103 protein-coding genes and 1 pseudogene are annotated in these 113,043 nt (G+C 67.5%); 43 read left to right on the plus strand and 61 right to left on the minus strand.

The window, feature by feature from the left end:
• Positions 1–244: 244 nt before the first annotated feature.
• Entirely contained in the window at positions 245–1,354 is a 1,110-nt protein-coding gene (gene rsgA, locus VER16_RS16195; RefSeq protein ID WP_414716067.1) for a ribosome small subunit-dependent GTPase A, read from the minus strand.
• 113 nt (positions 1,355–1,467) lie between these two features.
• On the opposite strand from rsgA, the gene VER16_RS16200 reads away from it, so the two are divergent.
• The 3 genes from VER16_RS16200 to VER16_RS16210 are packed head-to-tail and all read left to right on the plus strand — an operon-like array spanning position 1,468 to position 4,082.
• Complete coding sequence (locus VER16_RS16200) at positions 1,468–2,742, plus strand: pyridoxal phosphate-dependent aminotransferase (protein WP_324809712.1); 1,275 nt, start codon at positions 1,468–1,470, stop codon at positions 2,740–2,742.
• Positions 2,743–2,744: 2 nt separating this feature from the next.
• On the plus strand, positions 2,745–3,362 hold the full coding sequence (locus VER16_RS16205; RefSeq protein WP_324809713.1) for an SGNH/GDSL hydrolase family protein: 618 nt from the start codon (positions 2,745–2,747) through the stop codon (positions 3,360–3,362).
• 3 nt (positions 3,363–3,365) lie between these two features.
• Positions 3,366–4,082, plus strand: coding sequence for a methyltransferase domain-containing protein (locus VER16_RS16210; RefSeq protein WP_324809714.1), 717 nt, complete (start codon positions 3,366–3,368; stop codon positions 4,080–4,082).
• A gap of 180 nt (positions 4,083–4,262) precedes the next feature.
• On the opposite strand, the gene VER16_RS16215 is transcribed toward VER16_RS16210, so the two are convergent.
• On the minus strand, positions 4,263–5,042 hold the full coding sequence (locus VER16_RS16215; RefSeq protein WP_324809715.1) for a polysaccharide deacetylase family protein: 780 nt from the start codon (positions 5,040–5,042) through the stop codon (positions 4,263–4,265).
• A gap of 60 nt (positions 5,043–5,102) precedes the next feature.
• Between VER16_RS16215 and grxD the strand changes: the two genes are divergently transcribed.
• Complete coding sequence (gene grxD / locus VER16_RS16220; RefSeq protein ID WP_324809716.1) at positions 5,103–6,029, plus strand: Grx4 family monothiol glutaredoxin; 927 nt, start codon at positions 5,103–5,105, stop codon at positions 6,027–6,029.
• Between the two features lie 75 nt (positions 6,030–6,104).
• On the opposite strand, the gene VER16_RS16225 is transcribed toward grxD, so the two are convergent.
• The 3 genes from VER16_RS16225 to VER16_RS16235 all read right to left on the minus strand — a co-directional run bounded on the left by VER16_RS16225 (position 6,105) and on the right by VER16_RS16235 (position 11,000).
• Positions 6,105–6,644, minus strand: coding sequence for a DUF924 family protein (locus tag VER16_RS16225; RefSeq protein ID WP_324809717.1), 540 nt, complete (start codon positions 6,642–6,644; stop codon positions 6,105–6,107).
• A gap of 43 nt (positions 6,645–6,687) precedes the next feature.
• A complete protein-coding gene (locus VER16_RS16230; RefSeq protein ID WP_324809718.1) occupies positions 6,688–7,464 on the minus strand; it encodes an AMP nucleosidase in 777 nt (258 codons plus the stop codon).
• 128 nt (positions 7,465–7,592) lie between these two features.
• The gene (locus VER16_RS16235; RefSeq protein WP_324809719.1) at positions 7,593–11,000 is read right to left on the minus strand and encodes an autotransporter domain-containing protein; all 3,408 of its coding nucleotides are present in this window, start codon (positions 10,998–11,000) and stop codon (positions 7,593–7,595) included.
• Positions 11,001–11,247: 247 nt separating this feature from the next.
• Here VER16_RS16235 and VER16_RS16240 point away from each other — a divergent pair, with 247 nt between their 5' ends.
• The 5 genes from VER16_RS16240 to VER16_RS16260 all read left to right on the plus strand — a co-directional run bounded on the left by VER16_RS16240 (position 11,248) and on the right by VER16_RS16260 (position 16,011).
• A complete protein-coding gene (locus tag VER16_RS16240) occupies positions 11,248–12,654 on the plus strand; it encodes an amidohydrolase (protein WP_324809720.1) in 1,407 nt (468 codons plus the stop codon).
• Positions 12,654–13,916: an amidohydrolase family protein gene (locus VER16_RS16245; RefSeq protein ID WP_324809721.1), complete on the plus strand. Its 1,263-nt coding sequence runs from the start codon at positions 12,654–12,656 to the stop codon at positions 13,914–13,916. The genes VER16_RS16240 and VER16_RS16245 overlap by 1 nt, the downstream gene beginning before the upstream one ends.
• A gap of 20 nt (positions 13,917–13,936) precedes the next feature.
• The gene (locus VER16_RS16250; protein WP_324809722.1) at positions 13,937–14,569 is read left to right on the plus strand and encodes a 2-hydroxychromene-2-carboxylate isomerase; all 633 of its coding nucleotides are present in this window, start codon (positions 13,937–13,939) and stop codon (positions 14,567–14,569) included.
• 92 nt (positions 14,570–14,661) lie between these two features.
• On the plus strand, positions 14,662–15,603 hold the full coding sequence (locus VER16_RS16255) for a DegV family protein (RefSeq protein ID WP_324809723.1): 942 nt from the start codon (positions 14,662–14,664) through the stop codon (positions 15,601–15,603).
• Positions 15,604–15,672: 69 nt separating this feature from the next.
• Positions 15,673–16,011 (plus strand): hypothetical protein, encoded by a 339-nt coding sequence (locus VER16_RS16260; RefSeq protein ID WP_324809724.1) that lies wholly within the window; start codon positions 15,673–15,675, stop codon positions 16,009–16,011.
• Between the two features lie 247 nt (positions 16,012–16,258).
• Here the strand turns inward: VER16_RS16260 and VER16_RS16265 are convergent, their stop codons facing one another.
• From VER16_RS16265 to VER16_RS16280, 4 genes are all read right to left on the minus strand, one after another.
• Positions 16,259–17,671 carry an efflux transporter outer membrane subunit gene (locus tag VER16_RS16265; RefSeq protein ID WP_324809725.1) on the minus strand — a complete coding sequence of 471 codons (1,413 nt, stop codon included), beginning with the start codon at positions 17,669–17,671 and terminating at the stop codon, positions 16,259–16,261.
• Complete coding sequence (locus VER16_RS16270) at positions 17,668–18,705, minus strand: HlyD family secretion protein (RefSeq protein WP_324809726.1); 1,038 nt, start codon at positions 18,703–18,705, stop codon at positions 17,668–17,670. The genes VER16_RS16265 and VER16_RS16270 overlap by 4 nt, the downstream gene beginning before the upstream one ends.
• A gap of 23 nt (positions 18,706–18,728) precedes the next feature.
• Positions 18,729–20,243, minus strand: a complete 1,515-nt coding sequence (locus VER16_RS16275; RefSeq protein WP_324809727.1) for an MFS transporter — start codon at positions 20,241–20,243, stop codon at positions 18,729–18,731.
• 209 nt (positions 20,244–20,452) lie between these two features.
• Positions 20,453–21,361 carry a LysR family transcriptional regulator gene (locus tag VER16_RS16280; RefSeq protein WP_324809728.1) on the minus strand — a complete coding sequence of 303 codons (909 nt, stop codon included), beginning with the start codon at positions 21,359–21,361 and terminating at the stop codon, positions 20,453–20,455.
• Between the two features lie 142 nt (positions 21,362–21,503).
• Here VER16_RS16280 and VER16_RS16285 point away from each other — a divergent pair, with 142 nt between their 5' ends.
• The gene (locus tag VER16_RS16285) at positions 21,504–21,944 is read left to right on the plus strand and encodes a universal stress protein (protein ID WP_324809729.1); all 441 of its coding nucleotides are present in this window, start codon (positions 21,504–21,506) and stop codon (positions 21,942–21,944) included.
• 132 nt (positions 21,945–22,076) lie between these two features.
• Here VER16_RS16285 and VER16_RS16290 read toward each other — a convergent pair whose 3' ends face one another.
• Positions 22,077–23,522, minus strand: a complete 1,446-nt coding sequence (locus VER16_RS16290; RefSeq protein WP_324809730.1) for a GGDEF domain-containing protein — start codon at positions 23,520–23,522, stop codon at positions 22,077–22,079.
• 191 nt (positions 23,523–23,713) lie between these two features.
• Between VER16_RS16290 and VER16_RS16295 the strand changes: the two genes are divergently transcribed.
• A complete protein-coding gene (locus VER16_RS16295) occupies positions 23,714–24,574 on the plus strand; it encodes a PA4780 family RIO1-like protein kinase (protein ID WP_324809731.1) in 861 nt (286 codons plus the stop codon).
• Positions 24,575–24,606: 32 nt separating this feature from the next.
• Here the strand turns inward: VER16_RS16295 and fghA are convergent, their stop codons facing one another.
• The 4 genes from fghA to VER16_RS16315 all read right to left on the minus strand — a co-directional run bounded on the left by fghA (position 24,607) and on the right by VER16_RS16315 (position 27,920).
• The gene (fghA, locus tag VER16_RS16300; protein ID WP_324809732.1) at positions 24,607–25,437 is read right to left on the minus strand and encodes an S-formylglutathione hydrolase; all 831 of its coding nucleotides are present in this window, start codon (positions 25,435–25,437) and stop codon (positions 24,607–24,609) included.
• Between the two features lie 48 nt (positions 25,438–25,485).
• Positions 25,486–26,595 carry an S-(hydroxymethyl)glutathione dehydrogenase/class III alcohol dehydrogenase gene (locus VER16_RS16305; RefSeq protein WP_324809733.1) on the minus strand — a complete coding sequence of 370 codons (1,110 nt, stop codon included), beginning with the start codon at positions 26,593–26,595 and terminating at the stop codon, positions 25,486–25,488.
• A gap of 58 nt (positions 26,596–26,653) precedes the next feature.
• Positions 26,654–26,929: a metal/formaldehyde-sensitive transcriptional repressor gene (locus VER16_RS16310; RefSeq protein WP_079223297.1), complete on the minus strand. Its 276-nt coding sequence runs from the start codon at positions 26,927–26,929 to the stop codon at positions 26,654–26,656.
• An 82-nt stretch (positions 26,930–27,011) separates the two neighbouring features.
• Positions 27,012–27,920, minus strand: a complete 909-nt coding sequence (locus VER16_RS16315; RefSeq protein ID WP_324809734.1) for a LysR family transcriptional regulator — start codon at positions 27,918–27,920, stop codon at positions 27,012–27,014.
• A 128-nt stretch (positions 27,921–28,048) separates the two neighbouring features.
• Here VER16_RS16315 and VER16_RS16320 point away from each other — a divergent pair, with 128 nt between their 5' ends.
• Positions 28,049–29,152: an alkene reductase gene (locus tag VER16_RS16320; protein ID WP_324809735.1), complete on the plus strand. Its 1,104-nt coding sequence runs from the start codon at positions 28,049–28,051 to the stop codon at positions 29,150–29,152.
• 78 nt (positions 29,153–29,230) lie between these two features.
• Here the strand turns inward: VER16_RS16320 and VER16_RS16325 are convergent, their stop codons facing one another.
• Positions 29,231–29,884: a hypothetical protein gene (locus tag VER16_RS16325; protein WP_324809736.1), complete on the minus strand. Its 654-nt coding sequence runs from the start codon at positions 29,882–29,884 to the stop codon at positions 29,231–29,233.
• 110 nt (positions 29,885–29,994) lie between these two features.
• Entirely contained in the window at positions 29,995–30,666 is a 672-nt protein-coding gene (locus VER16_RS16330; RefSeq protein ID WP_324809737.1) for an SMI1/KNR4 family protein, read from the minus strand.
• 115 nt (positions 30,667–30,781) lie between these two features.
• Here VER16_RS16330 and VER16_RS16335 point away from each other — a divergent pair, with 115 nt between their 5' ends.
• The gene (locus tag VER16_RS16335) at positions 30,782–31,198 is read left to right on the plus strand and encodes a VOC family protein (protein WP_324809738.1); all 417 of its coding nucleotides are present in this window, start codon (positions 30,782–30,784) and stop codon (positions 31,196–31,198) included.
• Between the two features lie 77 nt (positions 31,199–31,275).
• Here the strand turns inward: VER16_RS16335 and VER16_RS16340 are convergent, their stop codons facing one another.
• On the minus strand, positions 31,276–32,160 hold the full coding sequence (locus tag VER16_RS16340) for a LysR family transcriptional regulator (protein WP_324809739.1): 885 nt from the start codon (positions 32,158–32,160) through the stop codon (positions 31,276–31,278).
• Positions 32,161–32,264: 104 nt separating this feature from the next.
• Between VER16_RS16340 and VER16_RS16345 the strand changes: the two genes are divergently transcribed.
• Positions 32,265–33,317, plus strand: coding sequence for an NAD(P)-dependent alcohol dehydrogenase (locus VER16_RS16345; RefSeq protein WP_324809740.1), 1,053 nt, complete (start codon positions 32,265–32,267; stop codon positions 33,315–33,317).
• An 89-nt stretch (positions 33,318–33,406) separates the two neighbouring features.
• Here VER16_RS16345 and VER16_RS16350 read toward each other — a convergent pair whose 3' ends face one another.
• A complete protein-coding gene (locus tag VER16_RS16350; RefSeq protein ID WP_324809741.1) occupies positions 33,407–34,771 on the minus strand; it encodes a glutamate--cysteine ligase in 1,365 nt (454 codons plus the stop codon).
• Positions 34,772–34,923: 152 nt separating this feature from the next.
• Between VER16_RS16350 and VER16_RS16355 the strand changes: the two genes are divergently transcribed.
• From VER16_RS16355 to VER16_RS16365, 3 genes are all read left to right on the plus strand, one after another.
• On the plus strand, positions 34,924–35,628 hold the full coding sequence (locus VER16_RS16355; RefSeq protein WP_324809742.1) for a VIT family protein: 705 nt from the start codon (positions 34,924–34,926) through the stop codon (positions 35,626–35,628).
• Complete coding sequence (locus VER16_RS16360) at positions 35,625–36,416, plus strand: AraC family transcriptional regulator (protein WP_324809743.1); 792 nt, start codon at positions 35,625–35,627, stop codon at positions 36,414–36,416. The genes VER16_RS16355 and VER16_RS16360 overlap by 4 nt, the downstream gene beginning before the upstream one ends.
• Before the next feature lie 781 nt (positions 36,417–37,197).
• Entirely contained in the window at positions 37,198–38,172 is a 975-nt protein-coding gene (locus VER16_RS16365) for an MBL fold metallo-hydrolase (RefSeq protein ID WP_324809744.1), read from the plus strand.
• A 129-nt stretch (positions 38,173–38,301) separates the two neighbouring features.
• On the opposite strand, the gene yihA is transcribed toward VER16_RS16365, so the two are convergent.
• Positions 38,302–38,904: a ribosome biogenesis GTP-binding protein YihA/YsxC gene (gene yihA, locus VER16_RS16370; protein ID WP_079223317.1), complete on the minus strand. Its 603-nt coding sequence runs from the start codon at positions 38,902–38,904 to the stop codon at positions 38,302–38,304.
• Between the two features lie 157 nt (positions 38,905–39,061).
• Between yihA and VER16_RS16375 the strand changes: the two genes are divergently transcribed.
• The 4 genes from VER16_RS16375 to VER16_RS16390 all read left to right on the plus strand — a co-directional run bounded on the left by VER16_RS16375 (position 39,062) and on the right by VER16_RS16390 (position 42,356).
• Positions 39,062–39,862 (plus strand): c-type cytochrome, encoded by an 801-nt coding sequence (locus VER16_RS16375; RefSeq protein ID WP_324809746.1) that lies wholly within the window; start codon positions 39,062–39,064, stop codon positions 39,860–39,862.
• A gap of 106 nt (positions 39,863–39,968) precedes the next feature.
• Complete coding sequence (locus VER16_RS16380) at positions 39,969–40,619, plus strand: thiol:disulfide interchange protein DsbA/DsbL (RefSeq protein WP_324809747.1); 651 nt, start codon at positions 39,969–39,971, stop codon at positions 40,617–40,619.
• A 106-nt stretch (positions 40,620–40,725) separates the two neighbouring features.
• Positions 40,726–41,565, plus strand: coding sequence for a thiol:disulfide interchange protein DsbA/DsbL (locus tag VER16_RS16385; RefSeq protein WP_324809748.1), 840 nt, complete (start codon positions 40,726–40,728; stop codon positions 41,563–41,565).
• Positions 41,566–41,618: 53 nt separating this feature from the next.
• Complete coding sequence (locus VER16_RS16390) at positions 41,619–42,356, plus strand: endonuclease/exonuclease/phosphatase family protein (protein WP_174213557.1); 738 nt, start codon at positions 41,619–41,621, stop codon at positions 42,354–42,356.
• A gap of 65 nt (positions 42,357–42,421) precedes the next feature.
• Here the strand turns inward: VER16_RS16390 and VER16_RS16395 are convergent, their stop codons facing one another.
• Positions 42,422–43,291 carry an EamA family transporter gene (locus tag VER16_RS16395; RefSeq protein WP_324809750.1) on the minus strand — a complete coding sequence of 290 codons (870 nt, stop codon included), beginning with the start codon at positions 43,289–43,291 and terminating at the stop codon, positions 42,422–42,424.
• A gap of 72 nt (positions 43,292–43,363) precedes the next feature.
• On the opposite strand from VER16_RS16395, the gene VER16_RS16400 reads away from it, so the two are divergent.
• From VER16_RS16400 to fhuE, 4 genes are all read left to right on the plus strand, one after another.
• Entirely contained in the window at positions 43,364–43,846 is a 483-nt protein-coding gene (locus tag VER16_RS16400) for an Lrp/AsnC family transcriptional regulator (RefSeq protein ID WP_324809751.1), read from the plus strand.
• A 106-nt stretch (positions 43,847–43,952) separates the two neighbouring features.
• Positions 43,953–44,504, plus strand: a complete 552-nt coding sequence (locus tag VER16_RS16405) for a M23 family metallopeptidase (RefSeq protein WP_324809752.1) — start codon at positions 43,953–43,955, stop codon at positions 44,502–44,504.
• Positions 44,505–44,579: 75 nt separating this feature from the next.
• The gene (locus VER16_RS16410) at positions 44,580–45,056 is read left to right on the plus strand and encodes a hypothetical protein (protein WP_324809753.1); all 477 of its coding nucleotides are present in this window, start codon (positions 44,580–44,582) and stop codon (positions 45,054–45,056) included.
• A gap of 226 nt (positions 45,057–45,282) precedes the next feature.
• Positions 45,283–47,445 carry a ferric-rhodotorulic acid/ferric-coprogen receptor FhuE gene (gene fhuE / locus VER16_RS16415; RefSeq protein ID WP_324809754.1) on the plus strand — a complete coding sequence of 721 codons (2,163 nt, stop codon included), beginning with the start codon at positions 45,283–45,285 and terminating at the stop codon, positions 47,443–47,445.
• A 210-nt stretch (positions 47,446–47,655) separates the two neighbouring features.
• Here the strand turns inward: fhuE and VER16_RS16420 are convergent, their stop codons facing one another.
• Complete coding sequence (locus tag VER16_RS16420) at positions 47,656–50,514, minus strand: TonB-dependent receptor (protein WP_324809755.1); 2,859 nt, start codon at positions 50,512–50,514, stop codon at positions 47,656–47,658.
• A 165-nt stretch (positions 50,515–50,679) separates the two neighbouring features.
• Here VER16_RS16420 and VER16_RS16425 point away from each other — a divergent pair, with 165 nt between their 5' ends.
• Positions 50,680–51,039 (plus strand): hypothetical protein, encoded by a 360-nt coding sequence (locus VER16_RS16425; protein ID WP_324809756.1) that lies wholly within the window; start codon positions 50,680–50,682, stop codon positions 51,037–51,039.
• Between the two features lie 44 nt (positions 51,040–51,083).
• Here VER16_RS16425 and VER16_RS16430 read toward each other — a convergent pair whose 3' ends face one another.
• Positions 51,084–51,491 (minus strand): biopolymer transporter ExbD, encoded by a 408-nt coding sequence (locus VER16_RS16430; protein ID WP_324809757.1) that lies wholly within the window; start codon positions 51,489–51,491, stop codon positions 51,084–51,086.
• 161 nt (positions 51,492–51,652) lie between these two features.
• On the opposite strand from VER16_RS16430, the gene VER16_RS16435 reads away from it, so the two are divergent.
• The gene (locus VER16_RS16435; RefSeq protein WP_324809758.1) at positions 51,653–53,626 is read left to right on the plus strand and encodes a transglycosylase SLT domain-containing protein; all 1,974 of its coding nucleotides are present in this window, start codon (positions 51,653–51,655) and stop codon (positions 53,624–53,626) included.
• 94 nt (positions 53,627–53,720) lie between these two features.
• A complete protein-coding gene (locus VER16_RS16440; RefSeq protein WP_324809760.1) occupies positions 53,721–54,941 on the plus strand; it encodes a multifunctional CCA addition/repair protein in 1,221 nt (406 codons plus the stop codon).
• A 49-nt stretch (positions 54,942–54,990) separates the two neighbouring features.
• Here VER16_RS16440 and VER16_RS16445 read toward each other — a convergent pair whose 3' ends face one another.
• From VER16_RS16445 to VER16_RS16470, 6 genes are all read right to left on the minus strand, one after another.
• A complete protein-coding gene (locus tag VER16_RS16445) occupies positions 54,991–55,425 on the minus strand; it encodes an SseB family protein (protein WP_108770003.1) in 435 nt (144 codons plus the stop codon).
• An 86-nt stretch (positions 55,426–55,511) separates the two neighbouring features.
• The gene (locus VER16_RS16450) at positions 55,512–55,871 is read right to left on the minus strand and encodes a transcriptional regulator (RefSeq protein ID WP_324809761.1); all 360 of its coding nucleotides are present in this window, start codon (positions 55,869–55,871) and stop codon (positions 55,512–55,514) included.
• Positions 55,868–56,170 (minus strand): type II toxin-antitoxin system HigB family toxin, encoded by a 303-nt coding sequence (locus VER16_RS16455; protein ID WP_324809763.1) that lies wholly within the window; start codon positions 56,168–56,170, stop codon positions 55,868–55,870. Before VER16_RS16455 ends, VER16_RS16450 begins: the two co-directional genes overlap by 4 nt.
• 46 nt (positions 56,171–56,216) lie before the next feature.
• Entirely contained in the window at positions 56,217–56,555 is a 339-nt protein-coding gene (locus VER16_RS16460; RefSeq protein WP_324809764.1) for a hypothetical protein, read from the minus strand.
• A 3-nt stretch (positions 56,556–56,558) separates the two neighbouring features.
• Positions 56,559–57,602, minus strand: coding sequence for a S41 family peptidase (locus VER16_RS16465; protein WP_324809765.1), 1,044 nt, complete (start codon positions 57,600–57,602; stop codon positions 56,559–56,561).
• 49 nt (positions 57,603–57,651) lie between these two features.
• Positions 57,652–58,692 (minus strand): S41 family peptidase, encoded by a 1,041-nt coding sequence (locus tag VER16_RS16470; protein ID WP_324809766.1) that lies wholly within the window; start codon positions 58,690–58,692, stop codon positions 57,652–57,654.
• 371 nt (positions 58,693–59,063) lie between these two features.
• Between VER16_RS16470 and VER16_RS16475 the strand changes: the two genes are divergently transcribed.
• Both VER16_RS16475 and VER16_RS16480 read left to right on the plus strand, forming a co-directional pair.
• Positions 59,064–59,510: a hypothetical protein gene (locus tag VER16_RS16475; RefSeq protein ID WP_324809767.1), complete on the plus strand. Its 447-nt coding sequence runs from the start codon at positions 59,064–59,066 to the stop codon at positions 59,508–59,510.
• Position 59,511: 1 nt separating this feature from the next.
• Positions 59,512–59,868: a hypothetical protein gene (locus VER16_RS16480; RefSeq protein ID WP_324809768.1), complete on the plus strand. Its 357-nt coding sequence runs from the start codon at positions 59,512–59,514 to the stop codon at positions 59,866–59,868.
• An 85-nt stretch (positions 59,869–59,953) separates the two neighbouring features.
• Here the strand turns inward: VER16_RS16480 and VER16_RS16485 are convergent, their stop codons facing one another.
• The 6 genes from VER16_RS16485 to VER16_RS16510 all read right to left on the minus strand — a co-directional run bounded on the left by VER16_RS16485 (position 59,954) and on the right by VER16_RS16510 (position 68,922).
• Complete coding sequence (locus tag VER16_RS16485) at positions 59,954–62,974, minus strand: autotransporter outer membrane beta-barrel domain-containing protein (protein ID WP_324809769.1); 3,021 nt, start codon at positions 62,972–62,974, stop codon at positions 59,954–59,956.
• 299 nt (positions 62,975–63,273) lie between these two features.
• Entirely contained in the window at positions 63,274–64,341 is a 1,068-nt protein-coding gene (locus tag VER16_RS16490) for an acyltransferase family protein (protein ID WP_324809771.1), read from the minus strand.
• On the minus strand, positions 64,341–65,489 hold the full coding sequence (gene nagA, locus VER16_RS16495) for an N-acetylglucosamine-6-phosphate deacetylase (protein WP_324809772.1): 1,149 nt from the start codon (positions 65,487–65,489) through the stop codon (positions 64,341–64,343). Before nagA ends, VER16_RS16490 begins: the two co-directional genes overlap by 1 nt.
• On the minus strand, positions 65,489–66,517 hold the full coding sequence (locus VER16_RS16500; RefSeq protein ID WP_324809773.1) for an SIS domain-containing protein: 1,029 nt from the start codon (positions 66,515–66,517) through the stop codon (positions 65,489–65,491). Before VER16_RS16500 ends, nagA begins: the two co-directional genes overlap by 1 nt.
• An 8-nt stretch (positions 66,518–66,525) precedes the next feature.
• Entirely contained in the window at positions 66,526–67,593 is a 1,068-nt protein-coding gene (locus VER16_RS16505; protein WP_324809774.1) for a LacI family DNA-binding transcriptional regulator, read from the minus strand.
• A gap of 39 nt (positions 67,594–67,632) precedes the next feature.
• Positions 67,633–68,922 carry a sugar MFS transporter gene (locus VER16_RS16510; RefSeq protein WP_324809776.1) on the minus strand — a complete coding sequence of 430 codons (1,290 nt, stop codon included), beginning with the start codon at positions 68,920–68,922 and terminating at the stop codon, positions 67,633–67,635.
• Positions 68,923–69,297: 375 nt separating this feature from the next.
• On the opposite strand from VER16_RS16510, the gene VER16_RS16515 reads away from it, so the two are divergent.
• From VER16_RS16515 to VER16_RS16525, 3 genes are all read left to right on the plus strand, one after another.
• Positions 69,298–70,314, plus strand: coding sequence for a glucokinase family protein (locus tag VER16_RS16515; RefSeq protein WP_324809778.1), 1,017 nt, complete (start codon positions 69,298–69,300; stop codon positions 70,312–70,314).
• Between the two features lie 145 nt (positions 70,315–70,459).
• Complete coding sequence (locus tag VER16_RS16520) at positions 70,460–73,120, plus strand: TonB-dependent receptor (protein ID WP_324809779.1); 2,661 nt, start codon at positions 70,460–70,462, stop codon at positions 73,118–73,120.
• Positions 73,121–73,232: 112 nt separating this feature from the next.
• A complete protein-coding gene (locus tag VER16_RS16525) occupies positions 73,233–75,590 on the plus strand; it encodes a beta-N-acetylhexosaminidase (RefSeq protein WP_324809781.1) in 2,358 nt (785 codons plus the stop codon).
• Between the two features lie 84 nt (positions 75,591–75,674).
• On the opposite strand, the gene VER16_RS16530 is transcribed toward VER16_RS16525, so the two are convergent.
• Together VER16_RS16530 and VER16_RS16535 are read right to left on the minus strand one after the other, a co-directional pair.
• Positions 75,675–76,067, minus strand: coding sequence for a VanZ family protein (locus VER16_RS16530; protein ID WP_324809783.1), 393 nt, complete (start codon positions 76,065–76,067; stop codon positions 75,675–75,677).
• Complete coding sequence (locus VER16_RS16535) at positions 76,064–77,248, minus strand: class I SAM-dependent methyltransferase (protein WP_324809785.1); 1,185 nt, start codon at positions 77,246–77,248, stop codon at positions 76,064–76,066. Before VER16_RS16535 ends, VER16_RS16530 begins: the two co-directional genes overlap by 4 nt.
• A 58-nt stretch (positions 77,249–77,306) precedes the next feature.
• Here VER16_RS16535 and VER16_RS16540 point away from each other — a divergent pair, with 58 nt between their 5' ends.
• A complete protein-coding gene (locus tag VER16_RS16540) occupies positions 77,307–78,044 on the plus strand; it encodes a pteridine reductase (RefSeq protein ID WP_324809787.1) in 738 nt (245 codons plus the stop codon).
• A 36-nt stretch (positions 78,045–78,080) separates the two neighbouring features.
• On the opposite strand, the gene folK is transcribed toward VER16_RS16540, so the two are convergent.
• The gene (gene folK, locus VER16_RS16545; protein ID WP_324809789.1) at positions 78,081–78,566 is read right to left on the minus strand and encodes a 2-amino-4-hydroxy-6-hydroxymethyldihydropteridine diphosphokinase; all 486 of its coding nucleotides are present in this window, start codon (positions 78,564–78,566) and stop codon (positions 78,081–78,083) included.
• A 93-nt stretch (positions 78,567–78,659) separates the two neighbouring features.
• Between folK and VER16_RS16550 the strand changes: the two genes are divergently transcribed.
• Complete coding sequence (locus VER16_RS16550) at positions 78,660–79,409, plus strand: 20S proteasome subunit A/B (RefSeq protein WP_324809792.1); 750 nt, start codon at positions 78,660–78,662, stop codon at positions 79,407–79,409.
• 31 nt (positions 79,410–79,440) lie between these two features.
• Here VER16_RS16550 and VER16_RS16555 read toward each other — a convergent pair whose 3' ends face one another.
• The 4 genes from VER16_RS16555 to VER16_RS16570 all read right to left on the minus strand — a co-directional run bounded on the left by VER16_RS16555 (position 79,441) and on the right by VER16_RS16570 (position 83,717).
• Positions 79,441–80,952, minus strand: a complete 1,512-nt coding sequence (locus VER16_RS16555; protein ID WP_324809794.1) for an ATP-binding response regulator — start codon at positions 80,950–80,952, stop codon at positions 79,441–79,443.
• A gap of 4 nt (positions 80,953–80,956) precedes the next feature.
• Positions 80,957–81,397 carry a response regulator gene (locus VER16_RS16560; RefSeq protein ID WP_324809796.1) on the minus strand — a complete coding sequence of 147 codons (441 nt, stop codon included), beginning with the start codon at positions 81,395–81,397 and terminating at the stop codon, positions 80,957–80,959.
• Complete coding sequence (locus VER16_RS16565; protein ID WP_324809797.1) at positions 81,394–83,211, minus strand: sensor histidine kinase; 1,818 nt, start codon at positions 83,209–83,211, stop codon at positions 81,394–81,396. Before VER16_RS16565 ends, VER16_RS16560 begins: the two co-directional genes overlap by 4 nt.
• 128 nt (positions 83,212–83,339) lie before the next feature.
• Positions 83,340–83,717: a BON domain-containing protein gene (locus VER16_RS16570; protein ID WP_324809798.1), complete on the minus strand. Its 378-nt coding sequence runs from the start codon at positions 83,715–83,717 to the stop codon at positions 83,340–83,342.
• Between the two features lie 170 nt (positions 83,718–83,887).
• Here VER16_RS16570 and VER16_RS16575 point away from each other — a divergent pair, with 170 nt between their 5' ends.
• On the plus strand, positions 83,888–84,931 hold the full coding sequence (locus VER16_RS16575; protein ID WP_324809799.1) for an oxidoreductase: 1,044 nt from the start codon (positions 83,888–83,890) through the stop codon (positions 84,929–84,931).
• 338 nt (positions 84,932–85,269) lie between these two features.
• Here VER16_RS16575 and gnd read toward each other — a convergent pair whose 3' ends face one another.
• From gnd to VER16_RS16610, 7 genes are all read right to left on the minus strand, one after another.
• Positions 85,270–86,175 carry a phosphogluconate dehydrogenase (NAD(+)-dependent, decarboxylating) gene (gene gnd / locus VER16_RS16580; protein ID WP_324809800.1) on the minus strand — a complete coding sequence of 302 codons (906 nt, stop codon included), beginning with the start codon at positions 86,173–86,175 and terminating at the stop codon, positions 85,270–85,272.
• 10 nt (positions 86,176–86,185) lie between these two features.
• Positions 86,186–87,439, minus strand: a complete 1,254-nt coding sequence (locus VER16_RS16585; RefSeq protein WP_324809801.1) for a hypothetical protein — start codon at positions 87,437–87,439, stop codon at positions 86,186–86,188.
• A gap of 2 nt (positions 87,440–87,441) precedes the next feature.
• On the minus strand, positions 87,442–88,095 hold the full coding sequence (locus tag VER16_RS16590) for a DUF2242 domain-containing protein (protein ID WP_324809802.1): 654 nt from the start codon (positions 88,093–88,095) through the stop codon (positions 87,442–87,444).
• A gap of 163 nt (positions 88,096–88,258) precedes the next feature.
• Positions 88,259–90,436, minus strand: coding sequence for a carboxy terminal-processing peptidase (locus tag VER16_RS16595; RefSeq protein WP_324809803.1), 2,178 nt, complete (start codon positions 90,434–90,436; stop codon positions 88,259–88,261).
• A gap of 273 nt (positions 90,437–90,709) precedes the next feature.
• Complete coding sequence (gene lipA / locus VER16_RS16600; protein WP_108762914.1) at positions 90,710–91,720, minus strand: lipoyl synthase; 1,011 nt, start codon at positions 91,718–91,720, stop codon at positions 90,710–90,712.
• An 18-nt stretch (positions 91,721–91,738) separates the two neighbouring features.
• Positions 91,739–92,449 (minus strand): lipoyl(octanoyl) transferase LipB, encoded by a 711-nt coding sequence (lipB, locus tag VER16_RS16605; protein WP_414716061.1) that lies wholly within the window; start codon positions 92,447–92,449, stop codon positions 91,739–91,741.
• Entirely contained in the window at positions 92,437–92,715 is a 279-nt protein-coding gene (locus VER16_RS16610; protein WP_324809806.1) for a YbeD family protein, read from the minus strand. The genes lipB and VER16_RS16610 overlap by 13 nt, the downstream gene beginning before the upstream one ends.
• A 259-nt stretch (positions 92,716–92,974) precedes the next feature.
• Between VER16_RS16610 and VER16_RS16615 the strand changes: the two genes are divergently transcribed.
• Positions 92,975–94,036, plus strand: coding sequence for a lipid A deacylase LpxR family protein (locus VER16_RS16615; protein WP_324809807.1), 1,062 nt, complete (start codon positions 92,975–92,977; stop codon positions 94,034–94,036).
• A gap of 122 nt (positions 94,037–94,158) precedes the next feature.
• On the opposite strand, the gene VER16_RS16620 is transcribed toward VER16_RS16615, so the two are convergent.
• The 3 genes from VER16_RS16620 to mltB all read right to left on the minus strand — a co-directional run bounded on the left by VER16_RS16620 (position 94,159) and on the right by mltB (position 97,897).
• Positions 94,159–95,376, minus strand: a complete 1,218-nt coding sequence (locus VER16_RS16620; RefSeq protein WP_324809808.1) for a D-alanyl-D-alanine carboxypeptidase family protein — start codon at positions 95,374–95,376, stop codon at positions 94,159–94,161.
• 98 nt (positions 95,377–95,474) lie between these two features.
• Positions 95,475–96,752, minus strand: a complete 1,278-nt coding sequence (locus VER16_RS16625) for a septal ring lytic transglycosylase RlpA family protein (RefSeq protein WP_324809810.1) — start codon at positions 96,750–96,752, stop codon at positions 95,475–95,477.
• On the minus strand, positions 96,749–97,897 hold the full coding sequence (gene mltB, locus VER16_RS16630; protein ID WP_324809812.1) for a lytic murein transglycosylase B: 1,149 nt from the start codon (positions 97,895–97,897) through the stop codon (positions 96,749–96,751). The genes VER16_RS16625 and mltB overlap by 4 nt, the downstream gene beginning before the upstream one ends.
• Before the next feature lie 45 nt (positions 97,898–97,942).
• Between mltB and VER16_RS16635 the strand changes: the two genes are divergently transcribed.
• A complete protein-coding gene (locus tag VER16_RS16635; RefSeq protein WP_324809814.1) occupies positions 97,943–98,263 on the plus strand; it encodes a hypothetical protein in 321 nt (106 codons plus the stop codon).
• Between the two features lie 151 nt (positions 98,264–98,414).
• On the opposite strand, the gene VER16_RS16640 is transcribed toward VER16_RS16635, so the two are convergent.
• The 6 genes from VER16_RS16640 to VER16_RS16665 form a co-directional block, all read right to left on the minus strand.
• On the minus strand, positions 98,415–98,567 hold the full coding sequence (locus VER16_RS16640; RefSeq protein ID WP_324809816.1) for a hypothetical protein: 153 nt from the start codon (positions 98,565–98,567) through the stop codon (positions 98,415–98,417).
• A gap of 773 nt (positions 98,568–99,340) precedes the next feature.
• Positions 99,341–100,453, minus strand: coding sequence for a rod shape-determining protein RodA (gene rodA / locus VER16_RS16645; protein WP_324809818.1), 1,113 nt, complete (start codon positions 100,451–100,453; stop codon positions 99,341–99,343).
• Positions 100,450–102,522, minus strand: a complete 2,073-nt coding sequence (mrdA, locus tag VER16_RS16650) for a penicillin-binding protein 2 (protein ID WP_324809820.1) — start codon at positions 102,520–102,522, stop codon at positions 100,450–100,452. Before mrdA ends, rodA begins: the two co-directional genes overlap by 4 nt.
• A gap of 3 nt (positions 102,523–102,525) precedes the next feature.
• Positions 102,526–103,011 (minus strand): rod shape-determining protein MreD, encoded by a 486-nt coding sequence (gene mreD / locus VER16_RS16655; protein ID WP_324809823.1) that lies wholly within the window; start codon positions 103,009–103,011, stop codon positions 102,526–102,528.
• Positions 103,008–104,018, minus strand: coding sequence for a rod shape-determining protein MreC (gene mreC / locus VER16_RS16660; RefSeq protein WP_324809825.1), 1,011 nt, complete (start codon positions 104,016–104,018; stop codon positions 103,008–103,010). Before mreC ends, mreD begins: the two co-directional genes overlap by 4 nt.
• Positions 104,019–104,136: 118 nt before the next feature.
• Positions 104,137–105,183: a rod shape-determining protein gene (locus tag VER16_RS16665; protein ID WP_079223402.1), complete on the minus strand. Its 1,047-nt coding sequence runs from the start codon at positions 105,181–105,183 to the stop codon at positions 104,137–104,139.
• Positions 105,184–105,466: 283 nt separating this feature from the next.
• Here VER16_RS16665 and VER16_RS16670 point away from each other — a divergent pair, with 283 nt between their 5' ends.
• Positions 105,467–106,405: a carbohydrate kinase family protein gene (locus VER16_RS16670; protein WP_108766373.1), complete on the plus strand. Its 939-nt coding sequence runs from the start codon at positions 105,467–105,469 to the stop codon at positions 106,403–106,405.
• 112 nt (positions 106,406–106,517) lie between these two features.
• Here the strand turns inward: VER16_RS16670 and VER16_RS16675 are convergent, their stop codons facing one another.
• The 4 genes from VER16_RS16675 to ubiE form a co-directional block, all read right to left on the minus strand.
• A complete protein-coding gene (locus tag VER16_RS16675) occupies positions 106,518–107,141 on the minus strand; it encodes an HAD family hydrolase (RefSeq protein ID WP_324809830.1) in 624 nt (207 codons plus the stop codon).
• A complete protein-coding gene (locus tag VER16_RS16680; RefSeq protein WP_324809832.1) occupies positions 107,138–107,869 on the minus strand; it encodes a hypothetical protein in 732 nt (243 codons plus the stop codon). Before VER16_RS16680 ends, VER16_RS16675 begins: the two co-directional genes overlap by 4 nt.
• A 162-nt stretch (positions 107,870–108,031) precedes the next feature.
• Complete coding sequence (locus VER16_RS16685) at positions 108,032–109,960, minus strand: M1 family metallopeptidase (protein ID WP_324809835.1); 1,929 nt, start codon at positions 109,958–109,960, stop codon at positions 108,032–108,034.
• 289 nt (positions 109,961–110,249) lie between these two features.
• Positions 110,250–111,011: a bifunctional demethylmenaquinone methyltransferase/2-methoxy-6-polyprenyl-1,4-benzoquinol methylase UbiE gene (ubiE, locus tag VER16_RS16690; RefSeq protein ID WP_324809837.1), complete on the minus strand. Its 762-nt coding sequence runs from the start codon at positions 111,009–111,011 to the stop codon at positions 110,250–110,252.
• Between the two features lie 80 nt (positions 111,012–111,091).
• Between ubiE and VER16_RS16695 the strand changes: the two genes are divergently transcribed.
• From VER16_RS16695 to VER16_RS16710, 4 genes and pseudogenes are all read left to right on the plus strand, one after another.
• Positions 111,092–111,544, plus strand: a complete 453-nt coding sequence (locus VER16_RS16695) for a nucleoside deaminase (protein ID WP_005411083.1) — start codon at positions 111,092–111,094, stop codon at positions 111,542–111,544.
• Positions 111,545–111,743: 199 nt separating this feature from the next.
• Positions 111,744–112,001, plus strand: a complete 258-nt coding sequence (locus tag VER16_RS16700; protein ID WP_324809840.1) for a hypothetical protein — start codon at positions 111,744–111,746, stop codon at positions 111,999–112,001.
• Positions 112,002–112,075: 74 nt separating this feature from the next.
• Complete coding sequence (locus tag VER16_RS16705; RefSeq protein WP_312736471.1) at positions 112,076–112,402, plus strand: hypothetical protein; 327 nt, start codon at positions 112,076–112,078, stop codon at positions 112,400–112,402.
• Positions 112,403–112,475: 73 nt separating this feature from the next.
• A pseudogene (locus tag VER16_RS16710) lies at positions 112,476–112,897 on the plus strand (low affinity iron permease family protein).
• Positions 112,898–113,043 lie beyond the last annotated feature (146 nt).

Raw genomic sequence — 113,043 nt, forward strand, 5'->3', positions numbered from 1 at the left:
GCCAACCAAGGTTGGCACCTACCAGAGCAGAGGCGCGCATCGCGGTGGTTGCCAACCTTGGTTGGCAGCCGCCACAGGCGGGCTTCGGGCACACCCGTGCCAACCAAGGTTGGCACCTACCAGAGCGGAGGCGCGCATCGCGGTGGTTGCCAGCCTTGGTTGGCAGCCGCCGCAGGCGGGCTTCGGGCACACCCGTGCCAACCAGGGTTGGCACCTACCAGAGCAGAGGCGGGGCCATTGCCCATCACCTCCGGCGGTTCTTGCTCACCGGGCGGAACTGCTGCCCCTTGCCCTTCCTGCCACCACGCTCCTGCGCGGTTTCGGCCTGGCGCACGGCCAGCTTGGCGGCGGCGGCCGCCACTTCTTCCTTCAGCTTGAAGTAGTTCTGCAGCCGGCTCTCTTCGATCTCACCGGCATCGATGGCCGCGCGCACCGCGCAGCCCGGTTCCTGCTGGTGCATGCAGTCGTTGAAGCGGCACTGCGCCGCCAGCGCTTCGATATCGGCGAAACCGCCTTCGGCCAGCGTCTCTTCGCCCGTCGGCTTCAGCTCGCGCATGCCCGGCGTATCGATCAGGCACGCGCCCATCGGCAGCGGCATCAGCGCGCGGTGGGTGGTGGTGTGGCGGCCGCGCGAATCGTTGGCGCGCACCGCATTGGTCTTCATCCGCTGCTCGCCCAGCAGGGTATTGGTCAGCGTGGATTTGCCGGCACCGGACGAACCCACCAGCACCACCGTGCGGCCCGGGCCCAGCCACGGTTCCAGCACGGACACGCTGTCGGCATCCAGGCCATTGATCGCGTGCAACGCGATGCCCTGCAGCTCCAGCTCCTCCAGCACCGCCAGCGCGTCTTCGCTGTACTCGGTCTGGTCAGCCTTGGTCAGCACCACCACCGGCTCGGCACCGCCGCCGCCCACCAGCAGCAGGTAGCGTTCGATGCGGCGCGGGTTGAAGTCGGCATCCAGGCCACAAACGATGAACACCGTATCGATGTTGGCCGCGATCACCTGCTGGTGGTAATGCTCGCCAGCCGCGCCACGCTTGATGGCGGTACGCCGCGGCAGCAGGGCGACGATGCGGATGCCGTCCAGCAGCACCCAGTCACCCACCGCCGGCCGTTCATGGCTGGGGAAGCGCGGGCGCTGCCATTCCGGCAGCGACTCGGCCTTGATCGACGCCTCCGGGCCATCGGCCACCACGTAGTGAGTGCGGTGCTGCTCGATCACCCGCGCCGGGCGGGCCTGCGGGTGCGCGGCCATCGCGGCCTGCCAGTCAGCCTGCTGCGGCGGGCCCGGCCAGGGCCAGCCGATGGTCTGCAGGGCGTTGAAATCGGGGGTCTGGGTCATCGCCGCCATTCTACCCGGCCCGATGCCCTGCCAGCCCAACAACGGCAGGCCCTGGGGCCTTGCCATGCACTGCAGCAATTCCGGTAGGATGGAAACCCCATGCCTTTTGACGGCCCAGCCCCATGTCCACCCCCTCGCACAAGCCCCTGGCCACCCGCGAGCGCCTTTCCGAAGTGCGCTACGAGATCCGCGGAGAGCTGGCCCGGCGAGCGCGGGAGCTGGAGGCGCAGGGCCGCAAGCTGATCAAGCTGAACATCGGCAACCCGGGCAACTTCGGCTTCCGTGCGCCGGAACACCTGCAGCACGCGATTGCCGATGACATGGGCCGCACCGATCCCTATACCCACCAGCAGGGCCTGCCGGTGGCCCGCGAAGCCATTGCCGCCGCCTATGCGCGCCGCGGTGCGCCCGATGCCCACCCGGACCGCGTGTTCGTCGGCAACGGCGTGAGCGAACTGATCGATCTGTCGCTGCGCGCACTGCTGAATCCGGGCGACGAAGTGCTGGTGCCCTCGCCGGACTACCCGCTGTGGTCGGCCGCGGCCATCCTCAACGACGGCCGCCCGGTGTACTACCGCTGCGCGCCGGAAAACGGCTTCCAGCCCGACCCGACCGAGATCGAGACGCTGGTGTCCTCGCGCACCCGCGCCATCGTGCTGATCAACCCGAACAACCCCAGCGGCGCCAGCTACCCGCGCGAGCTGCTGGAGCGCGTGGTCGAGATCGCCCGCCGCCACAACCTGCTGCTGCTGGTCGATGAGATCTACGACCAGATCCTGTACGACGACGCGGTGTTCCAGCCGGTCGCGCCGCTGGCCGGCGACCACCCCTGCCTGACCTTCAGCGGCCTGAGCAAGGTGCACCGCGCCTGCGGCTGGCGCGTGGGCTGGGCGCACCTGAGTGGCGACGATGCGCGCCTGGGTGAGTTCCGCGCCGCGCTGGACCTGCTCAGCGCGCTGCGCCTGTGCGCCAACGTGCCGGGCCAGTACGCCATCGACGCCGCAGTGAACGGCCCGGACACGATTTCCGAGCTGTGCGCCCCCGGCGGCCGCCTGTATGAAACCCGCCGCGCGGTGATCGAGGCCTGCAACGCCAGCGAGCACCTGTCGCTGGTCGCCCCGGCCGGCGCGCTGTACGCGTTCCCGGCCGTGGTCGGTGCCGCCGCCAAGGGTTTTGACGACCACACCTTCGCGCTGGACCTGATGAACGACGAGGGCGTGCTGGTCGTGCCGGGCTCGAGCTTCAACGTGCCCTACCGCCACCACTTCCGCGTGACCCTGCTGCCGGAAGCCTCGGTGATGCGCGATGTGTTCGCGCGCATCGATCGCGTGCTGGCCCGCCGTGCCGAAGACGCCACCAAGGTCGTGCCGCTCAAGCCGCGCCGCTCGGTGGCCTGAACGTGGCGCTGTCCTACCTGGCGCTGGGTGATTCGTACACCATCGGCGAAGCGGTCGCGGTCGAAGGCCGCTGGCCACACCAGCTGGCCGCCGCACTGCGTGCACAGGGCGTGGACCTGGCCGACCCGCAGACCATCGCCACCACCGGCTGGACCACCGACGAGCTGGACGCCGGCATCGATGCCGCCGCGCCGCAGGGCCCGTTCGCGTTCGTCAGCCTGCTGATCGGGGTCAACAACCAGTACCGCGGGCGCCCGCTGGGCGAGTACCGCCAGCAGTTCGAGGCCCTGCTGCAGCGCGCGATCGGCTTTGCCGGTGGCGATGCCGGCCGCGTGCTGGTGCTGTCCTTCCCCGACTGGGGCGCGACCCCGTTCGGTGCCGGCAGCGGCCGTGACCTGGCCCGCATCGAGATCGAGACCGACGAATTCAACGCCGCCGCCGAGGTCATCAGCACCCAGCAGGGCGTGGCCTTCGTCGACATCACCGACATCAGCCGCACGCACGGCGCCGACCCGGCGATGATCGCCGGGGATGGCCTGCATCCTTCCGCGCGGATGTATGCGCTGTGGGCCGAACGCGCCCTGCCCGTGGCCCGGCAGCTGCTGCAGCGCACGGACTGAGCGATGGAAGGCCTGCCAGGGAACGGCACACCACTGCATTGTTCGCCGCTGGAGCGCGGCCAGGCACGGGCCATTGCCGAGGCGTTCCGCCCGGTGCAGGCCTGGGGCAACCGCCGCGACTACTACTACACGCGCGGCAAGCTGGGCAGCGATCCGCTGTACGACGGCGTGCTGCAGCACCTTCCCGACGATGGCCTACCGCTGCTCGACCTGGGCTGCGGGCTGGGCCTGTTCGCCCACGTGCTGCGTCAGCGCGGCCGCGGCCAGCCCTACCTGGGCGTGGACGTGGATGCCGGCAAGATCGCCCGCGCGCAGCGGGCTGGTGGTGACCTGGAGGATGTGAGGTTCGACTGCCTGGACGTGCAGGCGCCCCTGCCTGCGCAGGCGGGGCACGTGCTGCTGCTGGACGTGCTGCAGTACCTGGATGCGCAGCCGCAGCTGGACCTGCTGAAGGCCGCCAGCGCACGGGTGGCGCCCGGCGCCCGCCTGCTGCTGCGCACGCCACTGGCCACCGGCGACCGCCGCGACCGCACCACGCGCGTGGCTGATCGGCTGGCCTGGCTGGTCGGCTGGATGGGCACGCGGCCACGGCATTACCCCGATCCGGCGCTGCTGCGGGCGACCCTGGCCGAGGCCGGATTGCAGGTGGGCAAGGTACGGCCGCTGCACGGCCGCACACCGTTCAACAGCTGGCTGCTGGTAGCGCAGCGGGAGCGGTAGCGCCGGGCCATGTCCGGCGGCTCGTCGGTAGTTGCCAACCTCGGTTGGCAGCCGTTCGCAGAAGCGCCAACCAAGGTTGGCGCCTACCAGAGCACACCCCGGTTGCGCCGGGCCATGCCCGGCGGAATCCCGCAGGCAGGCCGCAGCGCCGCCGCCCGGGCATGGCCGGGCGCTACCCCGTTACAGCGACGGCAACCGCGCCTTCAGGCCACGCTGGTCCAGCACCTGCAGCACGCGCTCGATGATGGCCAGGTTGTGGCCATGGGCCGCCCCTTCATGCAACAGCACGATGGCACCGGGCTGCAGATCGGGCAGCAGGCGTGCCATCACGCCCTCGGGCGTACAGCCCACGCCGTCGTAGCCACGCGCGCTCCAGCCCACCCGCACCAGGCCCAGCGCAGCCAGCACCGGTGCCACGAACGGGTTGGTCATGCCCACCACCGAGCGGTACCAGCGCGCCGGGCGGCCACTGACCGTTTCCAGCGCCTGGTGGCAACCTTCGATCTCGGCACGCATCGCCACCGGGCCCAGCCGCCAGAAGCGGGTCTGCGGATGGGTGTGGCTGTGGTTGCCGAGGTCGTGGCCGCGGCGCAGGATCGCCTCCACCAGGTCCGGATGCGCCAATGCGCGCTCGCCAACCAGGAAGAAGGTCGCCTTCGCCTGGTGCTGGTCGAGCAGATCCAGCAGCGCCGGGGTCTCCTCGCTGGGGCCATCGTCGATGGTCAGCCAGACGCTGTCGCCCGCATCGGGCAGGCGGTCCAGCACCGGCGTGTAGAAGCGGCTGTTGGGCAGGAACACCGGCACCATGAACAGTGCGTGGCTGGCCACCATCAGCGGCAGCCCCCAGCGCCAGCCGGCCAGCACCCAGACCAGGATCACCACCACCTGCGACGCCACCAGCCAGGGCAGCCAGCGCCACGGCCGGGTCGGGATGCGATGCAATGTTCCTGCGTTGGTCATGCCCCATGATGACATGGGGCGTAGAATGGGTGATTCGAATTTACGGACCCTAGACTGCCCATGTCCCTCGATCCTGCCCTGCGTTCGCGCATCGAATCCCTCCTCAACGCCAACCGCGTCGTGCTGTTCATGAAGGGCCAGCCGTCGATGCCGCAGTGCGGCTTCTCGGCCAAGGCCGTGGGCGCCCTGCAGGACCTGGGCGTGGACTTCGCCCATGTCAACGTGCTGGCCGACCAGGAAATCCGTGAAGGCATCAAGGCCTATGGCGACTGGCCGACCATCCCGCAGCTGTACATCGACGGCGAACTGGTCGGCGGCAGCGACATCATCCTGCAGATGGCCGCCAGCGGCGAACTGAGCAGCGTGCTCGGCCTGGCCGCGCCGGACCGCACCCCGCCGCGCATCACCGTCACCCCGGCCGCGGTGGAAATGCTGAAGGGCGCGCTGGCCGATGCCCCGGGCGCTTCGCTGCAGCTGACCATCGATGCGCGCTTCCAGCCGAACTTCCAGCTGGCTCCGCACGATGACAGCGCCATCGCTGCCGAATCCAACGGCCTGCGCGTGCAGTTCGACCTGTCCAGCGCACGCCGCGCCGACGGCATCACCATCGACTGGGTCGATGACATCCGCGGCAAGGGCCTGGCCATCGACAACCCGAACGCGCCCAAGCCGGTGCAGGAAATCAGCGTGCGCGACGCCGACGATCTGGTGCGTGCCGGCAACGTGACCCTGGTCGACGTGCGCCCGGCTGACGAACGCGCCATCGCCGCAGTCGGCGTGCCGTTCAGGAGCTTCGACGGCAACGGCCGCGCCGAGCTGGAAGGCCTGCCCAAGGACACCCCGCTGGCGTTCCTGTGCCACCACGGTGGCCGCAGCGCGCAGGCCGCCGAGCAGTTCCGCGCCCTGGGCTTCACCAAGGTGTTCAACGTCACCGGCGGCATCGATGCCTGGTCGGATGAAGTGGACAACGGCGTGCCGAAGTACTGATCGGCACAAAAAAGGGGACGGAGGGGATTAAGTCGTTTGTGTCACAAACGACTTAATCCCCTCCGTCCCCTTTCTTTATCCTGCAAATCCGCCTTCGGCCAGGTAGTCCAGCTCTTCCGGGCTTGGAATGCGGCCCAGCACTGCATTGCGGTGCGGGAATCGACCGAAGCGGCGGATGATGTCCCGGTGCACTTCGGCGTACTGCAGGTATTCCTTGTCGCCCAGCACGTCGAACATGGCCACCGAACGGTCCTGGTCGAACGGATCTTCGGAATGCTCGAACGGCAGGTAGATGAAGGCACGCAGCTTGGGGACCAGCTGCAGGTCCAGCCCTTCTTCGATGGCGCGCATGGCGTAGTGCCGGGCCAGGCCGTCGGTGGCGTAGGAATGGGCGGTGCCTCGGAAGCAGTTGCGCGGGAACTGATCCAGCAGCAGCATCAGCGCCAGCGCGCCCTCGGCGCTGCCCAGCCAGTGTTCGCGCGCACGCGAGGCAGCGGCGAAATGCTCATCCAGGAAGCGCTCGCGGAACCGCGCATCGAACGCGTCATCGCGGGCGAACCACTTCGCCGGGCCCGCCTCGTTCCAGAATTCCACCACTTGCGCGGCAACGTCCATCACCTGCTCTCCAGGGCCGGCGCGCCGCGCCAGGCCATCATCATCATTCGTCAAAGCGCAGGTGGCGGACCGACTTGCCGTTGCGCCGGATAAGCTTAAGCGCCTCGATGCCGATCTGGATATGGTTTTCCACGAACTGGGAGCTGACCTTGGCATCGGAGGCCTCGGTCTTGACCCCGTCGGGGATCATCGGCTGGTCGGACACCAGCAGCAGCGCCCCGCTGGGGATGTGGTTGGCGAAGCCGGCGGCGAACACCGTGGCCGTTTCCATGTCGATGGCCATGCAGCGCATCGCCCGCAGCCGTTCCTTGAAGGCCTCGTCGTGCTCCCAGACCCGGCGGTTGGTGGTGTAGACCGTGCCGGTCCAGTAGTCGTGGCCCAGGTCGCGGATCATGGTCGACACCGCCCGCTGCAGGGCGAAGGCCGGCAGCGCCGGCACTTCCGGCGGCAGGTAGTCGCCGGAGGTGCCCTCGCCGCGGATGGCGGCGATCGGCAGCACCAGGTCACCCAGCTGGTTCTTGCGCTTGAGCCCACCGCACTTGCCCAGGAACAGGACGGCCTTGGGCATCACCGCCGACAGCAGGTCCATGATGATGGCGGCATTGGGGCTGCCCATGCCGAAGTTGATCATGGTGATGCCGTCGAAGGTGGCACTGGCCATCGGCCGGTCCACGCCGACGATGGGGGCACCGGTCAGTTCGGCAAAGGTGTGCAGGTAGCCGCCGAAATTGGTCAGCAGGATGTGCTCGCCGAACTGGTCCAGCGGCACGCCGGTGTAGCGTGGCAGCCAGTTGTCGACGATTTCCTGCTTGCTCTTCATGGGGCATCCGCTACGGCGTGGGAGGCTGCCATTGTAGGCGCGCACACCTCGCCCCACACCTGCTGCGCAACGAAGAAGGGCGGCCCTGCGGCCGCCCTCCTGGGGATCCCCGAAGGAACCTGTGCGGTTTAGAAGCGCACCGACCAGCGCAGGTTGGCACCATGGTCACGGCTTTCATCGCCGTACTGGCCGCTGTAGCCCAGTTCCAGCTGCTGGCGCTCGGTCAGCCAGGCCGACAGGCCCAGTTCGGCCACCACCGCACTGTCGGCGATCGGCGCTCCGCTGACCACGAACGCGTCGCTGCCGCTGGCGAAGGCCAGCGTTGCCGACGGGTCACGGTCGCCACTGGCCCGGCGGTAGCCCACCGCGCCGCGCACATGCAGCCAGCTGTCCTGCTGGAACGAGGCCTTCAGGCCCTTGTCGAAGCGCACACCGGCCGTGGCCACGGTGGTGCGGGCATCGTCGACCCGGCCCTGCAGGGCGGCGGCACCGCCACGCTCGTTGATGTGCTTGGTGTCCACTTCCACGCGGGCCACCTGCAGGTACGGTTCCAGGCCGGCCTCGCGACCACCGAAGCGGTAAGCCGCTTCGATGAAGGCCTGGCGGGTGCGGGCGTCGTAACGGGCGGTCAGCGTGTCGCTGTAGCCGGAGAACGCCAGCTCGCGGGTGCTGTCCACCTCGTGGTTGCTCAACGCCAGGCCGCCACGCAGGCCGAAACCGCCCCAGTTGTGGCTGGCGTACGCGCCGAAGTGGGTGTTGTCGATCTTCGAGCGCGCGCGACGGCCCTGCTGCTGCTTCAGGTCGGTACGGCCGGTGCCGGCCAGCACGCCCACCTGCCAGCCGCCGAACTCGCGGTCCACGCCGACCAGCAGGCCGTTGTTGTTGGCCTCGGTACGGGCGGTGTTGGCGCTGCCATCCAGGGTGGTGCTGCCGCCGATGGCCTGCACCCAGACACCGGTGGCGTCGGCATCGCTGGCGCCCGGTGCGGTGGCACCGGCACGACGCGACAGCGCGGCATCACGCACGCTGCGGCTGCTTTCCACCAGCGCAGCCGCAGTGGCAGCGTGCAGCTCGCCGCTCAGTCCATCCAGCGCCGCACCCACCTGTTCCGGGAACAGCAGGGTCAGCGGACGCGGCAGGCCCTGGCCCACCGCGAGGGTGTCGGCCACACCCGCCACGGCCAGCTGGTTTGCGGTGGTGGCGGCAGTGGCCAGTGCGGCGCCACGGGCCACTTCGATCCGGGCGCCAGCGGCACCGTAGACCAGGCTGAACTGCATGAAGGGCGAGAACGCAGTGAAGTCGGTGCTGGCGAACTGGCCGCTCACGCCGCCATCGGCCTGCAGGAAGTTGAACTGCTCACCCAGGTAGTAGGTACCCGCTTCCGGCAGTGCCACCAGGGTGCCACCGAGGGTGGCCGTGCCGGTGACGTGCAGCAGGTCGCTGCGGCCACCCGGGGCCAGTTCGGCCTGGTAGACGCCGCTGGCAGTCTGCACGTAGTCACCGTTGATGGTCAGCGTGCCGATCGAGTTGCCCGGCGCGATGATGCCGGACACGGTGGTGTCGCCCAGTTCGCCCACGCCCTTCAGCGTGCCCTTGGCGCCGACAAAGGTCTGGCCACCGGTCTGCACGCCGTTGAACGACACCACGCCGCCGGACACGGTCAGGTCCGAGCCGTCGAGCACGCCGGTGCTGGTGACGAAACTGACGCCACCGTTGGCGTTCAGCGCGGTGCTTTCCAGCGTGCCGTTCAGCACCAGGCTGCCGCCGGTCACTTCAACGGCGCTGGCCAGCGCGTTGACGCCGTCCAGCTCCAGCACGCCTTCGCGCACGACGGCGCCGTTGAAGCTGTTGTCGCCGCTCAGGCGCAGCCAGCCGATGCCGCTCTTGGTCAGCTTGCCCGGCCCGCCGATGTCATTGGTCCAGTCGTCCCATGCATCGCCTTCCCACACCTTCAGGCCGCCGGCCTTCTGGTTCATCACCACGTCGGTATCCACGCGCAGCGAGCCGTAGCCCTCGATGGCCTTGGCCAGGTTCATCATGCCCCAGCCGTAGACATCGTCCACGCCCTCGGCACCGAGGTCGGTCGCGGTGGTCAGCAGCACGTCGCGCACCTGCGCGCTGTCCAGGTAGGGGAAGCGTTCGAACAGCAGGCCCAGCGCGCCGGTGACGTGCGGGGCAGCCATCGAGGTGCCGGTCATCCAGTCGTAGCTGTAGGTGGGCACGCGCTCGAGGACGTCCAGCAGTACGTTGCCGTTGCCGCCGTCCACCAGCTGCGCGTCAAGCGCCGAATCGCTGCCGTAGACGGTGGACAGGATGTCGGTACCCGGCGCGGCCAGGCACCAGTTGGCGCTCAGGCCGCAGCGGTTGGACGAGCTGTCCAGCACATAGGCGCCCGGGGCCTCTTCGCGCACGTTCACTACGCTCAGCCAGTACGGCTCGATGTCAGCGAAGGCGCGCGGCAGGGTCGCGTAGATGCCGGCGATCGGCGCATCTTCGGCCTCATCGGCATAGACCTGGTTGTTGCCTGCGGCCCACACCTGGATCATGCCGTTGCTGCGCGAGCCCTCGGCGAAGATGTCCAGGTAATCCATGTTGTATTCGTACAGGCCGTCGACATCTTCCACGGTCGTCGGCTCGTTGCTCAGGCCCCAGCTGTGGTTGAGCGCACGCACGCCCTGTTCGTTCATCTGCGCATACATGCTTTCGAAGGCCGTGCTGTCCGGGCCCACGCCGCCTACCGAGACGACCTGGTAGCCAGCTGCGGTACGCGCCCACACCTGTGCGCTGTTGAAGAACAGCTTGGCCGCGCTCAGATCGGCACCAAAGGCGACGCCATGGGTGCCATTGCCATCACGGTTGGCGGCAATGGTGCCGGCCACGTGGGTGCCGTGGGTCTGGAAGTAGATGCCCGGCTGCACGTAGCGCGGGTCGGAAATGATGATGTCGCGGATGTTCTGCGGGACGCTGGCGTCGAAGGCGGTGTACTCGATCGACACGTCGTCGCCGTCGCTGCTGAAGCAGGCGCCCGGGCCGGCGATGAAGCCGGTATTGGTGCACAGGCTGCCGTCTTCCAGCAGATCGGCGATATGGATGCTGCGGTTGTCCTTGCCCGCGAATTCGTCGTGGTCCAGACCGCTGCCGCTGTCGAACACGCCCAGGCGGATGCCCTTGCCGCTCAGGCCGCGCGCATAGGCCACATCGGCATTGATCGCGCCCAGGCCCCAATCGTTGTTGAATTCGCTGCTGCGCCAGCTGGCAGCATCACCGGCCTGGCCCATGACCGGCTCGGCGGCATCGTCACCGGCCGCCGGCGCGAAGCCCGACACGGCAACAGCGGTGGGGGTGGCAACCGGCGCGGCAAAGGCGGCCTGCAGGCTGCGCTGGAACTGGTAGCGCGACAGTTCGTCGTTGCTGTCCTGGGCCAGAGCCGGCATCGAGGCGGCCAGCAGCAGCGAGCCGACGATGGCCGAGGCCAGCGGCGAAGGCAGGAAGGAACGGCGCAGGGAGGCGGTACGGTACGACTTCGAAGCAGTCATCTACAGATACGTCCTTGATTCCATGGTGAATTCTGGTGCCGGGCGTGCATCGGGGCACAGCACTGCCAGTAAGGAGAGAGCCACGCACTGTCCGTTTGTCAGCGGCAGGCGTCATCGAAAATTAATGCTTCGTTCACAATTTCTGTATAGGGGAATTCCTACATGCGCCCCTGTCCAAGGTCACTTGGCAAGCGCCCCCGGTGCCGGATAGCGTCGATGGATTCGTGCGTTGCACAGGGGAAACTGCATGCCATCCACGTTGTTGCGCGTCGGCCTGGGCCTGGCGCTGGCCTCACTGAATACGGCACCGGCGGTGGGCGCCTCGCGCTTCATTGCCGACCCCTACCCCAGCACCTACCAGGCCCATCCCGATGGGCCGGTGCTGATCCAGAACGCCACCGTGCTGACCGGCACCGGCCAGCGCCTGGAGCATGCCGACGTGCTGCTGCGCGACGGCCGCATCGTCGCCGTCGGCCCGCAGCTGCAGGCCGATGCCGGCATCACCCGCATCGACGCGCAGGGCAAGTGGGTCACCCCCGGCCTGATCGACGTGCATTCGCACCTGGGCGTGTACCCCAGCCCCGGCGTCAGCGCGCACAGCGATGGCAACGAGATGACTGCGCCGGTCACCGCCAATGTCTGGGCCGAGCACTCGGTGTGGCCGCAGGACCCCGGCTTCACCGCGGCCCTGGCCGGCGGCGTGACCAGCATGCAGGTGCTGCCCGGCTCGGCCAACCTGGTCGGCGGCCGCGGCGTGGTGCTGAAGAATGTGCCGGCCACCACCTACCAGGCGATGAAATTCCCCGGCGCACCGTGGGGCCTGAAAATGGCCTGCGGCGAGAATCCCAAGCGCGTCTACGGCGGCAAGGGCACCGCCCCGGCCACGCGCATGGGCAACGTGGCCGGTTACCGCGCCGCCTTCATCGACGCGGCCGACTACATCGCCAAGAACAGCCCGAAGCCGGCCAAGCGCAAGGGCTGGTTCGGCAGCGACAAGGGCGACAGCGCCGGCGATGCCGGCGGCAAGCGCGACCTCAAGCTGGACACGCTGGCCGGTGCCATCCAGGGCGACATCCGCGTGCACATCCACTGCTACCGCGCCGACGAAATGGCCACCATGCTCGATCTGGCAAAGGAATTCGGCTTCAAGGTGGCCGCCTTCCACCACGGCGTGGAAGCCTACAAGCTGGCCGACCGGCTGGCCGCCGATGGCGTCTGCGGCGCGCTCTGGGCCGACTGGTGGGGCTTCAAGATGGAAGCCTTCGATGGCATCGCCGAAAACATCGCGCTGGTGGACCGGCCGAAGAACAGCTGCGCCATCGTCCATTCCGATTCGCCCGAGGGCATCCAGCGCCTCAACCAGGAGGCGGCCAAGGTGATGGCGGCGGCACGCCGCGCGCGCATGCCGGACATCGCCCCGGAACACGCGATCACCTGGATGACCGCCAACGCCGCCAAGGCGCTGGGCATCGAAGGCCAGACCGGCACCCTGGAGGCCGGCAAGATGGCCGACGTGGTGGTGTGGAACGGCAATCCGTTCAGTTCGTATGCGCTGGCCGAGCAGGTCTTCGTCGATGGCCGGCGGTTGTATGACCGCAGTGCGCCGCCAGCGATGCCGCGTTCGGACTTCCAGCTTGGCCAGGAGGTGCGCTGATGGTGGCGTTGAACGAACGTCGCCGAGCATGGCTCGGCGCTAGCGTCATGGTGCTGGCGGGCATCACTGGCACTGCATCGGCGCAGGACCTGCTGGTCCGCAATGCCACGGTGCACACCGCCAGCGCGCGCGGCAGCCTGCAGAACACCGACGTGCTGGTGCAGGGCGGGCTGGTCCGCGCGGTCGGTCCTGGCCTGGCCGCACCGGCCGGGGTGGCCGTGGTGGAGGCCAATGGCCGCCCGCTGACCCCGGCCCTGTTCGGCGGCATCACCGAAATCGGCATCGAAGAGGTCTCCGGCGAATCGAGCACGGTGGACAGCACGCTGAAGATCGGCGAGCAGCCGCTGCGCCCGGAATTCGACGTCACCCTCGCCTACAACCCGGCCTCGGTGCTGATTCCGGTGGCGCGCCTGGATGGCATCGGTTTCACCGCGCTGGGCGCAGCCACCGGCGGTGGCTTCGTGGCCGGCCAGGGCGGCGTGATGCGCCTGGATGGCAGTGCCGACCCGATCGGCCCGCGGGCGCTGTTCCTGCGCCTGGGCGCGGCCGCCTCGGAACTGACCGGGCAGTCGCGCGCGGCGCAGTGGATGCTGCTGCAGCAGATGGTGGACGAAGCACGCGGCCAGGTCGCCGCCGATTCGCCGCATGCGCTGCTGACGCCCGCTGGCCGCCGCACCCTGGCCCGCTACCTGGCCGGCCAGGGCCGCATCGTGGTGGAAGTGGACCGTGCTGCCGACATCCGCCAGCTGCTGCGCTGGGCCGCACGCGAGAAGGTGAAGATCGCCATCGCCGGCGGCGCCGAGGCCTGGCAGATGGCCGCGGAACTGGCGGCCGCGCAGGTGCCGGTGTTCGTCGAAGCCTTGGGTAATCTGCCCACCAGCTTCGACCAGATCGGCGCCACCCTGGAAAATGCCGCGCGCCTGCAGCGTGCGGGGGTGGCCGTGTCCTTCGCCCAGCGCGATGACGCCTCGCACAACGCGCGCAAGATGCGCCAGCTGGCCGGCAACGCGGTGGCCAATGGCCTGCCCTGGGCCGACGGCCTGGCCGGGCTGACCCGGGTGCCGGCGCAGGTACTGGGGGTGGCCGACCAGATCGGCACCATCGAACCAGGCAAGCGCGCCGACCTGGTGCTGTGGGAAGGCGACCCGCTGGATGTGGCCCACTACGCCGAACAGGTCTGGCTGGGCGGCCGCGCCATGCCGATGCGCTCGCGCCAGACCGAACTGCGCGACCGTTACCTGCAACGCAACGCCCAGCCCTGATCGTTCCGAGGAATCCGCCCATGCCGACCCTGCGCTGGTATTTCGATTTCGTCTCGCCCTACTCGTACCTGCACTGGCAGAAGGTGAAGCAACTGCCACAGTTCGCCGCCATCCAGCCGGTGCCGATCGCCTTCGGCGCGGTACTGCACCATCTGGGCAACCTCGGCCCGGCCGAGATTCCGGCCAAGCGGCGTTTCATCTACCGCCAGCTGCTGTGGACCGCGCAGGCCGAAGGCACAACGCTGCGCTTCCCGCCGGGCCATCCCTTCAACCCGCTGGCCGCGCTGCGGCTGTGCCTGGCCGCCGGTGCCAGCGCACAGGCGGTGGATGTGCTGTTCGACTGGATCTGGCGCGAGGGAAATGCCGGCGACAGCGCCGAAGCGCTGCGCATACCGGCCGCCCGGCTGGGCATCAACGACGTGCAGGCGGCCTGCGCTGAAGCGGCGGTGAAGGAACAGCTGCGCCGCAATACCGAGGCCGCCATCGACGCCGGCATCTTCGGCGTACCGACCCTGTCCATCGACGGCGAACTGTTCTGGGGCAACGATGCGCACCCGATGATGGCTGCCGTTCTGGACGATCCGGGCCTGCTGCAGCGCCCGGACTGGCAGGCGGTGGTAACGCTTCCAGTGGCGGTGCAGCGCAATCGCTGAACAGGCGGTGGCGCGATTCCCTCGCGCGCCCCGGATGTTTTTGCGATAGCTTTCACATTCCGAACCTACAACCGCCCTGGAGGGGGAGCCGGATGCGCATCGGAATCGTCGTCGATTCGGCCTGCGATCTGCCGCAGGATTTCATTGCCGCGCACAACATCGTGCTGCTGCCGATCACCGTGCGGATCGGCGAAGCGGTGCTGGCCGACCACCGTGACGAGCAGGCAACCCTGAGCTTCCTGCACGCCCACGTGGCCGAACACGGTGCCGAAGCGGAGACCATCCCCTTCAGCGTCAACCAGATCCGCGACCTGTTCCTGCAGCAGCTGGTCATCGACTACGACCACGTGTTCTGCATGACCATCACCAAGACGCGCAGTCCGATCCATGACAACGCGCTGCAGGCCAGCTTCGCCATCCTCAACGACTACAAGCCGGTGCGCCAGGCGGCGGGCTACAACTCGCCGTTCGCGCTGCGTGTGCTCGATACCCAGAACCTGTTCGCCGCGCAGGCAGTGACCGCCGTGGAGGCCGTGCGCCTGCGTGACAGCGGCGCCAGCGTGCAGCAGATCCGCGAGCGGCTTGAGGAACTGGCCGGCAACGTGCACGGCTACATGGTCACCCGCGACCTGTACTACATGCGCGCCCGCGCCCGCCACAAGGGTGACCGCAGCGTCGGCCTGCTCAGCGCCGCGCTGGGCAGCGCACTGGACATCAAGCCGGTGCTGCATGGCTACAAGGGCGAGACCGGGCCGGTGGCCAAGATCAAGGGCTTCGACAACGCCGTGCAGAAGCTGTTCGCAGTGGTTGGCCAGCGCGTGCGCAGCGGGCTGATGACTCCCTCGGTGTGCGTCAGCTATGGCGGTGAACTGGAGGAGCTGCGCGCCCTGCCGGGCTATGCGCAGATGAAGGAAGTCTGCGCCAGCCATGGCGTGGAGGTGTACGAGTCGGTGATGAGCCTGACCGGCATGGTCAACGTCGGCAAGGGCGCGGTGACCGTCGGCTTTGCCGACGGGCCGCATCGCTTCGAATAAGCCGTTCTGGCGTACACAAGCATTGCACTGCGGTTGTGACAGCCTTGCCGCACCTCGAGGAGACGAACCATGCCTGCGCAGTACCACATCAGCCTGCCCGACCCGTCCAAGGCCCGTGGCAACGACCCTGACCTGTCCTTCCATTCGCAGAGCGCCGGCGGTTTTGCCGAGGAGCTGCAGGACGCCCTGCGCAGCGGCACCCTGTTCGAGCGCTGGAAGGCCAAGCAGGCCGACCCGGACGCCGTGGAACCGCAGTGGGGCGTGACCGACCCGGACGCCACCGTGACCGGCGAACAGAAGGACCTGCGCATCAACCTGGTAGCCACCACCCGCATCGACAGCGACGTGTTCAAGCAGCGTCTGCGCCTGCTGGCCGGCCACCACTGGGAACTGCGCGACGTGCGCTGAGGCCATGTTCTGGTAGACGCCAACCTTGGTTGGCGCTTCTGCAAAGGGCTGCCAACCAAGGTCGGCCACTACCGAGCCGCCGGGCATGGCCCGGTGCTACCGGGCCACGCTCTGGTAGACGCCAACCTTGGTTGGCGCTTCTGCAAAGGGCTGCCAACCAAGGTTGGCAACTACCAAGCTGCCGGGCATGGCCCGGTGCTACCGTCACGATGCGTGGCGCCGCGTCATGCCCGGCGATTCCGTGTCGTTACCAGCCACCGCCCAGTGCGCGGTACAGCTCCACCCTCGCTATCGCGGCCGTGGCCTGGCTGTTGGCCAGCGCGGCCTGGTTGTCCAGCGCGATGCGCTGGGTGCTCAGCACATCCAGCATGTCCACCACGCCGGCCTGGTACTGGCGCCGTGCCGCGCCCAGGGCGGTCTCGCTCTGCGCCACCGCCACCTGCAGCTGCGTGGTGCGCTGTTGTTCCGCCGCGTAACCATCGATGGCATCGTCCACTTCATGCCAGGCCTGCAGCACCGTGCGCTGAAACTGCAGCGCGGACTGCTGCTGCTGCAACCGGCTCAGCGCCAGGTTGGCCTTCAGCCGCCCGCCCTGGAAGATCGGCAGGCTGATCGACGGGCCCACGCTGAAACGGTGCGCGTCCCAGCCGTCCAGGTCATCCAGCTGCTTGGCCTGGAAACCCGCATCGCCATTCAAGGTGATGCGCGGCAGGAAGCTGGCCTTGGCCACGCCGATGTTCGCGGTGGCCGCATGCAGCGCCGCTTCCGCGCGACGGATGTCCGGGCGGCGTTCGGCCAGTTCACTGGGCAGGCCCACGGCCACGTCGGGCAGTGCCGGCCAGTCGCTGCGCACGTCCTGCAGCTGAGCATCCAGCGCCTGCGGCGGCCTGGCCAGCAGGAAGGCCAGTGCATTGCGCAGCTGCGACTGCCGGTGCCGCAGTGGGGCGATGCGTGCCTGCAGCGCGGCCACCTGCGCCGCCGCGCTCGATACCTGCAGGGTGCTGGCCACGCCCTGTCGCTGGCGCGCTTCGGTCAGGCGCTGGACGTCGGCGGCAATACTGAGGTTGTCCTCGGTGATCGCGAGCAGCTGCGAGGTCGCGCGCAGCTGCAGGTAGGACCGCGCGGTTTCGGCCAGCAGTGCGATGCGCACCGCGTGCGCGTCTTCCTCGGCCATCTGCATGCGCGCGTCGGCAGCCTCCACCTGGCGGCGCACGCGGCCCCACAGATCCAGTTCCCAGCTCAGGCCGATGCCGGCCTGGAACAACCCGTAGTCCTCGCGCCCAGCATTGCCGGACGGATCGCTCAGGCCCACCTCGCTGTTGCGCGCACGCACGCCGCTGGCGCTGGCCGCCACCGCAGGCAGGCGATCGGCCGCGCTGACGCCGCGCGCCGCACGGCTCTGCTGCACACGGTTGGCCGCCAGCTGCAGGTCCAGGTTGGACTGCAGCACCTGCTGGGCCAGCTGCCCCAGCAGCGGATCATGGAAGTTGGCCCACCAGGCCGCGTCGTCGTCGATGGCCGTCGCGGCCACGGCCTCGCCCTGCCACTGCGCCGGCAGTTCGGCCTGTGGCCGCACGAAGTCCGGGCCCATCATGCAGCCCGCCACCGCCAGGCACAGCGCCGCACTGGCCAGCGTCTTCATCAGGCGGCGGCCGCTCATGCGCCCTCCCCGCCCTGCAGGTCCACACGCGCTTCCACCGACATGCCGGCACGCAATTGGTCTGCCAGCGGCTGGCCCGGTTCCAGCACGATCTTCACCGGGATGCGCTGCACTACCTTGGTGAAGTTGCCGGTGGCGTTTTCCGGCGCGACGGCGGCAAAGGTCACGCCGGTGGCCGGGGCAATGCTGTCGACGTGGCCACGCAGGCGCGTGCCGGGAAATACATCCACCGTCAGTTCCACCGGCTGCCCGGCGTGCATGCGGGTCATCTGCGTTTCCTGGAAATTGGCGACCACGAAGGCGCGCTGCAACGGCACCACGGCCGCCACGGCCATGCCCGGCGTGAGGTAGGCGCCCACGCGCACCGCACGGCGGCCGACCACACCGTCAATCGGCGCGCGCAGCTCGGTATGGGAAAGGTCCAGCTCCGCGCGTGCCTGTGCCGCTTCGGCGCGCTGCACCGCGGCCTGCGCCGACTGCACGCCGGCGGCGAGGATGTCGGTGCGCTGGCGCGCGGTGCTCAGCGCCGCCCGGCCCTGCTGCAGATGGGCGCTGGCCACGGCCTGCTTCGACTGCGCCTGCTGCGCGTTCTGCACGGTGCCGGCACCATCGCGGGCCAGTTCGCGGTAGCGCTGCTGGTCGGCGCTGGCCAGGGTCAGCTCGGAGCGGCTGACATCGACGCTGGCCCGGGCCTGCTCGATCAGCGAGCCCTGCTGGGCCAGCGCGGCCTGCGCATTGGCCAGCTGCGCGCGTGCATTGGCCAGATCGGCGCGCGCCGCCTGCAGTGCCACCTGGTAATCGCGGTCATCGATGCGGGCCAGCACGTCACCGGCCTTTACCTGCTGGTTGTCCTGCACCTCCACGCTGCTGACAAAGCCGGCCACCTTCGGTGCAACCACGGTGAAATCGGCATTGACGTAAGCGTTGTCGGTGCGCTGGTAGCGGCCATCGCGCAGCAGCAGCCAGCCACCGATGGCCAGGGCCAGCACGCCCAGCGCGAGGCCGGTATTGAGGGTTGTCTTGTTGAGGCTCATGGGGGAGTCCTTGCGGGTGAGGGTCAGGCCACGGCACGTGGCGGATGGACACGGGTAGCCCATGGCAGCAGCGGCAGGCAGCCCAGGGCCACCAGCGCAACCAGCCAGTACAGGTCGGCCGAAGTCAGCGCCTGCACCTGTGTGTGCAGGCGCGCGGGCAGATCGGCGCTGGGCGGCAACCACGGCTGGTTGCCGAGGTGGTCCACCAGCGCGGTGGAATGGAGATGGCGCCGTGACTGCCCGATCGCATCGAGTACGCCCCCGGCGAACACCGCCGAAAAACCTTTGACGGTGTTGAACCAGGCCGAGGCATAGGGTCCGTCCTGCGGTGCCAGGCCGGTGGTGGCCAGCAGCAGCAGCGGAAGCACCGCCATCGGCTGCGCCACTACCTGCAGCAGCTGCACCCACAGGAAGGTGTCGCGGTTCCACTGCACATCCAGCTGTGCGCCGATGAAGCACGCCAGCGCCAGCAGCAACAGCCCGGCCGCCAACACCCAGCGGCAATCCACGGCACGCTGGTTCATCAGCGCCGCCACCAGTGGCAGCGCGATGGCCTGCGGCAACGCCACCCACAACAGGATCGGCGCGGTCTGCAGCGGTCGGTAGCCCTGAACGCTGGCCAGGAATCCGGACGGAATGGAAATGACGGCCAGCAGCACGAACAGCACGCCCACGCAGCTGACCAGCGAATAGCTGAGGTTGCGATGGGCCAGCAGCTGCAGCTTGAAGAACGGCAGCGGGTGGAACCACTCATTGATGAAGAACAGCACCAGCAGGCCGCCGCCACCGCCCAGCAGCACCGTGACCAGCGGCGAATCGAACCAGTTCAGGCGTGCGCCCTGGGTCAGGCCCAGCACCAGCATCACCAGCGCGGGCAGCCCCAGCGCCAGGCCCACGCCGTTGAACTGGGCGAAGCGCTCCAGGCGCAGCGGGTCCTGCGGCAGGCCCCAGCCGACCATGGCCATGCCGGCCACGCAGAAAGGCACGATCTGCCAGAACGCAAACTGCCACCCCGCGTGCTCGACCCACAGCGCAGCCAGCGGCGTGCCCATGCTCGGCCCGAAGGTTGCGGTGAGCGCGTAGCCCGCCAGGCCATACAGCTTGATGCCCGGCGGCAGGAAGCGCAGCGCCACGCTCATCAGCAGCGGCGGCAGCGCACCACCGGCCAGGCCCTGCAGCGCGCGCAGCAGCAGGAAGGTCGGCAGGTTCGGTGCCAACGGGCACAGCACGCCCAGCAGCATGAAGGCGCCGATCATCACCAGGCCGAAGCGGCGCAGCGAAAAGGTGACTGCGCACCAGGGAGCGAAGGCCATCGCGCTGACCGACATCGCGCTGTAGATGCCGGTGATCCAGTTGCCGTCATCGACGCTGAACCCCATCGCGCCGCGGATGTCGGCCAGCGCCACCTTGGTGACGTTCTCGTTGAAGCCCGACAGCAGCACCACCAGCAGCACGCCGCACAGGCCGACCACGATGCGGTGGTCGAACGCGGGGGCAGCCGGGGCGGCCGGGGCCTGTGGCAGGGAGACCGCGCTCATCGGCGCTGGCCGATCCGTGCAGCGCACGGCAGGTGAAGCGGCATGGCGTGCGCTCCGTGAATGTGGGGAGCGCAGTCTAGGCAGGCCCACTGCTGCGAAAAATGGCGTGGGTGCGATGCCAGTCGTGCGCCAGACGCACGGGTGCACGTTGCGGGCAGGTGCCGACCGTTGGTCGGCACATCCTCAGATGCCGTCGAGCAAGCTCGACGCTACAACGCGTCGGCGTCGCACATGCTCTTGATCGCACGGCGCAGCCAGCGGTGCGCCGGATCGTTGTCCATGCGCGGGTGCCAGGCCTGCACCAGGGCCACCGTGCGTACCGGCACCGGCAGCGGGAACATGCGCAGCGGCAGCCCCATGTAGGCAATCCGATCAAGCATCACGCTGGGCATCTGCGGCAGTACCAGGTCCGAGGCAGCAGCGGCGAAGATCGCACCGTGGAAGGTCGGAATGACCATTGCCACCCGCCGCCGCAGGCCCAGCTGTGCCAGTTCGTCGTCGATCGGCCCATGCGCGATGCCGCGGCGCGAGACGGCGATGTGGTCGCAGGCAGCAAACCGTTCGGCGGTGATGTCCCCGTCGAACAGCGGATGATCCTCGCGCGCCGCACCCAGCAATGCCGTGGTGAACAGGTTCTGCACCTTGGTTTCCGGCGTGTGCTTGCCGGCGGTGCTGATGTACAGGTCGATCCGGCCCTGCACCATCGCATCGTCGTCGGTATCGCCTTCGGGCATGAAGCGCAGCGTGCAGCGCGGCGCCTGCTGGCGGAACACCTCACGCAGGCGCCCACCGTAGCTGCCGATGAACACGTCGTTGGCACGGATGCTGAAGGTGTGTTCCAGGGTCTGGATGTCCACCTCACGTCCATCGTTGAACACCCGGTGCGCCTGCTCGATCACGTCGCGCACCTGTTCGCGCAGCTCCAGCGCGCGCGGCGTCGGCGCCAGGCCGCGGCCGGCGCGTACCAGCACCGGGTCACCCAGCGCTTCACGGATCCGCCCCAGGGTACGGCTCATGGCCGGCGCGCTCAGGTTCATGCGCCGGGCCGCCCCGGCGACACTGCCTTCATCCAGCAGCACGTCCAGGGCCAGCAGCAGGTTGAGGTCGGGCAAGGGCATGGCAGTCTCCATCGAATGGAATGACTCTACGACACTCTCATCCAAAGCCGATTGCGTTCCGTGCATGTATTGCCTGCGCCACACGGCATGGGTGCGCGGCGCGGCATGGGCGACCATCACCGCCTGCCAAGGAGTTCCGCCCATGTTCACCACCCTGCTGGTCGCCCTTGACGGCGGCCCCCAGCACGACGCCGTACTGGACCTGGTCGCTCAGGTCGCCGGCCCACGCAGCCGCGTACACCTGCTGTGCGTCATTGATCCCGGGTTCGCCCTGTCCGCCGACGCCGGCGACGACGACCGCCGCGAATACCCGGCCGCCGCCCGCCAGCGCTCCAGGGCCGAAGGGCTGCTGCAGGACGCCGCTGCGCAGCTGCGCGAGCGCGGGGTGGATGCCTGCTCGCTGCTGCCGGCCGGTGATCCAGCCGAAGTCATCAGCGCCCAGGCCCGCGAACTGGACGCCGATCTGCTCGTGATCGGCCATCGCCACCTGTCGCGGCTGCAGCGCCTGCTCGACAGCTCGGTGGCGCAATGGACGCTGGACCACGCGCCGTGCCCGGTGCTGGTGGAGACGCGCGGCGGTTGAACGGCCCCGAGGGCCTGCCAACCAGGGCTGGCAACGACCAGCGCCTGCCCGCCCTGATAGATGCCAACCTTGGTTGGCGCTTCTGCAAAGGCCTGCCAACGAGGGTTGGCAACGACCCGTTCGGTGTCCGCCTCAACAGTCGATCACGCCTTCCTCGCCGCTCTCATCGTCCAGCACGCGGGCGTGCAGGGTCACTTGGTTGCGGCCGGCACGCTTGGCGGCATACAGCCCGGCATCGGCGTCGGCCAGCAGCTGGTCGGCGCTGGCCGTGGCTGGCGGGTGCAGGTAAGCCACGCCGATGCTGATGCTGACCGGGCCCTCGGGCAGGCGCAGCGCTTCCACTGCCAGACGCAGCCGCTCGGCCAGCGCCAGCACGCCCGACAGCGCGCTGCCCGGCACGATCACCGCGAATTCTTCCCCACCGTAGCGCGCCACGCTGTCGGCCGCGCGCCCGGCGGTGGCCTGCAGTACCGCTGCCACTGCACGCAGGCAGCGGTCGCCGGCCGGATGGCCATGCTGGTCGTTGAACGCCTTGAAATGATCGATGTCCACCAGCAACAGCGCCAGCTCGGTACCGCTGCGGCGGGCACGGTTCCACTCGGCCTGCAGCAGCGTGTCGAACTGCCGCCGGTTGGCAACCCCGGTGAGGCCGTCCTGGCGGGCCAGCTGGTCCAGCGCTGCCTGGCGTTCCAGCAGGTCGATCTGCAGCAGGGTGCTGCGCAGGCTGAACCCCAACGTAGCCACCACGAACCCGGCCAGCGCCAGCGGCCGCGCATGGTCCACCACCAGTGTCCCGACCACCAGCAGCAGCAGCGGCAGGATGATCGGCCCGCCGGCCTGCACCAGCCGCGACAGCCTCGGGTGCAGCACGACGCCCGGTGCCGGTGCCTGGCGCAGGGCCAGCAATGCCATCAGCAGGAACGGCAGGTCGATCAACAGGTCGTTGTAGGCGCCGAAGGACTGCTCGGCCGTGTAGTGGTTGATGTAGAACGCCACCAGCAGATAGCCCAGCGCATACAGCGCCAGCGCGCGGAAGAACACGCGCCGCTCCGGCACATCGCCGGCCAGCCAGCGCACCACGGCGAACGCGGCAATGCACAGATTCTGGATGTCGAACATGTGCTGCATGTTGGCCATCGCCCGTGCATCGATGTCGATGCGGTCGGCGAAGGACTGGGTGTGCACGAAGAACAGCACGCCCAGCAGGGCCGCCATCACGCCATCGATGAGGCTGATGGTCCAGCGCTCGCGGCGCGCGCGGGCCAGGATGAACACCAGCGGCACGCCATACAGCACATACAGCAGCAGGCTGACGCTGGGGGTGATGTTGGCCCGCCCGGCGGTGAGCGCATCCACCATGTTGAAGCCCATGCCCCCTGCCCACAGCAGCAGGGCCAGTGCGGTGGCCCGCCAGCCCAGCGCGGCCCGGTCGCGCTGGGCACGCCACAGGCAGGCGGCCGCTGCGATGAGCGGTGCGGCAGTCAGGAATGCGAACGAGCCGCCACCGGCCGTCCCCGGCCACACCGCCACGACCAGCCCGTGGCAGACCACGTACAGCAGCGCCAGCACTACCGGCATGCACTACCCCCATCCGCAAGGCCGTATGCGCGCACCATAGCGCAGCCTGCGGCCCATGCGGCGTGATCCACGGCAGAAACCGCAGAAAACGCGGGATGGGGGAGCTGCGAGGCAGGCGCGGCCTGAAGATGCGAGAATCCCTTCCCCGCCCAGACAGATGCAGCGGCGCCTGCCGCCTCCCCCGAGATTCCGTGAAAACCCCCGAAGGACTGCGCGCGCTGATCGATGACGGCGTGATCGACGAAGTGCTGCGCCCGCTCAAGAGCGGCAAGGAAGCGGCTGTGTACGTGGTGCGCAGCGGCAACGACGTGCGCTGCGCCAAGGTCTACAAGGACATGGCCCAGCGCAGTTTCCAGCAGCGCGTGCAGTACCAGGAGGGCCGCAAGGTGCGTGGCAGCCGCGAAGCACGTGCCATCGGCAAGTCCAGCAAGTACGGCCGCAAGCAGCAGGAAACGGCCTGGAAGAACACCGAGGTGGACGCGCTGTACCAGCTGCGCGACGCCGGTGTGCGCGTGCCCGAGCCGCATGGCTACTACCACGGCGTGCTGCTGATGGAACTGGTGACCGATGCCGAGGGTTTTTCCGCCGCCCGGCTGGGCGAAGTGGAGCTGGAGGCCGACCAGGCCCGCGCGTTCCACCAGACCCTGGTGCGCCAGGTGGTACGCATGCTGTGCTGCGGCCTGATCCATGGCGATCTTTCGCCGTACAACGTGCTGGTGGGGCCCGATGGCCCGGTGGTGATCGATTTCCCCCAGGTGGTCAGTGCAGGCGGCAACAACGCCGCCCGCAGCATGCTGCTGCGGGATGTCAACAACCTCACCGCCTACCTGGGCCGTTTCGCACCCGAGCTGCTGGACACCTGGTATGGCGAGGAAATGTGGGCGCTGTTCGAGGCTGGCAACCTGCTGCCGGACAGCGAACTCACCGGCACCTTCGTGCACGATGAATCCACCGTCGACCTGGACAGCGTGCGCCACGCCATCAACGATGCGCGCGAAGAAGCGCTTATCCGCCAGCAGGGCCGCGAAGCGGCGGAAGAAGACGATCGGTAGAGTCGAGCTTGCTCGACTCTACAAACGCCGGGTCAGGCTTTCAGCGCGCGGGCGTGATGGGCGATGTGCTCGCCGATGAAGCTGGCGATGAAGTAATAGCTGTGGTCATACCCCGGCTGCAGCCGCAGGGCCAGCGGGTGGCCGACGGCCTCGCAGGCCTGCTGCAGACGTTCGGGCTGCAGCTGGTTCTGCAGGAACTCATCGGCATCGCCCTGGTCGACCAGCAGCGGCAGGCGCTCGCTGGCGGTGGCCACCAGCGCGGTGGCATCCCACTGCGCCCACTCGGCCGGGTTGTCGCCCAGGTAGGCAGTGAACGCCTTCTGGCCCCACGGCACCTGGCTCGGCGCCACGATCGGCGAGAACGCCGACACGCTGCGGTAGCGGCCCGGGTTGCGCAGCGCCAGCACCAGCGCGCCGTGCCCACCCATCGAATGGCCACTGATCGCGCGCGCATCGCTGGCCGGAAACTCCGCTTCGATCAGCGCCGGCAGTTCGTGCACCACGTAGTCGTGCATGCGGTAATGCTTCGCCCACGGCTGTTCGGTGGCGTTGAGGTAGAACCCCGCGCCCTTGCCCAGGTCGTAGCCTTCGGCGTCGGCCACGTCATCGCCGCGCGGGCTGGTGTCCGGCGCCACCAGGATCACCCCATGTTCGGCCGCGTAGCGCTGCGCGCCGGCCTTGGTGATGACGTTCTGCTCGGTGCAGGTCAGGCCACTCAGCCAGTACAGCACCGGCAGCGTCTGCGTGGCCGCCTGCGGCGGCAGGTACACGGCGAACTGCATGTCGCAGCCCAGCGTGGTCGAATGATGACGATAGACGTCCTGCCAGCCGCCGAAACAGGCGCGGTGTTCGATGCGTTCCATGGAGTGCTCCCAGCGGCGGCAGGCACGCGGCCTGCCGCCTGGCGTGATTCAGTAGTGGACGACCGAGCGGATCGACTTGCCTTCATGCATCAGGTCGAAGGCTTCGTTGATCTTGTCCAGGTCCATGGTGTGGGTGACGAACGGGGCCAGCTCGATATCGCCCTTCATCGCGTCTTCCACCATGCCCGGCAGCTGGCTGCGGCCCTTCACGCCGCCAAAGGCCGTGCCCATCCACTTGCGGCCGGTGACCAGCTGGAACGGACGGGTGGAGATTTCCTGGCCGGCACCGGCCACGCCGATCACCACGCTCTGGCCCCAGCCACGGTGCGCGCATTCCAGCGCCGCACGCATCACGCTGGTGTTGCCGATGCACTCGAAGCTGTGGTCCACGCCCCAGGTGGTCATTTCAACGATGACCTGCTGGATCGGCGTGTCGAAGTCCTTCGGGTTGATGCAGTCGGTGGCACCGAATTCGCGGGCCAGCTCGAACTTGGACGGGTTGGTGTCCACCGCGATGATGCGGCCGGCCTTGGCCTGGCGCGCACCCTGGATGACCGCCAGGCCGATGCCGCCCAGGCCGAACACGGCCACGCTGTCGCCTTCCTGCACCTTGGCGGTGTTGTGCACCGCGCCGATGCCGGTGGTGACGCCGCAGCCGAGCAGGCAGACGTGTTCCGGGTTCGCTTCCGGATTGATCTTGGCCAACGAGACTTCAGCCACCACGGTGTATTCGCTGAAGGTCGAGCAGCCCATGTAGTGGTAGATCGGCTCGCCGTTGTAGCTGAAGCGGCTGGTGCCGTCGGGCATCACGCCCTTGCCCTGGGTGGCACGCACCGACACGCACAGGTTGGTCTTGCCGCTCTTGCAGAACAGGCATTCGCCGCACTCGGCGGTGTACAGCGGAATCACGTGGTCGCCCGGCTTGACGCTGGTCACGCCCTCGCCCACTTCCACCACGATGCCGGCGCCTTCATGGCCCAGCACCACCGGGAACAGGCCTTCCGGATCATCGCCGGACAGGGTGAACGCATCGGTGTGGCAGACACCGGTGTGGGTGATCTTGACGAGCACTTCGCCGGCCTTCGGCGGGGCGACGTCGATCTCGACGATCTGCAGCGGCTGGCCGGGACCAAAGGCGACGGCGGCACGGGATTTCATGGCGGACTCTCCAAAGACAGGCAGTAACAGGATGGGCGGCGCTATGGTGCGCCGTTGTTTATTTCAGGTACGAGCGGATCAGCCCGCTCATCTCGCGCACGCGTTCGGCGCGTTGTTCATCTGAGGTGGCTGGCTGGCCGAATTCCTCGCGCAGGTGGGCTTCCATCACCTCGGACATCAGCCCGTTGACCGCGCCACGGATGGCCGCGATCTGCTGCAGCACCGGCCCGCAGTCGGCGCCGGCCTCCAGCGCGCGGTCCAGCGCATCGCACTGGCCGCGGATGCGACGCACGCGGGCCAGGACCTTCTTCTTCTCTTCGGGGGAATGCGGCATGGCGGGCCACCTGCGGAACTATACTGGGGGATAGTATACACAGGCGACGCCGGGGCTCAATCCGCGGGGCGATCCAGGGCGTTCAGTCGAACGCGCCCGTAGCGGCCAGCCGGGTCAGTTCATCCACCACGAAGCGCACTTTCGGCCGCAGGTGGCGGGTCGGCGGCCACAGCGCGTGGATCTCGATGTGCCGCTGCATGCACTCGTCCAGCACCGATTGCAGCGCGCCGGACTGCAGGTGCCGACGGACCAGCGAGACCGGCATCTGGCAGATGCCGAGCCCGGCGATGGCACCGTCGATCACCGCATCACCATCGTTGAGCTGGTGGGTGGCCTGCGGAATGAAGGTACCGCCCTCGCCGTCCGCGCCGATCCGCCATGCCATCGGCTGACCGTGGCGGTAGCCGACGATGCTGCGGTGCTGGCGTAGCTCGTCCACGCTGCCTGGCACGCCGTGCGCCTGCAGGTAGGACGGCGCGGCACAGGTGACCAGGCGCTGGCTGCCCAGCCGGCGCGCCACCAGGTGCTCGGCCTGCTGCAGTCCACCGAAGCGGATCAGCAGGTCGATGCCTTCCTCGATCGGGTCGACGAAGTGATCGGTGAAGGTCACGGTCAGCTGCAGGTCGGGGTACTGCTGGCAGAGCTTCAGCAGCACCGGCATCACCACCAGGCGGCCGAAAGACGAGGGCATGTCGATGCGCAGGCGTCCGCTGGGCAGGTGCGCCGCCGAGCCCAGGCAGGCTTCGGCGGCGGAGATCTCCTCCAGCGCGGCCGCACACGAGGCGTAGTAGGCCTCGCCGTCGGTGGTCAGCGCGATGCGCCGGGTGGTGCGGTGGAACAGGCGCACGCCCAGCCGCGCCTCCAGCCGGGCGATGGCCTTGCCCACCGCCGAGCGCGAGATGCCCAGCGCTTCGGCCGCCTCGGTGAAGGTGCCGGCGCGCGCCGTGGTGACGAAGGTCACCAGGCCGTTCAAGGATTCCACGGGCAGCATCTGCAGCCTCCATTGGGGACACGATGTCCCGCCAAGAGGGAAATCGAAGCTCTTTATGCGCCTCGATGTCAACTCCATCCTGTGTGCATGGCGCCACGGGCGCCCTCCCCCACACCGAGATGACCGAGATGACCGACCTGCTGTTCCGCCCCTTCGATCTGGCGGGAACCCCGCTGCACAACCGCATTGCCATGGCGCCGATGACCCGTGCCCGCAATCCGGGCGCCGTGGCCAACGAATTGACCGCGCAGTACTACCGGCAGCGCGCCAGCGCCGGCCTGATCATCAGCGAAGGCACGCCGGTCTCGCCACAGGGCCAGGGCTACATCGACGTGCCGGGCATCTGGTCGGCCGAACAGGTGGCGGGCTGGAACCAGGTGACTGACGCTGTACACAGCGCGCAGGGCACGATCTTCGCCCAGCTGTGGCATGTCGGCCGCATGTCGCACAGCTCGCTGCAGCCCGACGGCGGCCAGCCGGTCAGCGCCAGTACGCGTGCCGTGGGCAGCGACCCGCGCAACTTCGCCTTCGTGTACCTGGATGACGGCAGCCGCGGCCGCGTCGATCCGACCCCGCCGCGCGCCCTGCGCAGCGATGAAGTACCGGGCATCGTCAGCGACTTCGTGCGGGGCGCGGAAAATGCCATCGCCGCCGGCTTCGACGGCATCGAACTGCACGCCGCCAACGGCTATCTGTTCGAGCAGTTCCTCAACCCGCTCACCAACGACCGGCAGGATCTCTACGGCGGCTCGCTGCGCAATCGCGCACGGCTGATCCTGGACACCGTCGATGCACTGGCCGCCAGCATCGGCGCGCACCGCGTCGGCGTGCGCCTGGCACCGAACAGCCAGGTCTTCGACATGCCGGCCTATGCCGAGAACGAAGCCAGCTATCTGTACCTGGCCGAAGAACTGGGCAAGCGCGGGCTGGCCTATGTGCATCTGAATGACAACTACCTGCACGGCGAGCGCGCCATCGGCGAAGACTTCCTGAAGGCGTTCAAGCAGGCCTACGGCGGCACCGTGCTGCTGGCCGGCGGCATGACCCGCGAGTACGCCCTGCGCCTGATCGACGAAGGCACGATCGACATCGCGGCCTTCGGCCAGCCGTTCATCGCCAACCCGGATCTGGTCGAGCGCCTGCAGCAGGACATCGCACTGGCCGCGCCGGATCGGGATACCTACTACGGTGGTGGCCGCGAGGGCTATCTGGATTACCCGGCGGCGAGCTGATCGGGCATGGGGTCGGATCCGTTTCCAACGGAAAGGGATCTGACCCCTGCTGCACGCGGCGCAAGGCCGGCAAACCCATCAACGCGACAGGTAGACCTCGGCATTGAAACTCTGCAGGAAGTCGATGGCCTGGGCTTCCGTCATCCCCTTGGACTTCGTCTCCTTCAGCGCGCTGCGGAATTCGGGCGTCCCCCTGAACGCCTGGAACGCCTTGCTCTTGTAGGCCTCGAACGCGGCTTCGTCCATGGAAAGGTGCTCCAGCACCTTGCCGTCCTTCACCCGGACCAGCTGGTAGTGGTCGTAGCTGGAGCCATAGCCCATGTGCACGTAGCGGGTCAGCTCGCCATCCGGGATGATCAGCATGCCGGTGTACCAGTCGGCCACCACCCGCGCCTGTCCAGGGAACAGCTCCGCCTTGATGCTGCGTTTGCGCGGCTTGTACACCCCGTCATCCACGTTGCCCGGCAGATCGATGGTGGCATCGACCAGCACGAGCGCGTCGCCATCGATCCGCCAGCGGGCCACGTAGCCACGCCAGTTCGCGGTGGACTGTTCGGCGTCGTCCGGCGGGCTCCAGCCCCTCGCCTGCAGCTGGGCGCTGAGTGGATTGGTGTTCAACGTCAGCTGCTTGCCGTCGATCTCGATGGTGTCCGGAATCTGCGCGGTGGCGCCCGCCAGCGCCGGCAGGGTCGACAACAGCAGGCACAGCGTCCAGCGCGTGAGAGTAGACATGCGACATCCTTGGCCAGTCAGGGAGAACACCGTACCGCGGTGATGACGCCTGCCGCAGCATCCATCCAGCTCCAGCATCAGGCACATCGACGCTGGCGCGCAAGCGGCGCTCAGGTCCGCACGTAGGCGAACGACTCGTCCAGCCGCGGGAAGCCGATCACCCGCGTCACCAGCGCCTGCGCTTCCTCGTCACTGATCCGCCCTGCGGCGATGTCATCGGTGCGGGCAAACAAGGCCTCCAGCGCCGCCGCCTGGTCGTCGCGCAACCAGCCGCGATGGCTGCCCAGCCAGGCCTGCAGGTTGGCGGCCAGATCACCCTCGACCAGCGTCGTGTACGCCGCTTCCAGCTCCGTCACGGCCTCGACCATCTTGCGGAACAGGAAGTCCTGCAGGTTGGCGGCGAGCACGTCGGCACGGTCATCGTCGTGCCAGACCATCAGCACCGGCGGCTCGATGAAGCCGGGGGCGTTGCTCCAGAAACAATAGGTATCGCCCGCACCGCTGCGTGCGAACGGCAGCAGCTGCAGGTCTTCGCGCAGCGGGTTGTAGTGATCCTCGGCGGTCAGGTCTTCCCACGCTTCGCGCAACTCGTGCAGCGCGATCGGCTCGAACTCGTTGGCATGCAGCAGCAACGGCGGCTGTGCCAACAGCGTGGGAAACACCTCGCGGAACCACAGATTGCCCGTGGCACCCCAGTCCGCCCGTCCCTCGGCGGTGATCTGGTGGAACAGCGGCGGGAATGCCTGGCCCGTGGCCTGTTCGATCTCGATAAGCGTGCTCATGGATGTCCCTGTCGAAAGCAGCCATCTACCTTGCCTGAATTCCGGTGACAGATGAACCCGCGGCGTGCCGCCGGAGGTCTAGACTGCGTGCAACCGTCCGCCGCAGACCCGTGCCATGGACTCCCCCGCCCGCACCTTCATCGTCAATATCGATGTACCTGACCTGGCCGCTGCCGAGATGTTCTACGTTGCAGCGTTCGGCCTGCGCGTCGGCCGACGGCTGGGGGCCGGGGCGCTTGAACTGCTCGGCGGCCCCACCCCGCTGTACCTGCTGCAGAGTGATGCGGGCAGCGCCGCCACCGACGAAGGCGATGTGCGCGATTTCGAGCGCCACTGGACGCCACTGCACCTGGACTGGGTGGTGGAAGACATCAACGTCGCGCTGTCACGCGCGGTGGCCGCAGGCGCGGTGATCGAACAGCCGGTGAGCGAGCGACGCTGGGGACGGCTGGCGGTGCTGGCCGATCCGTTCGGGCATGGGTTCTGCCTGATCCAGTTCGTCGGGCTGGGGTATGACGCCTTGGTGGAGTGATCGGCGCGTGCCATCCACGCATGGCGTGGATCTACCTGGCTGAGCCGGGCGGGGGCCGACCGTTGGTCGGCACGGCATCACTCCCGCAGCAGATCCACGAATGCGCGCAACGCCGACGACATCTGCCGCTGCTTCGGGTAATACAGCACGAAGCCAGGAAACGGCTCGCTCCAGTCCTGCAGCACCGCCACCATCGTCCCGGCCTCGATATGCGGGCGCGCGGCATCCTCCAGCACGTAGGCCAGGCCGAAACCATCGAGCACCGCACGCATGATGGTGGTCTGCTCGCTCAGCGTCAGCCGCCCGCGCACGTCGATTTCCAGCGACTGCCCCTCGCGGTCGAACTGCCACTTGTACAGGTGCCCACTCGCGAAACGGAAGCGGATGCATTCGTGCTGCAGCAGGTCGCGTGGGTGCTGCGGCGCCGGGTGCTGGCGCAGGTACTCCGGCGAGGCCACGATCATGCCGTGCAGTGGCGGTCCCAGCGGCACCGCCACCATGTCCTCGGGCACGAACTCGTGCAGGCGCACGCCGGCATCGAAGCCCTCGGCGACGATGTCGACCAGACCATCGTTCTCGGTCAGCTCCAGCCGCACATCGGGATGCGCGCGCAGGAAGCGGGTCAGTCGCGGGCCCAGTTGGTTCGGCACCGCCGCCCGCGCCGCGTTGATGCGCAGCAGGCCGGTCGGGCTGTCCCTGAACTGGTTCATTTCTTCCAGGGCGTCATGCACCTGGCCCAGTGCCGGCTGCAGCCGGTCCAGCAGGCGCTGCCCCGCCTCGGTCAGGGCCACGCTGCGGGTGGTCCGGTGGAACAGGCCAACGCCCAACCGCTCTTCCAGCGCGCGGATCGCATAGCTCACCGCCGAGGTCGACAGGGTCAGCTCGCCGCCGGCCTTGCGGAAGCTGCGGTGCCGGGCGACTGCGGCGAAAGCGGCCAGGTGGGAGAGATTGTCAGAGGCCATTGTGCAGTCTGCCTTGATGAATCATGCCGATATCCGGGCTTTGTAGGCCGGTACGAGGGGCGTATTGTAAAACGCCTTTCGACAAACCCCGCCAAGGATTCCCCATGTCCCTCGCCCATGGTTATGCGGTCCGCACCAACACCGCCCCGCTCGAGCCCTTCACCTTCGAACGTCGCGCCGTCGGCGCCAACGACATCCGAATCGAAGTGCTGTACAGCGGTATCTGCCATTCCGACCTGCACCAGGCCCGTGACGACTGGGGCGGCGCCGAGTACCCGATGGTGCCCGGCCACGAGATCATCGGCCGTGTGGTCGAAGTCGGCCCGTCCGTCACCACCCTGAAGGTCGGCGATTACGCCGGTGTCGGCTGCATGGTTGATTCCTGCCGCCACTGCGATGCCTGCGACCACGACCTCGAGCAGTACTGCGAAAAGGGCCCGACCTACACCTACAACAGCCACGACCGCAACACCGGCGAGCTGACCATGGGTGGCTACTCCGACCACATCGTGGTCGAGCAGCGTTTCGTGGTGAAGGTCTCCGAGAAGCTCGACCTGAAGGCCGCCGCGCCGCTGCTGTGCGCCGGCATCACCACCTATTCGCCGCTGCGCCACTGGAAGGTCGGCCCGGGCCAGAAGGTCGGCGTGATCGGCCTGGGTGGCCTCGGCCACATGGGCGTGAAGTTCGCCAAGGCGATGGGGGCCACCGTGGTGATGATCACCACCACCCCGGAAAAGGGGGCCGACGCCAAGCGCCTGGGCGCCGACGAAGTGCTGGTCTCGCGCGACCCCGCGCAGATGAAGGCGCATGCCAACAGCTTCGACTTCCTGCTCAACACGGTGCCGGTCAGCCATGACACCAACCCGTACATGAGCCTGCTCAAGCGCGATGCCACCATGTGCCTGGTCGGCGTGATCACCGAACTGGACCCGCCGCTGATGGGCGCCAGCGTGATCTTCGGCCGCAGGCACGTCACCGGCTCGGCCATCGGCGGCATGGCCGAAACCCAGGAAATGATGGATTTCTGTGCCGAGCACGGCATCGTCAGCGATGTTGAAGTGATCAACATCAAGGACGTGAACCAGGCCTGGGAGCGCATGGCGAAGAACGATGTGCGCTACCGGTTCGTGATCGACATGGCCACCATCAAGGCCTGATCGCTGCAGTGATGGAATGAAAAAACCCCGGCATTGCCGGGGTTTTTTATCGGTAGTGCCGGCCGCTGGCCGGCAATCCCGCACCGCGATCAGTACGCGAACTCGCGGAACACCGGATCCACATCGCCATGCCAGCGGCCATGGAACAGTGCCAGCTTGCGCTCGGCCGGGGTCAGGCCCGATTCGACGATCTCCTGCAGCACGTCCAGGAACTTGCTCTCATCCTGGCCATCAGCATTGCGCGCAGCGCGGCGCTTGAGGCCTTCGACGGAAATCTTCACCGCTTCGCGGGCCAGATCACGCACGGTGCCGTTGCGGAACGGCAGGCCCATCGCATGCTTCGGCACGCCGTCGCGCAGCGCGTGGCGCTCGGCCAGGCTGAAGTCGCGCACCAGGTCCCAGGCGGCATCCAGCGCGGTGTCGTCGTACAGCAGGCCGACCCAGAACGCCGGCAGCGCACACAGGCGGCTCCACGGGCCGCCGTCGGCACCGCGCATTTCCAGGTACTTCTTCAGGCGCACTTCCGGGAAGGCGGTGGTCATGTGGTCCGACCAGTCGCGCAGCGTCGGCAGCGCACCCGGCAGCACCGGCAGCCTGCCCTGCATGAAGTCGCGGAAGCTCTGCCCGCTGGCGTCGTGGTAGATGCCATCGCGGTAGGAGAAATACATCGGCACATCGAGCAGGTAATCGACATAGCGCTCGTAACCGAAGCCGTCCTCGAACACGAAGTCGAGCATGCCGGTACGGTCGGCGTCGGTGTCGGTCCAGATGTGCGAGCGGTAGCTCAGGTAGCCGTTCGGCTTGCCTTCGGTGAACGGCGAATCGGCAAACAGCGCGGTGGCGATCGGCTGCAGCGCCAGCGACACGCGGAACTTCTTCACCATGTCCGCTTCGGTCGCGTAATCCAGGTTGACCTGCACGGTGGAAGTGCGGGTCATCATGTCCAGGCCCAGCGAACCGACCTTGGGCATGTAGGAGCGCATGATCCTGTAGCGGCCCTTGGGCATCCACGGCATTTCATCGCGCTTCCACTTCGGCTGGAAACCCATGCCGAGGAAGCCCAGCTGCAGTTCACCGGCCACCTGTGCCACTTCATTCAAGTGGGTGCCGGTTTCCACGCAGGTCTGGTGGATGGTTTCCAGCGCCGCACCCGAGAGTTCAAGCTGCCCGGCCGGCTCCAGCGTCACCGAGGCGTTGTCACGCAGCAGGGCGATGGTGTTGCCGTTCTCCTGCACCGGCTCCCAGCCGAAGCGGGTCAGGCCGTTGAGCAGGGCTTCGATGCCGCGCTCGCCCTCGAAGGTGGGCGGACGAAGATCGTCCAGGCGGAACCCGAACTTCTCGTGCTCGGTGCCGATGCGCCACTGCGCACGGGGCTTTTCGCCGGAGGCAAGCACCTCGACCAGCTGCGAGCGGTCGGTAATGGGCGTATCGGCGACGTGGCTGGGGCTCGACAAGGGGGAGGACTCGCTGGACAGTGGCAGGGGATGTGGGGCCGGGGGCCTTCCATCGCAAGGGCGCACTATAGCGTGGCGGCCCTTCGCAGCATGCGACGGTGACGGGTTTCAGCATCCTACCGACGGCGTCTTGACCCCCGTACACTCAGGCCATGAGCCGCCATTCACGACACCCGGAACTGCACCGCGCCGACCGCGTCGGCTGGCTGCGCGCCGCCGTCCTGGGCGCCAACGACGGCATCGTCTCGGTTGCCGGGCTGGTGGTCGGCGTGGCCGCCAGCGGTGCTTCGGCCAGCACCATCCTGGCCACCGGCATCGCCGGCACCGTGGCCGGTGCGATGTCGATGGCCGCCGGAGAATACGTTTCCGTGCAGACCCAGGCCGACACCGAAGCGGCCGACCTGGCGGTGGAAAAACGCGAGCTGCACGAAGACCCGCACAGCGAGCTGGACGAGTTGACCGCCATCTACCGTCATCGCGGGCTGCAGCCTGCGCTGGCCCGGCAGGTGGCCGAGCAGCTCACCGCACACGATGCACTTGGGGCACATGCACGCGATGAGCTTGGCATTACCGATACCCTGCGCGCGCGCCCGCTGCAGGCCGCGCTGGCCTCGGCGGGTGCCTTCACCTGCGGCGCCGCGCTGCCGGTGCTGACCGCACTTTTTTCCAGTGCGGAACGGGTCACGCTGGCCACGACCGCCAGCACCCTGCTCGGCCTGTGCCTGACCGGCGCGATGGCCGCCCGTGCCGGAGGCGCGCCAGCCGCGCGTGGCGCCATGCGGGTGATGTTCTGGGGTGCGCTGGCCATGGCGGCCGCTGCCGGCATTGGCCGCCTGCTGGGAGCGCATGTGTCATGACCGCGATGCCGCCGCCCGAGGTTGCCCTGCTGGCCGAGCTGGCCAGCCTGGCCAGCTGTGATCGCGCCGAAGGCTTTGCCTGCATCACCGCGCGACGCGAGCACGGCGCCAGTTCGGTGGAGATACCGCAGCCACAATTCGTGATCCTGCTGGAAGGCAGCAAGCAGGTACGCACCGCCCACCAGTCCCTCACCGCCCACGCCGGTGACATGCTGCTGTTCACCCAGCGCTGCCGCATCGATGTGGTCAACACGCCCGACGCAGGCAGCGGTCGCTACCTCAGCGCCATCGTGCCGCTGTGGAGCGAAGCGCTGCCCGCCGCTGGCGATGCGATCGCGCAGCCCCGGTTGATCGACCATGGCCCGGTGCTGCGGCGCTGGCGCCAGGCGCTGCAGGATGGGCATTACAGCGAGGCACGGCTGGCGCTGGCCGAGCTGGTACTGGCCTGGTGCCGGCAGGGCCACGGCAACCTGCTGTTGCCGCAGGCACCGAGCCTGGGCGAACAGATCCGCGACCGCATCGCCGCCGATCCGTCGCGTGACTGGCAGTCGCGCGATGTGGAAGACCAGTTCGCGCTGAGCGGCGCGACCCTGCGCCGACGCCTGGCCGCCGAGCGCACCAGCCTGCGGCAGCTGTTGACCGAGGCGCGGCTGGCGCACGGCATGACGCTGCTGTACACGACCGATCTACCGCTGAAGACGGTGGCCGCCCGCGCCGGGTATCGCTCGGCGGCGAGTTTCAGCAAGCGCTTCGCCGAGCAGTACGGGCTGGCTCCGACAGACATCTAAGGGTGGGGTTGTCTGGCAGGGCTTGCAGCCCTGCACCTGCTGCAATCAACGTCAACGTCAACGTCAAAAGCCTGCATTCCGTGGGATGGCGGGGCGGTGTGGGTGGTCAGGACACGCCGTAAACCCATCCATGGGGGCTCGATGGCGCCATCCATGGCGCCAACGGTCCTGCCCACCCACACCGCCCCGCCTCTGACAGTCTCCCGCGACTGTTGGTGGGTGCCGACCGTTGGTTGGCACATCTGTCGGATGTCGGATAAATCATCCACGCATGGCGTGGCTCTACTGGTAACGGCGGCTGTTGGTCGGCACATCTGTCGGATATCGGATGAATCATCCACGCATGGCGTGGCTCTACTGCGACAGGCTGTTGGTAGGTGTCGACCTTGGTCGACACGATTTTTCCTTCAGACATCGATATCCGAACCCGTGCCGACCAACGGTCGACACCCACCATCAGCAGCAGGTTCCGACAGATCGCGGAGGTCTGTCGAAGGCGGGGTGGGTCCGGTTGAGGGGGCGTGAGCCGCATGGATGCGGCGACCGAGCCTACATGGACGTATTTACGGCGTCCCCCTCAACCGGACCCACCCCGCCATCCCCCAGGAAACCAGCTTTTGACGTTGACGTTGACGTTGCCGTGGCTTGAAGCAGGTGCAGGGCTGCAAGCCCTGCCGACCCCCCCCCCTGAGCATTCCACGCAGTGGTTTGAGCGCATCGCGCGCGCGCCACCCGGCACGCTGCACGACGACGGAATCACCCGCCCTACCGAGTTGCTCCCATGAATCTCCAACACCTGCCCCTGCGCGGTGCCCTGCTGCTGGCCCTGTCCTCCCTGCCGCTGACTGCCCTGGCCGAAGCCACTTCGCCCGCCCCCACCCAGCAGGTGCCGGGTGTCTACCACCAGCGCATCGGCGCGCTGCAGGTCACCGCCCTGTTCGATGGCGTGGTCGCGCTCGGCCGCCAGGAAGTGGTTGATGTCTCGCCCACCCTGGTCACCCGCCTGCTCGACGGCCGCTACGTACCCGAGGACAGGAAGGGCCTGCAGACTGCGGTCAACGCCTTCCTGGTCCGCCAGGGCAACCACCTGACCCTGGTCGATACCGGCACCGCGCAGTGCTTCGGCCCCGGCCTGGGCCAGGTGCTGGGCAACCTGCGCGCCGCCGGCGTCGACCCGGCCGAGGTCGATGACATCCTGCTCACCCACGCCCACCCGGACCACATGTGCGGCGTGCTCGACGCGCAGGGCCAGCCGGCCTACCCCAATGCCACGGTGTGGCTGTCCGAGGCCGATGCCGACTACTGGCTGGACCCGGCCAGCGAAGCCGGTGCGCCGGAAGGCGTGCGTTTCGCCTTCCCGCTGGCCCGCAATGCGGTCGCGCCCTACCAGGCCCACGGCAGGCTGCGTACGTTCAAGCCGGGCGATGCGCTGCCCGCTGGCGCGGTGGCGATGGATACCCATGGCCATACCCCGGGCCATGTCTCCTACCGGTTCGACAGCCAGGGCCAGTCGTTGCTGGTGTGGGGCGATGTGCTGCACTTCCACGCGGTGCAGTTCGCGCACCCGGAAGCGGCGTTCGAGGCCGATGCGGACCGCAAGGCGGCCATCGCCAGCCGTCGCGGGCTGCTTGAGCAGGCCACCGCCAAGGGCTGGTGGGTGGCCGGTGCGCACCTGCCCTTCCCCGGCCTTGGCCATGTGCGCCGCGAGGGCGAGGCCTATGCGTGGGTACCGGCGGAGTACTCACCGTTGAAATGAGCCGGTGAGCCCTTGTAGCGCCGAGCCCATGCTCGGCTACCGGGGGCCCCACCGCGCTGCGCGCGGCAGCCGAGCGTGGGGCTCGGCTCTACCGGAATGCTGCCGGGCAACGCCCGGCACGCTTCGTTGTCACGCCAGCCCCAGCCAGCCGCCGATCACGCCGCGGGCTTCGTCCACGCCGGTGCGGTCCTCACCGGAGAACACCTGCACGCTGACGCTGTCGCCATAGGCCGAATGCAGTTCCTTGCGGACCTTCTGCAGGGTCTGCATCTGCTGGCTGCGGCTGAGCTTGTCGGCCTTGGTCAGCAGCGCGTGCGCGGGCATGCCACGCTGCACGGCGTAGGACAGCATCTGCCGGTCGTAGTCCTTCAGCGGGTGGCGGATGTCCATCACCACCACCAGGCCCTTGAGGGCTTCGCGGGTGCGGAAGTACCGGTCGATGAAGGCCTGCCAGTGCGCCTGCAGGTCCAGCGGCACCTTGGCATAGCCATAACCGGGCAGGTCGACCAGGTGCGCTTCCGGGGTGATCTGGAAGAACACCAGCTGCTGGGTGCGGCCGGGGGTCTTGGACACGCGGGCCAGGGAATTCTGCCGGGTCAGCGCGTTGAGGGCGCTGGACTTGCCGGCGTTGGAGCGGCCGGCGAAGGCCACTTCGGCTCCTTCATCGGGCGGCAGCTGCCGCACGTTGTGGGCCGAGAGGTGGTAACGGGCGCGTTCGATGAGCAATGACATGCGCCTAGGATCGCATGTTGCGGCGCCGCGCGCCCGTTCCGGGGGCCGCAGGCCGGGAAAATGCTGCACTGCTGCGTTGACCGTGCGCGGAAACGGCGTTGATAATCCGGGCGATGCCGGCGGCCACGCCCCGGCCCGGTCCATACGGAGCTTTAGCATGCGCCACGCTCGCGTTCTTGCCGTATCCGCTCTTGCCACCGCCGTCGTCGTTGCCGCCGCTGCGTTCGCGCAGACCACGCTGACCCCGCTGCCCGACAACGGGCCGATCCGCACCGCCTCGCTGGAGGTGGATTTCAGCAAGACCACCTGGGGCGATGCCAAGGCCGGCCAGACCAAGGCCTCGGCCTGCGCGGCCTGCCATGGGGCCGACGGCAATTCCACGGTGGAGATGTACCCGTCCATCGCCGGCCAGAGCGAACGCTACGTCGCCCAGCAGATGGCCCTGATCGCCAACGGCCAGCGCAGTTCCGGCGCGTCGGTGGCGATGGTGCCCTTCGTGCAGAACCTCACCCCGCAGGACATGCGCGATATCGGCGCGTTCTTCGCCACCCAGAAGGCCACCGCCGGCATCGCCGACGATACCGCCGTGGCCGACGGCCCCTACAAGGGCATGAAGTTCTACGAGATCGGCCAGCAGCTGTACCGCGGCGGCGACGCCACCCGCGGCCTGCCGGCCTGCATGGCCTGCCACGGCCCCAGCGGCGCCGGCAACCCCGGCCCGGCCTACCCGCATATCGGCGGCCAGCACGCCAGCTATGTCGCACGCCGCCTGCAGGAATACCAGGCCGGGCAGACCAACGAGACCGACAAGGCGCACTTCCAGATCATGGCCGCCATCGCCCAGAAACTGAGCGAGCAGGAAGTCCAGGCGCTGTCCAGCTACCTGCAGGGCCTGCACAACAAGGCCGATGATCTCGCTGCCGAGGCGGCTGCCCCACAACCGGCCGCCGCCCCCTGACCGCCACTGGTCGGCCCGGGTCGCCACGGCGGCCCGCAGCTGCGGTATGTTTCCTTCACGCCGGCGGCTGCGCCGGCGTTGTTATTTTCAATGGAGATGCGTGTCGATGAGGTTGATTCCCCGCCTTCTGCTGTCCCTGCTGGTGATGCTGCCGCTGGCCGCCTACGCCGCCACCCCCGCCAATGCCCCACTGGTTGAAGGCAAGGATTACGAGCGCATCGCCAAGCCCGGCCCGTTCCAGCCGCTGGCCGGCAAGATCGAAGTCGTTGAAGTGTTCGGCTACACCTGCCCGCACTGCGCCCACTTCGAGCCGCAGCTGGAAGCCTGGGCTGCCAAGCTGCCGGCCGACGTGCGCTTCACCCCGGTCCCGGCCGCCTTCGGCGGTGCCTGGGATGCCTGGGCCCTGGCCTACTACGCGGCCGATGAAGTGGGCGTTGCCAAGCGCAGCCACGCCGCCGTGTTCAAAGCCCTGCACGAACAGGGTTCGCTGCCGATGCAGAACGTCTCGGCCGATGAGCTCGCCACGTTCTATGCCACCTATGGCGTGAGCGCCGACCGCTACAAGCAGGCCCTGCGCGGCGATGCCGTGCAGAAGAAGGTGGCCGACGCCCGGGCCTTCGCCCAGCGCACCCAGGTGCCGGGCACCCCGGCCCTCATCATCAACGGCCAGTACCTGGTGCGCGGCACCAGCTTCGAGGACCAGCTGCGCATCGCCTCCCAGCTGATCTCCGAAGCGCGCGCCCGTCGCGGCCGCTGAACCGATCCCGACCATCGACACGGCGCTGTCGCCGCCGCATGTCATCATTTCCCCCTGGCCGGCGTCCGCCGTCGGCCCCACCTTTCCAGATGCTGGAGACGTTTCAATGAAGACCCGTATCGCCGCGATCGCACTTGCAGCCCTGCTGCCGCTCCTGGCGGCCTGCAAGGCCGACGACGGCAGCACCAACACCACCGCCCCGGCTGAACCGGCCGCCACCCCGGCTGCTGCCGAGCCCGCTGCGGCCCCCGCCGCCGAGCCCGCTGCCGCCGAAGGCGCGGCCCCGGCTGCCGAAGGCGACAAGGCCGCCACCGAAGCCGCCCCCGCTGCGGCACCGGCCCCGACCACCACCGCGCTGACCGGCCCGGCCCCGGTGGAAGGCAGCGACTACCAGCTGATCAGCAATGGCCAGCCGTTCCAGCCGGCCGCCGGCAAGGTTGAGGTGGTCGAGATCTTCGGCTACGTCTGCCCGGCCTGCGCCGCCTTCCAGCCGCTGGTCGGCCCGTGGAAGGCCGGCCTGCCCAGCGACGTGAACTTCGTCTACGTGCCGGCCATGTTCGGCGGCACCTGGGACAATTACGCCCGCGCCTTCTACGCCGCACAGACCCTGGGCGTGCAGGAAAAGACCCACGAAGCACTGTATTCGGCCATCCACTCGCAGAAGACCCTGAAGGGTGAGCGCGGCGCTGACTCGATTGACGACATCGCCAAGTTCTACGCCGGCTACGGCGTGGATCCGAAGCAGTTCGCCGCCACCATGGGCAGCTTCGCGGTGAACGCCAAGACCAACTCGGCCAAGCAGTTCGCCCAGCGCAGCGCGATCAGCGGCACCCCGTCGATCATCATCAACGGCAAGTACCTGGTGAAGGGCAAGAGCTTCCCGGACATGCTGCGCATCGCCGACCACCTGATCGCCCGCGAACGCGCTGCGGCCCAGGCTCACTGATCCAAGAGAAAGCATTACCGGCCGTGACTTCCCCCCACACACGGACCCTGCGCCTGCTGACGGCCAACATCCAGGCCGGCTCAAGCACCCGCCGCTACAGCGACTATGTGACCCGCAGCTGGTCACATGCGCTGCCGGCGGGACGCAAGCGCAGCAGCCTGGACGCGATCGCCACCCTGGCACGCGGCCACGACATCGTCGGCCTGCAGGAGGCCGACCCGGGCAGTCTGCGGTCGGGCTTCACCAACCAGACCCACTACCTGGCCCAGCGTGCCGGCTTCAATTACTGGAGCCACCAGCCGAACCGGCGCATGGGCGGGGTGGCTTCCAGCGCCAACGGCCTGTTGAGCAAGCTGGAACCGGTGGAAGTACAGGACCACGCCCTGCCCGGCCGCATCGGCGGGCGTGGCGTGCTGCTGGCCAAATTCGGTGATGGCGAGGACGGCCTGGCCGTCGCCGTGGCCCACCTGTCGCTGGGCGCGGGTTCGCGGATGTCCCAGCTCGGCTTCATCGCCGAGCTGCTGTCGGACCACCCGAACGCGGTGCTGATGGGCGATTTCAACTGCCTGGCCGAGCGCCCGGAAATGCAGGTGCTCTACCAGAAGACCCGGCTGCAGCCGCCGGGCTGCGTGGTGCCCACCTTCCCCAGCTGGCGCCCGGACCGGGCCATCGACCATATCCTGGTCAGCAGCAGCCTGCAGACCCGCAGCGTGGAAGCCGTACCGGCCGCATTCTCCGACCATCTGGCCCTGGCCATGGCCATCGACGTCCCGGCCGAAGCCCTGCGCTGAAAAAGGGGACGGAGGGGATTAAGTCGTTTGTGGAACAAACGACTTAATCCCCTCCGTCCCCTTTTTCATACAACCACCGGGGTCCTCAAGCGCCGCGCGGTCATCGTGCTGCCCACCGAGGCCACCACTGTGCAGCCGATCGCCAGCCACTGCACGCCTTGCAGGTGCTCGTGCAGCAGCAGCATCGCCCACAACGCGGCCACCGCCGGCTCCATGCTGATGAGGATGCCGAAGGTCTCCTTGGGCAGGCGCTTGAGCGCCATCATCTCCAGTGACATCGGGATCGCGCTGGACACCAGCGCCACCAGCAGGCCCGCCAACAGGATCTCCGGCTGCAGCAGCGCCATCCCTGCATGGGCCACGCCCACCGGCACCACCACCAGCGAAGCGGCCAGCAGCCCCAGCGACACCGTATGGCCGGCATGCAGGTGACCGGCGCGCTTGCCGAACACGATGTACAGGCCCCAGCACGCGGCCGCACCCATCGCATAGAGCACGCCGCCCGGGTCCAGCGCCGGCCCGCCGCCCAGCGGCAGCAGCAGCAGCAACCCCACCAGCGCGCAGCCCACCCAGAGGAAGTCGATCGGCCGCCGCGAGGACAGCATCGCCACCGTCAGCGGGCCGGTGAACTCGATGGCCACGGCGATGCCAAAGGGAATGGTGCGGATGGCCATGTAGAACAGCAGGTTCATCAGGCCCAGGGTCAGCCCGTAGCGCAGGATGGTCATCGCATCCACGTGACTGGTTTTCCAGCGCCACGGCCGCCAGAACAGCAGCAGCAACAGCGCCGAGAAGCCCACGCGCAGGGCGCTGGTGCCCTGCGCGCCGACCAGCGGGAACAGGTGTTTGGCATAGGAGGTGCCAATGGCCAGCGCGGTCACCGAACCCAGCACCGCCAGCGCCGGCAACATCGGCGCGAATCGGGAAGTCTGCATGCGCCCAGTCTATTGCGCCGGCAGCGAGCACTTGGCTCAATTGACAACCCATCCATGCAATTTCTGCTCACCATGGCCACCGTCCCCGTGCTGGACAGCTTCGACCGCGCCATCCTCGACGTGCTGCAGCAGGACAATGCCCTGCCGCAACGACAGATCGCCGAGGCCGTGCACCTGTCCACACCGGCCGTGCAGCGGCGCATCAAGCGCCTGCAGGAAAACGGCGTGATTGCCGCCAATGTGGCCGTGATCGACGCCGCGAAGGTCGGGCGGCCGCTGACCATCATCGTCGAGGTGCGCGTGGTCAGCGAACAGCGCGACAAGGTGGCCCCGTTCCGACGCCGCGTGCAGGACGACCCGGCCGTGCAGCAGTGCTATTCGATCACCGGCGACGGCGATTTCCTGCTGCTGCTTTCGGCGGCCTCGATGGAAGAGTACGAGGCGATCACCGAGCGCCTGTTCGGTGGCGATGACAACATCGAGCGCTTCCGCACCTCCGTTGCGCTGGGCACGTTGAAGCGCAGCTTCGCGGTACCGCTGGCACCGCTTGTGTAGAGTCGAGCCTGCTCGACTGGCTGTTGCTCTGCCGTTGTAGCGGTCGAGCATGTCTCGACTCTACATTACCGACGGTCGAGCAGGCTCGACGCTACCTATGGACGCCATGACCACACCGCCCTCCCCTGCCCGACGCCTGCGCCGCTGGCTGCTCTCCGGCGCACTGCTGCTTGCCGCCGGCATCGCCGCACTGGCCCTGTGGAACAGCCCATGGGCGGCGGCACCGAAGATGCTCTGGTCCTTGGCACGCATGCCACCGGCGACCGAACTGCCAGTGCCGGTCGAAGGCGTCCGTCCCCGCCAGATCGCCGACACCTTCGGTGCCCCGCGTGGCCGTGACCGCACCCACGCCGGCATCGACATCTTCGGCAAGCGCGGCACGCCCGTGCGCAGCGCCACGGTCGGCGTCGTCAGCGATGTACGCGAAAGCGGGCTGGGCGGGCGCCAGGTGTGGGTGATCGGGCCCGGCCGCGAGCGCTACTACTACGCGCACCTGGAAGACTGGGCCGAGGGCCTGGCACGCGGCCAGGTGGTGCAGGCCGGGCAGTTGCTGGGGTACGTCGGTGACAGCGGCAACGCCAAGGGCACACCGCCGCACCTGCACTGGGGCATCTACGGCCAGGACGGCGCCCGCGACCCGTTGCCGCTGCTGCGTTGAGCCTGGTGACGCTGCGGCTCGACTCCACGACGGTCCCGCCGCATCATCAGCCGCAGTGACAGGGAGAGCACGCCGATGGCCCAGCTTCGCGCCACCCCGCTGTTGATCGCTGCTGTGATTCTGGCCACTGGCTGCAGCACACTGCAGGCTCACCGCGACCCGTGGTGCAGGCAACTGGCTGCCTTCACCAACACCGCGCAGGTCGATACCCCGCGATCGATTGTCCTGGTGACCGACTGGAGCCGATGGAGCAAGGGCTGCGAGGACGATGGCAGCGAGGCGGGCAAGCAGTTCTGCCGCTGGCTGATCCCCAACACCTCGACCGAATTCGCCTCGGCCAATATCCGCCACGCGCTGGCCTGCCTGGATCCAACAGCCCTCCATGCCGGGCGTCTGCGCAGCTCCCCGGTGTACATGACCGGCAAGGTGCAGGTGTACGGCGCGCCCATGATCGATGAGGACGTGATGGTCACCGTGGAGTACGCCGATGGCATCGAGGGCCAGTTGCCACACATGAAGATCCAGGCCGAGCGCACCCCGCTGGAAGACTGAGGCGGCGAAGGGACTGGCACGCCCCGGCGTCATTTGTAAATAGAAACAATTCGCATTACCATGCTTGCGTTTTCCGGGCAGCCAGGACGGTTCGCCCTTCCTCGCGTTGCCCAGCCACCGTCCTGCCGCGCAGGACCCGGCCAGCGGCGTGAAACCCTACCAGCCGCGGCGCCAGACCATCCGGGAAGCCGGTCGGACGCACGCACGTGCCCGTCCAGGAACCCACATGACCCGCTCGACCCCTGCTCTCCTGCCGCATCGCCTGTCCGCGGCGGTGCTCTCCGCCCTGTGCCTGGCCGCCGCGCCAGCCGCCTTCGCCGAAACCGCTGCCGACCCGACCACCCTCGACAAGGTCGTGGTGAAGGGTGAGCGCGCCGAGGGTTACTCGGTGCGCAAGACGTCGGCCGGTACCCGCTTCGACCTGGCCCCGCGCGAGATCCCGCAGTCGGTCAGCATCATCAGCCACCAGCGCATCGAGGACCAGAACCTCGACGACATCATCGACGTGCTGGGCAACACCACCGGCGTCAGCAGCACCCAGTCCGACACCGAGCGCACCGAGTTCTATTCGCGTGGTTTCTACATCGACAGCTACCAGTTCGACGGCCTGCCCACGCAGATGGTGCAGAACTGGAGTTATGGCGATTCCGGCCTGGATCTGGCCCTGTACGACCGCGTCGAAGTGGTCCGCGGTGCTACCGGCCTGCTGACCGGCGCAGGCAATCCGTCGGCATCGGTCAACCTGATCCGCAAGCATGCTGACAGCGCCGAGCTGACCGGCAGCGTGTCGGTGAACGTCGGCAGCTGGGGCCGCACCCGCAGCACCGTGGACGTGACCACCCCGCTGAACGCCAGTGGTTCGGTGCGCGCCCGCGTGATCGGCAGCTACCTGGACACCGATGCGCAGATGGACCGCTACAACCAGCACAAGACGCTGGGTTATGCCGTCATCGATGCCGACCTGACCCCCGATACCCAGCTGAGCGTGGGTTACGACTACCAGCAGAAGCGTGCCAATGGCGCGACCTGGGGCGGTTTCCCGATGCTGTTCTCCGATGGCACCAGCACCGGCTACGACGAATCGTTCAATGCCAGCCCGAACTGGACCTACTGGGACACCACCAGCAAGCGCGCCTTCGCCACGTTGGAACACGCCTTCAACGATGACTGGAAGGTCCGCGTCGGGGCGACCCATGACGAAACCAAGGCCGACGACAAGCTGTTCTACCCGGCCTACAACGACTGGGTCACCGGCGCTTCGTACTTCGACAGGAACACCGGTGCCGGTATTTCGCCGTCGGCCGGCTTCTACAACACCGAACGCAAAGTCAATGCGGTGGATGGCTACTTCAGTGGCGCGTTCGAGCTGTTTGGCCGGAAGCACGAGGTGATGGGTGGCCTGAGCTACAACAAGCGCGAGTACGCCAACTACGGTGACTACCAGGTCGGCGGCGCCGGCATGACCTGGGATCCCTTCTCCAGCTACCTGAACTGGAACGGCAACATCAGCGAGCCGAACTGGAATGCACTGGCGCTGGCCAGCGAAGGCACCATCACCCAGAAGGCGGCCTACGCGGCTGCACGCCTGTCGCTGGCTGATCCGCTGAAGCTGATCGTGGGCGCGCGCTACACCGACTGGAAGAGCGAAGGCGAAGGCGCTGATCGTTCGCACAAGGTGACCACCCCGTATGCCGGCCTGGTATTCGACATCAACGACACCTACTCGACCTACGCCAGCTACACCGAAATCTTCCAGCCGCAGATGCTGAAGGACCGCAACGGCAGCTACCTCGATCCGGTCGACGGCAAGAGCTATGAGGTGGGCGTGAAGGGTGCCTGGTTCGACAACCGCCTGAATGCCTCGGTGGCTGTGTTCCGCATCGAGCAGGACAACGTCGGCCAGTCCACGGGTGAGCCGGTCATTGGCGGCACCGGTGGCGAAACCGCCTACGTGGCCGCACGCGGCACTGTCAGCCGCGGCTTCGAGTTCGAGCTGAACGGCGAACTGGCACCGGGCTGGAATGCCACCTTCGGTGCATCGCGTTACGTGGCCAAGGACATCAACGATGCGGACATCAACACCAATCTGCCGCAGACCACGTTGAAGCTGTTCACCAGCTACACCCCGCAGTCGCTGCAGGAACTGACCGTGGGCGGTGGCGCCAACTGGCAGAACCGCATCTACTACGCGGTGCCGGCCTACGGCCGCATCGAGCAGGACGGCTACGCGCTGGTCAGCGCCTTCGTGCGCTACCGCATCTCGCCGGAGTTCAGCGTGCAGGCCAACCTCAACAATCTGCTGGACAAGAAGTACTACTCGCAGATCAACGGCTACGGTGCGTTCGGCGACGGCCGCAACGGCTCGATCACCTTCACCTGGTCGTTCTGATGCAGACGCGGCGCCGGGGCAACCCGGCGCCGTCATGGATGTGGCGCCGAGCCATGCTCGACTACCCTGCACTGGTAGAGTCGAGCTTGCTCGACTGAACCGCGAAAGGCAGTCGAGCAAGCTCGACTCTACCAAAGCACAGCAAGCACCCCGCCCGGCCCCAGCACAGCAGGCGCCGCGCCGGGATGATCCCGGCGCGGCGCCCTCCCATCAGAACCGCAGGTCCGCGCGCATGTACCAGTAGCGGCCACGCGGGATGTCGTAGGTAGAGGCGTCGTAACCGTTCAACGAGCACGACAGGCAGATCGGCGGATCCTTGTCGAAGACGTTGTTCAGGCCAGCAGTCAGCTGCAATCCCTTCATCCAGTCGATCCTGTAACCCACCTGCACATCGTGGAAGGTGGTGGCTGCCAGCGTATTGGTGCCGGCCGCCTGGTTGCTGCACACCGTGAAGGCCACTGCATCACCGCAGTCTTCGGTCAGCTCGGAAATATGGCGCACCGTCCAGTTGGCGCTCCAGTTGTCCAGCGTCCAGCCCAGTGACAGATTGCTGGTCCACTCGGGAATGGCGCTGTCGGCCACTTCGATGCCCGGCCCCTGCGGCTGCTTCTGCCCGGCCGCGCCGGTGGCTTCGTAGCGGCCCACGAAGGTGTTCTGCCAACCAATCTTGAACTGGCCCGCTGCACTCTGCGGCAGCGTCCAGTGCAGGTCCACGTCCCAGCCATCGGTCTTGATCGACCCCAGGTTGGTCAGCCGGTTGTTGAAGCCGTTGATGCCACCGGTGCTGGCACGGGTGATGCCATCGCAGTACAGCGGGTCCAGCGTATCCACACACAGGTCCAGCTGGGTCTGTGCGTTGATGGCCTGGATGGCGCCATCGATGGTATGGCGGTAGAACGTCACGTCCACGTCGAAGCGCTCTGACCAGGACGTGTTGCTGCCGAACCACGGGCTCCACACGAAGCCGGCGCTGAAGCTGCGCGAACGTTCCGGATCCAGCGCGCGGTTGCCGCCGGTGGTCACCGAGATCTGCGAATTGGCCTGCTGGAAGCCGGTCGGCACGCCCAGCGCTGCACAGTTGGCCGCGCTGCCACGCGGCGCGGTGCCGCCCAGGCCGATCGAGCACGGGTCGAAGATCTGCAGGTCGGCACGTGCAGCCGATCCGTACAGCTCACCGATTGAAGGTGCGCGGAAGCCTTCGGCATAGGTGGTGCGCAGCACGAAGTCGTTGGTCACCTGCCAGCGCAGGCCGTACTTGGGGGTGAACTCGCCACCAAAGGTCGAGTAATCCGAATAGCGGCCCGCCAGGCTCAGGTCCAGCTTGCCGCCATAGGAAGGCGCGGCGAACAGGGGCACGTTCAATTCCAGATAGGCTTCGTTGACATCATAGGAACCGGACGTGGGCTGCGACGGCACGCCGTTGTAGTGGCCGATCACCGTCAGCGGATCCGGCTGGTACCAGCCCTCATACCTGCGGTGTTCCAGACCCGTGGCGAAGGACACCGCACCGGCCGGCAGGTTGAACAGCTCGCTGGAGAGGTTGGCGGTGAACAGGGTCAGTTCGTTCTGGCTGCGGTCGCGTACCACCGGCTGGATCCACTGCAGCATTTCCGGGGTGATCGATCCGGTGCCGCCGAAGATGTCCAGCGGCACGCAGCCTGGCGTGGCGGCACAGAGCGCAGGATCACCCAGTGCCAGATTGACGTTGTAGATGTTGTAGCTGCCGTAGTTGGTCTGGGTGGCCTTGTTCTTGCTGTACATGCCGTTGACGTCCCAGTACCACTGGCGGTCGGCCGCCTGGAAGCTGCCCTCCAGGCCTGTGGCCACGTACTGCGTATCCACCTTCTGCTCGAACACGCGCGCGCCGCCTTCCACCGGGCGACGGCCGATCATGATCAGGTTGTCCGACGAGTCCAGGGTGAAGCCGAACGGGTTGTACGGGTTCAATGCGGAGATGACGATGTTGTCCGCCAGCGGGTTGCCGGTACCCGCCTCGGGACCGAAGAACAGCGGTTCCGGCGCAGCCTGGTTGGTCGACTCGCGGCGGTTGCCCAGTGCCTTCACATACCACTGCACGTTGTCACTGATGTCGAAGCGGAACTGGCCGAAGATGCCTTTGCGCTCGGACGGCGTCAGCACCATGTTGTATTCGGCGAAGTTGAAACGGTCGGCGGTGCCGAAGCAGTGGTAGCCATCGGTACGGACACAGCCGTCGCCCCCGTCATAGGTCGGGCGTGTGCCCGCGTTGGGCGTAAGGTCGTGAGTGATGCCCGTATTGGGGTCGGTAAAGATGAAGCGGCCGTCCGGCGTGGCCGAGCTGCCCAGCGCCAGACCGGTGCCGGGCACAGGCAATCGCGACTGCGCGCGATCACGCGCATACACCGGATCCTGCTTGGTCCAGCTGCCGCCCACGAACAGGCTGTAGCGATCACCGCGCGTGCCCCAGGCCAGGTCCACACCCTTCTGCGTGCCATCGCCCTTGCTGTATTCGCCGTAGTTCAAGGTGACCTGGCCGCCATCGAAATCGCGGCGGGTGATGATGTTGACCACGCCGGCAATGGCATCGGAACCGTACAGCGACGACGCGCCGTCTTCCAGCACTTCGATGCGCTCAACAATCGCCAGCGGAATGGTGTTGAGGTCGGTGGCCGCACCCACGCCGGAGGCCGACGATTCATTGACCCAACGGATGCCATCGACCAGCACCAGCACGCGCTTGGCACCCAGATGGCGCAGATCGACCTGCGCCGAACCTGCACCGACACCACTGCCATCGGGCGGGAAACCGAAGTTGCCGGATGAGTTGAACTTGGCATTCAAGGCCGAACCGGAACCGGTGAGCTGCTGCAGCACTTCACCGATGGAGTTCAAGCCGGTGCGTTCGATCTCGCTGCGGGTGAGGGTCTGGATCGGCACCTGGCCTTCCACCTCAGCGCGCTTGATGCGCGTGCCGGTCACTTCCACGGCGTCCAGGTTGGTGGCCGTCTGCGCCGATGCCGCCAGCGGTGTCAGGGCCGTCACGCACAGCGCGACGGCAACCGCCAAGGGGCGGTAATGCAGGTGATTCATTCGCTCTCTCTCCAAAGGAATGTCGGGACAGGGGCTGCCGCGCTCCCCCCTGCATGGCGGCAGCGTCTCCTTTGTAAACAAGCGGTAAAAATATTGACGTGACCGGCGACACCCTTTCACGCGGATCTGACGAATGAAACGCCGGTATCCATAGCGGATACGACGGTGCAGAGTGCGACGTTCCAGGTCGCAGTCCATGCAATCTTCTTCGCGGTACTGGCACTGTTCATCACCGGCAGCGTGCGTGCCGGTGGCGTGATCGAATGCAACTCCTGCGCATCCCCCAGCGCTGCAGCGATCCGGTCAGGGCCGGGCCTGACGGTCATCGTGGACTTCGAGAACGTGCAGCTCACCGCTTTCAACGTTGAATATGATGACGCCCAAGGACGTTGGCGGGCCGACGCAACACCGGTTCCGGCTCAAATCCAGGCTGCATTTCTGCGGGTGGTGGAATCAACGCTGCCTGACACGGACCTGCTGTATCAGCAGATGCCCGACGACCCTCGCGATGGCGCGCGTCCCTGACCGCCGCTGAGGGAGCAGCGCTCCCTCAACGACGCCCATTGCTGTCATCGCACGAACGCGATCCGCTCCATTCCCGTGGCCTCGGCGGCCGCCAGGATCTTCGCCATGCCTTCGTACTCGGCAGACGGGTCGGTGGCGATACGCAGCTCCGGCAGGTTGCCGGCGTGCTGGCCGGCTTCGGTACGCAGGCGGGCCTGCAGATCACCGATGGCCATCGCCTGGCCATTCCAGCTCAGCTGGTTGGACGCATCCAGCCGCAGCTCGATCGGTGGCGGTGGGTCGGGGCGGTCGACCACCCGGTCGGTCGCCTGCGGCAGCTGCACCGCGATGGGCCGCGACAGCATCGGCGCGGTGACGATGAAGATGATCAACAACACCAGCATCACATCCACCAGCGGCGTGACATTGATCTCCGCCAAAGGGCCGCTCTTTCCTGCGCTACTGAACGCCATGTGCCACTCCTTGCACCCGGGCCGTTCGCCCAAGCCGACAGTACGTCGCCCACACCGGCCAGTGGCAGTGCTCGCAGGCGCGGCATTCAGCTGCCGTTGCCCCCACGGTGCGTGCACGCAATGCGAAACTGAATTCAGGCACGCCCCGCTATGCTGGGCCCATGACCCGACGCTCTTCGACCGCCCTGTCCCTGCTCCCGCTGTCCGCATCGCTGCTGATCGGCTGCGCCAGCGCCCAGTCACTTGACGCCCAGAGCGGCCAGCTCAGGGCCGCCATCGATGCAGCCGAACGCGGCCAGCTCGATCCTCGCCAGACCGCTGCGCTCAGCGGCCACCCCGCCTATGGCTGGGTCGAGTTCGCCCAGCTGCGCCGCAACATCGACACGGTCGATACCGGCCAGGCCCAGGCCTTCCTCAAGCGCTATGACGGCCAGGCCGTGGCCAACAGTTTCCGCAGCGTCTGGCTGCCCTCGGTGGCCCGCCGCAAGGACTGGGCCACCCTGCTGGCCAACTGGGCACCGACCGACAACCTTGGCCTGCGCTGCGCCCAGCTGACCGCCCGCCAGGCCACCGGCAAGGTCGACCCGCAGTGGATCAGCGAAGCACAGGACCTGTGGCGGAAGAACGGCAAATCGCTGCCCGATGCCTGCGATGCGGTGTTTGCCGTGCTGCAGGCGCAGGGTGGGATGAGCGATGCCCTGCGCTGGGAACGCGTCGACGCGGCCGCCGATGCGCAGCAGCCAGCGGTGATGCGCAGCGCCGCGCGCGGTCTGCCCGCCGCCGACCTGGCTCTGGCCAACACGTATGCCGCCTTCGTCGACACGCCCAACGCCAGCGCGCTGAACTGGCCGCGCAACGAGCGCAGCCGGCGCATCGCCACCGATGGTCTGGAAAAGCTGGCCAAGGCAGACCCCGGCGCCACCGAACAGCAGCTGCCGCAGTACGCGCAGGCACTCGGCCTGAGCGCCGAACAGCAGGGCCAGGTGCGTTACCAGATCGCACTGTGGACGGTGGCCTCCTACCTGCCCGATTCCGCGCGCCGGCTCAACGCCGTGCCCGAATCGGCCTACGACGAGCGCCTGCACGAATGGCGCGTGCGCGAAGCGATGTCGCGCGGCGACTGGGCGGCCGCGCTGACCGCCATCCGCAAGATGGGCAGCAAGCAGCGCAACGATTCGCGCTGGGCGTATTTCGAAGGGCGCATGCTGGAAAAGACCGGACAGGCGCAGCAGGCCCAGCCGCTGTTCCGCACGGCCGCGCGCGCACCGACCTTCCACGGCTTCCTGGCCGCCGACAAGCTGCAGCAGAACTACACGCTGTGCCCGTGGAAGCCCAACGACAGCGCGCAGGCGCAGGCCGCCGTCGCCCGCGACCCGGCCATCCAGCGTGCCATGGCGCTGTACCAGATCGACCGCAACGGCTGGGCCGTAGCCGAATGGAACAGCGCGCTGTCGCGTTTCGATGACACCCAGCGCCGCCTGGCGGTGCGCGTGGCGCAGGACAACGGCTGGTTCGACCGCGCCGTGTTCGCGCTCGGCAAGCAGCCGCAGGAACAGCGCCTGTACGACCTGCGCTTCCCGCTGCACCACGACAGCACCATCCGCCGCGAAGCCTCGCGCAACGCCATCGACCCGGCCTGGGTGGCCGCGGAGATCCGCGCCGAGAGCACCTTCACCCCGCGCGCGCGCTCGCCTGCCAATGCGATGGGCCTGATGCAGGTACTGCCGGCCACCGGCGCGGGCGTGGCTAGGAACATCGGCCTGACCGCCTACGGCGGCGCCGACAGCCTGTACGACCCGGATACCAACATCGCCATCGGCACGGCCTACCTGCGCCAGCTGATGAACAAGTACGACGGCCTGCCCTACGTGACCATCGCCGCCTACAACGCCGGTCCGACGCCGACTGCACGCTGGCAGGCCCAGCGCCCGGGCTTCGACCCGGACCTGTGGATCGAGACGATCAGCTACAAGGAAACCCGCGAGTATGTCGCCCGCGTGCTGGCCTTCAGCGTGATCTACGACTGGCGGCTCAACGGCGATGCGCTGCCGCTGAGTGACCGCCTGATGGGCCGCCTGGTGGACAAGCGCAAGGCGTTCACCTGCGCGGCCGACGCCGACCAGGGCGGGGATTGATCGACGCGGGGGCGTGCCGTCCCATCCGGTAGCGCCGGGCCATGCCCGGCGAGCACGCAGCGCGGCGGCACACGCCCGTGCGATCATGCTCCGCATGAAGATCTATCTTGTCGGCGGCGCCGTGCGCGACCGCCTGCTGCAGCGTCCCGCCGGCGACCGTGACTGGGTTGTGGTCGGTGCCACCCCCGCGCATATGGAAGCGCAGGGCTACACTGCCGTGGGCCGCGATTTCCCGGTGTTCCTGCACCCCAAGACCGGTGAGGAATACGCGCTGGCGCGCACCGAACGCAAGTCCGGCCGCGGCTACCGCGGCTTCGTGGTCGATGCCGATCCAGCGGTCACCCTGGAAGAAGACCTGCAGCGCCGCGATTTCACCATCAATGCCATCGCCTGCGATGAGGCCGATGGCACCCTGGTCGATCCCTACGGCGGCGCGCGCGACATCCAGCAGCGCGTGCTGCGCCATGTCGGTCCCGCCTTCGTTGAAGACCCGCTGCGCGTGCTGCGCGCGGCGCGCTTCATGGCGCGCTTCGCGCCGCTGGGCTTTACCGTCGCAGAAGAAACCATGGCGCTGATGCGTGAGGTCGCCGCCAGTGGCGAGCTGGACGCGCTGGTGCCCGAACGCGTGTGGCAGGAGCTGCGCAAGGCGCTGGTCTGCGAACGGCCTTCAGCCTTCCTGCGCACGCTGCATGAGGCGCACGCGCTGGGCCCGATCCTGCCGGAACTGGAAGCGCTGTACGGTGTGCCGCAGCGCGCCGAGTTCCACCCGGAAGTGGATACCGGCATCCACCAGGAGATGGTCAGCGACATGGCTGCGCGGCTGGCACCGGGCGACGACCTGGTTGGCTTCGCCGCGCTGACCCACGACCTCGGCAAGGGCCTGACGCCGCCGGAAGAATGGCCGCGCCACATCATGCACGAGCAGCGTGGCCTGAAGCCGCTCAGTGAGCTGTGTGCGCGCCTGAAGATTCCCACCGAGCACCAGCAGCTGGCCGAAGCGGTCTGCCGCGAGCATTTGAACGTGCACCGCATCGACGAGCTGCGAGATGCCACCGTGCTGGACCTGCTGGGCCGCTGCGACGCGCTGCGCCGCCCCGAACGCGTGGCCCGCATCGCCCTGTGCTGCGAAGCCGACAAGCGCGGCCGGCTGGGCTTTGAAGAAGGCGACTACCCGCAGGGCGAAACGCTCAAGCGCCTGCACCAGGCGGCGCTGTCGGTACAGGCGCGCGATCTGGACCTGACCCACCTGAAGGGCCCGGCCGTTGGCGAGGCGCTGGCCAGGGCGCGGGTGAAGGCGATTGCCGCCGCGCGGTGATAACCGCCGGAAGTGCCGGCCGCTGGCCGGCAACCAGAAAACCCTGGAATCAGTGCGCCATGCCGCGGGTAATCGCCGCCGCGCGGTCCTTCAGCTGGGCCACGGCGTCGGGGATCATCTCCATGCCCACGTCCAGGCCCGGGTTCAGCACCAGGCCCACGCCTTCACCAATGCCCGCCAGCAGCGCGTGCACGGCAATCGGCATGGCATGGGCGAACTGCGGCAGCTGCTCGTGCCAGAGACCGGCACGCTCGGGCGCGGTGAACACCGCGAACATCGGCTCGCCGCCCTCGCTGGTCAGCACCAGCGGCGAAATGCTCTCGTCCCAGGCGCCGTCCTCGCCAATGGCCTTGTCCAGCAGCACGAACACCGGCGCGGTCAGCAGGCCATCAAGGAACTGCGAGGCAGTCAGCGTACCGTCCTGTGCCTGCAGCAGGCGGACCTCCAGGTCGTTGAGGGGTTCGAACGGCGTGTCGTGGTCCATGGTCGGTTCCGGTACGTGATTGCAGGGTGTCACTTTAGCAGGCTGCGGGTGCGCTCCACGTGCTGGAGCCGCTGCCCGGAGAACGGTCATCGACCGATCAGGCTCTCGGCAGGGATGCCCAAGTTGCGGTGGAGATTGCGGATCATTTCTAGGGTCAGCCCACGCTTGCGGTTCAACACCTCATAGACGCGATTGAGCTGCCCGATGGAAGGCACCAGGTCCTTCACCGTCAAGCCACCCTGTTCCATGCGGAAGCGGATCGCTTCAATCGGATCCGGCAGTTCGATGGGGAAGTGCTTCGCTTCGTAAGCCTCGACAAGCGTGGCAAGGATCTCGAAACGATCCCCTTCTTCAGTGCCGATCGCAGGCTCGTTCTCGAAATAGGCCTCAAGCTCGCGCAGCGCCATTTCATAGTCGTTTTCGGTACGGATGGGGCGAATGTTCATTTTCCCTCCACCGTCGCGACGTCTATACGATCGTAGTCGGCATGACGGCCAATGAATTTGATGTAGACCATCTGGCGCTGATAGGAGACGTCAACCACCAGACGATGGTTGTTACCCTTGATGTTGAAAACCACACGTGTATTGCCCACGAAACTGGCGCTGGCGAAGCGGTCACGGATGTCATGCGGGCTCGCCCAGACGGCGCGCCTCACTTCGTCATGCCAGGCCTTCAGAGACTGCTCGCATTCTGGGTACTTCTCCCAGTAACACCTGAGCGTGGAAAGCGCGAGTATCTTCAAGGCGAGATCCTAGTCCCAATTTGGGACATATGCAAATCGATCGCCATCAGACAGCCCCACCACCTGATCGCCACATCCACCCGGCCACCGCCAGCCCGGCCACGACCAGCAGCATCACCGGCAGGCCGAAGCGGTGCCGGAACGGGATCGGTACCCCGCCCAGCTGCTGGTCCATGGTCTCGGTATCCAGCACCCAGCCATGCGCGCAGCCGGTGCAGGCCAGCTCGTAGCGGCGCTGGTAGACGAAGCCGAACAGCAGGTCGATGCGCGCCATGCGGTAGCGCAGCTGCGGGGCGAAGTCGGTCTCGGTCTGGCAGCGCAGGCAGTGGTGGGGCTCGGTCGGGCCGACCACGACGACACGCTCCTGCTGGCCGATCAGCATCATCGGTCAGCCCCTTTGACAGGCAGGTTGGGCCAGCAGCCAGGCCTGCGCGGCGGTCAGGGTGTCCGGTCCGCTGGGGGTGGTCTGGTCCGGCTGCAACCTGGCACCGTCGCCCTGCCCGTTGCGGTCGGCCATGACGTTGTGGGTCAACAGCAGGGTGGTGCCATCCACCAGTTTCACCGGCCGATTCCCGGTTGAGAAACCTGCGCTGGGTTGGCCGAAACTGCGGCTCCCCGCCTGCCCGCGAAATGCCAGCGCAACGGCTTCACCCGAACTCGCGGTGCGCGCCCCCATCAGCACCGCGACCGGTGCGTTACCCGCTCGCAGGCGATAGGCGGCCTGCCGGGAGCGCAGCCCCTGCGCGCCGTCCTGCCTCACCTCACCTTCCCCTTGTCGCCACCACTGCAGGCCATCGGCACTGCGGAAGGCACCGATCAGTGCCCCCTGCGCATCAGGAGTCCCCTGCAACAACGGCAACAGCCCGAGCAGCATGGGCCACATGTTGCCGCCGCCATTGCTGCTTACGTCGACCACCCAGGCACAGCGTGTACCGTCGTCCAGTTCGACGAGGCGCTGCTGCAACGCCAGCGCGTAGGCCTTGCGCGCGTCATAGCGCTCCTGTTCGCTGCGCTGCAGATCCTCCACGAAGGGGCCGACCTTCAGCACGCCGATGCGGGCATCGACGTTCGGGGATTCTGCCAACGCAGCGCCCTGCCCGGCATTCAGACGCTGCGCGCGGCCGGACAGTTCGCGCTGCTGGCTGGGCGATATCCATCGACCATGTCCATCGCTGCTGCGCGTGGCCGCCTCATCCAGCACGCGGCGCTGCTGTGCACGGTCATCACCTGCGGCGGCCAGCCGCGCGCGCACATCACGCCAGTCGACACGATCGCGGTACAGCGACTCGGTCGCCAGCAGATGCAGCATCTGTTCAAGCGCTTCGGCAGACGGAAGTTCCACGGCCTCGACTGGCGCTGCCAGTGCCGGACTGCCACAGGCCACCAGCAATGCTGCGGCCAGGATCGCGCGCGCGGGAAGACGAGAGTTCATTGACGCATCCTTGTCAGTGTTCAGTGCCGCAGCATAGCGACCCACGGCATCACCGCCCAGCGCAGGCAGGCTGGGCCAGCAACCACGCCTGCGCGGCCGCAACGGTGGCTGCATCGCTGCGGGTGTGCTGGTCCGGCGTTATCTTCAGCCCATCACCGCGGCCATTGCGGTCCCGCATCACGCTGGTGGTCAGCACCAGTGCACTGCCGTCGACCAGCGGGCGCACCACATTGGCGGTGGACACGCCCGCAGTCGGCTCACCGAAACTGCGTGTCTGTGGCCGGCCGCGCAGGGCCAATACCGTCGCCTCGCCAGCGCTGGCAGTACGCGGCCCGGTCAGGACCGCCACCGGTACGCCCGGATGCTTCAGACGATAACCCGGCGTGCCGAGATCAACGATCACGCGCGTGCCAAGGCGCATGCCGGAAGGGGTCGACCGCCAGGGCGATGGATCCTTGGCGGTGGCGAAGGAGCCCACCGTTTCCTCACCCTCCTTCGTGATCCTCAGCAGCGGCGCCATGCCGAGCAGCATGGGCCACATGTTGCCACCGGTGTTGCCGCGCAGGTCCACGATCCAACCGCAGCGCTTGCCAGTGTCCTGGTCGCGGATGATCGCCTGCCAGCGTGCTGCGCGTTCCTGCATCTGCTGTACTACAGCCGGGCCAGGAACGACAGAGAAGCCGCCGATTTCCACCTGGCCGATGCGCGGATCCAGGGCAGGACTCTGCGCGGCCGCCGTTGCATCTGATGCCGTGATCGCCGCAGGTGCAGTGGCGCGACCGGAACGCGTGGCCTCCGAACGCATCCGCTCCACGCTGAGCCAGGCACCGTGCCCTCCAGAGCTGCGGCCGATGGCTTCCTTCAGCACGTCGCGGATCTTTTCCGGGTTGCCCTGTGCGGCACTCAAGCGCGCACGCATCTCTGGCCAGTCCACCCGGTCGCGGTACAGCGCCTCACGTTCCAGCGTGTCCAGCAGCTCGGCGCGCGCCTGCGCCGTGGGCAGCTCGATGGCTGCAGCGGGTGCGGCCAATGCCATGGTGCAGAACAGTGCGCCCAGTGCAGCGGACCGCATGCGCAGATCAACAAGCATTCGACGTTCCTTCGTCGTGGTGACAGGTGCAGCATACGCCCCTCCGTCTGGCGCTGTGTGTCGGGATCAGCCTTTCCGCGAGGCCACGATTTACAACTTTGCTCATGTCGCCGCCGGGATGAAAGCGCGAGGGTAGCTTTGCTGGCGTGCTCCGCGCTGGCCGGGATTGGCGTCCTGAATCAAACATTGAAGTGATCGAGTTGCCGCCTCAGCGGCAATCGCGACAATGCACCAGCTTGCCCATGGCGGGCGGTGCGTGGGGATCCTCGTGGTCCGTCGGGTTTTTTCGCTTCGATTTTGACCGGCACGCCAACCCGCACCGCCTGCCACCTTGCACCCCGCAGGTGGCCTTGCCTTGTGAGGTTGTCGCCATGAATACGCCCTACCCCACCTATCCCTGCCCGCAGTCACTGCTGGGCGATGCGCTGTCCAGCCTGGCCCTGCCCGATGCCACGGCGAAAGCACTGGAAGATGCATTGAGCGTGGCTGAAGAAACTGCCCCGCCGTCGGCCTTCTTCGCGCGGCTGTACGGCCTCGCGCATGGTCATGGCGCCGATGGGCAGCCTTGCCAGAATCGAAAGCTCAGTGACGCACGTATGCGGGGAATGGCTGAAGCCACGCGCTGCATGGCGGCGGTGTCGGCGTGCGGGCGCGTGCTGCTGGCGGCGCAGGCCGCGCGGGAACTGGATGATGCTGAAGCTCAGTGTCCACCGCAGGTGGAGGAGGGATTGCTGCACGCGGTGATTGTGTTGGCCGATCACGCCGACGCGCTGGTGTCACCGGTGGATCCGTCGCGTCGAAGATCGGATGGAGACTGACATGGACAACAATGTGAATGCACCTTTGAATGACGCTCAATACTCACAGCTCGAAAAATTTGTACGAGCACTGTCCCAGCGTGACAGTGAGACGCTTCAAACTCATTTCCATCTCAGCGACGTCGTCACCGCCGAAGTGTACGAGCGGGTCGCTTTCTACTTTGACCACGCCACCATTATTTCCGTCCCACCCAGGATCAACTGTGCTCTTCAAGGTCCGTCGATAGCGGTTTACGACTGCGGTGACGGAGACCTTGCGGTTGACTGTGATCTGCTCGAAAACGGTTCACCGTGCGATGCGTATGTACATGTCCTGTTCGAGAAAGACGTATTGGTCTATGAGTACATGAAATCATGATGAAGTGATGGAAGGCGCACGTCCCGGCTTGGATCGGTACCGACCGGAATTGCACACCCGCCACCTCGCCAGGCACGGCCCGGCGCTACCAGTCCGCACGCAGGCCGATGTTGCCTTCGATGATGCGGCGCTTCTCGTTGCTGTCACCGCCCAGCTCGCGCGTGTAGTCGGCCACGGCATACGCGCTGATGGTGCGGTTGAAGCGTGCGACCACACCGACACCGACCTCCAGCGCACGCGAGCGCTGCGCATTGAGGATCGTATCGCTGTCGAACTGGATGCGATCCTCACCCGCGCGGCCGTGCCAGTAATTCACCTTGAAGTAGGGCTGCCAGCCGTTGTCGGCCAGCTGGTAATCGCCGGCCAGACGCAGGCCGATACGGCCGGTCCAGGCGTTGTCACTGTCGAAGCGCACCGCAGACACCAGGTCGCGCTGGTCATCCAGCGAACTGCGCTGCCAGATCACCTGCACCTGCGGTTCCAGCCACCACGACGATTGACCGAACTGCAGCAGCGGCTTGCCTGCTTCCAGCGACAGCGTGGTGCCATCGCCTTTCACGTCGATGCCCAGCCCGCGCGAGGAACGCACACGGCCGTCGTAGCGGCTCTGCATAGCCACCGCGTCGAGGTAACCGCCCTCGCTGCCGGTCAGGGTCCAGTACAGGCCCACGTGCTTGTCATCCAGCCGGCTCTGACCCACCTGCACGTTCTCCCAGCCGAGTGCGAGGCCGGTGGTCCTGCCCTGCGCACGGGTACGGCCAACGAACACGCCCAGCTGGTTGCGGTGGTTGTCAGCGGCGGTGGCCCACACATCCAGGCCGGCCTGCACGCCCATCACATCGCCATCGAACCCGGGCTGTGCATCACCCTTCCAATGGATCTCGCTGCTCTGCCCCACCAGCCGCCCCCAGGCCGTGCGCAAGGCACCGTTGCTGTAGAGCAGGCGCTGTTCGCCCTGGCGCTCGTGGAAAGTCCCAAGGCTGGCCAGCGAGGTCTCGCGCAGCAGCGGCGGCACCACTGCGTAGGCGGCGGTTTCCAGCCGGTACAACGGCACCACGTCGCCCTGTGCCGGGCGCGCACCGGGGCTGGGCGGGGTCGAGCCTGCACCGGGCAGACTGCTGCCGGCCACCGGTACATCGGGGACCGCCGCATCGCTGGGCGGCGCCACCGGCGTGGGCTCGGGGGGCGGTGGCGGCGGTGCGGTCTCGCCGGCGGTCAGGTCGGGATCCACCGGATCCTCCGGCGGCGGTGGCGGCGCGGGTGTGATCGGCGGCGGCGGCGCCACGTCGGGCGTCGGCGGTGGCGGCGTGGCGGCGCCGCTGCCGTTCGGCGCCGGCGTCGGGCCCGCCACGAGGGTCGAGCGCAGGTACCAGTTTTCACCGGTGCCGGCACTGACACCCCCCTTGAACAGGAAGTACTCATACGCACCGGCCGAGACCGGTGCGAACAACGAGAACGCTCCCGGCGCGGTCGTGCCGCCATTCAAGGCCTGCACCACCAGGATGCCATCGGCCAGCGTGGCCGCCCCCCCGCCGCCTGCATTGAGGATGCCGATGCCGGTGGTGCCGGTCGCCGTACCGCCATCGATCACCAGGCGATCACTGCTGGAACCGTCACCGCCCAGTACCGTGCGCAGGTACAGGCCGCCACCGTTGCCCTGGTAGTTGCCGCGGACGGTGAATACATCGCCCGCGCCGGTGCCCGTCAGGTCGATGCGACCGGCATTGAACACATCCACCAGCGCCCCGGCCGCGAACGGTCGCAGCGCATGCGCGCCGTTGCCGGCGTAGAGCGTGCTGGTGTCATCCAGGGTGAGCGTGCCGGTGCCGGTGCCACTGTCACCCAGCACGAGGTCGCCATCGAAGGTCAGTTCGGTACTGCTGGACAGGGTGACCGTCTCCCAGTTCTGGAAGCGCGCTACGCCGGTGGTCTTGACGTTGTTGAAGGCGAGCCGGTCATTGCCGCTGCCACCATCGAACAGCGGCACCGCGCCCAGGTTGGCCTGGTTGAGGTTGCTCAGCGTGGCAACGTCATCGTCGGGGCCGCCATCGATGGCGCCGTAGATGATGCCACCACCATTCCAGTTGAAGGTGTCGTTGCCGGTGCTCAACAGCACCTGCCCGCGCACGGTGCCATCGGTGATGGTCACGCTGTCATTGCCGCCACTGACGCTGATGTTGCCGCCGATGTAAGCCGTGCCGGAAATGATGATGGTGTCGGTATCGAAGCCGGTCACCACATTGCCGTCGACCGTACCGCCGGACTGGTCCCAAAGGTTCTTGTCCAGCTTCATGTTGACCCGGCCGATGCGACCGCCGGTCATCCACGCCTGGTCGCCATCCTCGAAGGCGCCGATGATGCGGCCGCCGCTCATGCGGAAGGTGTCGATGTTGTCGCCCTGCTGCAGCGCGCCGATGGTGCCGCCGGTCATGACGAAATCATCGCGGCCACTGCCCTGCACGACCACCCCGGTGATGGTGCCACCGCTGACCGTCAGCTGGTCATCGCCATTGCCCTGGTCGAGGCTGTCGAGCGTGCCACCACTGATCAGCAGCACGTCATTGCCATCGCCCTGCAGCACGCCACCACTGATGCTGCCATCGAGCATTTCAAGGCGATCATTGCCGGCACCGAACTGCACGCCGGTGCGGCCGCTGATGGTGCCGCGGTTGACCAGCACGCTGTCACCGGCACCGACAAACTGCAGCGCGGTAGCGTTGCCGGTACTGATGCTGCCGAGGTTGTCCACGCGGCTGCCAGCGCCCAGCTGCACGGCGATGCCGCCCACCGAGCTGATGGCCCCCAGGTTGCCCAGCTGGTGACCGCCTGCGCCGATCAGGGCGATGGCGCTGCCGCCCCCACTCTGTTGCAGCTGCGCACCACTGGCGACGTTGACGGTGATGCCCGCCTCGCCGTTTGCGCTGACCGGTACGGTCTGTGGGTTGGGGGCAGCCGCACTGCAGCTGACCGTCTGACCGGCGACGGGGGTGACGGTGTCACAGCCTGCCCAGGCGATGGAGGCGGTGGTGGCCAGGGCGGCGGGGATGGCCAGAGCCTGCAGCAGGCAGCGGGTCAAACGGCGCGGACGCAGTACGGCAACGGACATATGGCACTCCTGGGTCGGGGGATGCAGGAACTGCGGATATGGACACTGCTGACGCCGCTGGGGCGCCATGAACGAGTTGGACAGGTGAAGTTATGCAGGAGGGGTCACGCTTCGAGTGTGAAATCGAGTTGGCCTCACGCGACCTGCATCTGCATGAAAGCATTCAGATATTCGACAGTCGACCGGATGGCGCATCCACGCATGGCGTGGATCTACCGGGGCGGGCGATGGGCGCGGGCATCCACGCATGGCGTGGATCTACAGTAGATCCACGCCATGCGTGGATAGCCCTGTCCGACTCAGATCTTCAGGTAGATGCGACGCCGGTCCAGCCACCACGCCACGCCCCACCACAGCGCCACGAAGGCCAGCGCCTGCAGCATCGAGGCCAGTTCCAGCGCGCCCGGCAGGGCCGCGGCCAGCTGCTGCCACACCCAGCCCCAGGCACCGCTGGCCAGCAGCACCACCGACATCACCGACGCACCCAGATAGGCCGTGATGGCATTCACACCGAAACGGCGGCCCAGTGCGGGCCAACCCCGGCGATCGATCAGCACGTGGCCCAGCCATAGCGCCACCGCAGCCAGGCCGCCGGTCCACAGCACGTAGCTCGGCGTCCACAGCTGCTTGTTGAGCGGCAGCACCGTGGCCAGCAGCAGGCCCAACCCAGCGCTCGCCGCACCCAGCCCGACCAGGGCAGCCGCGCGCCCATTGCGCAGCAGGCCCCCGGCCAGCAGGCCGAGCAGCGTGCTGGCCAGTGCACCGAGGCTGCTCAACAGCCCTTCCGGGTCGTGGCCCAGGCCGGTATCGGCCTGCCATTGGTAGACGTAAGGCGCGAACAGAGCGGTATCCAGGCGGCTGGCCGGATTGGTCCACGGCGCCAGATCGCCGATACCCAGCAGCAACACCGTATACGCCGCCAGCAGCGCAACCAGCAGTGCGGCCTGGATGCGCGGTCGTGCGTACACCGCCACCACCCCCACCACCGCCGCACACAGCGCAATGCGCTGCAGCACGCCCCAGATACGGAAATGATGCGTATGCAGCGCCCACCACACCAGCAGGTGCAGCAGCACGCCAGCAAGGGCAATGCGCAGCGCGCGTTCCAGCACGCCCTTGGCCAGCGCCGGGCGCGCGGCTGCATCGTGTGCGCGCGGCGCTACGCTGAAGGCCATCGACACGCCCACCAGGAACAGGAAGAACGGAAACACCAGATCGGTGGGGGTGCAGCCATGCCATTCGGAATGCCGCAGCGGTGCGAACACCGCACTCCAGTCACCCGGGTTGTTGACCAGCAGCATGGCCGCCACGGTGAGCCCGCGCAGGGCATCGATCGAGCCCAGCCGGCGTGGCGGCAACGTGTTCATCAGGCAGCCTCGTACTGTCCGGCAATCCAGGTGCCGCGCACCTGCAGGGCATCGTCCAGCAGCACCAGATCGGCCTGGTAGCCCTCGGCGATGTAGCCCAGGCGGTCATCCACGTTGAGGAACTGCGCCGGATAGGTGGATGCCATGCGCGCCGCCTCGGCCAGCGGCTGGCCGAGCAGCTGTACGGTGTTACGCACCGCCGTGGCCATGTCCAGCGCCGAGCCGGCCAGTGCACCGGCGGCATTGCGCACCACGCCGTCAACGGCGGTGATGGTTTCACCGTACAGCACGTAGCTGGGGTCATCCGCGCCGACCGGCGGCATCGCGTCGGTCACCAGCAGCAGGCGACCGCGCGGCTTGGCTGCCAGCGCCACGCGCAGGCTGGCCGGGTGTACATGCACGCCATCGACGATGATGCCGATCCAGCTGTCGCGGTCCTCCAGCGCAGCACCGACGGCGCCGGGCTCGCGGCCCTGCAGCGGCGACATCGCGTTGTACAGATGGGTGAAGCCGCGCACGCCGGCATCCAGGCCACCTCGGATCTCTTCATAGGTGCCTGCGGTATGCCCGGCCGCCACGATCACGCCGCGCTCGACCAGCGCGCGGATGGTGTCCAGCGGCACCCGTTCCGGGGCCAGGGTCAGCAGGGTCACGCCGTTGTCCAGCGAAGCCGCCAGCGCGATCTCCCCGGCATCGGGCACCCGGAACTTGCTGGCATCGTGCGTACCCTTGCGCGCCGGGGCGATGTACGGCCCTTCCAGGTGGATGCCGATGACGCCGGGCACGTTCTGCGCGATCGCCTCGCGCATCGCAGCGATGGCCTCGCGCATCACCTCCACGTCGTCGCTGATCAGGGTCGGCAGCATCGCGGTGGTGCCGAAGCGCCGGTGGGCCTGCGCGATGGTACGCAGCGAGGCGACATCCGGCGTGTTGTTGAACAGCGCACCGCCACCGCCGTTGACCTGCACATCGATGAAGCCCGGCAGCAGCCAGCCGCCGCCCAGGTCCACCTGTTCGTCGGCCTGGCCCAGCTGCGGCGCGGCATCGGGCAGCAGCGCGATGATGCGGCCGTCTTCGATCACCACCGCCAGATCGTCGCGGAAGTCATCGCCGGCAAGAATGCTCGCATTGCGCAGGACCGTGGCCATCAGACCGTCTCCGTGACCTTGTTCAGGTGCGGCGGCAGGTCCGGGTTGAAGCCGCGGCGGATCGCCAGCGCGTTGATGGCCCGGTAGAAGCTCTGCACGGTCAGCAGCGGTGCGCACAGCGGGTGCGGGGCAACCGCCACGGGCAGGTTGCCACCGGCACCGGCCAGCCACACCTGCGCGCCACGCGCACTGAATTCGTCCACCACCGCGCGGGTGCCGGCGCCGGTTTCATCGGGCTGGGCAAAGGCCAGCACCGGGAAGCCACGACCGACCAGCGCCATCGGCCCGTGCTTGACCTCGGCCGAGCTGTAGGCCTCGGCGTGCAGGCTGCAGGTTTCCTTGAACTTCAATGCCGCTTCCTGCGCCGCGCCCAGACCGAGGCCACGGGCGAGCACGAACAGGTTGGTGGCGTCGGCCAAACCGTCACTGACCGCAGTCCAGTCGCACTGCCAGGCCGCGCGCAGCGCGTCGGGCAACAGGTCCAGTGCGTTGCGCAGGCTGCTGTCCTGCTTCCAGTAGGCGGCCAGCTGCAGCAGCGCGGCCAGCGAGGCCAGGTAGCTCTTGGTCGCCGCCACGCTCTTCTCGGCACCGGCGTGCAGCGGGATGACCGTATCGGCCAGCTGCGCCAGCGGTGAATCTTCCACGTTCACCAGCGCCACCACGCGCGCGCCAGCGGCCTTGGCGGCCTCGGCATTGCGCAGCAGGTCCGGGCTCTTGCCCGACTGCGAGATGACGATGAACAGTGCACCGCGCAGCTGCAGCGGTGCGGCGTAGACCGAACCCACCGACGGCGATGCCGAGGCCACCACCAGGCCCAGCTGGGTTTCCAGCAGGTACTTGCCGTAGGTGGCAGCATGGTCGGAACTGCCACGCGCACAGGTCACCACGAACGGCGGCGGGGCCGCGCGCAGGCTGGCAGCCAGTGTTTCCATGACGGCGTGGTTGCGTGCGAACTGGCGGGCAACCACGTCGGCCGCTTCGGCAGCCTCGGCGAACATCAGGGTGGCAGTGGGGTCGGACAGCGACATGGCAGGACTCAGGCGGGATCGGAAGGAAGGGGGCGAGCGCCGGCCGGGCGCATCGGTGCGGTGGAACCACGCACCACCAGCTGCGGCACGAAGCCCTGGTTCTGCAGCGCGGCCGGCGCATCGTCGTAGGCATCGCTGCGCAGCTGCGCGATCAGCAGCCGCGCGGCATGGCGGGCGATGTCCTCGGTGGCCTGCTTGGCGGTGGTCAGCGGCGGCCAGGACTGGCGCGAGAACGGGCTGTCCTCGAAACCGGCGATGGACAGGTCGTAGGGCACGTTCATGCCGCCCGACTTCGCGGCCGCCAGCACGCCGGCGGCGATTTCATCGTTGGAACCGAAGATGGCCGTGGGCGGTTCGCGCAGCGCCAGCAGGCGGCGCGCACCGCGGAAGCCATCGTCGAAGGTGTAGTCGCCCTGCACCACCAGGTGCTTGTCCACGGTCATGCCGTAGTCCTTCAGCGCTGCCTCGTAGCCGGCATAGCGCTCGCCCGAGGAACGGTGCGAGGAACCGCCCCAGAGGAAGCCGATGCGCTGGTGACCCAGCTGGATGAGATGTTCGGTGACTTCATAGGCCGCCTCGCGGTCATCGACGAACACGCAGGCACCGTCGGCCGGATCCTCGGTGGCGGCAATGATCCGCACCAGCTTGATGCCGCGTGCGGTCAGGGTCTGGATCAGGTCGCGGCGCTCGGACATCGGCGCGGTCAGCACCAACCCGGCCAGGCGCGAGCGCTGCACCCAGTCGGCCAGTTCATCGGCCAGCATCGGCGAGCTGGAGTCACACGGGTGGATCTGCAGGCCGAAGCCGGTTTCGCGGCACGCGGCCAGCACACCGTTCTGCACGCCGATGATGTGGTACGGGTTGGGGTTGTCATATACCAGCCCGATCACGAACGTGGTGCCGCTGCGCAGGTTGCGCGCCGACGGATCAGGTTCGTAATCGAGTTCAGCGATGGCACGCAGCACCCGCGCACGAGTGGCCTGCATCACCGACGGTTCGTTGTTGATGACCCGCGACACCGTCTTCAGCGAGACCTTGGCCTTTTCGGCAACGTCCTTGATGGTCGCTCTGCGCATCGGCTTTTCCTGGGGTTGGCTGCCGTCCATCATCGCCGATCAGCCCTGGTCCTGCGGCAGGCCGGCGCGATGGCCGACCACCGAATAGAACAGGATGTAGAGGTAGCACGGCACCATCAGCAGCACGAACACCAGCTGGAAGTCGATGTGCTGCTTGAGCACGGCAAACAGCTGCGGAATGATCGCGCCGCCGGCAATGCCCATCACCAGCAGGGCCGAGCCGGTTTCGGTGAAACGGCCCAGGCCGCGGATGGCCAGCGGGAAAATGGCCGGCCACATCATCGCGTTGGCGAAGCCCAGCAGCGCCACGAAGGCCACCGAGACATAGCCGTGGGTGGCCCACGCGCCCAGGCAGAACAGCACGCCCAGCACGGCCGAAACGGTCAGGTAGCGCGACTGCGACACCACGCGGGGAATCAGCGCCAGGCCGACCACGTAGCCGATGAGCATGGCGAACAGGGTCAGCGAGGTGAACATCTTGGTCTGGTCCAGCGGCAGATCGAAGCCGTGACCGTAGGTACCGATGGCATCACCGGCCATCACTTCCACGCCCACGTAGACGAACAGGCACAGCACGCCCAGCCACAGGTGCGGGAACTGGAAGATGCTGCGGCGCTCGGCAGCGCCCGGTGCCGACGGCGTGGCATTGGCTTCGGACGGCTTGATTTCCGGCAGTGGCGAGAACAGCACCGCCACCGCCAGCACCACCAGCACACCGGCCATGGCCAGGTACGGCGCGTGGATCTTGGCGGCGAATTCGTTGAGCAGCTGCGCCTTGGTCGCTTCATCGGCAGCGGCCACGCTGGCCGACAGATCGCCGATGCCGTGCAGCACCAGCGTGCCGATCAGCACCGGCGCCAGCATGCCGGCGATCTTGTTGCAGATGCCCATCAGCGCGATGCGGCGCGCGGCCGTTTCGATCGGGCCGAGGATGGAGATGTAGGGATTGATGGCGGTCTGCAGCAGGGCCAGGCCGCTGCCGATCACGAACAGGCCGCCGAGCGCACCCGGGTACCAGCGCTGGGTGGCGAATTCGCCGAACAGTGCCGCGCCGGCCGCCATCACCAGCAGGCTCAGGCTCAGGCCCTTCTTCATGCCGGTGCGGCGCAGGATCCACGACGACGGCAGGGCCAGGAAGAAGTAGGACAGGTAGAACACCATCAGCACCAGGAAGGCGCCGACCTCGCTCAGCTCGAAGGCGAGTTTGACGAAGGTGATCAACGGGCCGTTGAGCCAGGTGAAGAAGCCGATCAGGAAGAACAGCACGCCGACGATGGCGATGGAGGCGGCAACGTTTGGACGCGCGCTTGCAGCAGTGACGGCGGACATCAGATGGGCTCCTGCGGCGACGACCGCAGAAGGCGGTGTCGGAGAGTGGCTGGGAACAACGTTGTCACATTCTTTCGACGGAGCGCAGCGGTTTGTCAACTTGATTGCGAAGTCGGGATGCGGCCGTGCTGCACTGCGCAAGGGGACGCCCGCGGGTCGCCCTGAATGCGCTCTGGCCCTAGCGGCCCGTGGCACAACGGGTTCCTTCCGCCCACCACCTTCACATCATGTAAACGTTTACGCTGTCTCCCATTCGTTGCGGCGCAGCAACGAAAATGTCACGAACTCGTTGACATCGTTGTCAGCGCAGTTACAGACTCCGCCCAATCGCCGGGCCTTTCGTGGGTCCGGCCCTCACCCTCAGCAGGAGCCCGCGTGACCGCCAGCCATCCCGCCCCGGCCCATGTCCTGTCCCGCGTCGCGCCCTCGTTCCTGGCTGCCGACGTCGGTGGCACCCATGTGCGTGTGGCACGGGCCCAGGCCAGTGGCGATGAGGCCCACCCGGTGCAGCTGCTGGAGTACCGCAAGTACCGCAACGCCGACTACGCCGGGCTGAGTGCGATCCTGTCCGACTTCCTCGGTGACAGCACGCGGCCCAGCCAGTGCGTGGTCGCCACCGCCGGCTTCGCCCGCGAAGACGGCACGGTGATCACCGCCAACCTGCCGTGGCCGCTGTCGGCCCGCCAGGTGGAAGCCGACGTCGGCCTGCAGCACGTGCACATCGTCAATGACTTCGAAGCGGTGGCCTACGCCGCCGCGCAGGTCGATGCCAGCGGCGTGCTGCACCTGTGCGGCCCGGACACCGCCCCGCGCGGCCCGACCCTGGTGGTCGGCCCCGGCACCGGCCTGGGTGCGGCGCTGTGGATCCCGACGCCGAATGGTCCGGTGGTGCTGGCCACCGAAGCCGGCCAGCCGACGCTGGCCGCCAGCACCGAACTGGAAATGGCGATCGTCCGCCACATGCAGCGCGACCGCGCGCACGTGTCGATCGAACATGCGCTGTCCGGTCCCGGCCTGATGAATCTGTACCACGCCATCTGTGCGCTGCAGGGGCAGACGCCGGTGCTGGCCAGCCCGGACGCGGTGACCGCCGCGGCGATGGCCGGCAGCGATGCGCTGGCCCGCCAGGCGCTGGATGTGTTCTGCGGCCTGCTCGGCAGCACCATCGGCGACATGGCGCTGTTCTATGGCGCCCAGGGCGGTGTCTACCTGGCCGGCGGCATCCTGCCGCAGATCCGCGAATACCTGCATGCCAGCACCTTCGTCGAACGCTACCTGCAGAAGGGGCCGATGGGCGAAGCGCTGGCACGCATCCCGGTGAAGGTGGTCGAGCACGGGCAGCTGGGCGTCATCGGCGCTGCCAGCTGGTTCCTGCTCCACGCCAACGCCTGAGCCTGCTCCACCGGTTTCAACGCAATCGCAGCACGCAGTACGTGGCACGCCAACGCACGGGACATCGCCGTCGCCCCGCGCACGTCTTCGCAACCGCAATCGAACATTGCCGTCGGCATCCAATCGAGTGATGAGGAGAGACATCATGAACACCCGCAAGACCCTGCTTTCGGCTGCCATCGTCAGCTGCATCGCCTTCAGCGCACACGCGCAGCAGGCCGCACCGACCGCCACCGACCTGGATACCGTGACCGTCACCGGCATCCGCGGCTCGATGGAAAAGTCGCTGGACACCAAGCGCGAAGCCAATGCACGCGTTGAAGTGGTCACCGCCGAGGATGTGGGCAAGCTGCCGGCACACAACGTTGCCGACACCCTGCAGCGCCTGCCCGGCGTCAACATCAGCTCGGCCAGCGCCGACGAAGGCGGCTTCGACGAAGCCGACCGTGTCAGCCTGCGCGGTACCAGCCCGAGCCTGACCCAGACCCTGATCAATGGCCACACCGTCGGTTCGGCCGACTGGTTCGTGCTCAGCCAGGGCAACAACGTCGGCCGCAGCGTCAGCTATTCGCTGCTGCCGTCCGAACTGGTGCGTTCGGTGGAAGTGAACAAGTCCTCGCAGGCCAAGCTGCAGGACGGCGGCACCACCGGTACCGTCAACATCATCACCCGCAAGCCGCTGGAATTCGCCAAGCCGTTCAGCGCTGAAGCATCGGTGGGTGCGGTGCGTTCGGACCAGGCCAAGTCGACCGACCCGCAGTACTCGGCACTGTTCAACTACAAGAACGACGCCAACAACTTCGGCGTGATGCTGCAGGCCTTCTACCAGAAGCGCGAACTGCGCCGCGAAGCGCAGGAAATCCCCGGCGGCTTCAGCAAGATCTCCGCCACCGACCCGGTGGGCATCAGCAACCCCGACCTGATCGGCGTCAACGTGCCGGGCCTGCTGGGCTCGACCCTGTTCGAACAGACCCGTGAGCGCAAGGGCGGCCTGGTCACCCTGCAGTTCAAGCCGACCGATACCCTGGACCTGTCGCTGAGTGGCTTCTCCTCCAAGCTGGAAGCCAACAACTACAACCGCAACTTCATGCTGTGGGGCGGCAACTTCGCCAAGACGCAGGCGCCGGACCCGGGTTACACCGTCACCGACGGCGTCCTCAGCAACGCCACCTATGCCGGCGTGCCGGGCACCAACTACGGTGTCTACGACATGATCTACCGTGAAGCCACGGCCGAGACCAACTACATCACCTTTGATGCGGACTGGCAGATCAACGACACCCTGGACATGAAGTTCCAGGCCGGTACCACCAAGGGCACCGGTGAAACCCCGCGCCAGTTCATCGCTGAAGTGACCCTGGGCCAGGGCGGCGGCGCCAGCTGGACCACCCATGGCGCCGGTTCGCCGGTGGACTGGAACATCGGCGGCGACATCAGCCCGAGCGGCGTCACCAGCTTCGGTACCTGGGGCAACCAGCTGGTGCGCGCCGAGGACAAGGAAAACTGGGCGACCCTGGATTTCAGCCAGTACTTCGACACCGGCGTGCTGAACTCGGTCGACTTCGGCGTGCGCTTCGCCGACCACGAACGTGAAGCCCTGTCGCCGGAAGGCGCCACCCCGGGCGACATCTGGTCGGCCCTGCAGGGCAGCGCCACCGGCAACTACCCGAGCGGCTTCGCCGGTGACATCGGCGGCACGTTCCCGCGCAACATCTGGTACTACACCCCGGATGCGCTGAAGAACGCGATCATCAACAACTCCACCTGGCTGGCCGGCAATGATGGCCCGACCGGCCGCCACAACTATGGCGCCGAGTGGAAGGTGAAGGAGAAGAACTTCGCCGGCTACGTGCAGGCCAACTTCAGCGGCGACTGGTGGAGCGGCAACGTCGGCCTGCGCTACGTCAACATCAAGCAGGACATCGACACCTACAATGCCGTGAGCAACGCCGCCGACGCCGATGTCAGCAGCCTGTTCGGCATGTGGGAACGCACCGCCTTCCAGAACAAGCGCAACCGCGTGCTGCCCAGCGCGAACATCAAGTTCGATCTGGACGACAAGCTGGTGCTGCGCGTGGCCGCATCGCAGACCCAGACCCTGCCGGACTACTCGGCGCTGGGCACCTCCTCGTGGGGCTCGGATCTGAACAAGACCGGTGGCGGCGGCAATCCGAACCTGAAGCCGACCCTGTCGACCAACCTGGACGCGAACCTGGAGTGGTACTTCATGCCGCGCGGCCTGCTGTCGGTGGGTGCTTACCACATGGACATGAAGGACTACATCGCCTTCGACGTGGTCTCGCGCCAGCTGTACAGCGAACTGACCAACCAGCTCGAGACCTACCAGATCTCCACCCCGATCAACGCCGACGGCAAGGTGACCGGCGTGGAAGTGGCCTACGAACAGCCGATCGGCGAGTACTTCGGCTTCAACGCCAACTACACCTACGCCAACGGCACGACCGCGCACACCTGGTCGGACGGTTCGCACAACCTGCTGGGCACCTCGAAGAACACCTACAACGTCGGTGCCTACTTCGAGAACGAGCGCTTCGGCGCCCGCGTCAGCTACACCTACCGCTCTTCGTTCCTGATCAGCCTGTCGGGCACCAACCCGTACTACCAGGATGATTTCGGCACGCTGTCGGCCTCGCTGAGCTACAAGGCGACCGACTGGCTGAGCGTCAGCCTGGATGCGCTGAACCTCAACAACCCGACCTACAAGTACTACCAGACCGCGGCCATCCCGACCTCGTTCTACAGCAACGGTCGCCAGTACTACCTGAACTTCCGCTTCAAGTACTGATCCACCGGCAGCTCCACCGCCGAGTCGTGCACGCACGCCGGGCCTGGGTCATTCCGGGCCCGGCGTTTTTCATGTATAGCGAACATCGCACCCGATCCAAGGAGTCCTTCCGATGACGAAGCCCACCCGCGCCAGGATGCGCAGCCTCCTGCTGCTGGGCGCCCTGCTGGCCGCCCTTCCCGTTCTGCCGGCGCTGGCCGCCGATGCCCCGGCACTGGATACCGGCCCCGGCCCGCAGCTGCGCGCCGGCAGCCTGATGCTGATCCCCGCCCCGGCCAACGTGCAGCGCAGCGAGGGCAAGGGCATCACCGTGGCTGCAGGCACGTCCCTGCATGCCGACGGCGAAGCCGCGCAGCGGGTGGCCCGCCAGTTCGCCGATCTGCTCGCCCGCAGTGGCGGCCCGCGCCTGGCGCTGGCCACGGGCAAGGCCGCAGCCAAGGCCGGTGGCATCCGCTTCCAGATCATCCCCACCTTCCGCGACAGCGGCGAGGGCTACACGCTGGAAAGCACCGCGCAGGGCGTGCTGGTGCAGGCCGGCAACGAAACCGGCCTGTTCTACGGCGCCACCACGCTGGCCCAGCTGGCCACCGGCGGCAGCCAGGGCGCGCTGCCGGCCGTTCAGATCCAGGATGCGCCGCGCTTTGTCTGGCGCGGCTTCATGCTCGACTCGGCGCGCCACTTCCAGAGCCTTGACGAGATCAAGCGCGTGCTCGATGCAATGGCCGCGCACAAGCTCAACACCTTCCACTGGCACCTGACCGATGACCAGGGCTGGCGCATGGAGATCAAGCGCTACCCGAAGCTGACCGAAGTCGGCAGCTGCCGCCTGCCAGCCGGCGATGGCGGCATCGATCCGGTGACGAAGCAGGAATACCCGTACTGCGGCTTCTATACGCAGGACCAGATCCGCGAGGTGATCGCCTACGCCGCCGCGCTGCACATCCAGGTGATTCCGGAAATCGACGTACCCGGCCACGCCACCGCCGCGATCGCCGCCTACCCGGAACTGGGTTCGATCAGCACGCCGCTGAAGCCGATCAGCGAATGGGGCGTGTTCCCGAACCTGTTCAACACCGAAGACAGCACCGTGCAGTTCCTGGAGAACGTGCTGGAGGAAGTGATCCAGCTGTTCCCGGCGAAGTACGTGCACGTCGGCGGCGACGAGGCGGTCAAGGACCAATGGATTGCCTCCAGGCAGGTACAACAGCGCATGCGTCAGCTGGGCATCAAGGATGAGATGGCCATGCAGAGCCACATCATCAAGCGTCTGGAAACCTTCCTGGAAGAACACGACCGCCGCCTGATCGGCTGGGACGAGATCCTCGAAGGCGGCCTGCCGCCGCAGGCCACGGTGATGTCCTGGCGCGGCACCGAAGGCGGCCTGGCTGCGGCCAGCAGTGGCCACGACGTGGTGATGTCGCCGGTGACCCATCTGTACCTGGACTACCTGCAGACCGGCTCACCCAATGAACCGCCGGGCCGCCCGACCCAGGTCAACCTGGCCAAGCTGTACGCCTTCGAGCCGGTGCCGGCCGAGCTGGCCGCCGACAAGCGCGGGCACGTCCTCGGCCTGCAGGCGAACATGTTCACCGAGCACACGCGCAGCTACGCACGCCTGCAGCACAACCTGTTCCCGCGCCTGGCGGCCGTGGCCGAAACCGGTTGGAGCGAACCGGAACATCGCGATTTCCGCGATTTCCTCGCCCGCCTGCCGGCCCAGCTGCAGCGCTACCGTGCCTGGGGCCTGGCCTATGCGCAGACCCCGTTCGAAGTGGGCGTGGGCCATACCGATGACCGCGCCGCCAACACCGTGACCGTGTCGCTGGCCAATCCGCTGGGCTATGAAGTGCGCTACAGCACCGATGGCACGCCGGTGACGGCCGCCTCGCCGCTGTACCAGCAGCCGCTGACCCAGCCGCTGCCGGCCACCGTGCAGGCCGCCGCATTCTTCCAGGGCCAGCCATTGGCGGCAGCACCGACGGTGGTGTCGTTCACCGCGCAGTCGCTGCTCAGCCGCCACAGCGAGGAGCTGCGCAGCTGCGTGGGCGAGAAGGGCCTGGTGCTGCGCCTGGAAGACGATGGCCCGCGTGAAGGTACGCGCACGGTGTTCACCGTGGACATCTTCCAGCCGTGCTGGCGCTGGCCGGCTGCGCAGCTCGATGGCATCGGCAGCGTGGAAGTGCGTGCCGGGCGCATTCCGTACTACTTCCAGCTGGCCCACGATGAACCGGCACGAAAGTTCGAGAAGGCCAAGGGCCGCAACGGCGAAATGCTGATCCGTCGTGGCGACTGCACCGGCAAGGTCGTCGCCCAGGTGCCGCTGCCGGCCAGCACCGATGCCGATGGCTTCGTCACCCTGCGCGCGGCGCTGCCGAAGGGCGTGTCGGGCACGGATGATCTGTGCATCAACTTCACCGGCGATACGCGCCCGGCGATGTGGGTGCTGGATGAGGTGACGCTGCAGAAGTAACGACATCCACGCATGGCGTGGATCTACCGCCCGGGGTCGGATCCCTTTCCGCAGGAAAGGGCTCTGACCCCAGGCGCGGTTACCTCAACCGCGCCAGCGCAGCAGCAGGTCGCGCAGCGGGGTCAGGGCGGTCGCCAGGCCCGACAGCACGCCGACCGTGTTGGCCAACGCGTCCATCGGGTCGGCACTGCGGGTGGAGGTCAGCGCGCCCTGCGCGAACTCGATGCCCACCCCCATCAGCACCAGACCCACGGCCGCCCACAGCAGCGGCGTGCCGCGGCGGAACAGCTGCACCGCGCTGCCGGACAGGATGAAATAGGCCAGGAAGTGCTCGACCTTGTCGCCGTTCTCCGGCAGGTCGATCGGCGGCGGCGGGATCAGGCAGACCACGATCACCACCAGCACCGCCAGCAGCCACAGCGCGGTCCACAGCCGCGGCCGACGCAGCGGCTTGATCACCGGCAACCCTGCGCTCACAGGCGCCAGCTCAGGTCACCCAGCTCGAAGGCCGGTTCAAAATCCACCTCGCGCTGCAGGCCGATCACCTGGAAACGTTCGCCCATCTCGCTCGGCAGGGTCAGCTTCTTCACCTGGTCACGCAGCTGGATGCGGCCCACTTCATCGGTACGCTCCTCGGCCAGCACCAGCACCTGGTCCAGGCCGTTGCCCAGCAGGAAACTGGACTGGCTGCAGTAACCGGCCAGTTCGAAGCCACCGTGCAGGCCGGCCTCGGCCATCGCGGTGAAATCCACCGACGCGGTGATGTCCTGCAGGCCCGGCCAGCGGTACACCTCGTTGTGCACGTGGTGGCGATAGAACGCGCGCACGGTGCCGTCATCGCGGTCGTGCTGGTAGAACTCGCCACGGTTGTAGCCGTAATCGACGAACAGCATCGCGCCGCGCTGCAGGCCGCCAGCCACCGCCTGCAGCCAGTACGGCAGCTGTGGCAGCACTTCGGAACGGTAGCCATCGGCGAAGGGCTTTTCAAGGTAGCGCTCGAGATGCCGCACCGCGCCGTTGAGCAGCACGTCGGCCGGCTGCGCACCGCGCATGAAGTTGCCATCGCCATCCAGCTCGACGGTTTCTTCGTAGACCTCACCCTCCTTGATCAGGAAGCGCGGGGTCGGCAGTGCGTCGATCACCTCGTTGGCGAACACCACGCCATTCCAGTCGTCATCGAACGGCCGGTCGACCCATTCCACGCGGCTGGCCAGCTCGGCCGGCAGATTCTGCTGCAGGCGCTGCTGCTGGCGCTGGCGCAGGTCGGCACTGGGCTCGAGGATGGCGTAGCGCGCCGGCAGCGCGTCCAGCTCGGCCAGGCGCAGCAGCACGGCCTCGGCGAAGGCGCCGGTGCCGCCGCCCAGCTCCAGCAGGCGCGCGTGCGCGTCCAGCTGGGCGAACACCGGGGCCAGCGCGTTGGCCACGCTGCCGGCGAACAGGCTGCCAAGCTCGGGCGCGGTGGTGAAATCGCCACTGCCGCCGAACTTGCTGGCGCCGGCGCTGTAGTAGCCCCAGCCGGGGGCGTACAGGCACAGCTCCATGAAGCGCGAGAACGGGATCGCCCCGCCCTGCGCAAGGATTTCGGCACGCAGGGCGGCCGCCAGCTGGTCGCTGTGGGCCAGGGCGTCGGCGTCGGGCAGGGGAAAGGTGGGCTGCATGGTGTCTTCGAATGCGGTGACAATGGTGCACAGGATAGCCGAGCCTTGGAGGACCCTCATGAGCGACACCGCCCCCGTGGCCCTGATCACCGGCAGCGCGCGCCGGATCGGTGCGGCCATCGCCCGCCAGTTCCACGCCTGTGGCTGGTCGGTGGTGCTGCACGCCCACACATCCAGCGCCGAGCTGCAGCAGGCCGCGTTCGACCTGGAGAACATCCGTCCCGGCAGCGTGCTGGCCCTGCAGGCCGATCTGCGCGACGCCGATGCCCTGCCCGACCTGGTCGAACAGGCCGTGGCCCACTTCGGCCGCCTGGACGCGCTGGTCAACAACGCCTCGAACTTCTTCCCGACCCCGCTGGGCCAGGTCACCGCCGAGGCCATGGACGAGCTGTACGCGGTCAACGCCCGCGCGCCGCTGCTGCTGTCACAGGCCGCCTCACCGCATCTGCGCCGCCAGCAGGGCTGCATCGTCAACCTCACCGACCTGCACGGCACCGACCCGATGCGCGACCACATCGCCTACACCATGGCCAAAGCCGCGCTGGAGATGGCCACCCGTTCGCTGGCGCTGGAACTGGCACCGAAGGTGCGGGTGAATGCCGTGGCGCCGGGCGCGATCCTGTGGCCGGAACAGGGCAAGGATGATTTCGCCCGCGAGGCGCTGCTGGCGCGCACGCCGCTGGCCCGCATCGGCACCGTCGAGGAGATTGCCGAGGCGGTCTACTGGCTGGTGGCCGAGGCCCGCTTCGTCACCGGCCACACGCTGCGCGTGGATGGTGGGCGTACGGTGAGTTGAGACGACCGGTAGTGACGGCCGCTGGCCGGCAGACCTTCATTCCAGGTCAACGACCTCAAACGCTTCGCCATGCTGCCGGTGCGCCCGCCACAGCGTGGCCAGGTCCTGGCCGCTCACTGGGTCGATGAAGTCCGGAGCGATGTCCGCCAGCGGCTTCAGCACGAAGGCGTGTTTCAGTTCCGGGCGCGGGATGCGCAGGTGGCCGGGGCCTTCCACCACCAGGTCGCCATAGAACACCACGTCGACATCCAGGGTGCGGTCGGAAAAGCGCGGCCCGCTGCGATCGCGGCCATGCGCGTCTTCCAGCGCGTGCAGCCAGTCGTCCAGTTCCTGCAGCGGCAGATCGGTCTCGATCGCCACGCCGTTGTTGAGGAAGGCCGGGCCATCGAAGCCGACGGCAGCCGTGCGGTAGGCCGGTGACACCCGCAGCGCGCCAAAGCGCTCGCGCAGGGCCGTCACCGCGGCATGGAGGTAGCGGCGGGGCTGGACGTTGCTGCCCAGGCTCAGGAGCACGGTGGTCATGCGGTTCCGGTGACGGCGTTCAGGTGGGGGGCGGGCATGCCATCGTCACGGCGGCCTGCCTACAATCCGGGACGCACATGATAGGACACCCACATGACCTATTGCGTTGGAATCGAGGTGGACGAAGGCCTGGTCTTCGCTGCCGACACCCGGACCAATGCCGCGCTGGATGATGTACGCGTGCATCGCAAGCTGCACGTGTTCGAGTACCCGGGCGAGGCGACCTTCGTGTTGATGGCCGCCGGCAACCTGGCCACCACCCAGCTGCTGGTGTCGCGCCTGCAGCGCGATGCCGACGAGGCGCGCACCCCCAACCTGCGGCAGATGCGGCACCTGTTCGAGGCCGCCGCCTACGTGGGCGCACTGCTGGTGGACAGCCAGGTGAAGTGCCAGCACACCGAACACGGCCATGATGGCGTCAACACCCAGGCCACGCTGATCTTCGGCGGGCAGATCGCCGGCGAGCAGCCGGGGCTGTACATGGTCTACCCGCTGGGCAATGCCATCGCCGCCTCGCCGGAAACCCCGTACCTGCAGATCGGCGAATCCAAGTACGGCAAGCCGATCCTCGACCGCATCGTCAGCCCGGCAACACGGCTGGAGGATGCCGCGCGCACGGCGCTGCTGTCGCTGGACTCGACCATCCGCTCCAATCTTTCCGTCGGGCTGCCGATCGACATGGTGATGCTGCGCCGGGGCGAACTGCGGGTGGCCCAGCAACTGCGCTTCACCGCCGATTCGCCGCTGTATGCCGAGATCCACAACAACTGGTCGCGACGGCTGGAGCAGGCGGTGGCAAGCCTGCCACGGTTCCCGTGGGAAGCGCCAGGCACCGACCTGTAAACCCCGCCGGGCCATGCCCGGCGGCGCGGTGTCAACCCAGCGCGTCGGCCACCGCGCGGAACACCTGCTGCATCTGCAGCGGCTTGCGCAGCACGTGCACATCGATGCCTGGCGGGAAGGCGTCGACCTCCAGCTCCACCGCGGCCTCTTCCAGCACCAGCGCCGGACCGGCGTACCCCAGCGTGGCCATCTCGCCCAGCAGCTGGCTGGCCGGCAGCAGCCGGGAACCGGCATCGGCAATGACCAGCGCCGGCATCGCTTCCTGCTGCATCCAGCGCAGCGCGGCCGGGCCGTCAGAGGCCAGCTGCAGCTGGTAGCCCTGGCTGGACAGCGCGTTGCCCAGCAGCGACAGGCGCGTGGCCTCGCCATCGACCACCAGGATCGACTGGCCACTGCCCAGTGCCACCAGCTGCTCGACCGGCTCACCGCCTTCGGCCAGCTCATGCATCGGCAGGCGCAGCTCGAACCGCGTGCCCTGCCCCAGCTGGCTGCTGACATGGATGCTGCCGCCAGCGCCTTCCACGATGCGCTTGCACGACATCAGACCCAGGCCAGTGCCATCACGCTTGGTGGTGAAGAACGGATTGAACAGATGCGACAGCGTGTCGGCATCCATGCCGATGCCTTCATCCACCACCACGATCCGCAGCCAGTCCACACCCTCGCGCTCGCCGGCATGGTCGGCCGTCAAGCTCAAGCGCCCTCCCTGCGGCATGGCCTGGATCGCGTTGAGCGCCAGGTTCAGCAGCACCTGCTGCAGTTCGGTGTAGTTGGCATCGACCGCCAGCCCCTCGTCGCGCACCTCCAGCTCAAGGCTGACGGCATCAGGCACGTTGCTGCGCAACAACAGGGCCACGGCGGCAAACAGGCTGTCGATGGCGATGCGCTCGCTGGGATTGCGCGACCCCCGCACGAAGGACAGCATCGACTCGGCCATTTCATGGCCCCGACGGCCGCACTCGGCGATGACATCGGCCAGGTGGTGCAGCTGCGGATCGTCCGTGCGTGCCTTCAGCAGGTCCGGCATGATCAGCAGCGGCTGCAGGATGTTGCGCAGGTCGTGGCTGAGGCCGGCGGCGAGCAGCGACAGGCTCTCCAGCCGCTGCGCGCGCATCAGTTCGGTTTCCACGCGCAGCCGCTCCACCGCGCTGCGTGCATCGCGCACAGCGCGCGCCACTGCAGACGGCAGGCGCGCCGGGTGGTGCTTGATGATGTAATCGTTGGCGCCCTTCTGCAGGGCCTCCACCGCATTCTCTTCGCCCATCGTGCCGGAGACGAAGATGAAGGGCACATCCGGCGCGGCTTCGCGCACGATGCGCAGCGCCTCGTCACCGGAAAAACCCGGCATGCTCAGGTCCGACAGCACGATATCCGGCAGGAAACCGGCCAATGCCTGGCGCAGCTCGGGCGCGCTTTCCACGCGCTCGAAGCGGGCATCGAGCCCCGCATCGAGCATCTGTTCGGACATCAGCTCGGCATCTTCCGGTGAATCTTCCACCAGCAGGATGCGCAGCGCCCCGAGGGCCGGACCGGTCAGGGGCATGGTCCTACTCGAGTTCCGGTGCCTGGTTGATCAATGCCCAGAACCTGCCCAGGGTCTGCACCGCACCGAAGAACTGGTCCACGTCCACCGGCTTGACCACGTAGGCATTCACGCCCATGTCCCAGCTGCGCGCGAGGTCGCTTTCCTCCCGCGAGGACGACAGGATGACCACCGGCAGGCGCTTGAGTTCATCGTGTTCGCGGATCTGCCGCAGCACTTCCAGCCCGTCCATGCGCGGCATCTTGATATCCAGCAGCAGCACTGCCGGCAGGCCCTCCTCGCGGTCGGCGAAGGAGCCGCGGCGCAACAGGTAGTCCATCACCTCCACGCCGTCCTCCACGTGCACGATGGGGTTGGCCAGGCGGGCTTCCTGCAGCGCATCGATGGCCATTTCAGCGTCGGCCGGGCTGTCTTCGGCCAGGAGGATGGTGCGCAGCGTGGTCATGCGGAAGGCCCTTGGTTGACTGCGTCCAGCGCGGGAGGCAGGTAGAAGTGGAAGGTGGCGCCGGCATCGGGCGCGGCGTCGGCCCAGATGCGGCCACCATGACGGGTCAGCACGCGACGCACGCTGGCCAGGCCGATACCGGTGCCGGGGTAGTCACTGGCCTTGTGCAGGCGCTGGAACACGCCGAACAGCTTGCCGGCGTAGGCCATGTCGAAGCCTGCGCCATTGTCGCTGACCGTGAACTGATGACCGCCATCGGCCTGCGGCTGGTAGTCCACGCGGATCTGCGCCGGTTCGCGGTTGCCCGAGTACTTCACCGCGTTGCCCAGCAGGTTCAGCCATACCTGGCGCATCATGTTCTCGTCGGCCACCACGATCGGCAGCGGCGCGATGCTCCACTCCACATGGTGGGCAGCACCGCTGCTTTCGGCATCGGTCTTGAGGTTGGCATCGAGCATCGCCCGCGTGTCGGCCACCAGGGTCTGCATGTCCACGGTCTGCTGGCGCATCGCCGCGCGCCCCAGCCGCGAATAGACCAGCAGATCGTCGATCAGCGAGGCCATGCGCCGCGCCGAACCGGAAATCACGTCCAGGTAGTGGCGGCTCTTGTCGTCGGCGTCCTCGCCCAGGTGCCGCGACAGCTTGTCCGAGAAGCCGGCGACATGGCGCAGCGGTGCGCGCAGGTCGTGCGATACCGAATAGCTGAAGGCTTCCAGCTCGCGGTTGACCTCCGAGACCTGGGCTACCTTGCCCTCCAGCTGGCGGTTCAGTTCTTCCACGCGCAGCTGCACGGCACGCTGCATCGTCACATCGCTGATGGTCAGCAGCACCACTTCATCATCGCTGTCCGGCAGCGGCATGCGGCGCGCGTTGAGCAGCATGTAGCGCGCCATGCCGTCGGCGGTGCGCTGTTCATGCTCGAAATCCCACAGCTCGCGCCCACGCAGCAGCACATCGGACAGGCGCTGGCGCACGATCGGGTCCTGCCAGGCCCCTTCGGCCACATCGGCCAGCAAGGTGCCGTCGGCGCGTTCGTCCTGCAGGCCATACAGCTCGGCGAAGGCCGGGTTGTGCAGCTGCACGCGCAGGTCGCGGTCGAGCAGCACGATGGGCTCGCGCACGGTCTGCAGCACCGAGGCAGCCCGCGCAGCCGAGCGCAGCGATTGCCGTTCGGCATGCAGGCGACGGCCGATCTGCCGCTGCAGCAGCCACAGCACCAGGCCCAGCAGGCACAGCTGCACCAGCAGCGAACTCCACGACACCAGTTCGGTCTGCCGGTGCTGGCGCGCCGCCTGTTCGGCGCGCGCGGCCAGCAGTGCCTGTTCGCTGGCCTGCAGTTCTTCCACCAGGCCGCGGATCGGGTAGCGCGTGCTCAGGTCCTGCACCAGCTCGCGCTGGTCGGTATTGGGTTCCGAGCGGGCCAGCTGGCGTGCCAGCGCCATGCGCCCTTCCAGCATCGATTCGATGCGGCCGATGCGGATCAGCTGGTCTGGATTGTCGCGGGTCATCCGGGCCAGCGCGGTCAGCCGGCCGGGAATGTCGTTGGCCCGCGCCATGCGCTCGCGAAGGCCGGGCGCATCCACGCCCTTGGACAGGGTCAACGCCGCCGATTCGACATCGCGTACGTCGGCCTGCAGTTGTTGCAGCGCCACCCCCACCGCCTGGGTATGGCTGACCCAGGACATCGCCGCTTCGTTCTCCTGCTGCAGGTGACGCAGCGTCAACCACGGCACGACGATGATCGCCGCAGCCGCCAGGGCCAACGCAGGCAGCCGCCATCTGTCCCAGATGTCATCACTGAACGCCAGCGCCATGATCCATCGTCAAGGAAGCGATAGCGCCAATATAGCGCAGCGGATCAGTCCGGGAGAACAGACCGCCAGGCCACGACAAAGGGCGACCCTGGCGGGACGCCCCTGTCCACTTCATGCTGCCGCGGCGATCAGCGCTTGGCGGCGGCGTTGACCTTCAGCGCGGCCGAATCCACGCGGGTCACGCCCTTGATGCCTTTGGCGGTGGTGATCGCCTTGTCCTTCTCGGCCTGGGTGGCCACGGTGCCGCTGAGGCTGACCACACCATTGACCGTTTCCACCTTTACCTCGGTGCCCGGGACGTTGCTGCTGGCCAGCAGGTCGGCCTTCACCTTGGTGGTGATCCAGCTGTCGGTCACCGGCTCGTTGGAGTCATGGCGGTCAGCGTGGGTCATCGCGGCCTTCGGCGGATCCTTGGCGGCGGGGTCCTTGGCAAACGCGGCCGACGAAGACAGGGCCAGGCCCAGGGTGAGGGACGACGCAATCAGGGTACGGGTCAGGTTGCTCATCGTGCGGTGCTCCTTGTGGATGTGCTGCCAGTCTGGACAGGCCGCTGTGTTGCAGGCGTCGGGCTTTGGTCACGCTGCCGTGAACCTGTGCGCTGCAACCGCAACGGTTCAGTTTTGCCTCGTCAGGGTCGACGCTCTACGCTGGGCGTCCCCACCGTGCGGAGCCCGCCATGCGCCCCGACCTGCAACTGGCCCTGATCGGCTACGGCCTGGCCGGCCGCGTGTTCCACGCCCCGCTCATCCAGCACACACCCGGGCTGGCCCTGCACAGCATTGTCAGTTCGCAGCGTGACACCCTGCTGCGCAGCTTCAGCGATGTGCATGTACGTGCGGCCGCGCAGGAGGTGTTCGATGACCCGGCGGTGGATGCGGTGGTGATCGCCACGCCCAATGAACAGCATGCGCCGCTGGCCATCGCCGCGCTGGCCGCTGGCAAGCACGTGCTGGTGGACAAGCCCTTCGCGCTGGATGTGACCGAAGCGGAAACCGTGCTGGAGGCTGCGCGCACTGCCGGGCGCATCGCCACGGCGTTCCAGAACCGGCGCTTCGATGCGGATTTCCTCACGCTGCAGTCGCTGCTGGCCAGTGGCGCGCTGGGCGAAGTGGCCGAATGCCATGCGCACTTTGACCGCTACCGGCCGCAGGTGCGCGACCGCTGGCGCGAACAGGCGGGGCCTGGCAGCGGCCTGTGGTACGACCTCGGCCCGCACCTGCTGGACCAGATGCTGGTGCTGTTCGGCTGGCCGCAGGCGATCACCGCTGATCTGGCCGTGCAGCGCGAAGGCGGCAGCAGCATCGACTACTTCCACGCCGTGCTGCACTACCCGCGGCATCGCGCCATCGTGCATGCCGGTTCGCTGGTGGCAGCGCCGACGCCACGCTTTGCCGTGCATGGCAGCGAGGGCAGCTGGGTCAAGCATGGCCTGGACGTGCAGGAGGCACAGCTGCGCCGTGGCGTGGCGCCGGGCGCGCCCGGCTGGGGCATCGACCCGCGGCACGGCGAGCTGCTGCGCTGCGATGCGCAGGACACCGTGCAGCGCACGACCGTGGACAACCTGCCGGGCGACTACCGGCGGCTGTACGCGCAGTTCGCTGCGGCAATGCATGGCGAGGGCGAGCCGACGGTGAGTGCGCAGCAGGCGCTGCAGCTGATGCAGTTGCTGGAGGCGGGGATGCAGAGCGCGCGCGAAGGACGACGGGTGGTGTTGGGGTGACCGGCAGGGCTGCGCCCTGCACCTGCTCAATTCAACGGTAACGGCAACGGCAACGGCAAAAGCCTGCATTCCGTAGGTTGGCGGGGTGGCTCAGGTTGCGGGGGACGGCGCAAGTACGTCCATGTAGCCTCGGTCGCGCCATCCATGGCGCTCACGCCCCCGCAACCTGAGCCACCCCGCCTTCGACAGTTTCCTGCGGGCAGTTGGTGGGTGCCGACCGTTGGTCGGCACGGGGTCGGATCTGGTGGGTGTCGACCTTGGTCGACACAGTAGATCCACGCCATGCGTGGATGACGTGGAAATGATGTGTAGAGCCGAGCCATGCTCGACTGGCTTGCTTACGACTTCTTGATCGCGTGGCCGCCGAACTCATTGCGCATCGCCGACAACAGGCGGTCGGTGAACGAATTGGATTCGCGCGAGCGCAGGCGTTCCAGCAGCGACAGGGTGATCACCGGCGCCGGCACGTCCAGCGCAATCGCTTCGGCGACCGTCCAGCGGCCTTCGCCGGAATCCTCGACGTACGGGGCGATGCCATCCAGCGACGGATTGCGCTTGAGCGCTTCGCTGCTCAGGTCCAGCAGCCACGAACGCACCACGCTGCCGTGGCGCCAGACTTCGGCCACCTGGGCCAGATCCAGTTCCATCTCCTGCTTGCGCTCCATCAGCGCGAAGCCTTCGGCATAGGCCTGCATCATTCCGTACTCGATGCCGTTGTGGACCATCTTGGTGAAATGGCCGGCGCCGGACGGGCCGACGCGGCCCCAGCCGCGGTCTTCGGCCGGTGCCAGCGTACGCAGCAACGGGCTGATCTGCTCAACCACCGACGCTTCGCCGCCCACCATCAGGCTGTAGCCCTCCTGCAGGCCCCACACGCCGCCGCTGGTGCCGCAGTCAACGTAGCCCAGGTCATCCTCAGCCAGTGCCTTGGCGCGGCGGATTGAATCCTGGTAGTTGGAATTGCCGCCGTCGATGACGATGTCACCCTCGGCCAGGTGCGGGGTCAGCTGGCCCAGGGTCTGGTCGACGGTCTCGCCGGCCGGCACCATCAGCCACACCACGCGCGGCACCGGCAGCGCGGCAACGGCTGCAGCCAGCGAATCCACCACCTCCAGGCCGGCCTCGGCCGCGCGCTGGCGGGCGCCCTCCCCCGGGTCGTAGCCGACCACGCGGTGGCCGCCGCGATGCAGGCGTTGGGCCATGTTGGCGCCCATGCGGCCGAGGCCGATCATTGCAATGTCCATTGTTTCACCTTCAGTTGTTGTCGGAAGTCAGGCTGCCTGGCCGGCCGGTCGCCGCGCAGTGGCGCAGCTGCGCCTCGCGCCAACGCCGATAGAGCGTGGTATGCAGATTGTGCAACGCCAGGTCGACGGAAAACGACGTGCGTGGGTTGCGGTCGAGCAGGCGGATGATGTGGTAGCCGATAGGACGTATACCGCGTGGGTGCACATAGATCACGAACTGCTGGTAGAACGGATCGTCCAGCAGCTGGTCCATCCGCGCCAGGGTGGCCTGGTAGCGCGGTTGCAGCTGCGCGCGCAGGCCGGGATCGCGTTCGTACAGCAGGCGTTCGAAGTAGCGGCGGCCGAGCCGCGGAATGCCCTGCGCAAGCTTCCAGATCTCGGCGTTGCGCTGGTCGTACCAGGCCAGCCCGCCGTGCGTGGCCAGTGCCTGCGCCGCGTCCGCCCCCACATCGACGACGATGAAGTTCTCGGCCTGGTTGCTCAGGTCGTCCAGCGTGGCGACATCACCCACGTGTTCGATGAAACCGGGCACACCGAGGAATGCGCTGCGCCCCATCGCCGCCGTGCGCACGGCTTTGCCGTCTGCGAAGAATTCACCGGCTCGCGCGCCAAGCAGGATGCTGTCGGTGTCGTGCAGGCCCAGCAGCGTTCCAATCGACAGCTCGGCGGGCGCGAATTCGGCATCGAAGGCGGTATCGCCGTACAGCTCGCGCTGGGTGGCCAGCTGTGCAACCTGGCGGCCCACGCCACATTCGGCGCGCACGTTGCCGGTGTAGAACGCGTCCAGCGCGCGGCTGTTGCCGGCCAGCGGCGTGTAGCCACGGCCGAAGCTGCGGGTGTTCTGCCAACCCTGTGCAGGTGCGCCGCGCGCGCCGAAACCGATCCAGCCCAGCTGCAGGCCGCTGAAGCGGAAACCGGGGTTGTCCTGCAGCGCCTGTGCCGCGCGCCGCGCCGCAGCGCCCAGTTCGAATGTGTAAGCGCAGAGCGTGACCGGGTCGTCCAGCAGCCGCTGCAACAGGGCCTGTCGTGCTGCGTCGGTCATGGCGGCCGGCCAGCGCACCTGCAGGTCGCCCGCCTGCTGCGCGGCCTGCAGCGAGGCACGCGTGCAGACCGGGCCACCGTGAATCCGCGGTGCGTCGACCGCTGCGGCTTCAAAGTGCCAGCCAAGCCGCTGCAGCAGACCCTGCATGCACGCAGCGCTGGCGGCGCTGCCGACCACCGGCCAGCCCAGCAGCAGGGCCAGCCCCAACGCCCTGCCCTTCATCGTCAGCCCTGTTCTGCCGCCGGTTGCGGAACGGGTTCGGGCGTGGGTGCCACCGGTCGAGCGGCCGGTGCAGGGGCCGGTGCCGGCTGCTGCGCCGCCGGCTGCGGCGCCGGACTTGGCTTGGCCACGGCGGCCGCCGGCAGGTACTGGTGCAGGCGGTCGAAGAAGCGCCGGTAGAAATCGGCATCGGTGATCGTGCTGCTGGCGACCTTCACCAGTGAATCGTCGTTGCTGCCGAACGGCAGCGACACCGAGCCGAGGGCACCCACGCCGACGCTGGCCGAGGTCGGGCTCTTCTTCAGCGCGTAACGGTCCTGCACCGCGCTGACGAACACCAGCGCCTGCTCGCTGCCGCGTGGCGCGCAGGAAATGCGCAGCACCAGCTGCTCGTGGTCGTCTTCGCGCAGCTGGAAATTCTTGTTGCCTTCCACCTGGCCATCGTCGGCACGGGCGATCGCATAGCCCTGGCTGAGCAGGGTACGGCGCGCTGCTTCACAGGCCTCGGCGGGACGGCCATCAACGGTGCGCGAGAAGGTATCGCCCGAATCGAAGGATTCGCGCAGCAGGCTGTTGTCGGCGGCACGGCCGCCGCAACCGGCCAGGGCCAAGGTACTGGCCACGGCCAGCAGGGACAGCGAAAGACGGGAGGCCCGCATGGGTACTCCTGCGAGAACGGAAGCCCCAAAGGTAGACCCGGGGCCGTGTGCAGCAGGTAGAAACGCCCGCCCCCGTTGCTCCCGGTTCATGCATGAAAAAGGGGACGGAGGGGATTAAGTCGTTTGTGCATCAACGACTTAATCCCCTCCGTCCCCTTTTTTGTCAGTCAGCCCAGCGGCCTGCGCCGGTGGACTGCGGCAGCACCTGGGCCGAGAGCGGGCGGTCGGTTTCCAGCAGGTTCACCGCATCGGCCAGGATCGAGGCCGACTCACGCAGCAGCGGGTCCGGGCGCTTCTCGGCAGCCTTCTCGCGGGCGGCATCCTTGACGATGTCGCGCTCGTTGCCGGTCAGGCCGTCATCGCTGCTGTCATCGGCCAGCGGGTCCAGGGCCAGGCCCAGTTCCTTGCGGATGACCTGGCGGTCCTTGCGCTGCTTGTCCTGGCGCTCACGTTCGGCCAGACGGGTCGCCTCGTTGAGCGAAACGTACTTCTTGGCCGCTTCGGTGCGGAACTGCTGCACGTCCTCGTTCCACCACTGGAACTCCTTGTCCGTGGCGATGCGGGTCTCGTGGCGCGTTTCCAGCTTCGGCAGCAGCGGCGCGAAGTTGCCGTACTGGGTGTGCGGCACGGCAGCGATGCGGGTCCACGGCAGCGCGTTGTCGTAGGTGCTTTCGCCGAATTCGGTGGCATCGACGCTGGCCGGGAACGCCAGGTCCGGCACCACACCCTTGTGCTGGGTGCTGCTGCCGCTGATGCGGAAGAACTGGGCGATGGTCAGCTTCACCTGGCCAAAGCGCTGGGTCTCGCCACTCGGCCAGCGGTCGAGGTCGACGATGTTCTGCACGGTGCCCTTGCCGAAGGTGGTTTCACCGATGACCAGGCCACGGCCGTAGTCCTGGATGGCACCGGCGAAGATCTCCGACGCCGAGGCCGAGCCACGGTTGATCAGCACCGCCAGCGGGCCGTCCCAGGCAACACCCTGGTTGCGGTCGCTGTTGACGGTGACGCGGCCACCGGATTCGCGCACCTGCACCACCGGACCCTGTTCGATGAACAGGCCGGTCAGTTCAATGGCCTCATCCAGCGAACCACCGCCGTTGTTGCGCAGGTCCAGCACCACGCCATCCAGCTTGTCGGTCTTGAAGCCGGCCAGCAGCTTGGCCACGTCGCGGGTGGCCGAGGCGTAGTCGGTCGCGTTGCGGCGACGGCCTTCGAAATCCTGGTAGAACGTCGGCAGCTTGATCACGCCCACCTTGCGCTCGGGCTGGCCATCCTTGCCCGGGATGGTCATGGTCTCGCCCTTGGCGGCCTGTTCGGCCAGGCGCACCTTCTGCCGGGTCAGCAGCAGGGTGTGGTGCTTGCCGTCCACGCCGTCCTCGGCGGAGATGAACTCCAGCCGCACCTGGGTGTCCTTGGCGCCACGGATCTTGGCCACCACGTCATCGATGCGCCAGCCGATCACGTCTTCCAGCGGGCCGGACTTGCCCTGGCCGACGCCGACGATGCGGTCACCCGGCTTCAGGGTGCCATCCACGGCGGCCGGGCCACCGGCGATGATCTCGCGGATCACCACCATGTCGTCCTGGCGCTGCAGCTGCGCGCCGATGCCTTCCAGCGACAGCGACATCGCCTGGTTGAAGTTCTCGGCGGTACGCGGGGTGAAGTAGTCGGTATGCGGATCGACGGCGCTGGTATAGGCGTTCATGAAGAACTGGAAGACATCCTCGCCCTTCAGTTCGTTGACGGTCTTTTCCAGCGTCGCGTAACGCTTGTCCAGGGTCTTGCGGATGTCGTCGGACTTCTTGCCGGCCAGCTTCAGGCGCAGCCAGTCGTTCTTCACCGACTTGCGCCACAGCTCATCCAGCTCGGCATTGCTGGCCGCCCACGGCACATCCTTGCGGTCGTATTCGAAGCGCTCGTCGGTGGTGAAGTCGGGCTCCTGCTTGAGCAGCCTGCGCGCATAGCCGACGCGCTCGCCGACACGCTGCTTGTAGACCGCGAACACCTCGAAAGCCGGCTCCAGCTCGCCACCGCGGATGGCGTTGGCGATGCCGACCTGGAACGGCGCGAAACGGGTCACGTCGGCCTGGGTGAAGTACTGCTTGCCGCCATCGAGGGTTTCCAGGTAGCGCTTGAACACGTCCTTGGAGGTGGCCTCATCCAGCGCGCGCGGCCGGTAGGCATAGCGACTGTCCGACAGCAGGCCGTAGACCAGCTTGGAGGTGGTCACCTGGTCGGCGGTGGCAGCGGCCGGCAACGCCGGCGAGTCGGCCTTGGCCGCCAGCGCCAGCGGCGCGACCAGCGCCAGGGCCATCAGGAATGCGGGGGCTTTGAATTTCATGAACGTGCTCGAAGGCGCCTTGCCAAGGGGGAGACTGCAGGGTGTTCAGACACCACGACAGTGCCGAAAGTTGCCGTCTTTGTCATCCGGCCGCGTTCGGTTGAAAACCAGCCTAGCGGGGCCGGTGTAGCAAATTGTGAATGCAGGGGGTAGCGCCGGGCCATGCCCGGCGAGCACAGCTGGAGACAGGTCAAAGGCGTGCGAACCAAGGTTCGCACCCACCGGGGACGGTTCGCACCCGCCGGAGCGGTTCGCACCCATCGGCGCAAACGCTTACCGGACGCCTGCGCCCTTGGCCTGGACGTCGGCGTGGTACGACGAGCGCACCATCGGGCCGGAGGCCACGTGGCTGAAGCCCAGCTCGTAACCGTAGTCTTCCAGCGCCTTGTAGTCTTCCGGGGTCCAGTACTTCAGCACCGGGTGGTGGTGCGCGGTCGGCTGCAGGTACTGGCCGATGGTGATCATGTCCACGTCGTGCGCACGCAGGTCGCGCATGGTGGCCTTGATCTGCTCGAATTCCTCGCCCAGACCCAGCATGATGCCGCTCTTGGTTGGCACCGACGGATGCTGCGCCTTGAAGTTCTTCAGCAGGTTCAGCGACCACTGGTAATCGGCACCCGGGCGCACGTTGCGGTACAGGTCCGGAACGGTTTCGATGTTGTGGTTGAACACGTCCGGCGGGTTCTGCGCCAGGATCTCCAGCGCGCGCTCCATGCGGCCCTTGCCACGGAAGTCCGGGGTCAGCACTTCGATGCGGGTGCCGGGCGACTTCTCGCGGATGGCGGTGATGCAGTCGACGAAGTGCTGGGCACCGCCGTCGCGCAGATCATCGCGGTCAACGCTGGTCACCACCACGTACTTCAGGCCCATGTCGGCCACGGTCTGGCCGAGGCTGGCCGGCTCGTTGGCATCGGGCGGCTTGGGGCGGCCGTGGGCCACGTCGCAGAACGAGCAGCGGCGGGTGCAGACTTCGCCCAGGATCATGAAGGTGGCGGTGCCGTGGCCGAAGCATTCATGGATGTTCGGGCAGCTGGCCTCCTCGCACACGGTCACCAGGCGGTTCTCGCGCAGCTTGGCCTTCAGGTTCTGCACGGCATTGCCCGAAGGAATGCGCACGCGGATCCAGGACGGCTTGCGCAGTACCGGCGCGTCGGCGAACTGCACCGGCGAACGGTTGATCTTGTCCCCGCCCATCTGCTTGACGCCCACCTGCAGCGGTGCGGCGGTCGGCAGGTCGGCCTGCACGATCTGCAGGGGAATGGTGCGGGCGGTGGTCTCAGTCATGGCAGTTCCGGGGGGCGGTCAGGCGGCCGCAGAAAGATCGGGCAGTTCGGGCGTGGGCTGCAGCAGAAGACCGAACTGGCGGGCCAGATGGTCCAGCAGCACCGGCTTGACGGCGTCCATCCCGGACGGGCCTCCCAAGTCTACCACCGAGGTCACCTGCAGCCCCTGGTAACCACAGGGGTTGATGCGGTGGAAGGGTTCCAGGTCCATCGACACATTGAAGGCCAGGCCGTGGAAGGTGCAGCCGCGGCGCACGCGGATGCCGAGGGCGGCGATCTTCGCATCGCCCACGTAGACGCCCGGCGCACCCTCGCGACGTTCGGCGCCGATGTTCCATTCGCCCAGCGTGTCGATCAGGGCCTGTTCGATGCGGCACACGTAGTCGCGCACGCCGATGCCCAGCCGCGGCAGGCGCAGCAGCGGGTAGACCACGATCTGGCCGGGGCCGTGGTAGGTCACCTGGCCGCCGCGGTCGACGTGCAGCACCGGGATATCGCCCGGTGCCAGCACGTGTTCGTCCTTGCCGGCCTGGCCCAGGGTGAACACCGGATCGTGTTCGACCACCCATAGTTCGTCGGCGTCGTCGTCGGTCCGCTGGTCGGTGAAGCGCTGCATGGCGCGCCAGACCGGTTCGTAGGCCTGGCGCCCGAGGTCGCGCACCACCGCAGGGCGGGCCGGACGCTGCCCGGGGGCAGGCTCGGCCACGCAGCTGGTGGCTACACCGTCCACTTCACTTCCGGATGGTCGCGCAGGGCCTGGTGGGCCACGTCGTACTGTTCGCGGTTCTCGGCCCGGAACACCAGGCGCACCGAAACGTACTTGCCGTTGGACGAATGCTTCCAGCTGATGCGCTCGTTCACCACATCAACGCCGGCAGCCAGCAGCAGGCGGGGGAGATCGTGCTCCAGGCCACGGTTGGCCGGGCCCATCGCGCTGAGCTCGAACTGACCGGGGAACTGGAAGCCGTGTTCGGGGTTGTCGGACTTGATTTCCATGCCCCCATTATCGGGCCGCAGGGCACCAAACCCAAGAGTATTCATCAACGTCAAAGGGTGTACCGGCAGGCTGCTGCGTTGCAGGCTGTCACCCGGTTCAGCCGGCGGCCGGGCAGTGATCAGTTTCGCCTGCGGGACAAGTGCGTATTACGGAACAGACAAGTGAAGGCGGACGGCTCGTTCCGTCACGGGGACGGGAGTAACGTGTTGTTGCATAAATCGACCTTCACACGCCAACCACCTGATGATCATTCCATCCATGCGTACTGCCGCAGCCATCAGCCTGACCGGCCTGCTGGCCGCTGCCGCCCTCCCCCTCACCGCCCAGGCAGCCGAACAATGTGGCCCGGAGGCCATGCGCGAACACCCGCCGCAGGTCAATTTCCGCGTCGACAACGATCTGTTCGGCGCCAAGGACCAGGACCAGGGCTACACCAACGGCGCCCAGCTGACCCTGGTGTCGCCCAATCTGGTCGACTACACCGATGACCCCTGCCTGCCGCGCCTGGCGCGCTGGGTGAACCGCCACCTCGAGCGCCTGCACCCGGGCGAATTCGAGCAGCAGAACATGATCTTCAGCCTCGGCCAGGGCATCTATACCCCCACCGATTTCACCCGCAAGGACCTGATCGAGGATGACCGCCCCTATGCCGGCGTGCTGGTGGCCAGCTTCGGCTACAACGCCCGCCGCGGCGACCGCCTGCAGACCACCCTGCTGACCCTGGGCGTCGTGGGCCCGTGGGCGCAGGGCAAGCAGGTGCAGAACGCGGTGCATGACCTGCTGGGCGACGAGAAATTCCAGGGCTGGGACAACCAGCTGCACAACGAGCCGGTGGTGATGTACACCCACGAACGCATGCGCCGCTGGCCGGCCGATGCCAGCGTCAATGCCGGTGGCTGGGGCTGGGATGCAATCAGCCACTACGGCGGTTCGATCGGCAACCTGGAAACCAAGGCCAATTTCGGCGGTGAAGTGCGCTTCGGCTGGAAGCTGCCCGACGATTTCGGCAGCACCCCGCTGCGCCCGGCCGGTGAAAACACCGCACCGACCCGCGGCGGCAAGCCCAGTGGCTGGTCGTGGCACCTGTTCGCCACCACCGATGCGGCGTGGGTGATCCGCGATATCACCCTGGACGGCAACACCTTCCGCGACAGCCACAGCGTGGACAAGCGCCATGTGGTGGCCTACGGCGGCTACGGCATCGCGGTGATGCGCGGCCCCTGGAAGTTCGCGATGGCGCGTTACCACAGCACCCGCGAATTCAACGGCCAGCGCGAAGCCCCGGTGTTCGGCAGCTTCACCATCAGCCGCTCGATGTAGGAAGGTTAAAAAAGGGGACGGAGGGGATTAAGTCGTTTGTGCACAAACGACTTAATCCCCTCCGTCCCCTTTTTTGCGGCCGGCTTGCGCCGGCCTTTTCATTCACCACGCCGGGGCGTGGATCATTCTGATTCCCACCACATCCAGAAGCTGTCCCACAGGCGCTTGAAGAAGCCGGCCTGTTCGACGGCGGCCACGGCCACCAGCGGGGCTTCGGCCACGACCTTGCCATCCAGGGTCACCTTGACCGTGCCGATCTGCTGGCCAGCGGTGAACGGGGCTTCCAGGGTCTTGGGCACGTCGATGCTCGGCTTCAGGTCGTTGTAGCGACCGCGCGGCACACTCACCAGCATCGGCTGGGCCACGCCCAGCTGCACCTTGTCGGCGGCACCCTTCCACACCTTGTGCTCGGCCACGGCCTTGCCCGGCTCGTACAGGCGGTGGGTTTCGAAGAAGCGGAAGCCCCAGTTGAGCAGGGCCAGGCTGTCATCGGCGCGCTGCTTTTCCGACGAACCACCCAGCACCACGGCGATCAGGCGCTGGTCGCCACGCTGGGCCGAACTCATCAGGCAGTAACCGGCTTCGGAGGTATGGCCGGTCTTGATGCCGTCCACGCTGCCATCGCGCCACAGCAGCAGATTGCGGTTGGGCTGCTTGATGTTGCCCACCTGGAATTCCTTCACCTTGTTGTAGGCGTAGGTGTCCGGGTAATCACGCACCATCGCGCGGCCCAGCAGCGCCAGGTCGTAGGCGGTGCTGTGGTGGCCTTCGGCGCTCAGGCCGTGGGCGTTGACGAAGTGCGAATCCTTCATGCCGATCTTGGCGGCGTAGCTGTTCATCAGCGAAGCAAACGCTTCCTCGCTGCCGGCCACGTGCTCGGCCAACGCGATCGCGGCATCGTTGCCGGACTGGATCGCCATGCCCTTTTCCATGTCTTCCAGGCGCGCGGTCTGGTTGACCGGGAAGCCGCTGTAGCTGCCATCGGTGCCGGCGCCACCTTCGCGCCAGGCGCGTTCGCTCATCATCACCTGGTCGTCAGCGCGGACCTTGCCGTTCTTGACCTCGGCGGCGACCACATAGGACGTCATCACCTTGGTGATGCTGGCCGGGGCCAGCTGTTCGTGGACGTTCTCACCCGCCAGGATCTGGCCGGTGGCGTAGTCCATCAGGATAAAAGCCTTGAACGCGCTGGGCACCGGGGCCGGCGGGGTGGCCACGACCGCCGGAGCGGCTGCAGCAGCGGGCGCCGGGGTGGCCGGGGTCGGCAGCGGCGTCTGGGCGGAAGCCAGGCCAACCACCAGGGTGGCAGCCAGGGCGGTGGCGGCGGAACGGAAATTCATTGGACTGCAGGCTCCAGGGGACGGCCAGAATGGAGGGTGGTACGAACGGCCATTGTAAGGCCGGTGTGGCAGGGGCCGGCAGCACCGGCCCGGGCGGATCAATCCTTGACGATCTGAGGCGACCCCAGGCCGAGACCGGCGATGCGGCCGACAAGTTCCGCAGCGCTGGCATGGTCGCTGGCCGGTACGCGCAGGCGGAACAGGGTACGGCCACCGGCAGCGATGTCGCTGATGGTGGCGCCGACAATGCCGGCAGCATTGAGCTGGCCCATCGCGCGGGTCGCGTTGTCACGGCTGGAGAAGCTGGCCACCTGCACCATCACCGCGCCCACCACCTGCTGCGACAGCGTCGGCGCAGGGGCGGCGGCAACGGGTGCGCTGCGGACGGGCGTGGTGGTGGCACGCGGCGTTGCGGCGGCCACGGCCAGCGGGGCGGCGGCGCTGCGCGAGGGCGCTGCGCTCGGCGGCAGACTGCTGACCGCCACTTCGGGCAAGGCGCTGCTGGCGGCCTGGGTGGTGGCGGGCTGGCCACGGGCAGGTGCGCCGTCGGCCGGCAGGCGCTGCACCAGGCGGTCGATATCGCTGGGCGCAGCGGCGCGCGGGATGGTGGGTGCCGGGCGTGCCGCGGCGACGGTCGTGGCTGCAGCAGCGGCGTCGGCCGCACGGCGCTCGCGGCGCGACGGCTTCTGCGCCAGCAGGTTGCTTTCACCCGGCTGCAGCGCGCGTACTTCCACGTTGCCGGTGCCACGCTGGGTGATGCCCAGGCGCACGGCAGCGGCATAGCTGAGGTCGACCACGCGGCCATCATGGAACGGGCCGCGATCATTGACGCGCACGATCACCGATTCGCCGTTGTCCAGGTTGGTGACGCGGGCGAAGCTGGGCAGCGGCAGCGTTTTGTGCGCGGCGGTGAACTGGTACATGTCGTAGACCTCGCGATTGGAGGTCAGGCGGCCGTGGAACTTGGCGCCGTAGTACGAGGCGGTACCACGTTCGACATAGTCATGGGTGTCGTCGAGCACCTTGTAGGACTTGCCCAGCACCACATACGGCGATTTGTTGCCGATCACCGAGCGCTCGACGGCAGTTACTTCCGGCTCGGGGATGCAGGCCACGTTGGGCACGTAGGTGGGCGTGGAGTCCTTCACCCCCGGCTTGTACAGGCCGCCGGCGGTGTAGTTGCCGCGCGTGCCGGGATCCTCGGTGGCGGCCGCATACGGCGAACCGTCCGGGCAGTGCGCCGGGCGCCCGCCCTTGCCCTGCACCACGGTGCTGGGCACCTTGCCGCCATGGCCGGCACTGGGTTTGTTCGGTGCGCTGCTGCAGGCCGCCAGGGCCAGCACGACGATTCCGGAAACCAGCCATCTGATGTTCATGCCGGGGGCAGCTCCTGTCCGGCAATGGCCTGCGACAACTGGAACACGGCCATCGCGTACATCTTCGAGAGGTTGTAGCGGGTGATCGCGTAGTAGTTCTGGAAGCCCAGCCAGTACTGCTTGCCGGTGCTTGCTTCAAGCGTGACGGGGGTGGCGGTGGCACCCGGCTGCACCGGCGTGCTGGGCTGGTAGCCGCGCTGGGCCAGTTCCGCCAGCGACCAGGTGGGCATCCACTCGGTCGGGTTGAATTCCTCGCGGCCCGGGGCCAGCGTCGCCGGCACCGCCACCTGGCCGCCACGCACCCAGCCGCCCTTCTTCACGAAGTAGTTGGCGATGGACGAGAACACGTCGTCGTAGCTGGTGAACAGGTCGCGACGACCATCGCCGTTGCCGTCCACGGCGTAATCCAGGTAGCTGGAGGGCATGAACTGGCCCATGCCCATCGCCCCGGCATAGCTGCCCTTGAGCGTGGTGATGTCCAGCTTCTCTTCGCGGCCCAGCTCGAACAGCTTGGCCAGTTCATCGCGGAAATACAGCTCGCGGCGCACTTCACGTTCCAGCTTGGCCGGGTCGCCGCTGCGCGGGTAATAGAAGGCCAGCGTGTACAGCGCATCGAGCACGCGGTGGCTGCCGGCGTTCTTTCCGTAGCTGGTCTCCACGCCGATGATGGCCACGATCACTTCGGCGGGCACGCCGGTGCGCTGCTGCACGCGGTCCAGTTCGGCGCGATGTTCGGCCAGGAACGCCCGGCCGCCATCGATGCGCGCCTTGCTGATGAACATCGGCCGGTACTCGTTCCATGGCTTGACCCGCTCGGCGGGCCGCGACATGGCGGCGATGATCGGCTGGCGTACCTGCGCCTGGTCGAGCACGCGGGCGATCTCGGCCGGGGCCAGGCCATAGCGCTTGGCGGTATCGGCGATGAAGGTGGCGCGTGCGGTCTCGAACGGCACCGGGGTCAGGTCGACCGGCGGCGCGGTGGCGGCGGTTGCTTCCGGGGCGGCTTCCGCCGGGCCCGCGTGGGGCTTGGCGACCGGATGGCGCGGCGTGCTGCTGGCCTGGGATGAAGTCGGCGGGGACGTCGGCTGGGTCGCGCAGGCGACCAGACCGAGGGTGAGCAAGCAGGCCAGGGAGCGTCGAATCATCGTCGCAGGTTAGCAGGTCATGGATGAATTAAAACCCCTAACACCATGAGTCACAACGATTTGCCCGCGTTCAGCGGGAAATGTGAAGGCGTCGTGATCGACCTGCCCCATTCAGGCAGAGGCTGCCGGTTGCGCCCCCATCCCCGCAGGCGCAACCGGCGACCGGATCCGGTCGATACCTGCGCGGCTGCCGCTCCCCAGTGGCAGTACCCCGCGCTCCCTGTATCCCTTGGATCAGTACTGCTTCCCGCCCGGCGCCCCCTCGCGCTGCATCAACTGACGGCGCGCCGTGCCGAACGGGCCGCCATTGTGCAGGCCGATTACGACAAGTCCATTGATCCGGATCAACGCTACGTCAAAGTGTGAATTGATCCGCACTTTTTATGGAACTTTGTCGGGCGCCGGCGTGCCGGTATCGCGTCTATGTATGCGACTGCGCATGCCCGTAGCGTCGAGCTTGCTCGACTGCTTTCCGCAAAGAGCAGTCGAGCAAGCTCGACTCTACTTGGCGATGCGGTCAGGCGGCGTGCAGCTGCAGGTCCACGTATTCGGACAAACCACGGCAGGCCAGCAACAGCTCGTCGCGCGCACCGTCGCCGATGTGCTGGCTTTCGTCACCGTCGATGCGGGCCCGCTCGGTGGCGTGCAGCAGTTCCAGCAGGAAGGTCAAACCGGCATTGGCGCGGCTGGCGCGGGCCAGTGCCCTGCCCTGCTCCGGGCTTTGCCCCTTGCGCGGCCACGGCTGGCCATCGGCCGCATCCCCCTGGCGGATGCGCTGCAGGCAGCCCAGCAGGGTGATGGCACGGGCGACGGGCTGGCCTGGGTGGCGGTCAACGTGGTTCCCAACGCCCGGGCGATCTCATCGGGCAGCTCGTTTGCGGCTTCACCCAGGGTGGCGAACAGGTGTGGGTAGCGGGACGGGGATGTGCTCATGTGGGCATCCTTGTGCGGTCGACAAAGAAGCCACCCCACAGGAATGCGGGGGTGGCGGACGATGCGTGGCTCCAATACCGGTGATAGATGTGCAAGAACGCCGGCGGGCACAAGGCCCTCCACGCACCGCCCGCCATGAAGGCACGGACGGATTGCCAGCCGACTCCGCCCGAACAGGAAAGGGCGACGCCGGCTGGCAAGCGTAAACAACATCTATCAACCGGGATTGGAGTCCCGTGCCACCCGTTGTCGGTGGCCGCCCATGATTTGCATGGATGACCCGCTGCGCCAATGAGGAAAGTTGGAAAGTCGAATTCTTCAGAAGCCGACGCGATGCGCGCGTCGGCAGGCCAAAAGCGTCAGCAGCGTCGAGCTTGCTCGACTGCGCTCTTTGTAGCGTCGAGCCTGCTCGACTGCTTCCCGCGAAAAGCAGCCGAGCGTGGGCTCGGCTCTACAGAATGCGAAAAGCAGTCGAGCAAGCTCGACGCTACAAAAGCGGCGCCGCCGGTTTCAGCCGTAGCCGCCGTGCACCGGGTTGTGGCTGCGCACGGCCATCACCAGGCCGAAGCCAGCCAACAGCGAAACCGCCGAGGTACCGCCGTAGCTGATCAGCGGCATCGGCACGCCCACCACCGGCAGCAGGCCGGAAATCATGCCGCCGTTCACCAGCACGTAGACGAAGAACGCCAGGCCGGTGGCACCGGCCAGCAGGCGTGAGTAGGAGTCGCGCGACTGGCTGGCGATGTACAGGCAGCGCCCGATCACCACCAGGTACAGGGTCAGCACCAGGGCCACGCCCATCCAGCCGAATTCCTCACTCAGCACCGAGAAGGCGAAGTCGGTGGTCTGTTCGGGAATGAAGTTCAGGTGCGACTGCGAGCCTTCGCCCCAGCCCTTGCCATCAAAGCCGCCCGAGCCGATCGCGATCTTCGACTGGATGATGTTCCAGCCCGCCCCCAGCGCATCCATCTCCGGGTCGAGGAACATCATGATGCGGTCCTTCTGGTACGGCCGCAGCAACCAGAACCAGGCCAGCGGCGCGACCGCGGCCACGCCGCCTACGCCCAGGCCCACCCACCACCACGGCAGGCCGGCCAGCAGCAGCACGAACACACCGCTGGCGGCGATCAGCACGCCGGTGCCGAAGTCCGGCTGCAGCATCACCAGGCCGGTCGGCACGCCGATGATGACCAGCGCCACCAGCACCGTGTTGAAGCGCGGCGGCAGCGGCATGCGGTGCAGGTACCAGGCCACCATCATCGGCAGGCTGACCTTCAGCAGCTCGGCCGGCTGCAGGTAGAAGAACTTCAGGTCCAGCCACTGCCGGCCGTACTTGCCGGTGCCCAGCACGAACACCGCCAGCAGCGGGATCATCGAGATGGCGTAGATGAGCGGGGTCGCCGAGCGGATGCGCAGGATCGGCACCCGCGAAATGCCCCACAACGCCGCCAGGCCGACCACGAAGCGCGCGCCCTGGGCCATCACCAGGCTGTCGCCGCCGGCGCTCTTCAGCGTGGCCAGGCCGATCACCATCAACGCGCCCAGGGCCAGGCACAACACCCAGTCCAGGGTGCTGAAGAAGCGGCGCAGCATGTCGCCGGCCCAGCGCAGGAAGTCGCTCATCGTGCCGGCTCCGCAGGCGTGGAACGGGGGCTGGCGGGAAGCGCGGAGGCAGGCGCGCCCGGTGCAGGCGCGGGCGCCGGCACCGGGGCGGGCATGCCGACCAGGACCGGGGGCTCGCCCAGCTGCGCGGCGGCGGCATCGCCGGCCGGGCGCGCGCTGGCGTCTTCGTTGTCGAAGGCCGTGACGCCGATGGCGGTGGTGCCGCGCTCAGCGTCCAGCGGCTGCATGCCCTCGGGCATCTTGCCCAGCAGGTAGGCGTCGAACACCTTGCGCGCGATCGGCGCTGCGGCCGAACCGCCGTAGCCGCCACCTTCCACCGCCACCGCAATGGCGATGACGGGGTTCTCGACCGGCGCAAAGCCGACAAACAGCGCGCGATGGCGCAGGTGCATCGGCAGGCTCTTCGGGTTCACCGCAGCGGTGCCCTTGCGGCTGATGACCTGTGCGGTACCGGTCTTGCCGGCCATCACGTACGGCGCTCCGACCGCCACGCGCCAGCCACTGCCGCCGGGCCGCATGGTCGCCATCATGCCCTCGCGCACGGCCTGCACGTTGTTCAGGTTGGGGCTGACCGGCCTGCTCTCGCCCGGCGACATCGGCGTCCAGTCGCTGTCGAAGCCTTCGCGCTGCTGGATCACCAGGTGCGGGGTACGCAGCTGGCCGTCGGCCAGGCCGCTGACGCCGCGCGCCAGCTGCAGCGGGGTGACCTTCCAGTCGCCCTGGCCGATGCTGATGTTGACCGTATCGCCGGGGTACCAGGCTTCCTTGCGGGTTTTGCGCTTGTAGGCCGGCGACGGCAGGATGCCGCCGATCTCGCCGGTCAGGTCGATGCCGGTCGGCTGGCCGAAACCGTAGTACTCCATGTAGTGGTCGAAGCGCTCGATGCCCAGATCCAGCGCCAGCTTGTAGTAGTAGGTGTTGACTGATTCGGCGATGGACTTGCGCAGGTCGGTCCAGCCATGGCCACCACGGTGGGCATCACCCCAGCCGCGCGAGGTGCCCGGCAGGTAGAACATGCCGGTGGACAGCACCTTGTCTTCCGGCCGGCGCACGCCCGAGTCCAGGCCAGCCAGGCCGATCAGCGGCTTCAACGTGGAACCCGGGGCGACGCCACCCAGCACCAGGCGGTTGAACTGCGGCCGCGAGGGGTTGTCGTTCAGCGCCTTGAAATCGGCATGCGAGATGCCGTTGACGAACAGATTGGGGTCGTACGAGGGCAGGCTGACCATCGCCAGCACTTCGCCGGTGCGCGGGTCCATCGCCACGGCCGAACCTTCCTGGTCGCCGAAGGCGGCCACCATGGCGCGCTGCAGGTCGGCATCGATGGACAGGCGCAGGTCGGCGCCGGACTGCGCGGCCACCCGTCCGACGGTACGGATGGCGCGGCCCTGCACGTTGGTCTCGACCTGTTCGTAGCCGACCTTGCCGCGCAGCTGCTGCTCGTAATAGCGCTCCAGCCCGGATTTGCCGATGTGGGTCAGCGCCGCGTTGCCCTCGCCGAGGATCTCCAGATCCTTGTCATCCACGCGCCCGACGTAGCCGATGATGTGCGCGAACAGGTCGCCATAGGGATAGCGACGGGTCAGGTAGGGTTCCAGCTCCACGCCGGGGAAACGCCAGCGGTCCACGGCGAAGCGCGCCATTTCCTCATCGGTCATGCGCAGCTTGAGGGTGACCGGCAGGAACTTGCGGCGGGCCTTGCGCGACTTGTTGAACGCTTCCAGCTCTTCAGGGCTGATGCTGATGATCTTCGCCAGCCCTTCCAGCGTGGCGTCCATGTCCTTGACCTTGTCCGGGGTCACGTCCAGGCGGAAGGCCGGCACGTTCTCGGCCAGCAGGCGGCCGTTGCGGTCGTAGATCATGCCGCGCCCGGGCACCACCGGCCGCGGCTTGATGCGGTTGGCTTCCGAACGGGTGGCGTAGATGTCGTGGTCCAGCACCTGCAGCTTGAAGTACCAGCCGCCCAGGCCCAGCAGGCACACCAGCACGCCGAGGAAGCCCAGCGCCGCGCGGCGGCGGAACTGTTCGGCTTCGGCGTGCGGGTTCTTGACCTGGCGACGCGCGTTCATGGTTCAGCGCCCGCGCCTGCCGAAACGCACGGCGTCGAGCAGCACGAACACCAGCGGCCACAGGCCCATGCCCAGCAGCGGCGCCCACCAGTACGACCACGGCAGGGTGGGTTCGCCCACCAGGATGTGCACCAGCGCGCTGACGATTCGGTCGTTGAACAGCAGGCCGCCGATGGCCAGCATCTGCTGCGACATGGGGAAGAAGCGGATGCGGGCGCGGAAACGCTGCAGGATGAAGGCCAGCATCACCAGCCGCATGGCCTGCTCGCCGAGCACGCCGCCATACAGCAGGTCGGCGATGACGCCGCTGGTGAAGGCGATGCCCAGCCCCACGCGTTCGGGCGCCTCGATGACCCAATAGGCCAGCACCAGCGCCAGCCAGTACGGGCGCAGGGGCTGCAGCAGCGCGGGCAGCGGCAGCAGGCCCAGCAGCAGGGCCACGACCAGGCTGGCCGGCAGCACCCAGCGGTTGTCGCGCAGGCGGCTCATCGTGCGGGCTCCTGCGGGGCAGGTTGCGGTTGTGCGGGTTGCGGTTGTCCACCAGCGGCCGGCACTACCGGGGCCGGGGCGGCCGCGGTGCCTGCGGGCAGCGCGTTACCTTCCGCTGGGCCACCGGCGGCGCCTTCAAGGTTCTGGCGCAGTTCCGGCGGAATCCGGATCGCCGCGCCCGGACGCAGCAGCAGTACGTCGCGGCCGCGGTCCAGCTGGGCGGCCGGCTTCATTTCGCCCACCAGGAAGGCATGGGTGTCATCGGGGCGCAGCGCGGTGACGGTGCCGACCGGGAAGCCCGGCGGGAAACGCCCGCCCAGGCCCGAGGTGACGATCTCATCGCCCACTTCCACGCCCGCGCTCAGTGGAATGTCGCGCAGCTGCAGGCTATCGCCGCGGCCGTAGACGATCAGGCGCACGCCGTTGCGGGCCACGGTTACCGGCACGGCATGGTCCGGGTCGGTCAGCAGCAGCACGGTGGACGTGCCGCCGGTGGTGCTGGTCACCTGCCCCATCAGGCCACCGGCATCGATCACCGCCTGCCCGACGTGCACGCCATCGCGGCTGCCGGCATCGAGCACCAGGCGCTGCTTGACCGGGTCCAGGTCGATATCGAGGATCGGCGCCAGCTGCACGTCCAGGCCACTGCGCTCGGCCACGTTCAGCAGTTCGCGCAGCTGGGCGTTGTCCAGCGCGGCGGTCTGCAGGCGGGTCAGGCGGACGTTGGCCAGCAGGAGCTGGTTGCGCAGTTCGCGGTTCTCGGCCACCAGCTGGCCGTGGCTGGCCGCATTGTCGCGCACCTGGTTGCTGAGCTTGCCGGGCAGGCCGGCCAGCGCCCACACCGGCTGCACCAGCGTGTCGGCCTGGGCGCGCACGCGCGCCAGCCAGCCGGCCTGGTCGTCCAGCACGATCAGGGTGATGGCCATGGCCAGGTAGGCGAGCAGTCGCAGCGGACTGGCGGCGTCACCGGATCGGGAGGCTACGGGAGGACCGGCGTAAGGCGGCACGGCAACGATTCAATCAGCAGAGGGCGATGGGGAAACACGGCGGCGCCCTGCCGGTGCCGGCCCGCAGCAGCGGGCCACACCCCGGAAGGGCGCTGCAGGGAAGACCAGGCGGCAGGCCTCAGTCCGGCGCAAAGAACTCGTTGCCGTGCATGTCGACCAGTTCCAGCGCACGACCGCCACCGCGGGCCACGCAGGTGAGCGGGTCGTCGGCCACCTGCACGTGCAGGCCGGTTTCCTCGGAGATCAGGCGGTCCAGGTCGCGCAGCAGGGCGCCACCACCGGTCAGCACGATGCCGCGCTCGGCGACGTCGGCGCACAGTTCCGGCGGGGTCTGTTCCAGGGCCAGCTTGACCGCGCTGACGATGCCCGACAGCGGCTCGTGCAGGGCTTCGAGCACTTCGTTGGAGCTGATCTTGATCATCTTCGGCACGCCCTCGGCGAGGTTGCGGCCGGAGATTTCCATCTCGATCACTTCCGCCTGCGGGTAGGCGCAGCCCAGCTCGACCTTGATGCGCTCGGCGGTGGCTTCACCGATCAGCATGCCGTGGTTGCGGCGCACGTAGTTGGTGATCGACTCGTCGAAGCGGTCGCCACCGATACGCACCGAGGCCGAATAGACGATGCCGTTCAGCGAGATCACCGCCACTTCGGTGGTGCCGCCGCCGATGTCGATGACCATCGAACCGCGCGCCTCGGTGACCGGCATGCCGGCGCCGATCGCGGCGGCCATGGGCTCTTCGATCAGGAACACGTCGCGGGCACCGGCTTCCTCGGCCGATTCACGGATGGCGCGGCGCTCGACCTGGGTCGAACCGGCCGGCACGCAGACCAGCACGCGCGGGCTCGGGCGCAGCACGCGGGACTTGTGCACCTTCTTGATGAAGTGCTTGAGCATCGCCTCGGTGTAGGTGAAATCGGCGATGACGCCGTCCTTCATCGGGCGGATGGTGGTGATGTGGCCCGGGGTACGGCCCAGCATCTGCTTGGCTTCGGCGCCTACGGCTGCCACCGAGCGGGTGCCACCGATGGCACGGTCCTGGCGCACGGCCACGACCGACGGCTCGTTCAGCACGATGCCCTGGCCACGCACGTAGATGAGGGTGTTGGCCGTGCCCAGGTCGATGGACAGGTCGTTGGAGAACATGCCACGGAGTTTCTTGAACATCTGAGGAAGGAGTCCTGAGGGGTGTCGTGCCCGCCGCGGGATGGCGAAAAAATGGGCAGAATTCGAGGCCGACAAGCCTAGCAACCCGCTTCCCGGCGAGCAAGGAAAAAACTAGCTGAACCCGCGACTTGGCTGGGTTTCGGCCTGATCGGGCATCACCCGGTTCTGGCCCTGAGCGGCACCAGCAGGTAACCTTTGCGCCGTCGGGCGCCCAAGGGCGCCATTTGCTTGCTGGCCGACGCCAGCGGGCCAACCCCAAAATTCACCGAATAGGCTTACATCGATGTCCGCTCTGATCTGTGGTTCTCTTGCCTTCGACACCATCATGGTGTTCCCGGACCAGTTCAAGAATCACATCCTTCCGGACAAGGTGCACATCCTGAACGTGTCCTTCCTGGTGCCGCGCATGCGCCGCGAACTGGGCGGCTGCGCCGGCAACATCGCCTACAACCTGAAGCTGCTGGGCGGCAGCCCGATCCCGATGGGCACCGTCGGCCAGGATTTCGCTCCGTACCGTGAGCACTTCGAGCGCATGGACATCGACCTGAGCCAGGTCCGCGTGCTGGACGACATGTTCACCCCGCAGTGCTTCATCACCACCGACCACGACAACAACCAGATCACCGCGTTCCATCCGGGCGCGATGATGCGTTCGCACGAGAACCACGTGAAGGACGTGCCGGGCGTCACCTTCGGCATCGTCGCGCCGGACGGCCGTGACGGCATGATCCAGAACGCGGCCGAGTTCCTGGAATGCGGCATCCCCTTCATCTTCGACCCGGGCCAAGCCCTGCCGCTGTTCAACGGCCCGGAGCTGCGCGATTTCATCGAGCAGGCCGATTACGTGGTGGTCAACGACTACGAGTCCAACCTGCTGCAGGAGCGCACCGGCTGGGACGAGAAGCAGATCGTGAGCCGGGTGAAGGCCTACATCACCACCCGTGGCCCGAAGGGCGCGGTCATCCACACCCCGGAAAAGAGCTACGACATCCCGCCGGCGCACGAGCGCCGCGTGGTCGACCCGACCGGCTGTGGCGACGCCTTCCGCGCCGGCCTGATCTACGGCATCGAGAAGGGCTACGACTGGCTGACCATCGGCCGCATGGCCAACCTGATGGGCGCGCTGAAGGTCGAGCACCCGGGCACGCAGAACCAGCGCTTCACGTTTGAAGAGTTCCACGACCAGTTCAAGCAGCAGTTCGGTTACGCGCTGGGCGCGTAAGCCGGACGGCCCGCGCATCTCGATGCGCGACCGGGAACTGCCCTGGTAGGTGTCGACCTTGGTCGACACTGCCGGCCAGCGGCCGGCACTACCCACCGGGCATGGCCCGGCGCTACCCGTTCTGCTGCCAGGCGGCCAACAACGCGCGGCAATCGGCGAAATGCCAATCCGCGCGGCCCGGCCACGGGTTGTCGGGCAGGTTGACCAGCACGGTGCGCGCACCGGCGGCGCGGCCACAGTCCAGGTCGTAGGCGTGGTCACCCACCATCACCACCGCTTCGGCACCGATGCCCCAGCGCCGCAGGTGCTCCTGCACACCGTCGGGTGACGGCTTCGGCACCGCTTCATCGCGGCCGATGATGCAGCGATCAGCAAACAGATCCCCTACCCCGATCGCGTCCAGCGTCAGCTTCGCCAACGCATGGTCGTTGCGGGTCAGGATGCCCAGCTGGCAGCCCGCCGCGGCCAGCGCGCGCAGCAGCTCGACCGCGCCCGGCGCCGGCAGCGCGGCTTCGGCCAGATCACGCTCGTGGGCCAGCAGCCAGGCGTGCTTGCGCGCCGCCTCCGCACCCGGCAGGCCCGCCAGGTGCACGAGGATGTCCGCGCTGGGCGGGATGCCCAGCTCACGCTTGATGCGCTCGAAATCATGCATGGCCACGGTCAGCGTGCCATCCATGTCGAACACCCAGTGGCGCACGGCCGACAGTGCCGGCGCGACCACGGCAGTGGCCGTCACTTCCACCACTGCGGCATGCGGCTGGTGTCCACGCCGCCGGTCTCGAACACGGCCGTGCGGGTGCCACCGGCCTTCACCGGGAACTCGATGCTGATCGACCTGCCCTTCTGCGCCAGCTTCCACAGCGCCTTCTGGTCGGTGATGAACATGGCGATGGCCTCGTCGGTCTTCGGCCGCCAGGCCGCCATCGAGATCGGCTTGCCATCGTCCACGGTCACCTTCACCGTGCACTGCGGGCAGCGGAAATCACCGGCCTGCAGCACCAGGTAGGCGTGGCGCTTCCACTCGGGATGGTCGCGGAACACCAGCTGCACCGGCTTGGCACCGCTGCCGTCCACATCCACCCGTTCCTTGCTGTAGATGGTGGCCGAGAGCTGCTTGCCCTTGCTGCCGACCGGAATCTCGTTGTACTGCCACAGCGCCTGCATGCGGCGCAGGTCGCGCGCGGCATCGGCCTTTGCCTTCACCTCATCGAAGCCGGCAGCGATGCGCTCGGCCGCGGCAGTGTCCTTGTACTGGTCCAGCAGCGAACCACCGTGGATGCGCGCCCGCTCCCAGTCCTGTGCGGCCACAGCCGTGTCGTACTGCTTGGCGACGTCCTCGGCCTTGGCTTCCTTCTGCGCCTGGGCGGCGGCAGCGGCGGCCTCCTGCGCCTTGCGCTCTTCCTCGGGGTTGCTGCAGGCGGCCAGGGCCAGGGCGCAGGCGGTGATCAGGATCAGTCGTTTCATGCGGAAGTCCTTTGCGGGTGCCTTTCTGTAGAGTCGAGCTTGCTCGACTGGCACGTCAACAGCAGTCGAGCAAGCTCGACTCTACCGAAGCGTGGAGCAACAGCAGTCGAGCAGGGCTCGACGCTGCAAAAAAAGCGCCGGGGGATGCCCGGCGCGTTTTTCTTACTTGGCTTCAGCCTTGGACAGCATGTCCTGCACCGAGCCCGTGGTGATCGGGTGGTAGCCCGGCTTGGCCTTCTCGAAGGCCTCCTTGGCCAGCTCCAGACCCTTCGGGGTCTTCACCAGTTCGGCGTAGATCGGCATGATCAGCTTGCGACGGCCGACACGCTCGATGAACGCCGCAGCCGCCTCATTGGCCTGCTCGTAGCCGCTGCGGATGGCCAGCGGGTACCAGCGCATGGCGATTTCGCCATTGGCGGTGCCGGTGAAGTGGTAGGCCTTGTCCAGCGCGGCCAGCTTGTCCAGCGGCAGAGTGGTGCCCAGGCCGTCGATGAAGCGGACCCATTCCTGGGTGCCCCACTCGGCGGTGACCTGGTTGGCCGGCAGGCTGCCCGCACCGGAGAACGCGATGCGCGCGGCATCGACGCTGCTGAAGTTGCGCGACTGGGCCTTGGTGGCGAACGACGGGATGCCCGGCTCGTCCAGCCATGCCCTCAGCTCGGCCTCGCTCACCGCCGAGGGATTCTTCGGCAGCAGGTTCTTCTTCAGGTAGTCGACGAACTGGTCGGTGTTGGCGCTCTGGAAGGCATGGTCATCGAACCAGCCGCGCAGGAACGGATCGAAGGTCTCGCGGCCGAAGCGCTGTTCCAGGAACTCCAGGAACCACGAACCCTTGACGTAGGCGACCTGGCTGAGGGCTTCGTCGGGGTCACGCTCGTTCAGCGGCGGCAGCGCCAGGGCCTGGTCGGCCGGGCTCATGTCCTTCACTTCGGCCAGCAGGTCGGTCTGGTCGATCTGCTTCTCCATCTCGGCCATCTCCTTGCCGTACAGGGCTTCGGTGATGCGGCCCTGGACGTAGGTGGTGAAGCCTTCATTGAGCCAGATGTCCTTCCAGCTGGCGTTGGTCACCAGGTTGCCCGACCAGCTGTGCGCCAGTTCGTGGGCGACCAGCGAGACCAGCGACTTGTCGCCAACGATCACGGTCGGGGTGGCGAAGGTCAGGCGCGGGTTTTCCATGCCGCCGAACGGGAACGACGGCGGCAGCACCAGCATGTCGTAGCGGCCCCAGCGGTATTCGCCGTACAGCTTTTCGGCGGCACCGATCATCTTCTCGGTGTCTTCGAATTCCTTGGCGGCCTTGTTGACCATGGTCGGCTCGGCCCAGACGCCGGAGCGGCCGGAAATCGGCTCGAACACCAGATCACCGGCAGCGATGGCCAGCAGGTAGGACGGGATCGGCTGCGGCATCTTGAAGGTGTAGTCACCGTCACGCGCGGCCTTGGGGTCGTTGTCGGCGCTCATCAGCACCATCACGTCCGGGCGCGAGGTCACGTGCGCGCTGTAGGTGAAGCGCACGCTCGGGGTGTCCTGCAGCGGCACCCAGGAACGGGCGTGGATGGCCTGCGACTGGCTGAACATGAAGGGCAGCTTCTTGCCCTCGGTCATCGACGGCTCCAGCCACTGCAGGCCCGAGGCGGTCGGTGCGGTGTGGTAGGTCACTTCGACCTTGGCCGGCTGCTGCGGCGCTTCGATGGTCAGCTTGCTGCCGAACACCTTGTCGACCGGGGCCAGGGCGAACTTCAGTTCACTGCGCGCGCCATCGGCGGCGATGGCCTCGACCTTGGACACGCTCAGCTCACGGGTGTCGAGCACCAGCTGCTGCGCGTCCTTCTGCTTCCATTCCAGGGTGTAGGTAGCGGTGCCGCCGATCTGCTTCTGGTCGAAGTCCAGCTTCAGATCCAGCGCGATGTCCTTGATGACGACCTTGTCCGGCTCGGCGTACGAGCTTTCGTCGTGGCTGCGGTTCTCGGCGTTCACGGGGGCGGCGGGGGCCTTTTCGGCAGTCGGGGCGGCGGCGGGCGCGGCCGCCTCCTGGGAGCAGCCGGCGGCCAGGGCCACGGCCAGCGGAAGGAGCATCAGCGGATTACGCATGAATCGGGACCGTTACGGGGATCAAACCCCAATGGTACCTCGCCCCCGGCCCGGAGGGTGCCCCTCGCCCCCGATGGGTGCCAACCGCCACCGGTAGGTGCCACCCGCGCCCGGTGGGTGCCACTCGCCACCGGTAGGTGCCACCCGCGCCCGGTAGGTGCCAACCTTGGTTGGCACGGATCCATCCACGCATGCGGCAGGCACGTGCCGACCAAGGTCGGCACCTACCAGAGCGGAGGGCCGCTGCGGGGCCTGTGCCGACCAAGGTCGGCACCTGCCAGAGCAGGAATTACAGCTTGTAGCCGGAGTGGATCGAGACGATGCCGCCGGTCAGGTTCTTGTAGTGGCAGCGCTCGAAACCGGCCTGCCCCATCATCGCCTTCAGCTCTTCCTGCGGCGGGTGCTTGCGGATGCTCTCGGCCAGGTACTGGTAGCTGTCCGAATCATTGGCGAACAGCTTGCCCAGCTTGGGCAGGATCCTGAACGAGTGGAAGTCGTAGATCGGCTTGAACCAGTCGGCAGTGACTTCGGAGAACTCCAGCACGCGGGCCTGCCCGCCTACCTTCAGCACGCGGTACATCTCGCGCAGGCCGGCGTCCTTGTCGGTCACGTTGCGCAGGCCGAAGGCGATGGTGACCAGGTCGAAGCTGTTGTCCGGGAACGGCAGGGCTTCGGCGTTGCACTGCACGTAGTCCAGGCCCAGCACCAGGCCCCGGTTGGTCAGGCGGTCACGGCCGACCGAAAGCATGCCGGCGTTGATGTCGCCCAGCACCACCGAGCCCCCGGCGCCGACGCGCTCCTTCAGCAGGGCGGCGATGTCACCGGTGCCGCCGGCCAGGTCGAGCACGCGGTCACCCGGCTTCACCTGCGCGGTGGCCACGTAATAGCGCTTCCAGGCCCGGTGCACGCCGAGGCTCATCAGGTCGTTCATCAGGTCGTAGTTGCGCGCGACCGAGGTGAACACCTCGCCGACAAGCTTCTGCTTGTCCTTGGCGGCCACGTCGCGGAACCCGAAATGGGTGGTACCGGATTTGTAGGGGGATTCGCTCATGCGCTGATTATCGCACCGCCGGGGCCGCTGCGGGGTAACCGGGCCTTATCATGGCGGCCCATGACCCACCGGAGCCCCGCATGATCACCACGCCCGACTACCAGGCCCTGCTGCAGACCGCCATCGCCGAAGCCCGCCAGGGCCTGGCCGAGGGCGGCGTGCCGATCGGCGCGGCGCTGTACCACAACGACGGCCGCCTGCTCGGCTGCGGCCACAACCGCCGCGTGCAGGAAGGCGATCCGTCCGTGCACGGCGAAACCGATGCCTTCCGCAAGGCCGGCCGCCAGCGCCGTTACCAGGACACCATCATGGTCACCACCCTGGCGCCGTGCTGGTACTGCTCGGGCCTGGTGCGCCAGTTCAACATCGGCACCGTGGTGGTGGGCGAGTCGCGCACCTTCCAGGGCGGCATCGACTGGCTGCGCGAAAACGGCGTCAACGTGATCGACCTGGACAGCCAGGAATGCGTGGACCTGCTGGGTGGCTTCATTGCGCAACATCCGGAAATCTGGAACGAAGACATCGGCGAATAAGCCCTCCGGCGCGGTACTTCATCCAGCAACATGAATTCTTCAGCGCCGGCACTGCCTTGTGCCGGCTGCATCTGCGGGCGCTACTGGGCACTGGCGCACAGTCAGCTGGATAACCCGCACACGCGCCGCTGACACCCCCTTCGCATGACGCGCCTACGGTGGCATCACCGGGGCCCCCTTGTCCCGGCGGAGCAAGCCGATGAGCGTGCACGCCGTACCTCCCCTGCCCGACCCGGCCCTCGCCGGCATCCGCGACCGATTGACGCAGCAGTTCGCGCTGCATCGCCGTGGCGCGCCGTTCTGGGCCGCTTTCCAGGACATGCAGCAGGAAATCACCCGCGACCATCCGCGTGACCGCGTGCGCCTGTGCAACGCGATGGCCGACATGGCCGAAGACCTCGGTGCCGTTGAACACGCACAGCTGATCGATGGCAACACCGGCTGCACACCGCGCTGACGCTGCATGCACCGGCACATACGCACACTGCGATGAACCCCCACTCCCTGCCACCCCAACCGAACTGGAATGCCATGCACGCTGAAGTCCCCGCCATCCCACCGGTCATCGACGTTGATGCTGAACTCGATCACTGGCGTCGGCAGCACGCCGACGGCGCGTTGCCGCACAACTCGTTCGGCTCCTACGTGCCGTGGATCAAGTTCGCCTGCGATTCGTTGATTACCCAGCCACGTGCCAGCAATGCCGAGCGCGATGAAACGTTCCAGACCCAGTACGCCCTGCAGATCATGCCGCGCCTGACTGAATCGCAGGCCCGCGAGTTCGTCGACCGCTGCTGGCAGCACGTCTACCAGACCAGCCGCGTACGCCTGCAGGACGCCCCGCGCCTGCGCGCCTGAGTCCCTGCGCGGCTGCACGGTCCGTGCACGCGCCGCTGCCGATCATCTTCGTCACCCGGGTGGAATGACGACGATGAAAGCAAGGAACCTGTTCAACACGATCGCCAAGAAGGCCGCGGCCGCCACCGGCTCGCCGTGGACCTTCCTGGCTGCGGTGGGTATCGTGGTGGTATGGGGCCTGAGCGGACCATCTTCGGCTTCAACGATACCTGGCAGCTGGTCATCAACACCGGCACCACCATCATCACCTTCCTGATGGTGTTCCTGATCCAGCACACGCAGAACTCGGATACGGCCGCGATGCAGATCAAGCTGGACGAGCTGATCCGCGCCACGGCCGAGGCCAACAACGAGCTGCTGGACCTGGAAGAGATGGACGAGGAGCGGCTGGAGGAGATCCGTGCCGAGTACGAGCGCATGGCCCGCGAGGCCGGCGACGCGTTGGCGCGGGTTCGTTCCTGCCGCGCCGCACCGCGCGATGATGAGGCAGTTTGACGCGCCTGCCTGCGACCCCGTCCCTGGTAGATGCCAACCTTGGCTGGCATGTTGATCGCATGCACGTGCCCGATTCGTGCCAACCAAGGTTGGCACCTACCAGAGGCGAGGTTTCGGCCCATTCACCAGAGGCGGGGTTTCCGCCC

The sequence above is a fragment of the Stenotrophomonas sp. genome (assembly GCF_035634915.1).
Classification (GTDB): Bacteria; Pseudomonadota; Gammaproteobacteria; order Xanthomonadales; family Xanthomonadaceae; genus Stenotrophomonas.

What these genes read in the sequence shown, in the direction of transcription:
- VER16_RS16320 (WP_324809735.1), top strand. Translation starts at nt 28,049, where the DNA reads ATGACCGACCTGCTGTTCCGCCCCTTCGATCTGGCGGGAACCCCGCTG.
- VER16_RS16435 (WP_324809758.1), top strand. Translation starts at nt 51,653, where the DNA reads ATGACCCGACGCTCTTCGACCGCCCTGTCCCTGCTCCCGCTGTCCGCA.
- VER16_RS16260 (WP_324809724.1), top strand. Translation starts at nt 15,673, where the DNA reads ATGCCTGCGCAGTACCACATCAGCCTGCCCGACCCGTCCAAGGCCCGT.
- VER16_RS16305 (WP_324809733.1), bottom strand. Translation starts at nt 26,595, where the DNA reads ATGAAATCCCGTGCCGCCGTCGCCTTTGGTCCCGGCCAGCCGCTGCAG.
- VER16_RS16440 (WP_324809760.1), top strand. Translation starts at nt 53,721, where the DNA reads ATGAAGATCTATCTTGTCGGCGGCGCCGTGCGCGACCGCCTGCTGCAG.
- VER16_RS16365 (WP_324809744.1), top strand. Translation starts at nt 37,198, where the DNA reads ATGAATCTCCAACACCTGCCCCTGCGCGGTGCCCTGCTGCTGGCCCTG.
- lipA (WP_108762914.1), bottom strand. Translation starts at nt 91,720, where the DNA reads ATGACTGAGACCACCGCCCGCACCATTCCCCTGCAGATCGTGCAGGCC.
- VER16_RS16510 (WP_324809776.1), bottom strand. Translation starts at nt 68,922, where the DNA reads ATGTCCGCCGTCACTGCTGCAAGCGCGCGTCCAAACGTTGCCGCCTCC.
- nagA (WP_324809772.1), bottom strand. Translation starts at nt 65,489, where the DNA reads ATGGCCACGGTCCTGCGCAATGCGAGCATTCTTGCCGGCGATGACTTC.
- VER16_RS16290 (WP_324809730.1), bottom strand. Translation starts at nt 23,522, where the DNA reads ATGCCGGTAGTGCTGGCGCTGCTGTACGTGGTCTGCCACGGGCTGGTC.
- mltB (WP_324809812.1), bottom strand. Translation starts at nt 97,897, where the DNA reads ATGATTCGACGCTCCCTGGCCTGCTTGCTCACCCTCGGTCTGGTCGCC.
- VER16_RS16355 (WP_324809742.1), top strand. Translation starts at nt 34,924, where the DNA reads ATGAGCCGCCATTCACGACACCCGGAACTGCACCGCGCCGACCGCGTC.
- fhuE (WP_324809754.1), top strand. Translation starts at nt 45,283, where the DNA reads ATGACCCGCTCGACCCCTGCTCTCCTGCCGCATCGCCTGTCCGCGGCG.
- VER16_RS16335 (WP_324809738.1), top strand. Translation starts at nt 30,782, where the DNA reads ATGGACTCCCCCGCCCGCACCTTCATCGTCAATATCGATGTACCTGAC.
- VER16_RS16560 (WP_324809796.1), bottom strand. Translation starts at nt 81,397, where the DNA reads ATGACCACGCTGCGCACCATCCTCCTGGCCGAAGACAGCCCGGCCGAC.
- gnd (WP_324809800.1), bottom strand. Translation starts at nt 86,175, where the DNA reads ATGGACATTGCAATGATCGGCCTCGGCCGCATGGGCGCCAACATGGCC.
- VER16_RS16470 (WP_324809766.1), bottom strand. Translation starts at nt 58,692, where the DNA reads ATGCTTGTTGATCTGCGCATGCGGTCCGCTGCACTGGGCGCACTGTTC.
- VER16_RS16270 (WP_324809726.1), bottom strand. Translation starts at nt 18,705, where the DNA reads ATGAGCCTCAACAAGACAACCCTCAATACCGGCCTCGCGCTGGGCGTG.
- VER16_RS16420 (WP_324809755.1), bottom strand. Translation starts at nt 50,514, where the DNA reads ATGAATCACCTGCATTACCGCCCCTTGGCGGTTGCCGTCGCGCTGTGC.
- VER16_RS16340 (WP_324809739.1), bottom strand. Translation starts at nt 32,160, where the DNA reads ATGGCCTCTGACAATCTCTCCCACCTGGCCGCTTTCGCCGCAGTCGCC.
- VER16_RS16445 (WP_108770003.1), bottom strand. Translation starts at nt 55,425, where the DNA reads ATGGACCACGACACGCCGTTCGAACCCCTCAACGACCTGGAGGTCCGC.
- VER16_RS16325 (WP_324809736.1), bottom strand. Translation starts at nt 29,884, where the DNA reads ATGTCTACTCTCACGCGCTGGACGCTGTGCCTGCTGTTGTCGACCCTG.
- VER16_RS16695 (WP_005411083.1), top strand. Translation starts at nt 111,092, where the DNA reads ATGATCACCACGCCCGACTACCAGGCCCTGCTGCAGACCGCCATCGCC.
- VER16_RS16345 (WP_324809740.1), top strand. Translation starts at nt 32,265, where the DNA reads ATGTCCCTCGCCCATGGTTATGCGGTCCGCACCAACACCGCCCCGCTC.
- VER16_RS16700 (WP_324809840.1), top strand. Translation starts at nt 111,744, where the DNA reads ATGAGCGTGCACGCCGTACCTCCCCTGCCCGACCCGGCCCTCGCCGGC.
- VER16_RS16255 (WP_324809723.1), top strand. Translation starts at nt 14,662, where the DNA reads ATGCGCATCGGAATCGTCGTCGATTCGGCCTGCGATCTGCCGCAGGAT.
- VER16_RS16505 (WP_324809774.1), bottom strand. Translation starts at nt 67,593, where the DNA reads ATGCGCAGAGCGACCATCAAGGACGTTGCCGAAAAGGCCAAGGTCTCG.
- VER16_RS16225 (WP_324809717.1), bottom strand. Translation starts at nt 6,644, where the DNA reads ATGGACGTTGCCGCGCAAGTGGTGGAATTCTGGAACGAGGCGGGCCCG.
- rsgA (WP_414716067.1), bottom strand. Translation starts at nt 1,354, where the DNA reads ATGGCGGCGATGACCCAGACCCCCGATTTCAACGCCCTGCAGACCATC.
- VER16_RS16590 (WP_324809802.1), bottom strand. Translation starts at nt 88,095, where the DNA reads ATGCGGGCCTCCCGTCTTTCGCTGTCCCTGCTGGCCGTGGCCAGTACC.
- VER16_RS16665 (WP_079223402.1), bottom strand. Translation starts at nt 105,183, where the DNA reads ATGTTCAAGAAACTCCGTGGCATGTTCTCCAACGACCTGTCCATCGAC.
- VER16_RS16275 (WP_324809727.1), bottom strand. Translation starts at nt 20,243, where the DNA reads ATGAGCGCGGTCTCCCTGCCACAGGCCCCGGCCGCCCCGGCTGCCCCC.
- VER16_RS16585 (WP_324809801.1), bottom strand. Translation starts at nt 87,439, where the DNA reads ATGAAGGGCAGGGCGTTGGGGCTGGCCCTGCTGCTGGGCTGGCCGGTG.
- VER16_RS16565 (WP_324809797.1), bottom strand. Translation starts at nt 83,211, where the DNA reads ATGGCGCTGGCGTTCAGTGATGACATCTGGGACAGATGGCGGCTGCCT.
- VER16_RS16460 (WP_324809764.1), bottom strand. Translation starts at nt 56,555, where the DNA reads ATGATGCTGATCGGCCAGCAGGAGCGTGTCGTCGTGGTCGGCCCGACC.
- VER16_RS16490 (WP_324809771.1), bottom strand. Translation starts at nt 64,341, where the DNA reads ATGAACACGTTGCCGCCACGCCGGCTGGGCTCGATCGATGCCCTGCGC.
- VER16_RS16555 (WP_324809794.1), bottom strand. Translation starts at nt 80,952, where the DNA reads ATGCCCCTGACCGGTCCGGCCCTCGGGGCGCTGCGCATCCTGCTGGTG.
- VER16_RS16240 (WP_324809720.1), top strand. Translation starts at nt 11,248, where the DNA reads ATGCCATCCACGTTGTTGCGCGTCGGCCTGGGCCTGGCGCTGGCCTCA.
- VER16_RS16575 (WP_324809799.1), top strand. Translation starts at nt 83,888, where the DNA reads ATGCGCCCCGACCTGCAACTGGCCCTGATCGGCTACGGCCTGGCCGGC.
- VER16_RS16315 (WP_324809734.1), bottom strand. Translation starts at nt 27,920, where the DNA reads ATGCTGCCCGTGGAATCCTTGAACGGCCTGGTGACCTTCGTCACCACG.
- VER16_RS16395 (WP_324809750.1), bottom strand. Translation starts at nt 43,291, where the DNA reads ATGCAGACTTCCCGATTCGCGCCGATGTTGCCGGCGCTGGCGGTGCTG.
- VER16_RS16540 (WP_324809787.1), top strand. Translation starts at nt 77,307, where the DNA reads ATGAGCGACACCGCCCCCGTGGCCCTGATCACCGGCAGCGCGCGCCGG.
- VER16_RS16635 (WP_324809814.1), top strand. Translation starts at nt 97,943, where the DNA reads ATGAGTCACAACGATTTGCCCGCGTTCAGCGGGAAATGTGAAGGCGTC.
- mrdA (WP_324809820.1), bottom strand. Translation starts at nt 102,522, where the DNA reads ATGAACGCGCGTCGCCAGGTCAAGAACCCGCACGCCGAAGCCGAACAG.
- VER16_RS16310 (WP_079223297.1), bottom strand. Translation starts at nt 26,929, where the DNA reads ATGCCGCATTCCCCCGAAGAGAAGAAGAAGGTCCTGGCCCGCGTGCGT.
- VER16_RS16525 (WP_324809781.1), top strand. Translation starts at nt 73,233, where the DNA reads ATGACGAAGCCCACCCGCGCCAGGATGCGCAGCCTCCTGCTGCTGGGC.
- mreD (WP_324809823.1), bottom strand. Translation starts at nt 103,011, where the DNA reads ATGAGCCGCCTGCGCGACAACCGCTGGGTGCTGCCGGCCAGCCTGGTC.
- VER16_RS16535 (WP_324809785.1), bottom strand. Translation starts at nt 77,248, where the DNA reads ATGCAGCCCACCTTTCCCCTGCCCGACGCCGACGCCCTGGCCCACAGC.
- fghA (WP_324809732.1), bottom strand. Translation starts at nt 25,437, where the DNA reads ATGGAACGCATCGAACACCGCGCCTGTTTCGGCGGCTGGCAGGACGTC.
- VER16_RS16550 (WP_324809792.1), top strand. Translation starts at nt 78,660, where the DNA reads ATGACCTATTGCGTTGGAATCGAGGTGGACGAAGGCCTGGTCTTCGCT.
- VER16_RS16265 (WP_324809725.1), bottom strand. Translation starts at nt 17,671, where the DNA reads ATGAGCGGCCGCCGCCTGATGAAGACGCTGGCCAGTGCGGCGCTGTGC.
- VER16_RS16610 (WP_324809806.1), bottom strand. Translation starts at nt 92,715, where the DNA reads ATGGAAATCAAGTCCGACAACCCCGAACACGGCTTCCAGTTCCCCGGT.
- VER16_RS16210 (WP_324809714.1), top strand. Translation starts at nt 3,366, where the DNA reads ATGGAAGGCCTGCCAGGGAACGGCACACCACTGCATTGTTCGCCGCTG.
- VER16_RS16685 (WP_324809835.1), bottom strand. Translation starts at nt 109,960, where the DNA reads ATGCGTAATCCGCTGATGCTCCTTCCGCTGGCCGTGGCCCTGGCCGCC.
- VER16_RS16280 (WP_324809728.1), bottom strand. Translation starts at nt 21,361, where the DNA reads ATGCCCTTGCCCGACCTCAACCTGCTGCTGGCCCTGGACGTGCTGCTG.
- VER16_RS16230 (WP_324809718.1), bottom strand. Translation starts at nt 7,464, where the DNA reads ATGAAGAGCAAGCAGGAAATCGTCGACAACTGGCTGCCACGCTACACC.
- VER16_RS16680 (WP_324809832.1), bottom strand. Translation starts at nt 107,869, where the DNA reads ATGAAACGACTGATCCTGATCACCGCCTGCGCCCTGGCCCTGGCCGCC.
- VER16_RS16360 (WP_324809743.1), top strand. Translation starts at nt 35,625, where the DNA reads ATGACCGCGATGCCGCCGCCCGAGGTTGCCCTGCTGGCCGAGCTGGCC.
- VER16_RS16200 (WP_324809712.1), top strand. Translation starts at nt 1,468, where the DNA reads ATGTCCACCCCCTCGCACAAGCCCCTGGCCACCCGCGAGCGCCTTTCC.
- ubiE (WP_324809837.1), bottom strand. Translation starts at nt 111,011, where the DNA reads ATGAGCGAATCCCCCTACAAATCCGGTACCACCCATTTCGGGTTCCGC.
- rodA (WP_324809818.1), bottom strand. Translation starts at nt 100,453, where the DNA reads ATGAGCGACTTCCTGCGCTGGGCCGGCGACATGCTGCGCCGCTTCTTC.
- VER16_RS16595 (WP_324809803.1), bottom strand. Translation starts at nt 90,436, where the DNA reads ATGAAATTCAAAGCCCCCGCATTCCTGATGGCCCTGGCGCTGGTCGCG.
- VER16_RS16465 (WP_324809765.1), bottom strand. Translation starts at nt 57,602, where the DNA reads ATGAACTCTCGTCTTCCCGCGCGCGCGATCCTGGCCGCAGCATTGCTG.
- VER16_RS16430 (WP_324809757.1), bottom strand. Translation starts at nt 51,491, where the DNA reads ATGGCGTTCAGTAGCGCAGGAAAGAGCGGCCCTTTGGCGGAGATCAAT.
- VER16_RS16215 (WP_324809715.1), bottom strand. Translation starts at nt 5,042, where the DNA reads ATGACCAACGCAGGAACATTGCATCGCATCCCGACCCGGCCGTGGCGC.
- VER16_RS16250 (WP_324809722.1), top strand. Translation starts at nt 13,937, where the DNA reads ATGCCGACCCTGCGCTGGTATTTCGATTTCGTCTCGCCCTACTCGTAC.
- VER16_RS16500 (WP_324809773.1), bottom strand. Translation starts at nt 66,517, where the DNA reads ATGTCGCTGTCCGACCCCACTGCCACCCTGATGTTCGCCGAGGCTGCC.
- VER16_RS16520 (WP_324809779.1), top strand. Translation starts at nt 70,460, where the DNA reads ATGAACACCCGCAAGACCCTGCTTTCGGCTGCCATCGTCAGCTGCATC.
- VER16_RS16620 (WP_324809808.1), bottom strand. Translation starts at nt 95,376, where the DNA reads ATGAATTTCCGTTCCGCCGCCACCGCCCTGGCTGCCACCCTGGTGGTT.
- grxD (WP_324809716.1), top strand. Translation starts at nt 5,103, where the DNA reads ATGTCCCTCGATCCTGCCCTGCGTTCGCGCATCGAATCCCTCCTCAAC.
- VER16_RS16615 (WP_324809807.1), top strand. Translation starts at nt 92,975, where the DNA reads ATGCGTACTGCCGCAGCCATCAGCCTGACCGGCCTGCTGGCCGCTGCC.
- VER16_RS16485 (WP_324809769.1), bottom strand. Translation starts at nt 62,974, where the DNA reads ATGTCCGTTGCCGTACTGCGTCCGCGCCGTTTGACCCGCTGCCTGCTG.
- VER16_RS16475 (WP_324809767.1), top strand. Translation starts at nt 59,064, where the DNA reads ATGAATACGCCCTACCCCACCTATCCCTGCCCGCAGTCACTGCTGGGC.
- VER16_RS16385 (WP_324809748.1), top strand. Translation starts at nt 40,726, where the DNA reads ATGAAGACCCGTATCGCCGCGATCGCACTTGCAGCCCTGCTGCCGCTC.
- VER16_RS16480 (WP_324809768.1), top strand. Translation starts at nt 59,512, where the DNA reads ATGGACAACAATGTGAATGCACCTTTGAATGACGCTCAATACTCACAG.
- VER16_RS16330 (WP_324809737.1), bottom strand. Translation starts at nt 30,666, where the DNA reads ATGAGCACGCTTATCGAGATCGAACAGGCCACGGGCCAGGCATTCCCG.
- VER16_RS16410 (WP_324809753.1), top strand. Translation starts at nt 44,580, where the DNA reads ATGGCCCAGCTTCGCGCCACCCCGCTGTTGATCGCTGCTGTGATTCTG.
- VER16_RS16245 (WP_324809721.1), top strand. Translation starts at nt 12,654, where the DNA reads ATGGTGGCGTTGAACGAACGTCGCCGAGCATGGCTCGGCGCTAGCGTC.
- VER16_RS16400 (WP_324809751.1), top strand. Translation starts at nt 43,364, where the DNA reads ATGGCCACCGTCCCCGTGCTGGACAGCTTCGACCGCGCCATCCTCGAC.
- VER16_RS16235 (WP_324809719.1), bottom strand. Translation starts at nt 11,000, where the DNA reads ATGACTGCTTCGAAGTCGTACCGTACCGCCTCCCTGCGCCGTTCCTTC.
- VER16_RS16405 (WP_324809752.1), top strand. Translation starts at nt 43,953, where the DNA reads ATGACCACACCGCCCTCCCCTGCCCGACGCCTGCGCCGCTGGCTGCTC.
- VER16_RS16380 (WP_324809747.1), top strand. Translation starts at nt 39,969, where the DNA reads ATGAGGTTGATTCCCCGCCTTCTGCTGTCCCTGCTGGTGATGCTGCCG.
- yihA (WP_079223317.1), bottom strand. Translation starts at nt 38,904, where the DNA reads ATGTCATTGCTCATCGAACGCGCCCGTTACCACCTCTCGGCCCACAAC.
- VER16_RS16625 (WP_324809810.1), bottom strand. Translation starts at nt 96,752, where the DNA reads ATGAACATCAGATGGCTGGTTTCCGGAATCGTCGTGCTGGCCCTGGCG.
- folK (WP_324809789.1), bottom strand. Translation starts at nt 78,566, where the DNA reads ATGACCACCGTGCTCCTGAGCCTGGGCAGCAACGTCCAGCCCCGCCGC.
- VER16_RS16570 (WP_324809798.1), bottom strand. Translation starts at nt 83,717, where the DNA reads ATGAGCAACCTGACCCGTACCCTGATTGCGTCGTCCCTCACCCTGGGC.
- VER16_RS16285 (WP_324809729.1), top strand. Translation starts at nt 21,504, where the DNA reads ATGTTCACCACCCTGCTGGTCGCCCTTGACGGCGGCCCCCAGCACGAC.
- VER16_RS16705 (WP_312736471.1), top strand. Translation starts at nt 112,076, where the DNA reads ATGCACGCTGAAGTCCCCGCCATCCCACCGGTCATCGACGTTGATGCT.
- VER16_RS16670 (WP_108766373.1), top strand. Translation starts at nt 105,467, where the DNA reads ATGTCCGCTCTGATCTGTGGTTCTCTTGCCTTCGACACCATCATGGTG.
- VER16_RS16375 (WP_324809746.1), top strand. Translation starts at nt 39,062, where the DNA reads ATGCGCCACGCTCGCGTTCTTGCCGTATCCGCTCTTGCCACCGCCGTC.
- VER16_RS16450 (WP_324809761.1), bottom strand. Translation starts at nt 55,871, where the DNA reads ATGAACATTCGCCCCATCCGTACCGAAAACGACTATGAAATGGCGCTG.